Source organism: Stenotrophomonas sp. 22692 (genome assembly GCF_052045015.1).
Lineage (GTDB): Bacteria > Pseudomonadota > Gammaproteobacteria > Xanthomonadales > Xanthomonadaceae > Stenotrophomonas > Stenotrophomonas geniculata.
Genome location: NZ_JBQEMR010000001.1, coordinates 384516 through 495285 on the forward strand (window position 1 = coordinate 384516; position 110770 = coordinate 495285).

The 110770-nt window shown below is 65.9% G+C and carries 114 protein-coding genes (1 of these 114 running past the window's edge); 71 read left to right on the plus strand and 43 right to left on the minus strand.

The annotated features are described in order from the left end of the window. Window positions 1-68: 68 nt before the first annotated feature. Window positions 69-377, minus strand: a complete 309-nt coding sequence (locus ACTJJM_RS01665) for a KGG domain-containing protein (protein WP_019337684.1) — start codon at window positions 375-377, stop codon at window positions 69-71. Between the two features lie 299 nt (window positions 378-676). Here ACTJJM_RS01665 and ACTJJM_RS01670 point away from each other — a divergent pair, with 299 nt between their 5' ends. From ACTJJM_RS01670 to ACTJJM_RS01680, 3 genes are read left to right on the plus strand one after another with little or no spacing between them, the layout of a single operon-like run. Continuing rightward, a complete protein-coding gene (locus tag ACTJJM_RS01670) occupies window positions 677-1144 on the plus strand; it encodes a BLUF domain-containing protein (protein WP_043395806.1) in 468 nt (155 codons plus the stop codon). Continuing rightward, window positions 1141-1908, plus strand: a complete 768-nt coding sequence (locus ACTJJM_RS01675; protein WP_440865088.1) for a DUF72 domain-containing protein — start codon at window positions 1141-1143, stop codon at window positions 1906-1908. The genes ACTJJM_RS01670 and ACTJJM_RS01675 overlap by 4 nt, the downstream gene beginning before the upstream one ends. Further along, window positions 1901-2635: a DNA-formamidopyrimidine glycosylase family protein gene (locus ACTJJM_RS01680; protein ID WP_049481219.1), complete on the plus strand. Its 735-nt coding sequence runs from the start codon at window positions 1901-1903 to the stop codon at window positions 2633-2635. Before ACTJJM_RS01675 ends, ACTJJM_RS01680 begins: the two co-directional genes overlap by 8 nt. Window positions 2636-2674: 39 nt before the next feature. Here ACTJJM_RS01680 and ACTJJM_RS01685 read toward each other — a convergent pair whose 3' ends face one another. Next, complete coding sequence (locus ACTJJM_RS01685; protein ID WP_019659711.1) at window positions 2675-3172, minus strand: YciE/YciF ferroxidase family protein; 498 nt, start codon at window positions 3170-3172, stop codon at window positions 2675-2677. A 248-nt stretch (window positions 3173-3420) separates the two neighbouring features. On the opposite strand from ACTJJM_RS01685, the gene ACTJJM_RS01690 reads away from it, so the two are divergent. Further along, window positions 3421-3597, plus strand: coding sequence for a DUF3606 domain-containing protein (locus ACTJJM_RS01690; protein WP_019336566.1), 177 nt, complete (start codon window positions 3421-3423; stop codon window positions 3595-3597). 13 nt (window positions 3598-3610) lie between these two features. Beyond that, complete coding sequence (gene ligD / locus ACTJJM_RS01695) at window positions 3611-6160, plus strand: DNA ligase D (protein ID WP_049455231.1); 2550 nt, start codon at window positions 3611-3613, stop codon at window positions 6158-6160. 7 nt (window positions 6161-6167) lie between these two features. Here the strand turns inward: ligD and ACTJJM_RS01700 are convergent, their stop codons facing one another. Then, a complete protein-coding gene (locus ACTJJM_RS01700) occupies window positions 6168-6428 on the minus strand; it encodes a hypothetical protein (RefSeq protein ID WP_227199396.1) in 261 nt (86 codons plus the stop codon). A 189-nt stretch (window positions 6429-6617) separates the two neighbouring features. On the opposite strand from ACTJJM_RS01700, the gene ACTJJM_RS01705 reads away from it, so the two are divergent. Next, window positions 6618-7067 (plus strand): BLUF domain-containing protein, encoded by a 450-nt coding sequence (locus ACTJJM_RS01705; RefSeq protein WP_043395790.1) that lies wholly within the window; start codon window positions 6618-6620, stop codon window positions 7065-7067. A gap of 9 nt (window positions 7068-7076) precedes the next feature. Here ACTJJM_RS01705 and ACTJJM_RS01710 read toward each other — a convergent pair whose 3' ends face one another. Then, the gene (locus tag ACTJJM_RS01710) at window positions 7077-7307 is read right to left on the minus strand and encodes a hypothetical protein (RefSeq protein WP_043395788.1); all 231 of its coding nucleotides are present in this window, start codon (window positions 7305-7307) and stop codon (window positions 7077-7079) included. Between the two features lie 224 nt (window positions 7308-7531). Here ACTJJM_RS01710 and ACTJJM_RS01715 point away from each other — a divergent pair, with 224 nt between their 5' ends. Beyond that, window positions 7532-9025: an FAD-dependent oxidoreductase gene (locus ACTJJM_RS01715; protein WP_329762826.1), complete on the plus strand. Its 1494-nt coding sequence runs from the start codon at window positions 7532-7534 to the stop codon at window positions 9023-9025. A 15-nt stretch (window positions 9026-9040) separates the two neighbouring features. Here the strand turns inward: ACTJJM_RS01715 and ACTJJM_RS01720 are convergent, their stop codons facing one another. Both ACTJJM_RS01720 and ACTJJM_RS01725 read right to left on the minus strand, forming a co-directional pair. Next, window positions 9041-9463, minus strand: a complete 423-nt coding sequence (locus ACTJJM_RS01720; RefSeq protein WP_019336571.1) for a low affinity iron permease family protein — start codon at window positions 9461-9463, stop codon at window positions 9041-9043. Continuing rightward, window positions 9460-9714, minus strand: coding sequence for a hypothetical protein (locus tag ACTJJM_RS01725; RefSeq protein ID WP_099560609.1), 255 nt, complete (start codon window positions 9712-9714; stop codon window positions 9460-9462). Before ACTJJM_RS01725 ends, ACTJJM_RS01720 begins: the two co-directional genes overlap by 4 nt. A gap of 271 nt (window positions 9715-9985) precedes the next feature. Here ACTJJM_RS01725 and ACTJJM_RS01730 point away from each other — a divergent pair, with 271 nt between their 5' ends. Then, window positions 9986-12637, plus strand: coding sequence for an excinuclease ABC subunit A (locus ACTJJM_RS01730; RefSeq protein WP_440865089.1), 2652 nt, complete (start codon window positions 9986-9988; stop codon window positions 12635-12637). A 79-nt stretch (window positions 12638-12716) separates the two neighbouring features. Then, window positions 12717-13037 carry a hypothetical protein gene (locus ACTJJM_RS01735; RefSeq protein WP_019336574.1) on the plus strand — a complete coding sequence of 107 codons (321 nt, stop codon included), beginning with the start codon at window positions 12717-12719 and terminating at the stop codon, window positions 13035-13037. On the opposite strand, the gene ACTJJM_RS01740 is transcribed toward ACTJJM_RS01735, so the two are convergent. Beyond that, window positions 13034-13315: a hypothetical protein gene (locus tag ACTJJM_RS01740; RefSeq protein WP_010485730.1), complete on the minus strand. Its 282-nt coding sequence runs from the start codon at window positions 13313-13315 to the stop codon at window positions 13034-13036. The two genes, ACTJJM_RS01735 and ACTJJM_RS01740, sit on opposite strands and share 4 nt — an antisense overlap. A gap of 153 nt (window positions 13316-13468) precedes the next feature. On the opposite strand from ACTJJM_RS01740, the gene ACTJJM_RS01745 reads away from it, so the two are divergent. From ACTJJM_RS01745 to ACTJJM_RS01755, 3 genes are all read left to right on the plus strand, one after another. Then, window positions 13469-13684, plus strand: a complete 216-nt coding sequence (locus tag ACTJJM_RS01745) for a hypothetical protein (RefSeq protein WP_049455235.1) — start codon at window positions 13469-13471, stop codon at window positions 13682-13684. Between the two features lie 56 nt (window positions 13685-13740). Beyond that, window positions 13741-14010 carry a hypothetical protein gene (locus tag ACTJJM_RS01750; protein ID WP_100051410.1) on the plus strand — a complete coding sequence of 90 codons (270 nt, stop codon included), beginning with the start codon at window positions 13741-13743 and terminating at the stop codon, window positions 14008-14010. 263 nt (window positions 14011-14273) lie between these two features. Continuing rightward, a complete protein-coding gene (locus ACTJJM_RS01755) occupies window positions 14274-14573 on the plus strand; it encodes a hypothetical protein (RefSeq protein WP_049455236.1) in 300 nt (99 codons plus the stop codon). A gap of 45 nt (window positions 14574-14618) precedes the next feature. Here ACTJJM_RS01755 and ACTJJM_RS01760 read toward each other — a convergent pair whose 3' ends face one another. Then, a complete protein-coding gene (locus tag ACTJJM_RS01760) occupies window positions 14619-14930 on the minus strand; it encodes a hypothetical protein (RefSeq protein WP_099560612.1) in 312 nt (103 codons plus the stop codon). A 237-nt stretch (window positions 14931-15167) separates the two neighbouring features. After that, window positions 15168-16121: an alpha/beta fold hydrolase gene (locus ACTJJM_RS01765; RefSeq protein WP_329762820.1), complete on the minus strand. Its 954-nt coding sequence runs from the start codon at window positions 16119-16121 to the stop codon at window positions 15168-15170. A gap of 481 nt (window positions 16122-16602) precedes the next feature. On the opposite strand from ACTJJM_RS01765, the gene ACTJJM_RS01770 reads away from it, so the two are divergent. Continuing rightward, complete coding sequence (locus ACTJJM_RS01770; RefSeq protein WP_049455238.1) at window positions 16603-17523, plus strand: MBL fold metallo-hydrolase; 921 nt, start codon at window positions 16603-16605, stop codon at window positions 17521-17523. Window positions 17524-17637: 114 nt separating this feature from the next. Here ACTJJM_RS01770 and ACTJJM_RS01775 read toward each other — a convergent pair whose 3' ends face one another. The 3 genes from ACTJJM_RS01775 to ACTJJM_RS01785 form a co-directional block, all read right to left on the minus strand. Next, window positions 17638-18519: an RNA polymerase sigma-70 factor gene (locus ACTJJM_RS01775; RefSeq protein WP_049455239.1), complete on the minus strand. Its 882-nt coding sequence runs from the start codon at window positions 18517-18519 to the stop codon at window positions 17638-17640. Between the two features lie 75 nt (window positions 18520-18594). Continuing rightward, entirely contained in the window at window positions 18595-18999 is a 405-nt protein-coding gene (locus tag ACTJJM_RS01780) for a cupin domain-containing protein (RefSeq protein WP_049455240.1), read from the minus strand. Between the two features lie 55 nt (window positions 19000-19054). Next, window positions 19055-19534, minus strand: coding sequence for a carboxymuconolactone decarboxylase family protein (locus ACTJJM_RS01785; RefSeq protein ID WP_049455241.1), 480 nt, complete (start codon window positions 19532-19534; stop codon window positions 19055-19057). A gap of 89 nt (window positions 19535-19623) precedes the next feature. On the opposite strand from ACTJJM_RS01785, the gene ACTJJM_RS01790 reads away from it, so the two are divergent. From ACTJJM_RS01790 to ACTJJM_RS01835, 10 genes are all read left to right on the plus strand, one after another. Next, the gene (locus ACTJJM_RS01790; protein ID WP_049455242.1) at window positions 19624-19932 is read left to right on the plus strand and encodes a sigma factor-like helix-turn-helix DNA-binding protein; all 309 of its coding nucleotides are present in this window, start codon (window positions 19624-19626) and stop codon (window positions 19930-19932) included. Beyond that, the gene (locus ACTJJM_RS01795) at window positions 19929-20960 is read left to right on the plus strand and encodes a LysR family transcriptional regulator (protein WP_262088726.1); all 1032 of its coding nucleotides are present in this window, start codon (window positions 19929-19931) and stop codon (window positions 20958-20960) included. Before ACTJJM_RS01790 ends, ACTJJM_RS01795 begins: the two co-directional genes overlap by 4 nt. Before the next feature lie 126 nt (window positions 20961-21086). After that, window positions 21087-21854 (plus strand): SDR family oxidoreductase, encoded by a 768-nt coding sequence (locus tag ACTJJM_RS01800; RefSeq protein WP_049455244.1) that lies wholly within the window; start codon window positions 21087-21089, stop codon window positions 21852-21854. Between the two features lie 47 nt (window positions 21855-21901). Continuing rightward, complete coding sequence (locus ACTJJM_RS01805) at window positions 21902-22417, plus strand: OsmC family protein (RefSeq protein ID WP_012480266.1); 516 nt, start codon at window positions 21902-21904, stop codon at window positions 22415-22417. Window positions 22418-22545: 128 nt separating this feature from the next. Beyond that, window positions 22546-23277 (plus strand): hypothetical protein, encoded by a 732-nt coding sequence (locus ACTJJM_RS01810; RefSeq protein ID WP_440865090.1) that lies wholly within the window; start codon window positions 22546-22548, stop codon window positions 23275-23277. Window positions 23278-23545: 268 nt separating this feature from the next. Then, entirely contained in the window at window positions 23546-24193 is a 648-nt protein-coding gene (gene paoA / locus ACTJJM_RS01815; RefSeq protein ID WP_049455247.1) for an aldehyde dehydrogenase iron-sulfur subunit PaoA, read from the plus strand. Then, window positions 24190-25140, plus strand: coding sequence for an FAD binding domain-containing protein (locus ACTJJM_RS01820; protein WP_021202434.1), 951 nt, complete (start codon window positions 24190-24192; stop codon window positions 25138-25140). The genes paoA and ACTJJM_RS01820 overlap by 4 nt, the downstream gene beginning before the upstream one ends. After that, the gene (gene paoC, locus ACTJJM_RS01825) at window positions 25140-27344 is read left to right on the plus strand and encodes an aldehyde oxidoreductase molybdenum-binding subunit PaoC (RefSeq protein WP_440865091.1); all 2205 of its coding nucleotides are present in this window, start codon (window positions 25140-25142) and stop codon (window positions 27342-27344) included. The genes ACTJJM_RS01820 and paoC overlap by 1 nt, the downstream gene beginning before the upstream one ends. 9 nt (window positions 27345-27353) lie before the next feature. Then, window positions 27354-28415, plus strand: a complete 1062-nt coding sequence (locus ACTJJM_RS01830; RefSeq protein ID WP_423159101.1) for an XdhC family protein — start codon at window positions 27354-27356, stop codon at window positions 28413-28415. Next, on the plus strand, window positions 28391-29017 hold the full coding sequence (locus tag ACTJJM_RS01835) for a nucleotidyltransferase family protein (protein ID WP_125436996.1): 627 nt from the start codon (window positions 28391-28393) through the stop codon (window positions 29015-29017). Before ACTJJM_RS01830 ends, ACTJJM_RS01835 begins: the two co-directional genes overlap by 25 nt. 104 nt (window positions 29018-29121) lie before the next feature. On the opposite strand, the gene ACTJJM_RS01840 is transcribed toward ACTJJM_RS01835, so the two are convergent. The 3 genes from ACTJJM_RS01840 to ACTJJM_RS01850 all read right to left on the minus strand — a co-directional run bounded on the left by ACTJJM_RS01840 (window position 29122) and on the right by ACTJJM_RS01850 (window position 31164). Further along, a complete protein-coding gene (locus ACTJJM_RS01840) occupies window positions 29122-29592 on the minus strand; it encodes a hypothetical protein (RefSeq protein WP_329762812.1) in 471 nt (156 codons plus the stop codon). After that, window positions 29593-29949 (minus strand): hypothetical protein, encoded by a 357-nt coding sequence (locus ACTJJM_RS01845; RefSeq protein WP_440865092.1) that lies wholly within the window; start codon window positions 29947-29949, stop codon window positions 29593-29595. A gap of 459 nt (window positions 29950-30408) precedes the next feature. Continuing rightward, the gene (locus ACTJJM_RS01850; RefSeq protein WP_440865093.1) at window positions 30409-31164 is read right to left on the minus strand and encodes a tetratricopeptide repeat protein; all 756 of its coding nucleotides are present in this window, start codon (window positions 31162-31164) and stop codon (window positions 30409-30411) included. Window positions 31165-31835: 671 nt separating this feature from the next. On the opposite strand from ACTJJM_RS01850, the gene ACTJJM_RS01855 reads away from it, so the two are divergent. Then, entirely contained in the window at window positions 31836-32585 is a 750-nt protein-coding gene (locus ACTJJM_RS01855; protein ID WP_201862043.1) for an AlbA family DNA-binding domain-containing protein, read from the plus strand. 352 nt (window positions 32586-32937) lie between these two features. Then, window positions 32938-34224 (plus strand): HEPN domain-containing protein, encoded by a 1287-nt coding sequence (locus tag ACTJJM_RS01860; RefSeq protein WP_159054962.1) that lies wholly within the window; start codon window positions 32938-32940, stop codon window positions 34222-34224. Window positions 34225-35170: 946 nt separating this feature from the next. On the opposite strand, the gene ACTJJM_RS01865 is transcribed toward ACTJJM_RS01860, so the two are convergent. Continuing rightward, on the minus strand, window positions 35171-35491 hold the full coding sequence (locus tag ACTJJM_RS01865) for a hypothetical protein (RefSeq protein WP_440865094.1): 321 nt from the start codon (window positions 35489-35491) through the stop codon (window positions 35171-35173). Window positions 35492-35562: 71 nt separating this feature from the next. After that, window positions 35563-36042 (minus strand): GNAT family N-acetyltransferase, encoded by a 480-nt coding sequence (locus tag ACTJJM_RS01870; RefSeq protein WP_329772056.1) that lies wholly within the window; start codon window positions 36040-36042, stop codon window positions 35563-35565. 133 nt (window positions 36043-36175) lie between these two features. Here ACTJJM_RS01870 and ACTJJM_RS01875 point away from each other — a divergent pair, with 133 nt between their 5' ends. Together ACTJJM_RS01875 and ACTJJM_RS01880 are read left to right on the plus strand one after the other, a co-directional pair. Then, on the plus strand, window positions 36176-38371 hold the full coding sequence (locus ACTJJM_RS01875) for a hypothetical protein (protein WP_440865095.1): 2196 nt from the start codon (window positions 36176-36178) through the stop codon (window positions 38369-38371). Window positions 38372-38445: 74 nt separating this feature from the next. Then, window positions 38446-38931, plus strand: a complete 486-nt coding sequence (locus ACTJJM_RS01880) for a TspO/MBR family protein (protein ID WP_057502820.1) — start codon at window positions 38446-38448, stop codon at window positions 38929-38931. A 16-nt stretch (window positions 38932-38947) separates the two neighbouring features. Here ACTJJM_RS01880 and ACTJJM_RS01885 read toward each other — a convergent pair whose 3' ends face one another. After that, entirely contained in the window at window positions 38948-39241 is a 294-nt protein-coding gene (locus tag ACTJJM_RS01885; RefSeq protein WP_049409812.1) for a hypothetical protein, read from the minus strand. A 251-nt stretch (window positions 39242-39492) separates the two neighbouring features. On the opposite strand from ACTJJM_RS01885, the gene ACTJJM_RS01890 reads away from it, so the two are divergent. From ACTJJM_RS01890 to ACTJJM_RS01900, 3 genes are read left to right on the plus strand one after another with little or no spacing between them, the layout of a single operon-like run. Next, a complete protein-coding gene (locus ACTJJM_RS01890; RefSeq protein WP_057502821.1) occupies window positions 39493-41730 on the plus strand; it encodes an ATP-binding protein in 2238 nt (745 codons plus the stop codon). Next, window positions 41727-42194, plus strand: a complete 468-nt coding sequence (locus ACTJJM_RS01895) for a response regulator (protein ID WP_010485778.1) — start codon at window positions 41727-41729, stop codon at window positions 42192-42194. The genes ACTJJM_RS01890 and ACTJJM_RS01895 overlap by 4 nt, the downstream gene beginning before the upstream one ends. Continuing rightward, window positions 42187-44586 carry a hybrid sensor histidine kinase/response regulator gene (locus tag ACTJJM_RS01900; RefSeq protein WP_010485780.1) on the plus strand — a complete coding sequence of 800 codons (2400 nt, stop codon included), beginning with the start codon at window positions 42187-42189 and terminating at the stop codon, window positions 44584-44586. Before ACTJJM_RS01895 ends, ACTJJM_RS01900 begins: the two co-directional genes overlap by 8 nt. A gap of 2 nt (window positions 44587-44588) precedes the next feature. Here ACTJJM_RS01900 and ACTJJM_RS01905 read toward each other — a convergent pair whose 3' ends face one another. The 3 genes from ACTJJM_RS01905 to ACTJJM_RS01915 are packed head-to-tail and all read right to left on the minus strand — an operon-like array spanning window position 44589 to window position 46587. Continuing rightward, window positions 44589-45281, minus strand: coding sequence for an oxidoreductase (locus ACTJJM_RS01905; protein ID WP_049409816.1), 693 nt, complete (start codon window positions 45279-45281; stop codon window positions 44589-44591). Between the two features lie 11 nt (window positions 45282-45292). Next, window positions 45293-45967, minus strand: a complete 675-nt coding sequence (locus ACTJJM_RS01910; protein WP_019337473.1) for a ChrR family anti-sigma-E factor — start codon at window positions 45965-45967, stop codon at window positions 45293-45295. After that, complete coding sequence (locus ACTJJM_RS01915; RefSeq protein ID WP_019337472.1) at window positions 45964-46587, minus strand: sigma-70 family RNA polymerase sigma factor; 624 nt, start codon at window positions 46585-46587, stop codon at window positions 45964-45966. The genes ACTJJM_RS01910 and ACTJJM_RS01915 overlap by 4 nt, the downstream gene beginning before the upstream one ends. A 133-nt stretch (window positions 46588-46720) precedes the next feature. On the opposite strand from ACTJJM_RS01915, the gene ACTJJM_RS01920 reads away from it, so the two are divergent. The 12 genes from ACTJJM_RS01920 to ACTJJM_RS01975 all read left to right on the plus strand — a co-directional run bounded on the left by ACTJJM_RS01920 (window position 46721) and on the right by ACTJJM_RS01975 (window position 58537). Then, window positions 46721-47488 (plus strand): hypothetical protein, encoded by a 768-nt coding sequence (locus ACTJJM_RS01920; protein ID WP_171954275.1) that lies wholly within the window; start codon window positions 46721-46723, stop codon window positions 47486-47488. Window positions 47489-47568: 80 nt separating this feature from the next. Then, entirely contained in the window at window positions 47569-48519 is a 951-nt protein-coding gene (locus tag ACTJJM_RS01925) for an acyl-CoA desaturase (protein WP_440865096.1), read from the plus strand. Window position 48520: 1 nt separating this feature from the next. Beyond that, the gene (locus tag ACTJJM_RS01930) at window positions 48521-49798 is read left to right on the plus strand and encodes an NAD(P)/FAD-dependent oxidoreductase (RefSeq protein WP_440865097.1); all 1278 of its coding nucleotides are present in this window, start codon (window positions 48521-48523) and stop codon (window positions 49796-49798) included. Continuing rightward, window positions 49795-50562 carry a DUF1365 domain-containing protein gene (locus tag ACTJJM_RS01935; RefSeq protein ID WP_440865098.1) on the plus strand — a complete coding sequence of 256 codons (768 nt, stop codon included), beginning with the start codon at window positions 49795-49797 and terminating at the stop codon, window positions 50560-50562. The genes ACTJJM_RS01930 and ACTJJM_RS01935 overlap by 4 nt, the downstream gene beginning before the upstream one ends. Beyond that, entirely contained in the window at window positions 50559-51818 is a 1260-nt protein-coding gene (locus ACTJJM_RS01940) for a class I SAM-dependent methyltransferase (protein ID WP_440865099.1), read from the plus strand. Before ACTJJM_RS01935 ends, ACTJJM_RS01940 begins: the two co-directional genes overlap by 4 nt. A 1-nt stretch (window position 51819) precedes the next feature. After that, window positions 51820-52368 carry a DUF2878 domain-containing protein gene (locus tag ACTJJM_RS01945; protein WP_043395683.1) on the plus strand — a complete coding sequence of 183 codons (549 nt, stop codon included), beginning with the start codon at window positions 51820-51822 and terminating at the stop codon, window positions 52366-52368. Next, the gene (locus ACTJJM_RS01950) at window positions 52365-53150 is read left to right on the plus strand and encodes a DUF1295 domain-containing protein (RefSeq protein ID WP_049455045.1); all 786 of its coding nucleotides are present in this window, start codon (window positions 52365-52367) and stop codon (window positions 53148-53150) included. Before ACTJJM_RS01945 ends, ACTJJM_RS01950 begins: the two co-directional genes overlap by 4 nt. Beyond that, window positions 53147-54220, plus strand: a complete 1074-nt coding sequence (locus ACTJJM_RS01955; protein ID WP_010485800.1) for an SAM-dependent methyltransferase — start codon at window positions 53147-53149, stop codon at window positions 54218-54220. The genes ACTJJM_RS01950 and ACTJJM_RS01955 overlap by 4 nt, the downstream gene beginning before the upstream one ends. 8 nt (window positions 54221-54228) lie before the next feature. Next, window positions 54229-54762, plus strand: coding sequence for a lipocalin family protein (locus ACTJJM_RS01960; RefSeq protein WP_053442995.1), 534 nt, complete (start codon window positions 54229-54231; stop codon window positions 54760-54762). A 135-nt stretch (window positions 54763-54897) separates the two neighbouring features. Then, window positions 54898-55416 carry a GNAT family N-acetyltransferase gene (locus ACTJJM_RS01965; RefSeq protein ID WP_241874803.1) on the plus strand — a complete coding sequence of 173 codons (519 nt, stop codon included), beginning with the start codon at window positions 54898-54900 and terminating at the stop codon, window positions 55414-55416. A 53-nt stretch (window positions 55417-55469) separates the two neighbouring features. Beyond that, window positions 55470-56216, plus strand: a complete 747-nt coding sequence (locus ACTJJM_RS01970) for a response regulator transcription factor (RefSeq protein ID WP_329765799.1) — start codon at window positions 55470-55472, stop codon at window positions 56214-56216. Then, window positions 56213-58537: an ATP-binding protein gene (locus tag ACTJJM_RS01975; RefSeq protein WP_440865100.1), complete on the plus strand. Its 2325-nt coding sequence runs from the start codon at window positions 56213-56215 to the stop codon at window positions 58535-58537. Before ACTJJM_RS01970 ends, ACTJJM_RS01975 begins: the two co-directional genes overlap by 4 nt. Here ACTJJM_RS01975 and ACTJJM_RS01980 read toward each other — a convergent pair whose 3' ends face one another. The 9 genes from ACTJJM_RS01980 to ACTJJM_RS02020 form a co-directional block, all read right to left on the minus strand. Further along, window positions 58538-59293: a SapC family protein gene (locus ACTJJM_RS01980; RefSeq protein ID WP_010485810.1), complete on the minus strand. Its 756-nt coding sequence runs from the start codon at window positions 59291-59293 to the stop codon at window positions 58538-58540. A 110-nt stretch (window positions 59294-59403) separates the two neighbouring features. Beyond that, a complete protein-coding gene (locus ACTJJM_RS01985) occupies window positions 59404-59676 on the minus strand; it encodes a hypothetical protein (RefSeq protein WP_005409616.1) in 273 nt (90 codons plus the stop codon). Between the two features lie 274 nt (window positions 59677-59950). Then, the gene (fusA, locus tag ACTJJM_RS01990) at window positions 59951-61987 is read right to left on the minus strand and encodes an elongation factor G (protein ID WP_440865101.1); all 2037 of its coding nucleotides are present in this window, start codon (window positions 61985-61987) and stop codon (window positions 59951-59953) included. Between the two features lie 415 nt (window positions 61988-62402). Further along, on the minus strand, window positions 62403-63152 hold the full coding sequence (locus ACTJJM_RS01995; protein WP_197601241.1) for a hypothetical protein: 750 nt from the start codon (window positions 63150-63152) through the stop codon (window positions 62403-62405). Window positions 63153-63216: 64 nt separating this feature from the next. Next, window positions 63217-63978, minus strand: coding sequence for a heme ABC transporter ATP-binding protein (locus ACTJJM_RS02000; protein WP_071306136.1), 762 nt, complete (start codon window positions 63976-63978; stop codon window positions 63217-63219). Further along, window positions 63975-65018 (minus strand): FecCD family ABC transporter permease, encoded by a 1044-nt coding sequence (locus ACTJJM_RS02005; RefSeq protein ID WP_019337457.1) that lies wholly within the window; start codon window positions 65016-65018, stop codon window positions 63975-63977. Before ACTJJM_RS02005 ends, ACTJJM_RS02000 begins: the two co-directional genes overlap by 4 nt. Further along, window positions 65015-66064, minus strand: a complete 1050-nt coding sequence (locus ACTJJM_RS02010) for a heme/hemin ABC transporter substrate-binding protein (protein WP_313411752.1) — start codon at window positions 66062-66064, stop codon at window positions 65015-65017. Before ACTJJM_RS02010 ends, ACTJJM_RS02005 begins: the two co-directional genes overlap by 4 nt. Before the next feature lie 51 nt (window positions 66065-66115). Beyond that, window positions 66116-67492, minus strand: coding sequence for a YncE family protein (locus ACTJJM_RS02015; RefSeq protein ID WP_312393482.1), 1377 nt, complete (start codon window positions 67490-67492; stop codon window positions 66116-66118). 122 nt (window positions 67493-67614) lie between these two features. Beyond that, window positions 67615-68643 (minus strand): alpha/beta hydrolase, encoded by a 1029-nt coding sequence (locus ACTJJM_RS02020; RefSeq protein WP_311069199.1) that lies wholly within the window; start codon window positions 68641-68643, stop codon window positions 67615-67617. Window positions 68644-68923: 280 nt separating this feature from the next. On the opposite strand from ACTJJM_RS02020, the gene ACTJJM_RS02025 reads away from it, so the two are divergent. Next, the gene (locus ACTJJM_RS02025) at window positions 68924-69298 is read left to right on the plus strand and encodes a hypothetical protein (protein WP_049409847.1); all 375 of its coding nucleotides are present in this window, start codon (window positions 68924-68926) and stop codon (window positions 69296-69298) included. A 73-nt stretch (window positions 69299-69371) separates the two neighbouring features. On the opposite strand, the gene ACTJJM_RS02030 is transcribed toward ACTJJM_RS02025, so the two are convergent. The 5 genes from ACTJJM_RS02030 to ACTJJM_RS02050 form a co-directional block, all read right to left on the minus strand. Then, the gene (locus tag ACTJJM_RS02030) at window positions 69372-69761 is read right to left on the minus strand and encodes a DUF805 domain-containing protein (protein WP_010485830.1); all 390 of its coding nucleotides are present in this window, start codon (window positions 69759-69761) and stop codon (window positions 69372-69374) included. Between the two features lie 189 nt (window positions 69762-69950). Then, window positions 69951-71228 carry a replication-associated recombination protein A gene (locus tag ACTJJM_RS02035; RefSeq protein ID WP_238582488.1) on the minus strand — a complete coding sequence of 426 codons (1278 nt, stop codon included), beginning with the start codon at window positions 71226-71228 and terminating at the stop codon, window positions 69951-69953. 198 nt (window positions 71229-71426) lie between these two features. Beyond that, window positions 71427-72065 carry an outer membrane lipoprotein chaperone LolA gene (gene lolA / locus ACTJJM_RS02040; protein WP_233652858.1) on the minus strand — a complete coding sequence of 213 codons (639 nt, stop codon included), beginning with the start codon at window positions 72063-72065 and terminating at the stop codon, window positions 71427-71429. Between the two features lie 111 nt (window positions 72066-72176). Next, window positions 72177-74120 carry a DUF3857 domain-containing protein gene (locus tag ACTJJM_RS02045; protein ID WP_440865102.1) on the minus strand — a complete coding sequence of 648 codons (1944 nt, stop codon included), beginning with the start codon at window positions 74118-74120 and terminating at the stop codon, window positions 72177-72179. 39 nt (window positions 74121-74159) lie between these two features. Beyond that, on the minus strand, window positions 74160-76520 hold the full coding sequence (locus ACTJJM_RS02050; protein ID WP_010485837.1) for a DNA translocase FtsK: 2361 nt from the start codon (window positions 76518-76520) through the stop codon (window positions 74160-74162). Window positions 76521-76753: 233 nt separating this feature from the next. Between ACTJJM_RS02050 and trxB the strand changes: the two genes are divergently transcribed. Next, a complete protein-coding gene (trxB, locus tag ACTJJM_RS02055) occupies window positions 76754-77725 on the plus strand; it encodes a thioredoxin-disulfide reductase (RefSeq protein WP_005409600.1) in 972 nt (323 codons plus the stop codon). Between the two features lie 102 nt (window positions 77726-77827). Beyond that, entirely contained in the window at window positions 77828-78952 is a 1125-nt protein-coding gene (locus tag ACTJJM_RS02060) for a GNAT family N-acetyltransferase (protein ID WP_126561110.1), read from the plus strand. A gap of 123 nt (window positions 78953-79075) precedes the next feature. Here the strand turns inward: ACTJJM_RS02060 and ACTJJM_RS02065 are convergent, their stop codons facing one another. Next, window positions 79076-80344, minus strand: coding sequence for a hypothetical protein (locus ACTJJM_RS02065; protein ID WP_053442984.1), 1269 nt, complete (start codon window positions 80342-80344; stop codon window positions 79076-79078). A 72-nt stretch (window positions 80345-80416) separates the two neighbouring features. On the opposite strand from ACTJJM_RS02065, the gene aat reads away from it, so the two are divergent. From aat to ACTJJM_RS02085, 4 genes are all read left to right on the plus strand, one after another. Beyond that, window positions 80417-81157, plus strand: a complete 741-nt coding sequence (gene aat, locus ACTJJM_RS02070) for a leucyl/phenylalanyl-tRNA--protein transferase (protein ID WP_071306172.1) — start codon at window positions 80417-80419, stop codon at window positions 81155-81157. 86 nt (window positions 81158-81243) lie between these two features. Then, complete coding sequence (gene infA / locus ACTJJM_RS02075) at window positions 81244-81462, plus strand: translation initiation factor IF-1 (protein WP_005409596.1); 219 nt, start codon at window positions 81244-81246, stop codon at window positions 81460-81462. Between the two features lie 171 nt (window positions 81463-81633). After that, window positions 81634-81906 (plus strand): hypothetical protein, encoded by a 273-nt coding sequence (locus ACTJJM_RS02080; protein ID WP_019337443.1) that lies wholly within the window; start codon window positions 81634-81636, stop codon window positions 81904-81906. A gap of 129 nt (window positions 81907-82035) precedes the next feature. Continuing rightward, a complete protein-coding gene (locus tag ACTJJM_RS02085; protein WP_049455057.1) occupies window positions 82036-82413 on the plus strand; it encodes a hypothetical protein in 378 nt (125 codons plus the stop codon). A 68-nt stretch (window positions 82414-82481) separates the two neighbouring features. Here ACTJJM_RS02085 and clpA read toward each other — a convergent pair whose 3' ends face one another. Beyond that, window positions 82482-84767: an ATP-dependent Clp protease ATP-binding subunit ClpA gene (gene clpA, locus ACTJJM_RS02090; RefSeq protein ID WP_010485852.1), complete on the minus strand. Its 2286-nt coding sequence runs from the start codon at window positions 84765-84767 to the stop codon at window positions 82482-82484. Window positions 84768-84905: 138 nt separating this feature from the next. Here clpA and ACTJJM_RS02095 point away from each other — a divergent pair, with 138 nt between their 5' ends. After that, window positions 84906-85718 (plus strand): APH(6) family putative aminoglycoside O-phosphotransferase, encoded by an 813-nt coding sequence (locus tag ACTJJM_RS02095; protein ID WP_440865103.1) that lies wholly within the window; start codon window positions 84906-84908, stop codon window positions 85716-85718. Window positions 85719-85822: 104 nt separating this feature from the next. Here ACTJJM_RS02095 and clpS read toward each other — a convergent pair whose 3' ends face one another. Further along, on the minus strand, window positions 85823-86149 hold the full coding sequence (gene clpS / locus ACTJJM_RS02100) for an ATP-dependent Clp protease adapter ClpS (RefSeq protein ID WP_010485856.1): 327 nt from the start codon (window positions 86147-86149) through the stop codon (window positions 85823-85825). A gap of 112 nt (window positions 86150-86261) precedes the next feature. Here clpS and ACTJJM_RS02105 point away from each other — a divergent pair, with 112 nt between their 5' ends. The 9 genes from ACTJJM_RS02105 (at window position 86262) to ACTJJM_RS02145 (ending at window position 92496) form a co-directional block, all read left to right on the plus strand. Continuing rightward, complete coding sequence (locus tag ACTJJM_RS02105; RefSeq protein WP_010485859.1) at window positions 86262-86735, plus strand: hypothetical protein; 474 nt, start codon at window positions 86262-86264, stop codon at window positions 86733-86735. Window position 86736: 1 nt separating this feature from the next. Next, on the plus strand, window positions 86737-87198 hold the full coding sequence (locus ACTJJM_RS02110; RefSeq protein WP_125437018.1) for an NUDIX hydrolase: 462 nt from the start codon (window positions 86737-86739) through the stop codon (window positions 87196-87198). Further along, window positions 87195-88337, plus strand: coding sequence for a tRNA 2-thiouridine(34) synthase MnmA (gene mnmA / locus ACTJJM_RS02115; protein ID WP_099560475.1), 1143 nt, complete (start codon window positions 87195-87197; stop codon window positions 88335-88337). Before ACTJJM_RS02110 ends, mnmA begins: the two co-directional genes overlap by 4 nt. Further along, window positions 88334-88948, plus strand: a complete 615-nt coding sequence (hflD, locus tag ACTJJM_RS02120; protein WP_010485865.1) for a high frequency lysogenization protein HflD — start codon at window positions 88334-88336, stop codon at window positions 88946-88948. The genes mnmA and hflD overlap by 4 nt, the downstream gene beginning before the upstream one ends. Window positions 88949-89110: 162 nt before the next feature. Further along, the gene (locus ACTJJM_RS02125) at window positions 89111-90301 is read left to right on the plus strand and encodes a methyl-accepting chemotaxis protein (RefSeq protein WP_010485867.1); all 1191 of its coding nucleotides are present in this window, start codon (window positions 89111-89113) and stop codon (window positions 90299-90301) included. Window positions 90302-90399: 98 nt separating this feature from the next. Continuing rightward, complete coding sequence (locus ACTJJM_RS02130) at window positions 90400-90615, plus strand: hypothetical protein (RefSeq protein ID WP_032966708.1); 216 nt, start codon at window positions 90400-90402, stop codon at window positions 90613-90615. 113 nt (window positions 90616-90728) lie between these two features. Continuing rightward, complete coding sequence (locus ACTJJM_RS02135) at window positions 90729-91193, plus strand: hypothetical protein (RefSeq protein WP_019337427.1); 465 nt, start codon at window positions 90729-90731, stop codon at window positions 91191-91193. 131 nt (window positions 91194-91324) lie between these two features. Further along, window positions 91325-91831: a hypothetical protein gene (locus tag ACTJJM_RS02140; RefSeq protein WP_440865104.1), complete on the plus strand. Its 507-nt coding sequence runs from the start codon at window positions 91325-91327 to the stop codon at window positions 91829-91831. A gap of 119 nt (window positions 91832-91950) precedes the next feature. Further along, window positions 91951-92496, plus strand: a complete 546-nt coding sequence (locus ACTJJM_RS02145) for an Imm26 family immunity protein (protein ID WP_241873908.1) — start codon at window positions 91951-91953, stop codon at window positions 92494-92496. A gap of 223 nt (window positions 92497-92719) precedes the next feature. On the opposite strand, the gene ACTJJM_RS02150 is transcribed toward ACTJJM_RS02145, so the two are convergent. Continuing rightward, complete coding sequence (locus ACTJJM_RS02150) at window positions 92720-95479, minus strand: bifunctional diguanylate cyclase/phosphodiesterase (protein ID WP_440865105.1); 2760 nt, start codon at window positions 95477-95479, stop codon at window positions 92720-92722. 131 nt (window positions 95480-95610) lie between these two features. On the opposite strand from ACTJJM_RS02150, the gene ACTJJM_RS02155 reads away from it, so the two are divergent. After that, complete coding sequence (locus ACTJJM_RS02155; protein WP_049481290.1) at window positions 95611-97713, plus strand: sensor histidine kinase; 2103 nt, start codon at window positions 95611-95613, stop codon at window positions 97711-97713. Between the two features lie 4 nt (window positions 97714-97717). Then, window positions 97718-99490 carry an EAL domain-containing protein gene (locus tag ACTJJM_RS02160; protein ID WP_043395614.1) on the plus strand — a complete coding sequence of 591 codons (1773 nt, stop codon included), beginning with the start codon at window positions 97718-97720 and terminating at the stop codon, window positions 99488-99490. A gap of 42 nt (window positions 99491-99532) precedes the next feature. Here ACTJJM_RS02160 and ACTJJM_RS02165 read toward each other — a convergent pair whose 3' ends face one another. From ACTJJM_RS02165 to flgA, 4 genes are all read right to left on the minus strand, one after another. After that, entirely contained in the window at window positions 99533-100753 is a 1221-nt protein-coding gene (locus ACTJJM_RS02165; RefSeq protein ID WP_019337422.1) for an ATP-binding protein, read from the minus strand. Window positions 100754-100844: 91 nt separating this feature from the next. Continuing rightward, window positions 100845-101183 carry a flagellar protein FlgN gene (locus tag ACTJJM_RS02170; RefSeq protein WP_440865106.1) on the minus strand — a complete coding sequence of 113 codons (339 nt, stop codon included), beginning with the start codon at window positions 101181-101183 and terminating at the stop codon, window positions 100845-100847. Next, window positions 101180-101485 carry a flagellar biosynthesis anti-sigma factor FlgM gene (gene flgM, locus ACTJJM_RS02175; protein ID WP_019337421.1) on the minus strand — a complete coding sequence of 102 codons (306 nt, stop codon included), beginning with the start codon at window positions 101483-101485 and terminating at the stop codon, window positions 101180-101182. Before flgM ends, ACTJJM_RS02170 begins: the two co-directional genes overlap by 4 nt. 75 nt (window positions 101486-101560) lie before the next feature. Next, on the minus strand, window positions 101561-102217 hold the full coding sequence (flgA, locus tag ACTJJM_RS02180) for a flagellar basal body P-ring formation chaperone FlgA (RefSeq protein ID WP_010485884.1): 657 nt from the start codon (window positions 102215-102217) through the stop codon (window positions 101561-101563). Between the two features lie 180 nt (window positions 102218-102397). Between flgA and ACTJJM_RS02185 the strand changes: the two genes are divergently transcribed. The 10 genes from ACTJJM_RS02185 to flgJ form a co-directional block, all read left to right on the plus strand. Next, window positions 102398-103342, plus strand: coding sequence for a chemotaxis protein (locus ACTJJM_RS02185; RefSeq protein WP_010485887.1), 945 nt, complete (start codon window positions 102398-102400; stop codon window positions 103340-103342). Between the two features lie 156 nt (window positions 103343-103498). Next, complete coding sequence (gene flgB / locus ACTJJM_RS02190; protein ID WP_071306148.1) at window positions 103499-103894, plus strand: flagellar basal body rod protein FlgB; 396 nt, start codon at window positions 103499-103501, stop codon at window positions 103892-103894. Window positions 103895-103897: 3 nt separating this feature from the next. Beyond that, window positions 103898-104305 carry a flagellar basal body rod protein FlgC gene (gene flgC, locus ACTJJM_RS02195; protein WP_010485892.1) on the plus strand — a complete coding sequence of 136 codons (408 nt, stop codon included), beginning with the start codon at window positions 103898-103900 and terminating at the stop codon, window positions 104303-104305. Window positions 104306-104328: 23 nt separating this feature from the next. Then, entirely contained in the window at window positions 104329-105012 is a 684-nt protein-coding gene (locus tag ACTJJM_RS02200) for a flagellar hook assembly protein FlgD (protein WP_010485894.1), read from the plus strand. 32 nt (window positions 105013-105044) lie between these two features. Further along, window positions 105045-106268, plus strand: coding sequence for a flagellar hook protein FlgE (gene flgE, locus ACTJJM_RS02205; protein ID WP_440865107.1), 1224 nt, complete (start codon window positions 105045-105047; stop codon window positions 106266-106268). Between the two features lie 32 nt (window positions 106269-106300). Continuing rightward, window positions 106301-107050, plus strand: a complete 750-nt coding sequence (locus ACTJJM_RS02210; RefSeq protein WP_019337418.1) for a flagellar basal body rod protein FlgF — start codon at window positions 106301-106303, stop codon at window positions 107048-107050. 102 nt (window positions 107051-107152) lie between these two features. Then, window positions 107153-107938 (plus strand): flagellar basal-body rod protein FlgG, encoded by a 786-nt coding sequence (gene flgG / locus ACTJJM_RS02215; RefSeq protein WP_005409571.1) that lies wholly within the window; start codon window positions 107153-107155, stop codon window positions 107936-107938. Window positions 107939-107960: 22 nt separating this feature from the next. Beyond that, complete coding sequence (gene flgH, locus ACTJJM_RS02220; RefSeq protein ID WP_019337417.1) at window positions 107961-108653, plus strand: flagellar basal body L-ring protein FlgH; 693 nt, start codon at window positions 107961-107963, stop codon at window positions 108651-108653. 8 nt (window positions 108654-108661) lie between these two features. Further along, window positions 108662-109792 (plus strand): flagellar basal body P-ring protein FlgI, encoded by a 1131-nt coding sequence (locus ACTJJM_RS02225; RefSeq protein WP_202909906.1) that lies wholly within the window; start codon window positions 108662-108664, stop codon window positions 109790-109792. Window position 109793: 1 nt separating this feature from the next. Beyond that, window positions 109794-110770 carry the 5' portion of a flagellar assembly peptidoglycan hydrolase FlgJ gene (flgJ, locus tag ACTJJM_RS02230; RefSeq protein WP_440865108.1) on the plus strand. 223 nt of this gene lie beyond the right edge of the window, so the window shows 977 of its 1200 coding nt (coding positions 1-977); the start codon lies at window positions 109794-109796; its stop codon lies beyond the right edge, outside the window.

The window sequence follows — 110770 nt, forward strand, 5'->3', positions numbered from 1 at the left end:
GTGGGGAAGAGGAGGGTGGGCGAACCCCCCTCCCTCCCACGAAGGGATGCATCGGGTTTCAGCGCCGATCAGCGCTGCTGGCCACCGCGGTTGTTGCCGCCGCGTTGCTGCTGTTGCTGCCCGCCTCCCTGGTTACCACCGCCACGGCTGTTCTGGCCGCCTTCGCGGCCGATGTCAGCCATGTGCTGGCGGTCCTGGCTCACCGCTTCGCCACCCTTGCGGCCGGCTTCGCGTGCTTCTTCCGAGCTGAATTCATGGGCGTTGCCTGACTCGTGCGCGGCACGTCCACCCTTGGCGGCGATCTCGCGCTGCTTGTCCTCGTCCATCGAAGCGAAACCGCGGTTGCTGGTGCCCTGGTTCTGGTTCTGGTTGGCCATGGAAAGTCTCCTTGGGTTCAGCCGCCTCATTGGCGGCAGCGACCATCTTCCAGATCCGGCGCTAGACGGCGGTGGCACGACTGCCAACGTCGCGTCATCCCGAAGGCGCTGATTCCTCATCCGGCCTCCACGAACATTCGTGCGTGCGCACAGTGGCAGGCACACGTTCAGCGGCCCAACCGCGCGTCAACGCGATGCGGAAGGTACACGCCACAGTTCGACGCAGCCTCCACACCGGTCTCACCGCGCGTACGATCGGTGTGGCTAAGGTAGAGCGGTCTGCAACAACCGGTGGTGCCATGCCCTTTAGAGCGATTGCCTATGTAAGTGAAGCCTCCCGCAACCTGACGGAACAGCGGCTGCAGGAACTTGTGGCAGAGGCGGTGCAGTTCAATGAGTCCGCCGATGTCACCGGCACATTGCTGTTCGACGGCTCGCGCTTCCTGCAGTATCTGGAGGGCCCGGAGGCCGGGATCAATGCGGCTTACGCGCGCATTCTCGCGGCCGGCAGCCACAGTGGGATCGTCGAACTGAACCGGGGCAGGGTGGGGCGCCGGCAGTTTCCGCACTGGCGGATGCGCAGCGTGCGGGTGGATGAGCTCGCGCTGGGGAAGATCGCCATATCCGACTGGACCGGCTTCGTGCGCAGCGCGTCGGCGCTGGAATCGGGCACCAGCGCCCTGGATCGACTACTGTCGGTTTCGCAATCGCAGACGGAAGCAGGCGCGGGCGGCATCATGGAACCAGACGGGCAGCTGGCACGATGATGTCGTCAGCCGCCCCGGTGGTGCCTGAGCTGCTACGCGTCGGCTGTGCGGGGTGGTCGCTGTCGCGGTCGGATCAGGAGGCGTTCGGCGCGGGCGACAACGCGCTGCAGCGCTACGCCACACGCCTGCCGATGGTGGAGATCAACTCATCCTTCTATCGACCGCACCAGGCCAAGACCTATGCGCGATGGGCGGCGAGCGTGCCGGAGGGCTTCCGGTTCGCGGTGAAACTCCCGCGCGAGATCAGCCATGAGCGTCGGCTGCGTGATGCAATGCAACCGCTCGAGCGGTTCCTTGAAGGCGTGCTGGAACTGGGTGGAAAGCTCGGTCCGTTGCTGCTGCAGTTGCCGCCCAGCCTGGTGTACGACACGGTCACGGCCGAAGCCTTCCTGCGGGGCCTGCGCGCGCGCACGCAGGCCGAAGTAGCGTGCGAGCCGCGCCATCCGAGTTGGTTTACGGCGGACGTGGATGCGCTGCTGAGCGCGCATGGCGTTGCACGGGTAGCCGCAGATCCGGCACGTGTGCCGGCGGCAGCGGTTCCCGGCGGTGATCGCACGTGGAGCTACTGGCGCTGGCACGGCCAGCCGCAGATCTATCGCAGTGCCTACGACGAGCCGATCCTTGCCCACCTTGCGCGGCAGCTGCTGGCCGAGGCCGACGCGCAACGACCCGCCTGGTTCGTACTGGACAATACCGCGCTGGGTCACGCCACCGGCAATGCCCTGCACCTGCAGGCGCTGCTGCAGGAGAACGAACATGCCTGAAGGCCCTTCGATCGTCCTGCTGCGCGAAGCAGCGAGCCATTTCAAGGGGCACGTGGTCCGCACCGTCTCCGGGAACAGCCGCATCGACCTGTCGCCGCTGCAGGGCCGAAGGGTCAAGGCGGTCCGCAGTTGGGGCAAGCACTTCCTGCTGGAATTCAGCCATCACACGCTGCGCATCCATCTGATGATGTTCGGCAGCTGGCGCATCGACGAGCGGAAGCCAGCCCCGGCGCGGGTATCGCTGGTGTTCGACAACGGTGAGCTGAACTTCTATGCGTGTTCCGTGCGCCTGATCGACCAGCCTCTGGACGACATCTACGATTGGCGGGCGGACGTGATGAACGATGCCTGGGATCCGAAGCTGGCCAGGCGCAAGCTGAAAACCATGCCGGACGTCCTTGCCTGCGATGCGCTTCTGGACCAGACGGTCTTCGCCGGCGTCGGCAACATCATCAAGAACGAGGTGCTGTTCCGGATAGGCGTGCATCCCGCCACCCGATTGGGCGACCTGCCGCCACGCAGGCTTACCGCGCTGATCGAGCAGGCCCGCGCCTACAGCTTCGATTTCCTGGAATGGAAGCGCTGCTTTGAGCTGAAGAAGCATTGGCAGGTGCACACGAAGAAGGTCTGTCCCGTGTGCGGTGGCCCGATCAGCAAGCTCTACATGGGGACCACGCGGCGACGCACGTTCTTCTGCCCCAATGATCAAGTGCTGTACGGGCCCTGAGGCTGCCGTCCGTGGCAGCCAGGTTCCGGGGCGCGTCGATCAGGCGGCCTGCGCTGCCTTGGCGTTGCCGCCGCCCTTGGCCAGCAGGGTGAGCTTTTCGTCGGTGGCTTTCTCTTCCTCAAGCGTCTCAAGCAGCAACGGCAGGGCGTCCTTGTAGCCCAGTTGTTTGGCCAGCGCGGCGATGGTGCCGTAGGACGCAATCTCGTAATGCTCGACCTTCTGTGCGCCACCGATCAGGGCGGCATCGCGCACAGGGCCCTTGTCGATGCTGTCGATCACTTCCTTGCCTTCCTCCACCAGGCCCTCCATCGCCGCGCACTTGATGCGCTTCAGGCGAATGCCCAGGATCTCCACAACCTGATCGATGCGCTCGATCTGGCCCTGGGTTTCTTCCAGGTGCGTTTCAAACGCCGTGGCCAGGTCCGGGTTCTCGGCCGCACGGGCCAGGCGCGGGAGGGCCTTGGTCAGCTGCTTCTCGGCGCTGTAGATGTCCGAGAGTTCGTGGATGAACAGGTCTTCCGCCGTCTTGATAGCCATACTGGGCTCCGCAGTGAGTGGAGCGATCAGCGTAGGGTCTGCCCGGTTGCGATCAGGCAGGTGCCAGGTGAAGGCGGCATGTGGAGGTCCACGCGAACCGTGCGCGTGCCCTTCACGATGCGGGATCCGCCACTGCGGGTTGGCGCCGGTGCCGCCAAGCCTTCGCCATGGCTTCACAATGGCATCGCCTGGTGCCCATGCACCGGCCGGTACGGTCACTTCACGCCCGATCACGCGTGGAGACTCCCATGAGCGACGACAAGAAGAACACCGGACGCCCGGACCGGGATCGCATCAACGTCAACGAAGATTACGAGCTGCAGTACTGGACCACGGCGCTGGGCGTGTCCGCCGAGGAACTTCGTGCCGCTGTGGCGGCGGTCGGCCCCACAGCCGTTGCTGTCCGCAAGCATCTGGGAAAATAGCGCGGAGTTGCCCATGTCCCTGGTCGAGTACCGCCGCAAGCGCAGTTTTGACAAGACCAAGGAGCCCGAGCCGGGCAAGGCGCTACCGAAAGGGCAACGCGCCATTTTCGTGGTGCAGCTGCACCACGCCAGCCGCAGGCACTACGACTTCCGCCTGCAGGTGGGTGACGCGCTGAAGAGCTGGGCCGTGCCCAAGGGGCCCAGTTACGACCCGAAGGTCAAGCGCATGGCGGTGGAGGTGGAAGATCATCCTGTCGACTATGCGACCTTCGAAGGCGAAATCCCCAAAGGCCAGTACGGCGGCGGCCATGTCGCCCAGTTCGACCACGGTGTGTGGGCTACGCAGGGCGACCCGGAAGCCCAGCTCGCCAAGGGCCATCTACGATTCGAGCTGTTCGGCGCCAAGCTCAAGGGTGGATGGCATCTGGTCCGTTCAGGCAAGCCAGCGCGCCAGCCACAGTGGCTGCTGTTCAAGGACGACGATGAATTTGCGAGCGACATCGAGGCAGACGATCTGCTGGCGGATGTTGCTGTAGCGCCCCCGGTGGACCTGAAGCGTGCCGGGGCCGGAAAGACCGCGAAGAAGAAACTCACGGTCGTACCCGCCACACGCGCCCGACGAAAGAACTGGGCGAAGAAGGCCCTGGCGCTCAGCAAGGCAAGAAAGGCCGCAGCGCCGTCCGGGCCGTTTGAGCCACAGTTGGCCAAGCTGGGCGAAGCGCCGCCCCAGGGCGGGCAGTGGGTGCATGAGATCAAATGGGATGGGTACCGCATCCTTGCTACGGTGGCTGAGGGCAACGTGCAGCTGTGGTCGCGGAACGCACTGGAATGGACCGGCAAGCTCCCTGAAATACGTGACGCGATCACAGCACTGGGCCTCACCTCGGCGGCACTGGACGGTGAGCTCATCGCCGGCGCCGGCACCAGGGAGGACTTCAACCTGCTGCAGGCCACGCTCTCCGGCGAGCGGCAGGGCGTCCTGACGTATGCATTGTTCGATCTGCTGCACCTTGATGGCGTGGACGTCGCCGATGCGCCCTTGCTGGAACGCAAGGCCCTGCTGCAATCCGTGCTGGAAGGGCAGGGCAGGCCATTGGCGTTCAGTTCGCATGTACAGGGGGATGGCGACGAGGCCTATCGCCTGGCCGGTGAGCAGCACTTCGAAGGCATCATTTCCAAGCGCGCCGAGCGCAGCTACCACAGTGGCCGCAGTGAGGATTGGCGCAAGACCAAACAGCTGGCCAGCGACGAGTTTGCGGTGGTCGGATACACCACGCCGAAAGGCAGCCGCACCGGGTTCGGCTCGCTGCTGCTGGCGCGGCCAGACCCGAAACATGGCTGGCTCTACGTCGGCCGCGTCGGATCCGGGTTCTCGGACGAACTGATCGGCGAAGTCAGCAAGCGCATCGAAGGCGGCGGCAGCCGCAAGCCGACGGCGTACGTGCCCACCCAGGACACCGACCTGCGCGCCGCGACCTGGTTCCCGCCGCGTTTCGTGGTGGAGGTCTTCTATCGCGGGATTGGCGGGCAGAAGCTGTTGCGCCAGGCGTCACTGAAGGCGGTAAGGGCGGACAAGGACATCGCCGATCTCGCAGATTCCGATCGCGCCGGGCCGGTCACGATCTCTGGTGGGAAGTCCGCAACGGCGCGTCCTGCGCGCGATGCGAAAACGTCACCCGCTACCGACCGCACACCGCCCGCGCTGTCGTCTCCCGGCAAGATCCTGTTTCCTGGCGATGGCTACACCAAGCAGGAGGTATGGGACTACTACGCGGCAGTGATGGAGCATCTCCTGCCCGAGGTGGTTGATCGTCCGCTGTCGATCATCCGATGTCCCAGTGGCACCGCAAAACCCTGCTTCTTCCAGAAACACCATACAGCCGGGCTGGAGTTGGTCGACGCAGTAAAGCTCAAGGAAGAAAGCGGTATAAACGCCCATTACCTGGTGGTGCGGGACGCAGCCAGCCTGCTTGAACTGGTGCAGTTCAACGCGTTGGAGTTCCACCCCTGGGGCAGCCACGCCGAAGCGCCCGACAAGGCCGACCGCGTGGTGTTCGACCTGGATCCAGGACCGGACGTACCCTTTGCCGAGGTCAAGAAAGCGGCAACCGACATCCGGAAACTGCTGGCGCAGCTGGAGCTGGAATCGTTCCTGCGTGTATCCGGTGGCAAGGGCCTGCACGTGGTCGTGCCGCTCAATCCGGGATGCGACTGGGACCTGACCAGGCGCTTTGCGAAGGGTTTCGCCGATGCGCTGGCGCAATCCGAGCCCCAGCGATTCCTGGCAACGGCCACCAAAAGCCTCCGCAACAAGCGGATCTTCGTGGACTATCTGCGCAATGGGCGCGGTGCGACGGCGGTTGCGTCCTACTCGCTGCGGGCCAGGCCGGGGGCACCGGTAGCACTGCCGATCGCCTGGGGCGATCTGACGAAACTCAAGCGCGCAGACGCGTTCACGATCAAGGACGTGCCAGCAAAGCTGAAACGGCAGCGCAAAGACCCTTGGGCCGGTATCGGGAAAGTGAAACAGAATCTTGCGCGATGGGCGCAGGCAGACCCGTAGCCCGCGCCTACGCTTCGGGCGCCTGCACGCTACCGGGCAATACATGATCGCATTCGACCAGCCGCGCGTTGCTGACCGTCTGGCGCGACGGACAAGCACCGCACACCAGCGTCGTTCCACCGGGTACCGCCCCCAACGCGTCCCCCGACAACTGCGTAATCCCGCCGCAGGTGTTGCAGCGCACGCGAATGGACCTGACGCGCTCAATACCCTGCACGCCGGAAGCGGCGTCCAGCTCCAGAACATGGAAAAGGCCGGTATTGGGCATGGGGTGCTCCCGAGTCATCTGCCCCAAGCGTAAACGATCCATGGCATTGGGCGGGGAGGCGTCCTGCATGCCGTTTGTCGGCTGGGGCCCAACTGATTCACAAATTGCACAGGATGGGAACAACTGCGGGGCGCAGGTGGCCTATCCTAGCGGCACGGAATCTGGGGGGATTCACTACAGGAGCAGTCAATGCCGATCAGGGCAGTCGCATACGTCAGCGAAGCGGGCCCAGCCGTTGCCGGTGACCCGTTGGGCCTGCGCAGCGGGAAGCTGGACGATCTGGTCGATGATGCCGCCCGCTTCAACCGAAATGCCGGCGTTACCGGAGTTCTGCTGTTCGATGGCGCCCGCTTCCTGCAGTACATGGAGGGACCCGAGGACGGCTTGAGCGTGGCGTACTCGCGAGTGGTGGGTGCTTCCAGCCACGCAGGTCTCATCGAGTTGCAGCGGGGCAGGGTGGGCAACCGGCGACTCCCGTTCTGGCCGATGCGTTGGCTGCCGACGCAACCCGAGCAGTTGAAAATTCTTGCCTGCGCGGACTGGTCGGGGTTCGCCCAGCACAGCGGTGACGAAGCGCCAACCGAGACGGCGATGGATGTCCTGGCCAGGTTGGTGGAACCCTATGCCGTGGCGGCGTGATCCACCGGCCTAGCGACCTCCATGGCGCTCGGCCCACGGAATTTCGCCGCTGCACACATGGAGGTGCCCGGTGCGCATCACGCAATACAGCCGCGCCTCCGGCTCCGCGCTGGCAGCGATATAGTCCAGTGCCTCGGCGAGCATGCGGATGAACTGCGGCTCGGGGTAGAACGCTGCCCATTCCGGCAGCAATTCCTCCAGTTGCGCGATCATCAGATCGATTTCCAAGTGCGTGCTCACTGCCTGATCCTCCTTCCAGGCACGTTAGCGACCACGCTGCAAGCAAGGAGTTGCGGTTCGCAGAGGCGACACAGGCGTGTTGCCCACGCAACGCTCACCTGGCCTTGACCATGGCGTTGATCGCGGCAGCGCGTGAGCATCATCTGCACGACCACGCCACCGTCGTTTCACCCGGCAAGGCGTATCAGAGAGGCCTCCCAGCTGAAGCTGCAAGGATCTCTTTCATGTCCGAACCGTTCCCGCGCGCCAGCTTATGGTCAGCTGACACTGAGTCGCACAGCTTCCGCCCCCTTGCCGGCACGACGCGCGCGGACGTGCTGGTGGTGGGCGCCGGCATGACCGGCCTGCTGACAGCGGCCCGCCTGGCCGATAGCGGCCTGGATGTGCTGGTGGTTGATGCGGGGCCCATCGGCGGGCGCAATACGGTGATGTCCACCGGCAATCTTTACGCGCCCGTCTCCCGGCTGGCCGATCTGATCTCCCGTTGGGGCGGTGACACGGCCAGCCGTGTCGTGCAGTGGCGGCAGCAGGCGCTGCGGTCCATCGAAACACTGGTTCATCGCTACCATCTGCGCTGTGGCTTCCAACGCGTGGGCATGCAGTACGGTGTGCAGGATCGCACCCGCGAGGTCACCGCGCAGTTCGAGCGTGAGCTGCAGGCCTATCAGCGCGTCGGCCTGCAGTGCGAACACCGGCAGTCCGGGCTGCCGTTTGCATTGGGCCACGCCTTCCGCGTTCCCGATCAGGCGCAGTTGGATCCTGCGGCGTTCTGCAGGCAACTGGCACGTCATCTGGCAGGTCGCGTGCGCATCCACGACTGGACCCGGATCAACCGCATCGAGGCATCCGCCGGCGTTGCGACAGCCGATGGCGCCCGCATACAGGCCAGGCAGTTCGTGCTGGCTACGCATTCGCCCGCAGGCTTCAACCTGGTGCAGGCCGAGATGGAGGTGTACCGCGAGTACGGGGTGGCGGTGCCGGTTGCCAACCCACCTGCGGCAGGCATTCACTGGATCGCCGACCGGCACCGCTCATTGCGCGGGGTGCACGGCGCTGATGGCCGCGACTGGCTTGTGCTGGTTGGCGAAACACACCGCACCGGCGAAACGCCAGCGGTGGATCCGGCCCAGCATCTGCTAGCCGACGCGCGCCGCAACTTCAACGTGCAGCGCGAGCCGCTGTGCTGGTCGGCGCAGCAATTCCGGCCCGCCGACCAGCTGCCCTACATCGGCAGCAGCGCCCACGATAATGTGTGGGTCGCTACCGGCTATGGGCCGGACGGTTTGACCTGGGCAGGCGTGGCCGCGCGCGCGATCACCGAGGGAATCATGGGCACGACCAGCGAGATCGAGCAACTGCTCAGCCCCATGCGTTTCACGCCGGTGCGCTCGGCCGCTGGCTGGGCCCGCACCAACGCCACGGTGGCGCGGCACATGGTGGGAGATCGCCTTGCCACGGCGCCGTCACACTCACCCAGTGAGATGGCCCGTGGTTGCGGCGCACTACTGGACGTGGACGGAAAGCGAACCGCGGTCTACCGCGACGAGGGCGGTCGCCTGCACATGATGTCGGCGCTCTGCCCGCACCTGAAGTGCGTTGTCCAATGGAATGGCCATGAGCGCACCTGGGACTGCCCCTGCCACGGCAGCCGCTTTTCCGCCACCGGAGCGCTGCTGGAAGGCCCTGCCAGGCAGGGCCTCACACCAGAACAGCTGTAGGCGCAGGCATCCACCTCAGGCTTCGGCGGCTGCATCCGCATCGCAGGGCATGCAGCGCTCCTTCTTGGACTTGATGTCTGCAGCGGTCTTCGCCAGTGCCTCGTAACGCTGGCGTATCTCTTCAAGATGGGCCGGCTCCATCGACTCCAGGTTCAACAACTCCTGATTGGCGTCCTTGCTCACCCGGATCAGTTCATCCAGCTTGATGTGCAGCGCAGCGGTATCGGCGTTCTGCGTATGCTGGATCAGGAACACCATCAGGAAGGTCACGATGGTGGTTCCTGTATTCACCACCAGCTGCCACGTGTCATTGAAGTGGAAGGCCGGCCCGCTGGCAGCCCAGGTGATGATCACCCCCAGCGCTGCGACGAATGCCCCCAGGCTGCCGGACAATCGCGCCGTCGCCGCCGCGACACGGGCAAAACCGCGCCGGATCACTGGTCACCTCCCGCGGCCTCCTCATCCGTGTGGCGGTCCGGCAGCTTGACCCGCTTCCCGAGGCGCTTGGCCTGCTCGTCCGGCGTGGGCGCAGCGACGAAGGGGGAGATCGGGTCACTGGCGGGGAAGGTTTCCTGCAGCGCCTCGTCATGATTGCGGCGGTTGTGCAGCGTCGCCTGCAGCGGACTGACAGGATCGGGGCGCTGCGCCTCCGTGTCCGGATGGGGAAGGTCTTTCTGGTCGCGTTGCATGGTGCATCTCCAGGTTGATCACCACCTCGCAGGTGGCGGGCCCAGCATAGGAATGCACTGTGAGCGGCCTCATCAAGGGCGGGGCAACGTGGCGTCAATCCTTCAGGCAACGCGCGTTAACAATCAGCGCGGCGGCGCGGTCTGCGTCGGCCATGGCGTTCTGATGCGGCACGTGGTTGCGCACCCCCTCACGCCATTCACCCCGCAACAGCGAGAATGGCCTACCGGGCGCACCATGCGCGAGCCGCCCACCGATTGCAGGAATGCTGAGATGTCCAACACCCCCTTTGGCGAGTCGTCATGTGCTGCCGCAGCCAGCGGCTGCATCGAAGTCCGTGGTGCGCGCGAGCACAACCTGAAGAATGTCGATGTCTCCATTCCACGCAATGCACTGGTGGTTTTCTCCGGCGTGTCGGGATCCGGCAAGTCCTCGTTGGCCTTCGGCACGGTTTTCGCCGAGGCGCAGCGGCGCTACTTCGAATCCGTCGCACCCTATGCGCGCCGCCTGATCGACCAGGCGGGCGTGCCCGATGTGGATGCCATCGACGGGCTGCCCCCGGCGGTCGCCCTGCAGCAGCAGCGCGGCGCCAGCAATGCGCGCTCCTCGGTGGGCAGCGTGACCACGCTGTCCAGCCTGGTGCGCATGATGTTTTCGCGGGCGGGAGCCTACCCGGCCCACCAGCCCATGCTGTACGCCGAAGACTTCTCGCCCAACACTCCACAGGGCGCCTGCAGCACCTGCCATGGCCTGGGGTATGTCTACGAAGTGACTGAAGCACTGATGGTGCCGGACCCGTCGCTGAGCATCCGCGAGCGCGCCATCGCGTCCTGGCCACCGGCATGGCATGGCCAGAACCTGCGCGACATCCTGGTCACGTTGGGCTACGACATCGATGTGCCGTGGAAGAAACTGCCGAAGAAGGACCGTGAGTGGATCCTGTTCACCGAGGAGACGCCCACCGTGCCGGTCTATGCCGGCTTCACGCCGGCCGAGACCCGTACCGCACTCAAGCGCAAGCAGGAGCCCAGCTACATGGGCACCTATACCGGCGCGCGCCGTTACGTGCTGCACACCTTTGCCAACACCCAGAGCGCCTTGATGCGCAAGCGTGTTTCGCGCTACATGGAAGGCAAGCTGTGCCCGGCCTGCCACGGAAAGCGCCTGAAACCGGAGGCGCTTTCGGTCACCTTTGCCGGCGTGGATATCGGCGAGTTCATGCGGCTGCCGCTGGATCAACTGGCGGACCTGCTGGAGCCCATCGCGCAGGGTGATTTCGGCGCACACAACAAGGGCGCACGCGCCAGCAGGAGTGCAACAACCCGCGATCGTGCCCGACGGGCGGCAAGTGGCCGCGCGACCCACGAAGGCGCACCCGACGTGCGCCTGACCTCAGCCTTGTCTGAGGAAAAGCGCCTGGCGGCACAACGCCTGGCGGGCGGGGTCATGGCGCGTGTACGGCAACTGCGCGAGCTCGGCCTGGGCTATCTATCACTTGATCGCGCCACGCCCACGCTGTCCGCCGGCGAACTGCAGCGCCTGCGGCTGGCCACCCAGCTCAGCTCGTTGCTGTTTGGCGTGCTGTACGTGCTCGACGAGCCCTCGGCCGGCCTGCATCCGGCTGACAGCCAGGCGCTGTACGACGCGCTGGACCGGCTGCGCGACGGCGGCAACTCGGTGTTCGTTGTCGAGCACGATCTGGAACTGATGCGCCGCGCGCAGTGGCTGGTGGACGTGGGACCGGAGGCCGGCGAGCGGGGAGGGCGCGTGCTTTACAGCGGCGAACCCGATGGCCTGCGCGACGTTCAGGATTCGCGCACGGCGCAGTACCTGTTCGACCAGGTGCCTGCGCCCGCCAGCCGGCAGCGCAGTGTCATCAGCTGGCTGGAGCTGAAGGGTATCCATCGCCATAACCTGCAGGGCGTGGACGCGCAGGTGCCGCTGGGGCTTCTGACCGCAGTGACCGGTGTTTCCGGATCGGGCAAGTCCAGCCTGATGGCACAAGCGCTGCCCGAGCTGATACTGCTGCACCTGGGGCATGAGCCGGTGGACGACAGCGCCGACAGCACGCCCGCGGATGGGCCGACCGTGATCGAAGCCACGCGGGGCCAGCTGGCCGGCGACGTGGACGCCATCCAACGCGTGGTGCAGGTAGACCAGAAGCCCATCGGCCGCACGCCACGATCCAATCTGGCCACCTACACCGGCCTGTTCGATCACGTGCGCAAGCTCTTCGCCGCGACACCCGACGCGCGCCGCCGTCGCTTCGATGCGGGCCGCTTTTCGTTCAACGTGGCCAAGGGCCGATGCGAAACCTGCGAAGGCGAGGGCTTCGTCAGCGTCGAACTGCTGTTCATGCCGAGCGTCTATGCGCCGTGCCCGACCTGCCATGGCGCCCGCTACAACGAGGCCACCCTGAAGGTGCTGTGGAATGGTCGCACCATCGCCGAGGTCCTGCAGATGACGGTGGACCAGGCGCAGGCGTTCTTCGCCGAAGAAGACGCCATTGCCCGCCCGCTGCAGTTGCTGCAGGAAATCGGTCTGGGCTACCTGCGGCTGGGCCAGCCGGCCACCGAGCTTTCAGGCGGTGAGGCACAGCGCATCAAGCTGGCGACCGAGCTGCAGCGCAGCCAGCGCGGACGCACGCTGTATGTGCTGGATGAGCCCACCACCGGCCTTCATGCATCGGACGCGGACAGGTTGCTGGCGCAGCTGCAACGGCTGGTGGAGGCTGGCAACACCGTGGTGATGATCGAGCACGATATGCGTTCTGTCGCACAGGCGGACTGGGTGATTGATGTCGGGCCAGGTGCAGGCGGCGCGGGTGGCACCATCGTGGCGAAGGGCACGCCGCAACAGGTGGCCCGCGCCAAGGGAAGCAGGACTGCGCCGTTCCTTGCGCGCGAGCTGGGGCAGGCCAGCTGACGCCATCTCATCCGGGGCTGCATGCATTCTGTTGTACTGTGGGAGTACTCGCAGCGCCCATCAGCGAGAGGATGGTCAGGTGAACGCTTCCATGCTCCCAAGAATCGTCGGCTTCGATGTCCCGTTGTTGCATGAGCGTGTAGACGCATCCACCGACGAAGCCATCACCGCGCTGCTGGATCTGGCGCCGGGCGCTCGCTGGACAGAGATGTTCCTCATCAAGTGCAGGGCACTGGCGTCCCAGCTCCAGCTGGCGGATGTTCGCATTGAAGGCGCCAGGATCTACTTCTACGGATCCATCAGCGATTCTCGTGGACTTGCCGACGCGGTGATGTCCATTGTCCACGTACTGAATGATGAGTTGATGCGCGAGCGGAATCACGCAGCCAGCCGCGCCTAGGCGCAGCCAAGCAGGGACCAGCACCGATCGGCAATCTCCGCTGCGCCAGGATGGCCGCGCAGGCTCGATCGCTTCGCAAGCCTGCCCTGCAGATCGTCGATCCATGCCGACCGGGTGCCATGCGGATCTCTCACATAGATATCGCAGGCAAGCCGGATAACGGGCGCCACTTCATATCGGAAGCTCATCGCGGGCAGGGCGCCCAGGTTGAACGCGATTTTCCAGTGGGCCAGCTCGCGCTCGACGTCGACAACGTGCTTGCTTCTTCCATGGATCATGGCGTTACCCCTTTTCGAAACTCCACTGTACACGCTTGTTGCTGCGGGCCTGTTCATGACCCTTGTTCATATGGGACGCGTCCCCGTACGTTCCCGTAACGGCGACACGCCCACAGTCAATCGGCAGCAGACTTGCTGCGGCGGAGAATCGAAATGAACAGCGTCCCCGAACAGAACAGGAATGACCGCTCCAACGCGTCCGCTGAAGCAGAACAGCCTGCACAGCAGGGGCAGGTCGAGGGGAGCGAGCCTGGCGGGAAGGAGCCCGGCAAGCAAGGGCAGCAACAGCAGCAGGACAACAAGGATCGCGAGAGCCCGAAGCCAGCGGATGAAAAGAAGGGCGGTCTCGGCGGCGATACCCGCCGCTGAGGAACAGGAGGAGCCGCGCGCCGCGCGGCTGCTTCCGCAGCAGACAGGGAGCGTGCATGTCCGCACAAAGCCAGGCGATCAGCCTGATGACCAAGATCATGTACCAGTGTCGCCCGGAGAAAATCACAACAATGGCGCAATGCCGTTGCTGCCACGCGCCCAGCCCTGGCGGGATGGAGTGCGCACGGTGCCTGACCGGCAGGCTCGGCGATACGATTCACAATCGTGGTGCAGCGTTCGGCTGGCTGGAATCGTTCCGCAGGGTCCAGCAGGACGAAGCACACGTATTCGAATGCGCAAAGCGCACCGATGCGGCATCTCCCTAGGCGTCGCATCCGGACCTGACATCGCGCAGGCGTATGCTCGAGTCATTCAGGAGCAATGCGATGACTTTTCCGATCTGCATCTACGATAGAACGGGCACAGGGCTCCGGCTGCCTGCGGGATGGTGGATCGACCTTCAGTCCGATCTGCCTGCACTGGTGAAGGGTCCCACGCGCATCGACCTTCCGCGATCCTCAAAAGACGAGCATCCACGATTGGATCCTGAGGTTCTCAGGGATCTCTTCCGGCGCATTGGAGGCTCTCAGTGGTCAGGTTGAATCCAGCCCATTCCCTGGGAGTGCGCTGGCTGTTCTTTCGCCTTCGCAACGGGCAGTCCATCAGCCCCGCCAGGTTGATGTCTGTCTGGTCCGAGGCGGCAGAATCCAACGACTGCGCCGTGCGCCGCGAGATCATCGACGGCGCCGGCTACGTCTACGCCTTGTATGCGCCCAACAGCCTGCTTTCACCCAGGCGCGTGGAGCTGCGCATGAGAGCGCTGCTGGAGGAGGCCGGCTACGCCTTCACGATGGGCAGCCTGGCGGGCCGGCACCCGGGCGACGGTTGAGGCGCGTAGCTGGCGCTGCGTCCGCAAGCGCCCGGAACGCGCTCGTCATTCCGGAGTGTCTGGTTCCAGAGGTTCGTCAGGCTTTGGATCAAAGAGCGCCAGCATCCGTTCACGGCGGCATTGTTCGAGCCAGTGGTGCCATATCTCCACCTCGTCCATCAGCCCCGTGGCACCGCATGCGGGGCAAGTGAGCGTCGTGCCCAATGGGCTTGTCTGAATGCCGGCGTTCTCGCTCATTGACGAGCGCAGGCCGCAACTCTTGCAGGTAGATCGCAACTGATCAAGGCGAACGATTGCGCCATTGCGCGCAAGAAGGGGCTGGATCGCGTGGATCCGGAAGGCATTGGGAGGATGCATGGCCGTGTCGTCTAAGGCTGGACACGGGAGCAAAGGATTCTGCGCCGGAGAAGAGCCGTGAGGGCGCAGTGTCCTCCGTTGGAGGTTAACCCTTCATCAAAGTGCGGAACGCGCTCCATCGTTGGCCTGAAATCCCACGGCCGCAATCGTGCGCTGACGTGGCAGCCGGCGCTCATCCGGCGCCGGCCCTGTTTCTGGGCAGGAAGGGCTCCGCCATCACAACGGAGCCCCGGCCACTCACTTTTCCTGCAGGAACGTCAGCAGATCCTGGTTGACCTTGTCCTTGTGGGTGTCGGTCAGGCCATGCGGCGCACCCAGGTAGACGATCAACCTGGCGCCCTTGATGAGCTTTGCCGATTGGCGGCCTGAGATATCGATCGGCACGATCTGGTCGTCGTCACCGTGGATCACCAGCGTGGGCACATCGAACCTCTTCAGGTCCGCGCGGAAATCGGTGGCCGAGAACGCGGCGATCGAATCGTAGGTGTTCTTGTGGCCGCCCTGCATGCCCTGCGCCCACCACGCATCGATCAACCCCTGCGACACCTTCGCGCCCGGGCGGTTGAAGCCATAGAACGGGCCCGACGGAATGTCCTTGTACAGCTGCGCGCGGTTATCCATCTGCGCCTTGCGGATGCCATCGAACACTTCAATCGGCAGGCCGTTCGGGTTGTCGGCGGTCTTCAGCATGAACGGCGGTACCGAGCTGATCAGCACCGCCTTCTTCACTCGCCCGGTGCCATGCCGGCCGATGTAGCGCGCCACTTCGCCACCACCGGTGGAGAAGCCCACCAGGGTGACATCGTGCAGGTCCAGCGTATTGATCACCGTGGCCAGGTCATCGGCGTAGTGATCCATGTCATTGCCTTCCCACGGCTGGCTGGAACGCCCGTGGCCGCGACGGTCATGCGCGATGACACGGTAGCCATGATCGGCCAGGAAGATCATCTGGGATTCCCAGCTGTCCGAGTTCAACGGCCAGCCGTGGCTGAAGGTCACGACCGGGCCGTCCTTCGGGCCCCAGTCCTTGTAGTACAGCTGCACGCCATCGGCGGTGGTGATGTAGCTGGCGGTGCGCGCGATGCTGGTGACTGCCGCCGGCGTGGCCGGTTCGGCGGCCTGCGCGGACAGGCCGGCCTGGACCGAGAGGGCGAGGGCGGCGACGGCCAGGGTACGGGCGAAGGTGTTCATGCAGGAACTCTGATGGGTGGGTGGTGAGACGTACTTTGCGCCCGCGATCAGGCGCCAGGGATATGACAAGTCCGAATTTCTTGATAGATCGTCCTGAGTGCACGGATCCACAGTGGGGTCGACTGGATGATCATCCGAAGCTGCCCGACCTGGGCCTGCGCGCTACCGAACGAGCCAGAGGTGCTTGCAATGGTGGCATTGCAGCCGGTTCCGCATTGCTTCCCGGAACGCAACATGACGTCCCCCTTCACGGCGCTACCGCACCTGCGGCGTACTGCCTAGGCTGATCCCACACGGCACCTGCCGTGTTCCGGGCCCATTGCCCGCGCAGTGGCCCGTCTTCCCATGAACTCCGCAGCGCTGGCCTGCCAGGCAACCGTGCCCTGGCAATGTCACTGCCTGCGCCATGGGCAGGCGCCCGGATTCGTTCGCGCCAGCCTTGCATTGTTGCCCGCCAAATGGCTCTTCGTGGAGATCCCTCATGTTCAGTATGGAAAACACCGCCGCGCCCATTGCCCCCGCCCTCGATGAACTGGTGCCCTCGCGCTACGCCCTGAAAGTGGGCGACGTCGAAGTGCTGGTGATCAGCGATGGCGTCCTGCCGTTGCCCACCCAGATGCTCGGCCACAACGTACCGGCGGCCGACCGTGCCGAATGGTTCGAAGAGATGTACCTGCCGCAGGATGCCTTCGACTGGGCATTGAACGTGATGGTGGTGCACAGCGGGGATCGCACCATTCTCATCGATGCCGGCCTGGGCATGGACCCGGACCTGCAGCTGCCGCGCGCCGGCCAGCTGATCCGTCGCCTTGGTGCTGCCGGTATCAACCTGGGCGAAATCACCGATGTGGTGATCACCCACATGCACATGGACCACGTCGGCGGGCTGCTGGTTGAAGGTGTGAAGGAACAGCTGCGCCCGGACCTGAAGATCCACGTGGCCGCAGCGGAGGTGGAGTTCTGGAAGTCGCCGGACTTCAGCCGCACCAACATGCCGCAGGGTTTCCCCGATGCGCTACGCGCCACGGCCAAGCACTTCTGGGCCGAGTACAGCAGCTATGTGCATACCTTCCAGAACGAACAGCAGATCGCGCCGGGCGTAACGGCCCGCCGTACCGGTGGGCATACCCCGGGCCACTGCGTAGTGCGCGTAGCGTCCGCGGGGCAGGCCCTGACCTTTGCCGGTGACGCCGTGTTCGCGGTCGGCTTCGACCAACCGAACTGGCACAACGGTTTTGAGCACGACCCGGAGGAATCCGCACGCGTACGCATCGCTCTGCTGAAGGAACTGGCCGGCACCGGCGAAATGCTGGTGGCCACGCATCTTCCGTTCCCGTCAGTGGGCCGGGTGTCGCTGGAGGGCGAGACGTTCCGCTGGGTGCCGGTGTTCTGGGACTTCTGATCGGATCCTGCGGATACAGCGCAAGCAGGGGTTTTCGACGGGGCGCATCGGCGCCCCGCTCGAATCCCGCAAGGACGAGGCCGACAACGGACGCCATCCACACCTGGCGTGGAACTACTGGATGGCGGTAGGGCGAGCCAACCGCTGCAGCTTGTGCGGGTTGCGCTGCACCAGGATCTGCGTGATCCGCTCGCCATCGGTCTCGAAGGCCATCGCCGCCTCCAGCACGCCATCGAAATAGCGCAGCAGTCCCAGCCGTCCGTTGAGCATGGCCGGCACCATCCGCAATTGCGCGCTGCGCCGCAGGTGCGGGGCATACAGCAGCTGGGCAATGCGTGCGCCGCCGAGCATCGGCCCGGGAAAGCTGGTGACGATACCGCCGCCGTCACCCACCAGCTCGGCCGATTCGGCCATCAACGCCTTCATCGTGCGGAAATCTCCACTGGATGCAGCCTCGGCGAAGCGGCGCAGCAGTTTCTGGTGCACGTCCTGCGGGACGTTGTAGCGCGGACGCTCCTGCCTGAGCTGCTGGCGTGCGCGATGCACGATCTGCCGGCAAGCGGCTTCCGTCTTGTCCAGTGTGCGCGCGACCACCGCATAATCCTGATCGAACACATCGTGCAGCAGGAAAGCCGCACGCGCATCCGGGGCCAACCGTTCCAGCACACTGAGGAAGGCGACCGACAGATCGCTGGCGGTTTCCAGCACGTACTCGGGCGTGGCGGCGTCATCGGTCAGCAGCGGCTCGGGCAACCACATGCCCACATAGTGTTCGCGCGCATGCCGTGCCAGGCGCAGGCCATCAATGGCGCGACGGGTGGTGGCCGCCACCAGCCAGGCTTCCGGATTCTCGATCTGTGACCGGTCGGCGCCATGCCAGCGCAGCCAGACATCCTGCACCACGTCTTCGGCTTCGTGCGAAGACCCAAGCATGCGGTAGGCCACGCCGAACAGGCGTGGGCGGAGGCGTGAGAACAGCGCAGTGGATTCGTCCATGCCAGCGTAGACGGGACAGGTCCCCGGATTGTGACACCCGGGAACCTGTCGTTGGTGCCAGCGCCGGACGTGCGATCAGTGCGGCGGCAGCACCGCCGGCTTGCCGATGTCCTTGATCAGGAACACCACGAACTTTGCCGGCTCGGTAGCGCTGGCGTTGCGGCCTACGGTGTGCAGATCGGCCGGGCCCTCATGGAAGGCCTCGCCCGGGCCAAGGGTGACTTCCTTGCCGCCGGCCACACCCATCACGATCCGTCCTTCCAGGACGTAGACGAAGCCATGGGCATCGTGGCGGTGGACAGGATCGGCGCCACCCGGCGGGTACTCCACGGTAAGGATCAGCGCTTCCTTGCCGTGCTGCTCCGGCAGGGCGCGGGTCATCACCTCGCGCACCAAGGGCTGGGGCGCAGGAGAGGGCGGGGTGGCGGCAGCGCCGCACAGTGGCAGCAGCGCAAACAGGACCAGAACAGAGCGACGCATGGCAGGTCTCCAAAGCGGTGGAGGAGGGCCGCAGCATGTGGCAGCGGCGGAAGGATCAGGCCAGGCCGGCCTTGTCCAGGCCAAAGGCCGTATCCAGGGTGCCGGGCGTGGTACGGAAGGCAACGTTGGCGCGGTTCCAGGCGTTGATCGCCATCACCGCGTGGGTGAGGTCGACAATTTCCTGATCGGACAGCTGGCCGCGCACGCGCGCGTACAGCTCGTCGGGCACCCCCTGCGCCGGCAGCTGGGTCAGTACTTCGGTCCAGGCCAGGCAGGCGCGCTCGCGCGGGCTGAACAGCGTTGATTCACGCCATGCCGCCAGGTGATGCAGGCGCAGCGGGCGCTCACCACGCAGGGTGGCCTCCTTCACGTGCATGTCCAGGCAGAAGCCACAGCCGTTGAGCTGCGATGCACGGATGTTGACCAGATCAATGATGGCCCCTTCGATTGAGGCGGTGTGGGCGGCATGCGAGTACAGGCCGAGCTTCTTGAACAGTTCGGGGGATTGCGCGGCGTAATCCAGGCGTGCGGTCATGGTGTGTTCCTGTAGCGTGTGAAGGGCACAGCGAGGCTAGGCCTGCATTCGCAATGCCGGTAGGCGGGGGCCGGGCCGCACGCTGTTGCATGAAAAACACCAATGTCCTGTCACAGCGGCCGATGCTCGGCCGTCTGCCGGGCATGGACACCTCATCGCACCTGCGCACCGCATCGCGCCCTGCCAGCGAACAGGTCTGGCAGGCCTTCCTCGCCGCATTGCGCGAACTGCCGCCCGACGCACGCGCGATCCTGCTGTTGCACGACGTGCTGGGCGCCGGATTCGAGGACATCGTGCCCCTGCTGGGGCTCGACCCTTCCACGTGCAGGCAACGGTTGGCGCTGGCGCGGAGCCACCTGCACGCACAACGTGCCCGCCTGGAGCCAGGCCACCCATGAATGCCGCAACGCCCCGCGCGGCCAGTGACGGCCACGATGCGCTCAATGCGTCCTTCTCCACCAGCTACGCCGGTGTGCTGGCCTTCATTGCAGTGGCGTCCGAGGGCAGTTTCGCGCGCGCGGCCGACCGCCTCGGCATCGGCCGCTCGGCCGTCAGCCGCAGCGTGCAGAAGCTGGAAAGCCAGCTGGGCGTGCGGTTGTTCCTGCGCACCACGCGCTCGACCACGCTCACCCGGGAAGGCGAGCTGTTCCTGGAGGGCTGCAGCCCGGGCGTGACCTGCATCCTGCAGGCGCTGGAGGAAATGCGCGACCTGCGCGAGGGCCCGCCGCGCGGGCACCTGCGCATCAGTGCCAGCCACGGCTTCGGCCGGCGGGTGATCGCCCCCTTGCTGGCCGCATTCCGCGCCGAGTACCCGCAGGTATCCGTGGAACTGCTGCTGGACGAGCAGGCCCCCGACCTGGCCGGTGACCGCATCGACGTGGCGTTTCGCGATGGCCTGCTGGAAGACAGCCAGGTGATCGCCAAGCAGCTGGTGCCGATGCAGCTGGTCGTATGTGCATCACCGGCGTACGTGCAGGCGCACGGCCTACCCGCGTCGGTGGATGCGCTGTCCACGCATGACTGCATCGGGCGGCGCCTGCCGGGCGGACGCATGCAGCCCTGGGAATTCCGTGTCGACGGTGCCGAAGTACACCTTCAGCCGCCGGCCGCACTGGTGTTCAACGATGCCGACCTGGCCCTGCAGGCCGTCATCGACGGGCTGGGCATCGCCCAGCTGCCCAGCTATCAGGTGCGTGAAGCGCTGTGGGCGGGCAGGGTGGTGACCTGCCTGGATCGGCATGCGCCGCTCGATCGCGGCCACTACCTGTGCTACCTCAGCCGCCGCCAGCTGCCCAAGCGCGTGCGGGCCTTCATCGACTTCAGCACGCAGCGGGTACGCGCGCTCGAACTGGATGTGATCTCGCACTGGGAAGCACGCCAGCAGGCCACCCCTCTGAAGCCAGGCGCACAGCCTGCCTGGGCCTGAGCGTACTGGTGCGTGCCGGGCAACAGTGCGCGGCCGGTCACGGACCTACTGCCTCGCGCCCGCGCCACCTACGATGCCTGCGCCCGGCCACACCCGGCAGCCCCTCTACATACCAGGAGACACGCAATGAAGTTCCTCGTCGTCGGTGGTACCGGCCGCATCGGCAGCAAGGTGGTGGAGCGCCTGCGCGTAGCCGGGCATGAGGTCGTGGTGGCAGCGCCCTCGACCGGGGTGGATGTGCTGACCGGTGAAGGTCTGGATGCCGCCATGGACGGCGTCGACGTGGTGGTGGACCTGGCCAACTCGCCCTCGTTCGAAGATGCGGCAGTGCTTTCGTTCTTCGTGACCGCTGGCCACAACATACTTGCGGCCGCTATCCGTGCCGGCGTACATCACCACGTTGCGCTTTCCGTCGTAGGCACCGACATGCTGGCAGCCAGTGGCTATTTCCGCGGCAAGATCGCCCAGGAGCGGCTGATCCGCGACTCGGGCCTGCCGTACACCATCATCCATTCCACGCAGTTCTTCGAGTTCTTGCCGGGCATCATCCAGTCCGCCGGCGATGGGGAGACCCTGCGGCTGCCGGCCGCCGACGTGCAGCCGATTGCCGCCGAGGATGTTGCCGAAGCGGTGGCACGCATCGCGCAGCAGCCGCCGGCCAATGGCGTGCTGGAAATCGCCGGGCCGCAGCGTAGCGCGATGGCGGATCTGGCCAGGCAGTATCTGCAAATGACGGGTGATTCCCGGCAGGTCGTTGCGGATGCCCAGGCGCTGTACTTCGGCGCGCCGCTGCAGATCGACACGCTGGTGCCGGTCGGACACGCGTGGCTGGGGCAGGTCGATTTCGACGCCTGGCTGCAGCAGTCCGGCCTGTTGCAGCGGCAGCCTGCCTGAGCGGCGAATCGATCGCCTGCCGCAGCTGCGCTTGATGGAGCCGCGCAATGACCGAGCTGAAGCCTCCTTCGCCCGCCATGCTGGACCGTTACCAGGGCGACGACGTGAAGCCGCTGTACACCGGCCGCGTGCGGGTGAGCGGTGGCCAGGCCCAGCACGGGCGGGCGTCCGGCGTCGTGCGGTCGGACGACGGTGCACTGGCGGTGGACCTGCGCCTGCCGCCGGAACTCGGCGGGCCTGGCGGCGGCGCCAATCCCGAGCAGCTGCTGGCCGCAAGCTACGCTGGCTGCTTCCACGGTGCCATGGTGCTGGTGGCCGCGCGTGCCGGCCTGCTGCTGCACAACCCCAGCATCGAAGTGGCGGTCACCTTCGCCCGTGATCCGGCAGATGGGCTGTACCTGCTGTCGGCCGAGATCGTGGTACATCTTCCCGGCATGGATGAGAACCTGGCCTGCGAACTCGTTCGCAACACCGAACGCGTCTGCCCATACGCCAAGATGTTCCATCGCGGCGTCAGCCATGTGGTGCATGTTCGGGTCGGCCCGCAGGCTCCGCCTCTGTAGAATCGAGCCATGCTCGACTCCGGGAAGGTCCTGGCCCTGACGATTACACGGCTAGGCCGTATTCCGCCACAACCCAGCTCGGCTACGATGGTGGCGCCGGCAACCTGGCCGGTGGGGCAGGGGATGCAATGGACATGCAGGCAGGGGGCGGATTCGATCCGCCGGCAAAGACCGATTCGCAGGAACTGACATTCCACTGGCTCTACCAGCGGGTGCAGGGACTGGTTGAGCACAGCATCTACCCCAAGGCGGGCAGGGTGGAGACGTGGGCGTTTCGCATCGGCGTGGGTGCGGCGATCATCGGCATTCTCATGGGTCAGCTTCCGGATCGATGGTTGCCTCTTGGGGTAGTGCTCCAGGTGGTTGTTGCCTGCTTGGCAATCGAAGTAGGAGGGTTCATTGTCGGTGGCGTACTGGCCGCCCGCAGGGGCATTCGCCAGTTCAGACAGCCGCGGCTCTCGCACGCCCGGGAGATGGATGAAGACTTCGCTCACTGGCAAGCGGTGGTGACCGAGCTTCGCGGATTCCCGCGCGTCCAGCGCGAGCGGCGACTCAAGTTCGTCAGCACCTTGCGCACAAACATGATTGAGCGCATGGGCATGATGTATGGCGGCCTGCAGCGGCTGGGACCATTCCCGCTGTTGATTGCCCTCTACCTGCAGTTCCGCGGATGGAAATGGGGCGACTGGGCGGGCGCTTTCGATGTTGGCCCGCTGGGTGCACTACTGATCTTCGCCATGGTGCTGCTGTACATGCTGGGCTGGATGCTGATCGGCCTTCGCACCAGGCTTGATACCTACGTTGCCTTGTTGGAGGGCTCCATCCACGAACCCGAGCCCTCCCAGCGAACGCCTTTGTAGCGTCGGGCCATCATGTTCCTCATGCTGAGGGACAAAGAGGACTGTGAGTCATCCAGTGAGGCATACGCATGGCTCAAGAGTGCCGCGCTGTGGCTGGATGCAGCCGATTTCTTCGGGCTTGCTGCATCATGTTCGCACATTTCGCCGACTTCACAGGTCTGTACCCCGCAGAGGGGCATAGTAGCCCTTCGGTAGTGTGAGCGCGTCCATCCAGCCACGGGGTTTCCCCGAACGCCAGGAGGTCACTGTGCCAAGTTGTGATGAAGGAATGAAGTTGACGCGTCGCCAGGTGATCGCCGGCGGCGTCACGACCGTGGCGATGTCCGCCGCACCGGGGGCATCATCGCTCGCCGCCGAACTGGCGACGCCCCCGCCGCCCAGGCCGCCGGTCATCAGCACGGTGGCCTTGACCGTCAACGGCGAGCGGCGGGAGCTTGAGCTCGACACCCGGACCACGCTGCTCGATGCCCTGCGCGAACATCTGAAGCTGACCGGCACCAAGAAGGGCTGCGACCACGGTCAATGCGGTGCCTGTACCGTGCTGGTCAACGGTGAGCGCATCAATGCCTGCCTCAGCCTGGCGGTGCAGCACCAGGGCGATGCTATCACCACCATCGAAGGCCTCGGAACTCCCGATGACCTGCATCCGATGCAGGCCGCTTTCATCAAGCATGATGGCTACCAGTGCGGGTACTGCACGCCGGGGCAGATCTGTTCGGCGGTGGCGGTACTGGACGAGATCAAGCGGGGTGTGCCCAGCCATGTGCAGGCGGATGTCAGCGCACGGCCCCAGGCCACCAACATGGAAATGCGCGAACGCATGAGCGGCAACCTCTGCCGCTGTGGCGCCTATTCCAACATTGCCGAGGCGATGGCAGAGGTCGCTGGCGTCACCTCTGCAGGGAGGCGCTCATGAGGGCCTTCAGTTACGAGCGCGCGAAATCCCCGGCCGAGGCCGCCAGGGCCGTCGCCGGTACCGAGGGCGCGAAGTTCCTGGCCGGAGGGACCAACCTGCTCGACCTGATGAAGCTGGAGGTCGAGACGCCAGCGCACCTGGTCGATGTGCAGGACATTGGCCTGGACAGGATCGAACCCACCGACGAGGGTGGCCTGCGCATCGGCACGCTGGTCACCAACACCGCGCTGGCCTCGCATGAGCGCGTGCGCCGCGACTACGCGGTGCTGACCCGCGCGATCGTGGCAGGCGCTTCCGGGCAGTTGCGCAACAAAGCCACCACCGGCGGCAACCTGCTGCAGCGCACGCGCTGTCCGTATTTCTACGACCCCAATCTGCCCTGCAACAAGCGCCTGCCCGGATCCGGCTGCGGCGCACTCGAGGGGTTCTCCCGGCAGATGGGCGTGATCGGCACCTCGGACAGCTGCATCGCGACCTATCCGGGCGACATGGCGGTGGCCCTGCGGGTGCTGGACGCCTCGATCCAGACCGTCAGGGGTGACGGCAGTACGCGCAGCATCCCGATTGCCGATTTCCATCGTTCCCCCGGCGACAGGCCGCAGCAGGACAACGTGCTGCAGCGCGGTGAGCTGATCACCCACGTCACGCTGCCGGAGCCCCTGGGCGGTCGGCACGTGTACCACAAGGTACGGGACCGCGCGTCCTATGCGTTCGCACTGGTGTCGGTCGCCGCGGTCGTGCAGCGTGACGGCTCGGCGCGGTTCGCCTTCGGTGGGGTCGCGCCGAAGCCGTGGCGCGTCGAGGCAGCCGAACCCCTGCTGCGCGACGGCGTGAAGGCCGCGACCCGGCAGGTGTTCGCCGGTGCCCGTCCGACGCCGGAGAACGCGTTCAAGATCGCGCTCGCCGAGCGCACCCTCGCAGCGGTGCTGGTGGAAGGAGAGCGCTGATGCCCCTTGAATTCAACGCCCCCGCCGGCGACAACCTGTTCGACAAGGCCAAGGTCGTCGGCAAGTCGACGCCGCGCATCGACGGTCCACGCAAGACCACCGGCACCGCCCCCTATGCCTACGAGCGCCATGACGTGGCGCCGAACCAGGCCTACGGCTACATCGTCGGTGCGGGCATCGGCAAGGGGCGCATCATTTCGATGGATGCCTCCCGCGCACGTGCCGCGCCCGGCGTACTGGCGGTCATCACCGCACCGGAAACCAAGCCGGTCGGCACATCGAACTGGAACAATGCACCGCTGTTCGGCGGACCCGACGTGGCCCACTACCACCAGGCCATCGCCTGCGTGGTGGCAGAGACCTTCGAGCAGGCCCGCGCCGCCGCAGCGCTGATCCGCACCCGCTACGAGCGTAGCAAGGGCCGCTTCGATTTCCCGGCCCTGGCACCGTCCGCGCCGCTGGCAAAGGGGCGCGGCGGCAAGCCCGACCGGCAGACGCTCGGCGATTTCGACACCGCTTACGCGAGCGCGGCGGTCAAGCTCGACGAAACGTACCACACCTCCGACGAAAGTCATTCGATGATGGAGCCGCACGCCACCATCGCCGCCTGGGAGGGTGACACGCTCACGTTGTGGACGGCGAACCAGATGATCGACTGGGCCAGGCAGGGCATGGCGGCGATCCTCGGCATCGATCCTGCCAAGGTGCGCGTGGACTCGCCCTATATCGGCGGCGGCTTCGGCGGCAAGCTGTTCATCCGTGCCGACGCGGTTCTGGCCGCGTTGGCGGCCAAGCAGGTCGGGCGACCGGTGAAGATCGCGCTGCAGCGCCCGTTGATGCCCAACAACACCACGCACCGGCACGCCACCCTCCAGCGCGTGCGGATCGGCTGCGGAAAGGATGGCCGGATCTCCGCCATCGCCCATGAGAACTGGTCGGGCAACATCAACGGCGAGGACGGCGAAAACGGCACCCTGCAGACGCCCAAGCTCTATGCGGGCGCCAACCGCCTGGTGGCCAACTACATCGCCACGCTCGACATGCCCGAAGGCAATGCGATGCGCGCACCGGGCGAAGCACCGGGCCACATGGCGCTGGAGGTGGCGATGGATGAAATGGCCGAGAAGCTGGGCCTCGACCCGATCGCGTTCCGCATCCTCAACGAGCCCGAGGTCGTGCCCGGCGATCCGTCCAAGAAGTTTTCCGACCGCAACCTGGTGCGCTGCCTGCGCGAAGGCGCGGAGCGCTTCAACTGGAACAAGCGCAACCCCAGGCCGGCGCAGGTCAGGGAAGGGGACTGGCTGGTCGGCATGGGCGTGTCTGCGGGCTATCGCGGCGCACCGACGATGAAGTCGGCGGCGCGGGTCCGGCTTGACGGCCAGGGCGGGGTGATTGTCGAGACCGACATGACCGACATCGGCACCGGCTCCTACACGATCATCGCGCAGACGGCAGCCGAGACCATGGGCGTGCCGCTGGACCGGGTCCAGGTGACCCTCGGCGACTCCCGTCATCCCGCCTCCGCCGGTTCCGGCGGCCAGTGGGGCGCGGCAAGCTCCACCGCAGGCGTGTACGCGGCGTGCGTCAGCCTGCGCCGCAAGGTGGGCGAGAAACTGGGCTTCGACGGCGACACCGCAGACTTCGCCAATGGCCACATCCAGGCGGGTGGGCGGACCATCAAGCTGGCGGAGGCGGGGACACTGTCGGCGGAGGACGGCATTGCCTTCGGCGACTTCAAACAAGGCTACGACGTCGGCACCTATGCAGGGCATTTCTGCGAGGTCGCCGTGCATGCCTACACGGGAGAGACGCGCATCCGCCGCATGCTTGCCGTATGCGATGGCGGCCGGATCCTTAATCCGCTCTCCGCACGCAGCCAGGTCATCGGCGGGATGGTGATGGGTGCGGGCGCGACCCTCATGGAGGAGCTGGTGGTCGACAAACGGCTTGGCTTGTTCATCAACCACGACCTGGCCGGCTACGAGGTTCCCGTGCATGCCGACATCCCGTACCAGGAAGTGGTCTTCCTCGACACGCTGGATGCGGTGATCTCGCCGATGAAGGCCAAGGGTGTGGGTGAACTGGGCATCTGTGGGGTCGGCGCCGCGATCGCCAATGCGGTCTACAACGCAACCGGCGTGCGCGTGCGCAACTATCCCATTACCCTGGACAAGCTGCTGCCCGGCTTGCCTGACGTGGGCTGACCCTTGCGCATGGACCGACCCGCAGCCTCGCCCACTCTGGAGGCCTCCGCCGCGGGCGGAGGGGAGCCCGGCGATCTTGCCGAGGACCTGTCCGCAGCGCCGGGCTTCCTCGCCAAAGGCAGCCCGCGCGGCGTACTCGAGACGGCCTTGACGCGCGTGCGCGCGGGGGAGCACGCCGTGCTCGCGCTGGTGCTGGAAACCGATGGCTCCACCTACGCCGGTGCCGGCGACATGGTGCTGTTCTGCAACGGCAGCCAGGTCGGCTGGCTCAGCGGCGGATGCCTGGAGCCCGAGCTCGCGCGACGCGCGGAGCAGGTGAGCGCGGCAGGGCGGGTCGACTGGATCGAGATCGACACCCGCAGTGACGACGACCTGTTGAGTGGGTCCGCGCTCGGGTGCCGCGGCCGGCTGCGGATTGCGCTCCTGCCATTGCGTGCCATGGCCGGCATCGACGACGTCATCGAGGTCTGGCTGCGCGAGGGCGTGTCACTCCAGCGCGACCTTCGCACGTCGGGCCAGGTCGTCTTCCGCGCCGGCCATCGCGAGCAGGCATGGCAGCTGCATCCGATGGAGGGGGCGCAATCCTTTGGCGAGGGCGCATGGCGGTTGCCGTTGCCCCGCCTTCCGCGGGCCCTGGTGTTGGGGGGCGGTCCCGAAACGCCCTTCCTGGTTCCGTTGCTGCGGGGCCTGGGGTGGCGGGTCAGCGTGGCCGAACGACGAGCGCGCTGGGCCTCAGCCGGGCAGTGCGCGGATGCGCATCTTCAGACCAGCCCGGCCGAGGCCCTCCATGCCGACCCGTGCGACGCGGTACTGGTGATGCATCACGATTTCGAACTGGACCGGGAGGCGCTGGTGGCCCTGGCTGATACCGAGGTTGGCTTCATTGGACTGCTGGGTCCGCGTCGAAGGCGCGAGGACCTGTTCAAGCTGCTGACACCGGATCAGCGCCTCCGCCTTTCCCCGAGACTTCGATCACCGGTCGGCCTGAACATCGGCGGCCGAGGGCCAGAGGCGATTTCGCTCAGCATCGCCGCGCAGCTGCAGCAATGGCGAAGCGCGCACGGCAGGTGACTGACGCGCATGCGGTCGTCGTGCTGGCTGCCGGCGGGAGCACCCGACTTGGCCAGCCCAAGCAGCTTCTGACCCGGCAGGGCGAAACCCTGGTACATCGCGTGGTGCGGTTGGCGCGGGAGCTCGCGCCAGCGCAGGTCCTGGTCGTGGTGGGCGCGAACGCACAGGCCGTGACATCCAGCATTGCCGGGCTGGAGGCCACTCCGGTAACCAACCACCACTGGGAACGCGGCCTGGCGAGCAGTCTGCAGGTTGCCGGCGCACACCTGCTGCCCACCGTGACCGCGGTGATGGTCGTGGCATGCGACCAGCCCGCAATCGAGCGCTCCCATCTGCAGGCGCTGCTTTCCGGTGCCCGCGCCGCAGCGTCAACGTGCGCGGGCACCCGCCACGGAAATGTGCTTGGCGTTCCCGCAGTAGTGCCGCGTGCATGGTTCAACTCTGCGGGTGCAACCGGTGACCGCGGCTTCGGAGCGCGCTTGAGGCAACTTCCTGTCGATACGGTGCATGTCCTACAGGCACCGGAACTGGGCCTGGATATCGATACGCCAGAAGATCTTGCGCGTGCGCGCGATGCGGGCTGGATCGATGCCGGGAGGTGACTCGCATGATCACTAGGCCAATGCCTGTCGCGCAGGTGACGAGCGGCAGAGCTGGAGCCCGAACCCTCGCTGCCCGCAGCCCTGTAGAGTCGAGCCATGCTCGACTACGGCACGCCACATCGCGCCCCATCAGGCACATCACCAGCAAGAATCTGCAGCACCCGATCCAACAGAACAGGCTCCGGCACGCCAGCCAGAACCTGCTCCAGGTAATCCAACGGCTCCAACTGCCATTGGAGGAGCGCCCGCAACCGCACAACGGCGGGCGCCCGCTGCTTCGCGTCCAGTGAGGCCTGCAACAGCAGATGGTGCGAGCGCCTCTCCAGCCACAACACTGGAACGCCTCCACAGTGAATCTGGAATCCGGCGTTTTGATGCCGCTCGACGAACTGGAAGCCCTGTCGTGGTCGAGCCTCCACGAACTGCACGGCTTGGCGCCGCAGTTGTGAGAATCGATGGTCGGTGATGCTTTGGAACGCGACAGGCGAGTGCACCGGCGGCGCCGGCCACAGCGTCTGTGCCGCAACCACCATCACAAGACAGAGCGCGGTGGCCGCCCAGCGCCACCAGGCCACTCAACCCTCCGGATGCAGTCGGGTACTGGCGTGTGCGGTAAGGCCGATTCCGGCCATGATCAGCCCTTCCATCACGCGCGGGCCAACGTACTGCTCCAGCTCGCCGTTCTCGCGGGCGCGCTGCGCGGCCAGCAGGATCTCCAGCACCACCCGAAGGCCGGCCAGCGAGCAATCGGTATCTGCCAAGGCGATGCGTCGACCTGGCATCTGATGGCGTTCCGGCCACGGCTGGCCATCGGAGGCGGCGCCGGCGCCGATGCTGTGCAGCAGGGCAATGAGGGTGTTCGGATCCAGCGCGGGGCTGTTCGCAGACGCGTCGTGGATCGGATGCGGGGCAGGGGAGTGGGTCTGGGTCATGGCGGGGCTCCTTGCGTGCATGCAGAAGCCGCCACCGATAAAGGTGGCGGACGATGCGTGGCTCGAAATCCGGTACGCGACTAGGCCCGGTGGGCACGAGGCCCCCACGCACCGCCCGCCATAGCCGGCCGACGGATTGCCAGCCGGCACCACAAAGCGTGGTACCGGCTGGCAAGCGCAAACTACAGTCGCGTTACCGGGATTTCGAGCCCCGACCACCGATGTATTGGCGGCGCGAAAAGGAATACGCCCGGTTGCGTGCGATGCCAATGCAGTAAGGCCGATGACGTCACCACTTTCAACATTTTCAGAATCGTTGCATATGGCGCAATGAAGCTGGAGCCTTGCGCTGCAATGCTATCGGCGATGTCGGTGGTGCAAGTCTGCCGACTGTCGGCATCCGCCCGGCGAGGCTGTGAGCGAGGCGGATGCGACAGGTTTGCCAAAGGCCGTCAGGCGTCAGTAGCCCTTCAACGCGGCCTTAGTCCGCTCCAGCCATGTGGCATTGTGGCTCCGTGCGTGGCGCGACCAATGCTGGGCATCGTCGATGATGCTGGCGAACAGGCTGCGGGCCTGCTCGCGATCGTCGGGTTGCGGCTGCGCCATCAGCCATTCGGCGTAGAGGCAGCGAGCGGCCGCATCGTTTCCGCACTCCACCGAGCGCTCGAATGCGGCGCGGGCTCCGGGGGCTTGCGCGGTTGCCAATGCCTGCGCGTACAGCAAGGTCTGTTCCGGTTTGCGGCGCACGTCCGGGTGGCGTGCGAAGAGGCCGTCCAGCGTCTCCACCGCAAGCGCAGCGTGCCCGGACTCGAGGCGGGCACGGGCAAGGCCGGTCAGGATGTAGGCATCGTCGCCCAGCGGCGAGCTGGCTGCCTGTTCAAGCAGGCTCCTGGCTTCCTCGGCCTGGCCGGCATCCAGCAGCGTCATGCCCAGGCGAACCCGATTCTGCACGGTGGGCGTTCGCGACAGCTCCGCGCGGGCGTTGCGCAGGTCCTCGTCTGGGTCCATCAACTGCTTGGCGGAGCGGATGGCCTGACGGGCGCCCCGCGAATTACGGGCTTCCGGGAAGTAGATCGCCAGGAAGTAGACGACACTGCCGAGCAGCGGGAATGAAAAGAGCAGGATGAGCCAGTAAAGGCTCTGGCCAGAGCGGATGGCGTGCACCGCGAAGTAGATGGCCGCCAGTACATGGAGTCCGATTCCGATATAGGGCATGTGTGCCGTCTCGTCCTTGTGAGGGGTGGAACTATAGTGGGGGTGGGGTGGGGCGCCAATGGGGTGGGGCGATAGGGTGTGACGCGTCACGTTAATAGGGTGAGTTCTGCAGGACGGAGCGCTGCATGCCACTATGTGGCGGGACTGCACTGATGAAAGGTGATGCATGGGGCGTCCCTAACTTCCGCCCATTGGGGTCAGAAAAATCAAGTAGATCATGGTGATTTGTGGGAACGATCAAGATTGAGCGCTCAGAAGAGACCTATGTGGCTGAGTATTTTGTAGATCAAGGCCTCATCACTGTTTACGGAGAACGCGGCCAAGAATCCACTCAAATCGGAGGGCTTAGCGAGCGGCAAGTAGCAATATTGCTGCTCAATAGCCTTATTCGTAAGGGTCAAATCGACCCTGTGAATCCGAGTACGGACCAACAATAGATTCAAGCGAAGGCAATCGGTGACGGTCTCCGCTGTGGTCACCCACTGAAGATTCGATCGATATTCAAGTCTCGTCAACGGCAGGGGGACGGGCACAGCCCTGACGCAGTAGCTGAGAGGCGAAAGCCCTAGTCTCACTAGCGAAATCACTCTCTCGAGTGGGGCAAGATGAGTCTTCAGATCACCTTGACCAAGCAGGCCGGATACTCGGTTCGCACCTGGAATTAACCCTAGATGACAATTCTAAAAGAACAACACGAAACCTTTGCCCGGTTCTTTACAGCGCCAACCCGTGAGGCGCTGCGTGACCTGCTTCGTCGCAACATCGGCGAAACTGATTATCTGGACTTCAAGGCTGATTGGCCTGCGCTGCCAAAGCTCGCCCGCCACATTTTAGCCTTGGCGAATTCTGGCGGTGGTGCGCTCGTCGTGGGCGTATCGCAACAAGCCGACGGCAATCTGATCCCGAGCGGCTTGCCGATCCTCAAGGACAAGGCGCAGCTGATCCCGCCGCTCAGCAGCTATCTACCCAAGTCGCTTGAGTATGAGATTCTTGATTTTTCCTTCGGCGCGGCAGAGTACGAAACCTTGGTGGGTAAGTCGTTCCAAGTGCTGCTGGTGGAAGAAGAGCCCAAACTCCTGCCGTTCCTAGCCTTGAGGGACGGGGAGGGCCTACGGACTAGCGCGGTATACGTGCGCAATGGCACGACGTCCACAGAAGCCGGCCACTTTCAGCTGCAGACTGTGCTCAACCGACGCATAGAGTCGGGTTATTCCAGCCAGCCTAGCCTAGACCTCGACAAGCACTTGGCTCAGCTGCGCGTCCTGGATGAGCATCGGGAAACGAACGATAGCTGGGTGAGGCAACTCAATCGCGATGAGCTAAGCCGCTTCGACGATACAGAGTCGGACGACTACAAAGAGTTCATCGAAGACGCATACCAAGCGAAGAAGCAGGCGATTTGGCGATTGCTGGGTCTATGAGGCGCGGTCAACAAAGATAAATAGGAGCTTAGCTAAGCACTGGTGCGATGGCTAGGCTAGTGCCAAGACGTCGATTCGCATCTCTATCGCCTAGACGACGCCAGCACGGGCGCGGTCCTTCCGACCGCAGGGAGAGTGAGACCGGCGCCGGCGCCGGCGTCCGCGTCAGTGGCGAGCAGGGCACGTCTAACGCGAACGGAAGCGCGCTGGTGCATGTCGGTGATCGCCCGATGGGACGTTCCCAGAATCCAAACATTGCCCGCCAAGTTTCTCGCTCTAACGCCAGTAGATGGCGGAAGTCCTAGCGAGAGGGGTAAAATCCGGCGACCTTGGGGGGGCCGTGCGGGGGATCATGCCAATTGCCATTGATCCGCGCCTAACGGCGCGACTTGTTGATCGCTTGACTACGGAGCTGGACCAAGCAACGGTCTTTGGTAACGTCGCCGTCATGACTTCATCAATGCCAGGCCTCGGCAGCATTGACCGAAGCCTGCCAAGCAAAGGTGCTTTGGCGGAAGAGTTGCGCCTATACATCGGCGACCAGCCATTTTCCACATTCATTTCTGGCGAAATCCAACGGCTTTTCAGAGGGACCACCTTTGACGTCAATGCACGTGAGATGCCGCTTTCTGCCTTTGAGGGAACCGAAGACACGAGGCAAGTAGCAACGGAGCTTGTTAGGCAGTTTTGCTCACTGCCTTGGAGCTATGAGGTTTGCCTTCGCCTGCCCGATGGCCTTTACCAAATCTTGGTGGCCCATCGCGGGGGGCTCGCGCTTTCCGATCGCCATCGACTGGTCCTTGGGGCGGATCTCGAAGATCCGTACCCCAAACCAACCAACCAACTTTCCCTCTCAGCGCTGACAAGCTCAACACTGTTAGGCGCGTTCTCCGGGACACGTCAAACATCGCTCTGGGATAAAGACGCCGCATACCTTGTCGTTAAGGTCGAAGGCTATTTCAGGATATCCGCGACTGAGCCCATTCTTTCCGCACGCGATGACATGTTCGCTTTTCTTGGCCTAGGCATTGCCCTTGGGCTCTTCTCGGCCGGTGCCGGGGGCACCCTTGGTGAGGCGCCCCAATCTACTCAGTTGATCGTGTATCGACAGTCTCGCGAAGATGTACCAGGATCAGGCTTCTTCGCTCTGGAAGATCATCAACAGAAGGGCATCCAATGCCTCGGCCTAGCATGGGATCTTGGTCGAGAGTCCAGCGCCGTCCTTGAAAAATTGGATCGCGTCAGCCTGATTCTTCGATCAAAGGAGAGCAAGAACATCAAGCTTTCTGCGCGCTGGCTTTTCGACAGCTACTGCGGCCGTGACAAGCTGCTCAGCTACGTGCAGGCGACGGTGGCCTTGGAAATTCTGCTCGGAGATGAGGATGCTGATGCAAATGTCAGCTTGGGCACCCTTATCGCCAATCGATGTGCCTACCTTATCGCGACCTCGCCAGAGGGACGATCAAACATAGTTAGTGCTTTTCGCGACATATATCGTATCCGGTCAAAGATTGTTCATCGCGGAAAGAGTCGCCTGAACTCAGACGAGAGTGGTCTTTTCCGCTACCTTCAGGAATTGGTGAAACTTGTAATTGATAAGGAGCAGCGACTCATGGAGCGGGGCGGCAAGAAGGAATGAAGATGTGGATCTCAGCAGGCATTCTGGTGCTGGCATACAGCGCGTCTTGACAGACTCAACAACTGAGCAAATGCGTCACTAAGACTGGCGTTAAGTATCGATCCGGCCCAGCCCCTACGGAAGCGCTTCACGCGCGCTGGCGAGGCCTCGGCCCACGGATCATGTAGACCACATGGAGGTTTAGATCACCGACGCCCAATCGCCGTTCTCGGCGAATTCTGAGGACTTCGGCAAGGTAGATCACGCTGGATTTCGCCGAGGCGGATCCCGTAGAGGCCGGAGCCGATCGTGCCGCCAAGCCTGTGCGAGCCTCGGCCATCATCAGCCGCCATTCCCGCGCAATGTTGCAGGTCAGAGACCACCAGGCCATATCGCAGGGCTCCAGCTGGTGACCTTAAGGGGTGAACATGTGCCCAGCTTGGAAGACGAGACCGGCCAAGGGCCGGTTAGGTCAGTTCGGTGATGCGGATCGATCTCGATCATGCTGCAAGCTCATCCTTGTCGGGGGAGCCAGGAGGGAGGCAAGTGCCAAGCGGAGCCCATAAAGGCCCACATTCGGGTAATCCATAATTTCGCATAATGTATATTATGTTCATTGCGCCATTGTCCGAGCCAGGCTTCACCAGTCACGCCCCTGATCCACAGGCGCCGGCCTGATTGTCAGTGATTCGATCACCGCCAACCGCCCTTTGGGCTTCCCCCAACCTCTGCAGGAATGGCAAAGGATCTTGCGGATCTGACAGTGGCCGGTAAAGACGGCTTTGCGGGCGTAGTTTGCCGCTGATCTTGCCGTGGCTGCACGCCAGCCTGGCAAGAGCGCTTTCGCCGATTCGGCACCAACGACCGAGGCCTCAGGAGCGCGTTCTGGCACCCCAGCCGTAGCCACTCACTGGTCGTGACGCGTCACGCTATTCGGCTCGTTCCATGCCGGCGAGCTCCATGCCATCTAGGCGCGGGCCCGCGTCGATGCGCTGAGGATGAGCGCCACATACGCAATCAACGTGCCGGCCGCCAAACCCCAAACCTCCATCTCCCAGTTCCTCCGGTACGGGGATGGGCCTGTCACCGCCCAGACCAACAGCAAGGCGGCCGTCACCAGCACCGTCCTGTTGGCGATGGAAATGAGCTTGTCTGCAGATTCATGGCCCAGATTGGGATCCCATCCGAAGAGCCAACGCAGGCGCTTCCAGTAGTCGTGCCCCGCAGCCAACAGAAAGAGGAACGCGCCCGCCAGCAGACTCAGCAAAAACTGTACCAATGGATTCAAGGGACATCCTCAGGAATTGTGCGGCCAGCCTCGGCTGGATATCGCCGACCACGTGCGACCAATGCATCGCATCACAGGAACCTGTGCATCACAAAGACATCCACCAAGCCCAGCGTCCCATGCCGGAACGCCTTCGGTAGCGTTCCCACCACATCGAACCCCAGCTTCCGGTACAGCGCCACGGCCGGGGCATTGGTACTGACCACGTAATTGAACTGCATGGCCAGGAATCCTTCCGCCCTCGCCCGCTCCAGGCTGTGTTCCACCAGGGCCCGGCCCACACCTTGCCCTTGTGCCGGTGCATCCACCACATACGTGGCGCTGGCCACATGCGCCCCAAGGTCAGGGAAATTCGGGCCCATCTTGTACATGCCCACAACCCGGCCCTCCAGCACAGCTACATGAGGTGCCTGGGCCTGGAACCAATGCGTGCGAAACGTCTCGACAGCGAAAGAGCCAGCAAAGGGCAGCGCATCCTGCGCCGCAATGGCCGTCTTGAACATGCCCCACATCGCGTCGAAATCGCCTGCACGGGCGGGCCGGATCTCCATGCGTCTCCTGCAGATCTGTGGTCGTGACCAGGCCGGACACTACCAGAATCCAGCGCCTGCCCCGTAGCTGCTTCACGCGCCACCGCCATCGGCTTCGCAATAGTTGTGGAAATTCCGGCCCTCAGAGCAGTAGATGTCTCCTGTTTCCGTGCACATCCCGCACCGGCTTCGACGGTGGCGCGTTCCCGCGTACGTCCTGCTGGGCATCTACCTGCTGTACCTGCTGGCCGGCAACATCTTCCTCAATACCCCGCTGTTCGATCAGGTCACCAACCGCAAGCCGCACAAGTTCGTGATGACCACCGGCCCGGCCATCACGCTGCTGCCCGGCCATGTCATCGCCTGGAACGTGCACATGCGCGGCCACGTGAACCACACGGTCTACGTGCTGCATGCCGAGCGCGCCAGCGCCCGGTTGGCGGTGCTGCCCCTGTTCCAGCGCGAGGTACGGGTTCCGCGCTTGCAGGCGACGGGGGTTTCCGCCGAAATCAGCCGCGTCGAAGAAGCCATCCCGCCACCGCCGCGCAGCGACCGCGGCTGGACGCTCCGTTTCGATGCCATCCACAGCGACAGCATCCGCAGCGCACGCTTTGGCAAGTTGCTGATCATTGGCAAGGGCCGGGGTACGGTGGGCTTCCTCAAGCAGCTGCGCGGCGGGCCGTCGGAGCTCTTCGAATCCGAGGTGGCGTTCAGCGATGCGGACACCAGTTTTGACGGCGTGCAGCTGTTGGGCGACATGGATCTCACCGCGCGCTTCAGCTATCCGCGCCACTATCGGGACCAGGCGCCCGGTCTGGCCAAGTTGAAGTTGCTGCATGCCCAGCTCGATGTCGACGCCCGCAGCCAGGGCCTGCGCATGGACACGGATGCCACAACGCCGAAGATCTCCAGCGCGCCCGTGCCCGGACGCCTGCAGCTGGCGCTGCACCTGATTGACGGCCAGCTGCAGCCCGGGGACCGCGCCATCTGGCAGGTGCCGCTCTACCTGGGTGATGGTGCCCCCAATCGCGGCGTGCTGGCCCTGCAGCTCAATGTGTCCAACGACCTGCGCCTGCAGGCCCGCCTGCCGCCCAAGCCCGGCTCAGGCAGTGAAGTGGATGCGGATCTGCGCTTCCGTGGCCGGGACATCCCCTTCCAGCAGCCCGCCCAGCTGCTGGAACGCAGCTCTGGTACCGTGCGCGGCGAATGGACGTTCACTTCGCTCAACTGGATCCCTGCCCTGTTCGTTCGCAAGCCGTGGCTGCAGCTGGACGGCGGCGGCACGCTGAAGGCGGACCTGCGCGTGCGCAACGGCGAACTGATCGAAGGCAGCACCGTGGACATTCCGGCCGCCGAAGCCGTGGCCGAAGTCGCCGGCGTACGCCTGGCCGGCACGGCCAGCGCCCATGGCGAACTGAAGGCCGGCAGCCCCAGCCAGGCACAGCTGGCTGTCCGGCTGCCACGATTCACTGCACGGCCAACCGATGCCAAGGATGTGCGCCTGTTCGACGGCCGTGATCTGGCCCTGGACCTGAGCGGCGACGGTCGCCTGCAGGAGCTGCGCAAGGGTGTCCGCGCGCACCTTCGATTCAGCCAGGCAACCATTCCCGACCTGGCCGCCTACAACCGTTACCTCGGCTCGCCACAGGTGCGGCTGCTCCGTGGCACCGGCAGCCTGAGCGGCGATGCCACGCTCGACACCGATGGACGAGTCGGCCATGGCACTGCCCGGCTGCTGGGGCGCAATGCCAGTGCCAAGGTGGCAGGGCTGGACATGGGCGGCGACATCGACGTGAAGGCAACACTGCGCCGCGGTGACTTCAATCAGCGTCATTTCGATCTGTCCGGCACCACCGTCGAACTTCGCAATGTGCAGGTGGCGGGCGCAGAGCGGGCAAGCGCATGGAAAGGTCGCGTGGCCTTCAAGCGTGGCCGCATCGACGCGCAGTCGCCCTTCCAGGTCGATGCCACCACGGATCTGGATCTCAGCGATGCCCGGCCGTTGCTTGCACTGTTCGCAGAGCGTACCGACTACCCGCGCTGGACCCTGTCGCTGTTGGATTCCGGCCAGGTGCAGGCACGGGCGACGCTGCGCTGGCGCCCGGGCCATCTGATCATCGATGGACTGCAGGCCGAGAATGATCGCCTGTCGGTACGCGCGCGGCTGGATCTTCTGGAACAGCGCAAACGCGGCGATCTCTACCTGCGCTGGGGACTGCTGGGTGCGGGCATCGAGCTGGACGGTGACCGGCGCCAATGGCATCTGTCCAAGGCATGTGAGTGGTTTGATCAACAGCCTTCCCTGCTGCCAGCAAGCCAAGGCACGAGCACCGCCGGCTCTTCAGACTGAGAAGGCCCGCAGCCTGCATCCATTCGCGGCCTCTGTGCGTATACGGGAGCATGCGCATCAGGGAGCTGTACGGTATGAAGCGGAGTTCACAGATTTCCGGTCTTCTGGGATGGGTGACGATCACCTTCGCGGCGGCCGCCCTGGGCGCGTGGGCATCCACATCGGCGGCCACCTTCTACGCCACCCTTGCCCTCCCCGGGTGGGCACCACCGGCCAGCGTCTTTGGCCCGGTGTGGACGCTGCTTTACGCCATGATGGCGATTGCCGCGTGGCTGGCCTGGCGCGAACGTGGCTGGCGTGGGGCACGACCCGCGCTGGTGCTCTATCTGGTGCAGCTGGCCGTCAACGCACTGTGGAGCTGGCTCTTCTTCGGCTGGAGGCTGGGCGCGCTTGCCTTCGCCGACATTCTTCTATTGATTGTGCTGGTGTGCGCGACGATCGTCACGTTCGCGCGCACCCGCCCGATTGCGGGGGTGCTGCTGCTTCCTTACCTGGCCTGGATTTCGTTCGCCTCGGCGCTCAACTTTGCGGTATGGCGAGCCAATCCCGGACTGCTGTGACAAGGTCGCCTGCCGCTCATGCCTGGGCAATGGCCTGCGGGCGCCAGGTCCGCAGCAGGGCCGGCTTGAATGCCTGCTGGCCGCAGCCGGTGGGGCACCGCACCACCCGTGCCGCAGTATGGCTGACCAGGCCCTGCCCTTCTTCGGCCTTGAAGATCGTCTCGCAGGACAGGCAGCGGGCAACCAGCGAATACAGGTGCAGCAGCCGGCCACTGGCCGGGTCCTGCAGCGCATCCACATCCAGCAGTTCAAACTGGCAGCTGTCAGCCAGCATGCGGTACGGGGACAGGGGCGCGGGCTGCAGGTTCACGGGGCGGTCGCTCAGGGAAGTGGATCCACTCTAGGCAATGACCTGTCGAGCTGATGTGCAGCGGAGATGTATTCTTCGCGAAAACTGCAAGTGCTCGACCTCGTCCCCACATGAAGAATTCAGCTTGGACAGAAGCACGCTTCACACGCATACACTGGTAGGCGAATGCATGATTTTGCTTCACCATTGAGGGGTACCGGATGTACCACTGGGCCTTTCCAGCCATCCACAAATGATGAGTCCCGCCCTTGATGCCTTCTGCTGAGTCCGCGCACGACACTGCCTTGTCCAGTTGCGCGCGCGAACCGATCCACACCCCCGGCGCGATCCAGCCCTACGGTGTGCTTCTGGTCGTTGAACCGCAGTCTCTGCAGGTGCGCGAGCGCGCCATCAGCCATCCCGGCCTGCTGCAGCAGTTCGGCGAACCGTTGACGCAGCATGTCAGCGAGGTGTTTGGCGGCGTGCTGGCGCCGTTCCAGGGCCTGTTCCAGCAGGCCGTGATCGGCAGCAGTGCCCATGTCGGTGCCGTGCATCTGGATGGCCACGGCCGGCATCAGTTGCTGGTGCACCGTTCCGCCAACGATCTGCTGGTCGAACTGGAAGCACCGGTTCCCGGCCAACCGGGCTCACTGGAAGAACTGTATCCGGCCATCCGCGAGCTGATGACCGGCATTGAATCGGCGGCGACCGTGGAAGACCTGTGCAGGCTTGCGGCCGCGCACATGCGGCGGCTCACCGGCTTTGACCGCACCCTGGTCTATCAGTTCGATGCCGGCTGGAACGGCATCGTGGTGGCTGAGGATGGCAACGGCCTGTTGCCGTCCTACCTGGACCTGCGCTTCCCTGAGTCGGACATTCCCGCGCAGGCCCGCGAACTATATCGGCGCAACCGGGTCCGCCTGATTGCGGACAACAACTACACCCCTGCCCCGCTGATGCGGGCCGAGGACCATCGCGACGCGCCGCCCACCGACCTGAGCCTGGCCGTGCTGCGCAGCGTCTCGCCCGTACACCTGCACTACATGCGCAACATGGGAACTGGTGCGTCGATGTCGGTATCGTTGGTGCATGAAGGCCGGCTGTGGGGCCTGGTGTCCTGTCACACCGTGCAGCCGCGCCGCCTGCCGTACCACGTGCGTACTGCCTGCGAGTTCATGGGCCAGATCCTGTCGCTGCAGATTGCGTTGAAGGAGCGTGCGCGTGCGATCGAAGAGCGCGTGGCCCGGCGTTCTGTGCTGGTCAAGCTGCTGGCACGCATGGCCGGTGATGAGGACTTCATGGCCGCACTGCGCGACGACGAGGCCAGCCTGCTGTCGCTGACTGGCGCGGCCGGCGCGGTGATCGTGCACAAGGGCGATTGCCTGCGTGTCGGCCAGTGCCCTTCTGCCAGCGACGTGCTGGCCCTGGCGAATTGGCTGGCCACGCAGCAGGCCGGCCAGGAAACCTACTGCACCGATCACCTGGCAGCCGACTGGTCACCTGCCGCGCACCTGGCCGACGTCGCCAGCGGCGTGCTGGCGGTGTCCATTTCGCAGTTGCATGACAGTTACCTGATGTGGTTCCGGCCGGAAGTGGTGCGCACCGTGCGCTGGGGTGGCGATCCCCGCAAGGAAGCAGCGCCGGGCGTGGCGCTGTCTCCGCGCAACTCGTTCGAGGCCTGGAAGGAGACCGTGCAGCAGCGCAGCCTGCCGTGGAGCGACGCTGACTGCGACGCGGCACACGAGATGCGCACGGCCATCGTCGATATCGTGTTGCGCAAGGCCGAGGAAATGGCCGAACTGAATGAGCAGCTGCTCCGCAGCAACAAGGAACTGGAAGCCTTCTCCTACTCGGTCAGCCACGACCTGCGCGCTCCGTTCCGTCACATTGTCGGTTATTCCGAACTGCTGGGCAGCTCGGCGGGCGAGCGCCTGAACGATACCGAGCGCCGCTTCCTGGACACGATCGTGGAATCGGCCAAGTCCGCCGGAACACTGGTGGATGACCTGCTCAGCTTCTCGCAGATGGGGCGCTCCACGCTGGGGCGTGTGCGGATGGACATGACCGCGCTGGCCGAGGATGTGCGCCGGAGCCTGGCCCTGGACTACGCCGGCCGCGACGTGCAGTGGACGCTCGCACCGCTGCCGGAGGTCGAAGCCGATCCGACGATGCTGCGCCTGGTCTGGCAGAACCTGCTGGCCAACGCGATCAAGTTCACCCGCGAGCGCGACCAGGCTGTTATCGAGGTCGGTCACGAACGCAGCGACGACGAAGACCACTTCTTCGTGCGCGACAACGGCTGCGGCTTCGACATGCGCTACGTGGACAAGCTGTTCGGCGTGTTCCAACGCCTGCATCACGTCGAAGAGTTCGAAGGCACGGGCATCGGCCTGGCCAATGTACGCCGCATCATCAGCCGCCATGGCGGCCGTACCTGGGCCGAGGGCGAGCCCGGCAAGGGCGCCACCATTCACTTCACCCTACCCCGTTCCACAGGAGATCACCCATGAGGGACCTGCGGCCGATCCTCCTGGTTGAGGACAGCCCCAAGGATGCAGAGCTGACTCTGGCCGCATTGTCGCGCTGCCAGTTGCTGAACGATGTCATCCATGTACGCGACGGCGCCGAAGCGCTGGACTACCTGCGCTGCGAAGGCAAGTTTGCCGGCGCCATGCACGGCGGCCCGGTGGTGGTGCTGCTGGACCTGAAGCTGCCCAAGGTCAACGGCCTGGAGGTGCTGGAACAGGTGCGTAGCGACCCGGATCTGAGCAGCACGCCGGTGGTGATGCTGACCTCTTCGCGTGAAGAGCAGGACCTGGTTCGCAGTTACGAACTGGGCGTCAACGCATTCGTGGTCAAGCCGGTCGACTTCAAGGAGTTCTTCGACGCCATCCAGGGGCTGGGCATGTTCTGGGGCATCACCAACCAGCCGCCGCCGCATCGGCCCAACGGCTCGGGGCAGCACAATGCGTGATGGATCGCGCCGCAGCGAGCGCCTGCGCATCCTCATGCTGGAGGACAGCGCGCTTGATGCGGAGCTGATCAGCGCACAGTTGCAGCGCGCCGGCCTCGACTTCGAGGCCGAGCGCCTGTGGACCCGCAATGCGTTCATCGAGGCCATCGACAACCGTGCGTTCGACGTGATCCTCGCCGATCATGTCCTGCCAGGCTTCGATGGTGACGCAGCACTTGCCCTGGCACGCGAACGCGTGCCGCAGACGCCTTTCATCTTTGTTTCCGGCACGCTGACCGAGGAACTGGCGGTACAGGCACTCACGCGCGGTGCGCGCGACTACGTGGTGAAGCAACGCCTGCAACGCTTGCCCGATGCGATCCGCCGCGCCCGCCAGGAGGCGCACGAGCGTACCCAGCTGGCCAATGCGCAGGCCGCGCTGAACGAAAGCCAGGCCCAGCTGCAGCAGGTAACCGATGCCGTCCCGGCGCTGATCGCCCAGTTGGACAAGGACCATCGCTACCGGTTTGCCAACAAGGCGTTCCTGGACTGGCACGGATTCAGCCTTGCAGAACTGTTGGGTCGCGCGGCACGGGATGTCAGCGGGACTTCTGCCTTCGAGCACGCCCTGCCCAGCCTGGAGCGGGTATTGCGGGGCGAACGCACCAGCTTCCAGGTCGAACTGATCCACCGCAGCGGCGAATCACGGTTCGTGCAGATGGACTGCGTGCCTGAGCAAGCCGCCGATGGCAGCGTGGTCGGCTACATCTGCATGGGCAGCGATGTTTCACTGTTGAAGAAGGCCGAACTGGCGCTGCGCGAGGACAACCAGGTACTCGAACGACAGGTGCAGGCGCGCACCACCGAACTGAGGGCCAGCAAGCGGCGCCTGCAGGCGATCTTCGAATCCAGCTTCCAGCATCAGGTGCTGCTGGATCTGTCCGGACGCGTGGTTGATGCCAATGACGCGTCACTGGCCGCGGTGCTGGCAGACAAGGGGGACGTCATTGGCCAGCGCTTTGGCGAATCGAGCTGGTTCGGCACAACCGATGGCATCGGCGCGCTGATCGACCGGGCCGTCGCCGCAGCCGTACAGGGCCGCAGTTCGTTGCATGCACTGGAGCTGGAGCTCCCGACCGGCCGGCGCAGCTTCGATTTCTCGTTCCGTCCGCTGCTGGATACCGAAGGCGTGGTCACAGCCGTGGTTTCCGAGGCGGTGGAAACCACCGCGCGGCTGCAGGCTGAACATGCGCTGCGCCAGTCACAGAAGATCGAGGCGGTCGGCCAGCTCACCGGCGGCATCGCGCATGATTTCAACAACATCCTGACGGTCATCTCCGGCAACATCGAGCACGCCATGCTGCTGAACGAGCGCGCGGGCGAAGCCGGAGCGACGGTCAGCCGTGCGCTGGACAATGCGCTGAAGGGCGTGGGCCGTGCCGCCAGCCTGACCCAGCGCCTGCTGGCCTTTGCCCGACGCCAGCCGCTGCACAGCCAGGCCGCCAACCTCAACGAGCGCCTGCTGGACATGCACGACATGCTGCAGCGTGCGCTGGGTGAGCTGGTGCAGCTGGAGATCCGCAGCGCGCAGGACATCTGGTGCGTGGAGATCGACGTCAGCCAGCTGGAGGCCTCCGTACTGAACCTGGCGGTCAATGCCCGCGATGCGATGCCACATGGCGGCCGGCTGGTGATCGAGGTCGACAACAGCCACCTCGACCACGATTACGCCGCCTTGTTCCCGGATGCAACGCCGGGCGAGTACGTGATGCTGCGGGTGCGCGACAACGGCCACGGCATGGACGCGGCTACCCTGGCGCGCGTGTTCGAACCGTTCTTCACTACCAAGCAGGTCGGCCGCGGCACCGGGCTTGGTCTGTCGATGGTGCATGGCTTCGTCAAGCAGTCCGGCGGCCACGTGCTGATCGATTCGGTGGAAGGCGGCGGCACCAGTATCACCATGATGTTCCCGCGCTCACCGCTGGCCCTGCCCTGCGAAGCACGTGCGCCGCAGGCTGGCCTGGCCGGTTACGCGCCGCGCGAGGAAACCGTCCTGGTGGCCGAGGACAACGACGATGTGCGCGCGCACACGGTTGATTCACTGCGCCTGCTGGGCTACCGCGTACTGGAAGCGCATGACGGACCATCCGCACTGCGGTTGCTGGAGCGGCCGGACACCAGGGTCGACCTGCTGTTCTCCGACGTGGTGATGCCCGGCATGTCGGGCTGGGAGCTGGTCCGCGAGGTCCGCGAGCGCTGGCCAGAAATTGCCGTGCTTTTCACATCGGGCTATCCACGCGACCACGAAGCGGTGGGCAGTCAGGGGCGGTTCCCAGCGCTGCTGCCGAAGCCGTTTACCCGCAGTGACCTTGCGCAGGCGGTACGCACCGCGCTGGACGCTGCCGCACACTGAGCTCACGCGGCCGGATCACGCATGCCTGCCGCGATCCGGTTGATGTCCGCGCACTCCACCGTCGCAGGCGGATGCTCTCTTCCGGCCAGTGAGATCATCGCCTGGCCCACCGCCAGATTGCTGGTGACCAGTGAAGGGACGAGTGCGCCAGCCAGTTTCATCAACGGCGCGCCACCCCAGTACAAGGGCTTGAGCACCGCGTGGCGCGTGCCGGTTCCCGATACCGGCCGCACGCCGCCCGGGCGCAGCATCACGGTACGCACCGGCAGGGCCTGCAGTGCGACCTCGGTCTCGCCCTTGATCCTCAACGGCATCAGCCGGCTCCGAGGGTCCGCACCGGCACCGGATACATACAAAAAATACCCTTCGGGATTCGCAGCCGCCCATGCACGGGCCACCGCCAATGTCGTGTCCAAGGTCACGCGCCGGTATTCGGCCTCAGTGGTGCCGACCGGTGGTGCGCCGGCGCAATAGAGGCAGGCATCGAACCCGGCCAGTTCTTCCAACCGCCCCTGGATACGCAGGAAGTCCGGAACGATCAGTTCGCTGCCGGCACCGCTCAGACTTCCCGGGTGGCGGACCAGCGCTGTCAGGCCGGACACATGTGGTGAGCGTTGGCAAGCCAACGCCACACCCTGCCCGACCAGGCCTGCGGCACCGGTCAACAGAATCCGTAATGCGCCCGTCCCGGCCATCGTCGCCCCCGCTAGAGTTTCACGAAACGCTGGATCTTCCGCGCCAGCCAGCCACTGAACACCAACGGCGCATCCAAGGCGGACACGCAGATGCAGGGAACCCCGGGCGCAGTCACCGGCTGATGCTCCACGTCTTCATCCAGATCCGCCACGTCGCCGGGCGCGAACAGCCCCAGCGCATCGTTGTACGAGCCCCGCAGGATCTGGGTCAGCTCGCTGCGGCCGTGGCTGTGCATCGGCAGGCATTTGCCAGGGGCGATCTTCAGCATGATCAGCGAAGGCATCTGCTCTGCACGGATGCAGTGCACACCCGGCGCCATCCAGCGCCAGCGCAGGCCACTGAGCGACGCACCGAAATACGGGTGAAGCGAAGCAGGAAGATGGTCCGGATCGGCCTCGGGCCGCTCCTTCGGCACGGGGCGTGCGACCCCAGCCATGGCCATCGGCGCTTCCGCGGCCAGTTGCATCAGCATCGCCTCACGCAGCTGTTCGCGTCGCGTGTCGGCTGCGGGTGGCTGGGTCTGCTCCAGCAGCACCGAGCCGATCGCCTCTGCGTCGCGCAGGCGGTGACGGCAATGCGGGCACTGCTCCAGATGAGCACCGGCCACGATGCTCAATGGCGCCGGCAGCGCGCCGGCGGCATAGCTCATCAGGGTGGATTCGTGCAGGTGGTGATGCGGGTTCACGACGCACCTCCCACTTTGGCCTGCAGTTGCAGAAACGCGCGGCGCAGGTGTGATTTGACCGTCCCCAGCGGCATGCCCAGCGCCTCTGAGATCTCGCTGTGGCTCTTGGCCTCGAAATAGGACATCCGCACCAGCCGCGCCTGCACCGCGGGCAACTCGTTGATGCGCTGGCGCAGCCGTGCCTGGTCTGCGAACTGCTCGGCGCTGCTGCGCTCGATCACGTCAAGTGTGGCAGCATCCTCCACCGCTGACTGCACCTGCATCCAGCTTCGCTCGCGACGGATGCGATCGATATGCAGGTTCCGCGCAATCCGGTACAGCCACGTACTCAGCGCGCCCTGGGCCGCATCGTAGTCGGCCGCTCGCAGCCACAGGCGCAGCAGGCATTCCTGCGCCAGTTCCTCGGCAACCGCATCCGGTGCACCCAGGCCGCGCAGGTACACGCACAATCGCGGCATGAAGTAGTCGTAGATCCGCATGAAACAGTCGCGGTCGCGCAGCCGCGCCACGCCGTCCATGTCACCGGCCCAGTTCGTCGGCTCGCTGCTCGGCTGCTGGGAACTGGACACGGTGCGTGCGCTATCGAAGTTGAGGAGTGTGCTGGCGGCGTCAGGGTACATCTGGGTTCGCGGCGGGCGGGTGAAGGTCTGTCCTCTGTACGCGCAGGGGCAGCAACTGGATGCAGCCGGCGCTGTGCATCCAACCGGCCGCCGCTGCCGTACGCCCTGAGCCCTCCCTTCCGGATCACGACCAATGCGCACTGCCTGGCTGCTGCTGTGCCTGCCTCACGCCGCGCTGGCGGCACCCTGGCTGCGAAGCGAGGGCGTGGCCACCTCCGCGCAGGGCGGCGTCCTCTACCGTGAAGTGCACTGGCGGCGCGAGGCAACGGAGGGCGCCGAGCGCTGGGTGCTGTACCAGTGCCCGGGTGGTCAACCCTTCGCCCGCAAGCATCTGCCCGCCAGCGCCCGGCCGCAGGCACGGGGCTATTCGCTGGAGGACCGCCGCAGCGGCCAGACCGCCGAGGTAGACGCCACTGGCGACTCAGTGTCGATTGCATGGAAGGAGGATGCCGCCAGTGAGCTGCGTCGGCGCCAGCTTGAACTGCCGCCGGATGCGGTGATCGATGCGGGGTTTGATGCCGCGGTCCGCCTGCACTGGCCGGCGCTGCTGCGCGGCGAACGCGTCAGCCTGCCGTTCCTGGTGCCAGGGCGGCAGCGCTACTTCCCGGTGCAGGTGCGGCGGTCGGGCTCCATTCGCTGGCAAGGCATCGACGCCCAGGCGATCGAGGTCAGTCTGGACACCTGGTACGGCGGCATCGTGCCGCGCCTGTCGCTGGTCTATGCCAGCGCCGACCGCCGCCTGCTGGAATTCCGCGGCACCAGCAACCTGCGCGATGCCCGCGGCAGCTACCCGCAGGTGACGGTGCGCTTCAGCTCGCCAGCTGCCGAGCGACCGGCAGGTGACTGGCAACAGGCGTGGGCGCAGCCCCTGGTCGAGCGTTGCACCGTGACGCCCAGGTGAAGCGAAATTTAGTTCGAAGTGGCGCATCCATTGCGCGCCCTGCTGCGTAAAGCAAGACACGACACCCGCCGAGATCCGCCATGGCCTCTGTAGCGCCCCTTCCCCGTCGACGCTGGCGCCTGCTGCGTACGTTGCAGCGGTGGGTCGATACCAGCAATGCCACAGAGAGCACCGGCGAACAGCCAGGACGCATCGACTGGATGCGCGCGGTACCCTTTGCACTGATGCACCTGGCCTGCATCGCGGTGGTCTGGGTAGGCGTGTCGTGGACGGCGGTCGCCGTGGCCATGGCGCTTTATGCGGTGCGCATGTTCGCCATCACCGCGTTCTATCACCGCTACTTCTCGCACCGCACCTTCCACGCGTCGCGAACGGTGCAGTTCGTGTTCGCTGTCATCGGCGCTTCCAGCGTGCAGCGCGGTCCGCTGTGGTGGGCTGCCCATCATCGCCACCACCATCGTCACGCCGACCAGCCATTGGATCCGCACTCGCCGCGCGAAGGCGGCTTCTGGCGCAGCCACATGGGCTGGTTCCTGACCCGCGAAGCCTTCGCCACGGATCTGTCGCGGGTACCTGACCTGGCGCGCTTCCCCGAACTGCGCTGGCTCGACCGCTTCGATACGGCAGTGCCGGTACTGCTGGCCGCAGGGCTGTACGCGCTGGGTGCTGGACTGGAACGCTGGGCGCCCGATCTGCAGACCAATGGCCCGCAGCTGCTGGTGTGGGGCTTCTTCATTTCCACCATCGTGCTGTTCCATGCCACCGTCACCATCAATTCGCTGGCGCACCGCTTTGGCCGCCGCCGCTTCGAGACCCGGGACGACAGCCGCAACAACCTGTGGCTGGCGCTGCTCACCTTCGGTGAGGGCTGGCACAACAACCATCATTTCTTTCCCGGCACTGTGCGCCAGGGCTTCCGCTGGTGGGAAGTGGACCTGACCTGGTACGGACTGCGCGCGATGTCGATGTTGGGCCTGGTCAAAGGGCTCAAGCCCATCCCCGAGTGGGTTCTGGCCAAGGCGAGGTACTGAGATGCGCATCGCGGTCATCGGCTCGGGTATCGCGGGGCTGGCCAGTGCCTGGTGGCTGGATGGCCAGCACGACGTCACGCTGTTCGAGGCCAACGATTACCTCGGCGGGCACACCCATACCCACGACGTGCAGGTGGCGGGCAGAGGCATGGCGGTGGATACCGGTTTCATCGTCTTCAACCCCCAGCACTATCCCTTGCTGACGGCGCTGTTCGACGAGTTGGGCGTGGCCTCGCAACCGACCACGATGAGCTTCTCCATGCACAGTGAGCGCAGCGGCGTGGAGTACAACGCCACCTCTCTGGATGGGCTGTTCTGCCAGCGCCGCAACCTGGTATCGCCGCGTTTCTGGGGCATGCTGGCCGACCTTCGCCGCTTCTATCGTGACGCGCCGTTGCTGCTGGCCGAAGAAGACGGCCCCACGCTGGGCGAGTACCTGCGCAGCCAGCGCTATGGCGAGGCGTTCATCGATGAGCACCTGCTGCCGATGGCCTCGGCGCTGTGGTCCTCGCCGACGGCTACCGTGCAGGCGTTCCCGGCGCGCTACCTGGCCCAGTTCATGGCCAATCACCAGATGCTGCAGATGACCGGGCGGCCAAGCTGGCGGGTGGTCAGCGGGGGATCGACGCGCTACGTGGATGCGCTGCGTCGCCGCTGGCGTGTGCATGAGCGGCTGCAATGCCCGGTCAGCAGGGTCGAACGCATGCCCTGGGGTGCACGCGTGCACAGCAGCGCCGGCGTGGAGGCCTTCGACGAAGTGATCCTGGCCTGCCACAGCGACCAGGCGCTGGCCCTGCTGGCCGATGCGGACGCTGGCGAACGTGAGGTGCTGGGCGCCATCCGCTATCAGTCCAACGAGGCGGTGCTGCATACCGATGCCTCGTTGCTGCCGCGCAATCGCAAGGCCTGGGCAGCGTGGAACGCGCACGTGCCGCAGGATCGCGCCGCGCCCTGCACGGTCAGCTACTGCATGAATCTGCTTCAGGGCCTGCCCGGCGACACCCCCCTGGTAGTGACGCTTAACCGCAGCGAGGCGATCGATCCGGCCAAGGTGCTGCGAACCCTGCATTACGCGCATCCCGTACACGACCACGCCGCAGTGCGGGCACAGCAGCGCTGGGCGGAACTGCAGGGCCGTCGCCACACCTGGTTTGCAGGCGCCTATTGGGGTTGGGGCTTCCACGAGGATGGTATCCGCAGTGCCCGACGCGTGGTCGACGCCCTGCAGGCCTGCGCGCCACACCAGCGGGCACAGGCTCCGGGCGAGGTGGCGGCATGAGCGCCAGTGCGCTCTATTTCGGGCAGGTGATGCATCGCCGGCATCATCCGCATCCGCATGCATTCCGTTACCCGATCGCGCAGCTGCTGCTCGATCTGGATGAACTCGATACGGTGTTCGCCGGGCGTTGGTTGTGGTCGGTCAATCGCCGCAATCTGGCCGAATTCCGCCGCAGCGACTACTTCGGCGACCCCGCCCGGCCACTGGCCGACGCGGTGCGCGACCACGCTGCAGGCACGCTCGGCTACCGGCCGACCGGCCCGGTGCGCCTGCTCACCCATCTCCGCTTCGCCGGGCATGTCTTCAACCCGGTCAGCTTCTACTACTGCTACCAGGCCGACGGCCGCACGCTGGACTGCATCGTCGCCGAGATCACCAACACGCCCTGGAAGGAACGACACACCTATGTGCTGCCGGTCGCTACCGCCACGCACGAAGGCAGTTCACTGCGTTGGCAGTTCGACAAGTGCTTCCATGTCTCGCCGTTCATGCCAATGGACTGCCGCTACGACTGGCGGTTCAACCGCCCGGACCAGGACCTGCGCGTGCACATGCAGGTCTGGCGCGACGGCGTGCGCCAGTTCGATGCCACCCAGGCCATGCAGCGACGTGCCCTGGATGGCTGCGGACTGGCCCGGGTTCTGGCCTGCTATCCCCTGATGACCACCCAGGTGGTGGCCGCCATCCACTGGCACGCACTGCGGCTATGGCTGAAGCGCAACCCCGTACACGACCACCCCACCCTTGCCGGGAAACCGCGATGAACTCGATGACACCTTCGGTGGCCCTGCCGCGCCCCGGTGCGCTGGACGCCCTCCTGCGCCGCCGCCTGCTGGCGCAGCTTGCCCCCCTGCGCGACGGCCGCCTATGCGTGCGCGATGCACTCGGCGAAGTCTGGCTGGGCGACGCCCGTGGCGAACTGCATGTCACTGTCACCATCAATGACCCCGCGTTCTATCGCAAGGTTGCTGCCCAAGGCAGTGTGGGCGCAGGTGAAAGCTATATCCAGGGCGAGTGGCACTGCGATGATCTGGTCGCCCTGATACAACTGCTGGTACGCAACCGCGAGCTGCTGGACGGCATGGAGCAGGGCCCGGCCCGTGTGGCTGGCTGGCTGCTGCGCGGATGGAACCGGCTGCACCGCAACAGCCGTGAGGGCAGCCGGCGCAACATCGCCGCCCACTACGACCTGGGCAACGATTTCTTCGCCCTGTTCCTGTCGCCTGACCTGATGTATTCGTCGGCGCTGTTCACCAGCGAATCCGAATCGCTGGAGTCCGCCTCGCGCCGCAAGCTGGACCGCATCTGTCAGCAGCTGCAACTCAAGCCCGGCGATCGCGTAGTGGAAATCGGTACCGGCTGGGGTGGCTTCGCGGAGCACGCGGCGCGGCACTACGGCTGCCATGTCACCACCACCACCATCTCTGCCGAGCAGCATGCGCTGGCCACCGAGCGCGTGCGGGACGCAGGACTGCAGGACCATGTCACGCTGCTGATGCAGGACTACCGCGACCTGCAGGGCCAGTTCGACAAGCTGGTATCGATCGAGATGATCGAAGCCATCGGCGCGGAATACCTGGACACCTACATGGGCACGCTGCAGCGACTGCTGAAGCCTGATGGTGTTGCCCTGCTGCAGGCCATCACCATCGAGGATCATCGCTACGAGCAGGCCCGGCGCAGCGTCGACTACATCAAGCGCTATGTGTTCCCGGGCAGCTTCATCCCATCGATCAACGCGATCATGGCCGCCAAGACGCGCTCCAGCGACCTGCAGCTGATCGCCCAGCAGGACTTCGGCCATTCCTACGCGCTGACCCTGCGCGCCTGGCGCCAACGCTTCCTTGCGCAGCTGCCTGCCGTGCAGGCGCAGGGGTTCGATGCCCGCTTCTGCCGCCTGTGGGATTTCTACCTGGCCTACTGCGAAGGCGGCTTCCTGGAGCGTTCGATCGGCGTCTCGCATCTGTTGTTGGCGCGCCCGGGCCATCGGCCCGCGGGCGCACCGGGTGAAGGCAACTGAAATGCGCCGGTTCTGGCCCAATCTGCTTGGCAACCAGCTGGTATGGCTGTGCGCGGTAGCCGGCGCGGGCCGCGGCTGGCAGTGGCCTGCGTTGCTGGCCGCGTCGCTCTACATCGGCAGCCAGCTGCTGGCGTCGGCGCATCCGCGACTGGACCTGCGGCTGCTGGTGCTTGCGCTGGCCTGCGCCTGGCTGGTCGATGCCACTGCGGCCGCCAGCGGCACCGTGCGCTACGCCGCTGCCCCGCCGGGGTGGGCGCCACCGCTCTGGATCATGGCCTTGTGGGCGGCATTCGCCATGACCCTGACCACCTCGATGCGCTTCCTTCAGCGACACCCTGCCCTGCCGCCTCTGTTCGGCCTGCTGCTGGCGCCACTGGCCTACCTGTCGGCCGCGCGTGGATTCGATGCGGTGCAGTTCAACAGCCCGATGTGGCATGGCGTCCTGGTGCTGGGCGCAGGCTGGGCCATTGCGCTTTCCCTCTTGTGCCGCGCCGCCCGTGGCGGTCCGCGTTCCACGCCACAACCACCTCTGGTCGGAGCGTCATCATGATCAACCTGCTCTGGGTGCTGCTGTACGCGGTACTGGTGATGAGCTGGGGCTGGGCCTGGCAGCGCCGCCACCACAACATCGGCGTTGTGGACGTACTTTGGGCCAAGGGCGTGGGCGCCGCCGCGCTGCTGCTGGCGTTGCTGGGCGAGGGTGCGGTGACGCCACGGGTGGCGCTGGCTGTGCTCGGTGGCCTGTGGGGCGGTCGCCTGGCCCTGCATCTGTGGCACCGGGTCCGGCACGAAGAAGAGGACGGGCGCTATCGCTACCTCCGTGAGCACTGGCAAGGACACCAGGGAAAGATCTTCGGGTTCTTCATGGCACAGGCACTGCTGGTGGTGCTGTTTGCCCTGCCCTTCGTCGCGGTCGCCGCCAATCAAACCCCTGGCATGGCGCCCTGGGTGCTGGCGGCCGCGCTCGTCTGGCTGCTGAGTGTGGGCGGAGAGGCACTGGCCGACCGCCAGCTGGCCCGGTTCCGCAGCAACCCGGCGAACAAGGGCCGCACCTGCCGTGATGGACTCTGGCGGTATTCCCGCCACCCCAACTACTTCTTCGAGTGGCTGCACTGGTTCACCTACGTGCTGCTGGCCGTCGGCTCCCCGCTGTGGTGGCTGGCCTGGCTCGGCCCCGTGCTGATGTATGTGTTCCTGCGCTATCTCAGCGGCATCCCGTTCACCGAGAAGCAGGCCCTGCGCAGCCGCGGCGACGACTACCAGGCCTATCAGCGCAGCACGCCGATGTTCTTTCCCTGGTTCCCCCGCCCTTCCAAGGAGCATTCCGCATGAACGCGATCCCGTCACTGAATCCTGCCGAAGACACGGAAACCGGGCTGATCGCCTGGGCCGAACGCGGGCTGGTCCCCGATGCGGCGCTGCGTGCGGGCATCCGCCGCTTGTGCGCGCGACGCCTGCATGAGGAAAGCGAGGGTGGCATCGAAGGCCAGTCGGCGCGCTTCAGCCGGGGCATCGCCGAGCTGGCCGACAGCCCACTCGCCTTACACACCGACGCAGCCAACCGACAGCACTATGAAGTGCCAGCAGCCTTTTTCCAGGCCTGCCTGGGCAAGCGACTGAAGTACAGCAGCTGCTACTACCCCACCGGGCGCGAAACGCTGGACCAGGCGGAGGACGCGATGCTGGAACTGTACGGCCAGCGCGCAGGCCTGGCCGATGGCCAGCAGATTCTCGAACTGGGATGCGGCTGGGGCTCACTGACCCTGTGGATGGCAGAACGCTACCCGCAGGCCAGCATCACCGCCGTTTCGAATTCGCACAGCCAACGCCAGCACATCATGGCGCAGTGTGAAGCCAGGGGGCTGCGCAACGTCGAGGTGATCACCCGCGATGTCAACCAGCTTGAGCTGCCCACGGCACGCTTCGACCGCTGCGTGTCGGTCGAGATGTTCGAACACGTGCGCAACTACGAGCGCCTGCTGGCGCGCATCGCGCAGTGGCTGAAGCCAGACGGTGCGTTGTTCGTGCATATCTTTGCCCATCGCACGCTGATGTACCCGTTCGAAACCGAGGGTGGCGACAACTGGATGGGCCGCCATTTCTTCACCGGCGGACTGATGCCGGCCGCCGATACCCTTCTGCATTTCCAGCGCGACCTGCGACTGGATCAGCGCTGGTTGCTGGACGGCACCCACTACCAGCGCACCGCCGAGCACTGGCTGGCCAATCAGGATGCGGCACGCGACCGGGTGATGCCGATACTGGCGGCGACCTATGGGCCGGCGGCTGCGCGCATCTGGTGGCAACGCTGGCGGATGTTCTGGATGGCGTGTGCCGAGCTGTTCGGCTACGACGACGGCCAGCAGTGGCTGGTGGCCCACTACCTGTTCCGGCCCCGCTGAGGTGTGACATGCGAAAGTTTCCACTGCTTCCCCTGATCGCGATCGGCCTGTTCGGTTCCGGCTGCAGCTCCAGCGACACGCGCCCACTGCCGCGTCCGTCAGCGGTGGATGTGCCGCGTTTCATGGGTGACTGGTACGTGATCGCGCATATCCCATCGCGCCCTGAACGCGAGGCCTTCGACGCCGTGGAGAGCTATGCCCTGCGCTCCGATGGGCGCATCCAGACCACCTTCACCTATCGCAAGGGCAGTTTTGATGCGCCACAGAAGTCGATGCACCCCATCGGCCGTGTCGAGAAGGAAGGCAATGGCGCGATCTGGGGCATGCAGTTCATCTGGCCGATCCAGGCTGAGTACGTGATCGCCTGGCTCGACGAAGGCTACCGCCAGACCATCGTGGCGCGAAGCAAGCGTGATTACGTCTGGTATATGGCCCGCACCCCGCAGGTGTCGGACAGAGACTACCAGCAGGCAGTCGAGCGGATTGCGGCGATGGGTTACGACACCCGCACGCTGAGGCGGGTACCGCAGTCGGTGCGATGACACCGCACCCTCGTCCCCGGTGGATCGTCCTGGAGCAACAATCGATCATCAATCATTGCAACGTGGTGCTTTCACCATGCGCCCTTCAGATGCGATGCTGGGCAAGCCAGCAGGGTCTGAACGGATACACGATCGATGGACAGCACTCCGGACAATACCATCACAGCCTCCTGGAATGGCTTCGTCGTCCGGCAGATCCTTCCGTGCGATCTCGACCTCATCTGTGCCCACCGTGAAGCGATGTTCCGTGAAAGCGGCCGGAGCGAAGAGGTCCTGCAGCAGATGGCCGCCCCGTTCCGTAGATGGCTGGAGCCGCGCCTGATGTCGGGCGACTACTTCGGCCATGTCCTTTCCGACAATGGACAACCCATCGCAGGCATCGGCCTGATGCTGATCGACTGGCCGCCCCACCCCGCCCATCCAGAGCAGGACTCGCGCGGCTACGTACTTAATGTCTACGTGGAGCCCGGCTACCGGCGTCGCGGCATCGCCCGCCAGCTGATGAAGCTGGCCGACCACGCGTTCGCCGGGCGAGGGGTGGCCTACGCGGTGCTGCACGCTACCGCCCAAGGGAAGCCTCTGTATGCCAATCTCGGATGGGCTGCGACCAGCGAAATGGCCCGCGACCTGCGCAGCGGGGGCGACGTGCCCTGAAGGGCCTGACTGTGGCCTGACGATCCACTGCATCAATCGGCAACACTGGATTGATGGATCTTGCACATCGACCCTTAGGAATAATCGCAAAAATCCAACAAATTCGATGCTCGACGCGACAGCAGCGCCAGAATGATCGCCACGCCCTTCGGGCGCCGATCACCTCCCAGCGCATGAATGGATACCCTGCACCGCGCCGACTGCGGCTGGCACTCCTCGACGATCACGAAGTCGTCCGCCGCGGCACCGTCCTGCACCTGTCCCGCGACATCCGCTTCGACATCGTCGCCAGCCACACCCGCAGCGATGAGCTCGTTGGCAGCCTGCGCCGGCAGGCAGTGGATGTCGCCATCATCGATCTCACCTTGGCGCCCGGCGACCGCAGCAGTGATGAACTGGTTTCTCTCCTGCGCGAGTGCTTTCCTCATGTTCCCCTGCTCGCCTTCGCCACGCTGACGCCAACCACCCGCATCGATCACCTGCTGACGGCCGGCATCAGCGGCGTGGTCAGCAAGTCCGAGCCCCTGGAGATGCTGTCTGAAGCCATCGTGCGCATATCGCAGGGACTGTGCCGCCTGCCCGCCGATTGCCTGTTCCCGGCCAACCGCGAGGAACTCAGTCGCAACGAACGCGAAGTGCTGGACCTGCTTCTGGCAGGCCTGACCGTCTCCGAGATCGCGCTGCACCGCCACCGCAGCGTCAAGACGGTCAGCACCCAGAAGGTCGCCGCCCTGCGCAAGCTCGGGTTGCGCAATGACGTGGAGATCTATGCACTGCGGCGGCAGCTGGGGGTGCGATGAGGCGCCGCGCTCGTCTCCGTCTGCGCACTTCGTGCACCTTGCTGCTGGCCCTGATCCTGCTGCCCGCAGCCTCCGCCGAGGATGCGCAACTGCAGGAATGGTCCGCCGGCCGCGAAGTGCGGGTTGCCACCGCGCCATCACTGCGCCCGCTACCTGCAGCGCTGGAGGATTCACGCACGCCCCCTACCCTCGCCCATGGTTATGCCGACCTTGTCGCTCAGCATTCCGGCCTGCGCTTCCGCGATCTCACCTACACCAGCACGAGCGCGGCGGTCGCTGCCGTCTGCCGGCACGAGGCTGACCTGGTGCTGGTCATGGGCAATCCTTCGCATCGCCCGCTTCCTTGTCCCGACCTGATGGCATCGGGCGCTTTCCATGGCGGCAGGACGGTGCTGGCCTCGCGTAAAGGCGAGCGCCCACCCCGTGACGTCACCGGGGTGAGGGCGCAGGTGCTGGCCGTCGTTGACGGTGGCCCCTATGCCGACTGGCTGGCGACCCACCATCCTCAGATCCACCTGCTGCACCTTCACGACCGCCATGCGGCGCTGGCCGCCGTGGAGAGCGGTATCGCCGATGCGGCCATCGGCCTGGAAGCAACGCTGCAGTCGATGATCCGGCAGCACTTCGCGGGCAACCTGCAACTGCACCCGTTCGACAGCGATTTTTCCACCGATCTGCACCTGTTTGTCCGCCGCGAGGACCAGCAGCTGCTGGCGCGCATCGATCAGGCGCTGCGCGCCATCACGCTCGAAGAGCACGCACGGCTGCTGGAGTTGTGGGCACAGCAGATGCTGCCCGCATCCATCGAGAGCACATTTGACCAGATGCGCCTCCCGCTCCTGCGATGGCTGCTGTGTCTGGCCACGGCACTCATCGGCCTGCCCGTGCTCTGGCAGGCGCTACGTTGGCGAATCGGCCGCACGGAACGCCGCCTGGGGCGCGCGGCGGGGATGATCAGCCATGAGGTGCGCAATTCCGCGCAGACGATTCTGGCTTCGATCGACCTGTTGAGCCAGTCACACCTGCCCAGGGGGCAGCGCGAACTGCTCGCGGCAGCGCTTGCTGCCGGCCAGTCGCTGCGCAGGCTGCTCGATCGCTCACTGGCGTTCTCGCGCCTTGCCAGCGGCAGCTTCAGGCCGCATCCCGTGCCCTGTGACGTCGGTCAACTCTGTGCCCGTGCACTGGAAGCCATCCGGCCGGAGGCACTACGGAGAGGCCTGTCACTCCAGCTCGATCGCACGCCTGATCCAGCGCCGGTGGTCGCGCTGGATGCCGATGGACTACGCCAGATTGTCGACAACCTGCTGGGCAATGCATTGAAATTCACGGACGTCGGTGGTATCGAAATGCGCCTGCAACTATCGCCCGCCCTGTCTCCCCGGGAGCTGTTGCTGGATGTGATCGACAGCGGCATCGGCATTGCGCCCGCTCAACTGGCGCTTCTGTTCCGGCCATTCCAGCAGAGCGAGGATGGCCAGAGACGTGGCGGCACCGGGCTGGGCCTGACGATCGCGCGCGAACTGGCCGTTGCCATGGGCGGCAACCTGACCGTACACAGCGTGCATGGGCGCGGCAGCCGCTTCACCCTGCGATTGCCGGTCCGCGCCGTCCACGGCGATCCGCCACCCATCGAGCCGCTGCAGCAGACACCACTGGCCGGCATCGACCTGCTCCTGGTCGAAGATCATGCACTCAGCCGGCACATCGTCGCAGAGCAGCTGCGCCGGCTGGGTGCGGATGTACGCGCGGTTGCCGATGCCGACACCGCATTGGCCGAGCACGCGCTACGACCGCGCGCCACGGTCATGCTGGACATCGGGCTTCGCGACTCGGATGGCTACGCTCTGGCGCAGCAGCTGCGCGCGCAGGCAGAGTCCCCCCTGCGAGTGATTGCCCTGTCCGCCCGCATGGGGCGCCGCCATGCGGCGCGCTGCCGAAGGGCCGGATTCGACGCCATCCTGGTCAAGCCATTGCAGGTTGCGAGCTTGCTGCAGGCGCTGGGCCTTCCGCCCCCGGCGCACCGTACTGCGCCCGATGACGCCCCTGGCGTCGAGCCGGATTACGCTGCGGACATTGCCTATGAGCTGGCCAGGATCGAACAGGCCGTGCACGACGTCGATGCTGCGACACTACGCCACCATGCGCACCGCCTGCAGGGCACGCTGCAGATGTGCCGGGCAATGGATCAGGCCGGCATGGCGGCCGCTCTGTGGGAGATGGGGCATGAGGCCGCGCCCGACTGGGTCCAGGCGCGGCGGCTGCTGCAGGGATTGCAGCAGTGGCACGGCTCCCGCAGAGCGGAAGCCGCGCCATCAGCCTGATCAGGCCGCCAGGCGCTCGACCTGGCGACGGGTCAGGTCGTTGAAGCGACCCAGCGACATCAGGTGCTGATGGATCAGCGCCAACCAGCCGCTGCGGTGCCACTCGACCACGGTCGCTTCCGGCAGCGCCACGAACTTCTCCACGTCCACCACCAGGAAGCCGTTGAGATTGAACTCGCGGCCATCCGGGGTACGCACGGTGGCATTGCGCTCGACCAGCAGGCCGTTGTCGATCAGGGCCTTGGAGAAGGCCTGGGTCTGTTCATGCTCGCGGGTGTACTGGCCGCAGAACTCCAGCGCCTGCTGCACCATGTCGGTGGCCTTGCCGTCCACGAACAGCGGCTGGCCTTCGTCACCGCCCTTGACCACGCGCGAGCTCTCTTCGTCGATGCCCAGCAGGAAGTCGTTGTCCGCACCGGTGTCGATGAAGATGAAGGGGTGGCGACGCAGATAGGCCGGAATATAGGCCTCGTCTTCCCACAGGCCGTCCTTGATGAACAGGTTCTGGTCGGAAACACCAACGGCGGCCATCGGCACGGCGGTCGGGCCAGCGAACAGGATCGGGAAGTGGTGCAGGGCCAGCGAGAACTCGCCCAGCACCAGCGGAATGGCGTTGTTGCCGGCGGCAAACTCGAGCTTGCCCGGCAGGATGCGCAGATCGGCATGCACATCGGCCTGCAGCGGCACCGGACGGGTGTAGAACAGGGGGGCGCTGCTCGGCGCCGCTTCGGTGGTGGTGTCGCTGGTGGTCGTCATCTTGGGAACCGTTCGATCATGCGCGCCTGCCATCCCGGGCGCGCCAGCGGGAACAACCTGAATCCCGCATTATCAACAAGCTCGATGACAACGGCCACCCCACCGACGGCCTATTTCAGTTGCAGGGGGTAGCGCTGCCAGAGCACGTGGACCAGGAAACCGGCCAGCTCGGTGTCGCGCGCGCTGACTGCGGCGCGGATCTTGTCCAGCAGCACCATGTCCGAGCAGGAGCGCACATCGGCGTGGTTGGCCTGCCCTGCCCGGCGCGCGCGGTAGCGCGCGGCCCGCTGCGCATCACTCATGGCGTACCCGAACTTGGGCGGACGACCGCGCTTTCGCGGCAGGGTCAGCTCCAGGGTTCCGGGGTCTTTGTCATCACGCATGAGAGGGGTGCGGGCGGCGGCGAGCAACGGGGGGTGCGCAATTTATCGTGAGGCATCACTTTAATCCAGCCTTTTCTGCAGTTTTGTTGCAACGCAATGCAAAAAATCGCATGCCGAGGGCTCCATCCACGCATGGCGTGGATCTACTGCGGAATCGCCGCGCCTTGTGTGGATACGGAAACCCGCCAACTCCCAGTAGATCCGCGCCATGCGTGGATGCGCGTTCCCGACCACAAAAAAAAGGGAGCCCGCGAACGGGCTCCCCTCACCTTCCTCATGCAACGCGTACCGGCTCATAGCCGTGCAGGTGCGCCTCGCTGCTCGCCCGCCCCTGGCTGAGCGAACGCAGCGACGTGGTGTAACCCACCAGCTGCGCCAGCGGCGCAAAGCCACTGACCTCGGCGCGACCGTCCTGGTCGTCGATGCGGGCAATGCGACCATGCCGACGGTTGAGGTCGCCCACCACATCACCCACCGACGCTGATGGCGAATGCACCGTCACCGCCATCACCGGTTCCAGCAGCTGCGTGCCACCCTCGGCCAGCGCCGCCTTGATCGCCTCGGCACCCGCACGGTGGAACGCCATCTCCGACGAGTCCTTGGCATGGGTCTGGCCATCGACAAGACTGACCTCGATACCGACCACCGGATGACCCTGCGGCCCTTCCGACAGTGCGGCACGCACGCCCTTTTCCACCGCCGCGATGAAGCTGCGCGGCACCACGCCACCGACGATGCGATCGTTGAACACGATCTGGTCGTCCTCACGCGGCGCCACGTCCAGCACCACGTGCGCGAACTGGCCCTGGCCGCCGGTCTGCTTGACCAGCCGCCCGACGACGCCCGTCATCGCACGCATCGGCGTCTCCTGGTAGGCAACGCGCGGCGAGCCCACACCCACGTCCACCTTCCATTCGCTGCGCAGGCGTTCGACCATCACCTCCAGGTGCAGCTCGCCCATGCCCCAGACCAGGGTTTCCGCCGTATCGCGATCGGTTTCGACGCGGAACGACGGATCTTCCTGGGCCAGGCTGGCCAGGCCCTGCGCCATCCGGATCAGGTCGGCCGCACGCGCCGGCTCCAGCCGCCAGGCCAGCACCGGCGCCTGTGCCTGGATGTTCTCCAGGCGCAGCGGCTGCGCACGGCCGCTCAGCGTCTCGCCACTGACCGCATCCTTCCAGCCCAGTACCGCGACGATGTCACCGGCCACGGCCTGTTCGATGTCGTGGGTCTGGTCGGCCTGCACGCGAACCAGGCGGCTGACACGCCGCCCTTGCGGATGCTGCGAACTGGCCACGGCGTCGCCCACCTTCAAGGTGCCCGAGTACAGCCGCACGAAGCTCAGCGCGCCGTGCTGCTGGTGGGTGATCTTGAACAGCAGGCCCGCCAGCGGACCGTCCGGATCCGGCGGTAGCACCACCTCGCCACCTTCGCTCTCGGCGCTCACCGCAGGGCGATCCAGCGGCGACGGCAGGTAATCGACCACGGCGTCCAGCAGCGTTTCGATGCCCTTGTCCTTGAACGCAGCACCGGCCAGCACAGGCACGCCCGCACCTGCCAGCGTCGCCCGACGGATCGCCGCACGCAGCGTCCCGGCATCGATCACGCGGCCTTCCAGCCAGGCATCGGCCAGTTGCTCGTCGTGATCAGCCACGGCTTCGACCAGCGCATCGCGCTGTGCCTGCCACTGGGCGCGCACCGCGTCGTCCCACGGGGTCACCGTGGTTGCGGCGCCATCCTGCCACTGCAGCACGCGCTCATCGACCAGATCGACCCAGCCGTTGAAGCCGCTTTCGCTGCCCAACGGCACGCCCAGTGCCCACGGACGTGCCTGCAGCTTGTCCTGCAGCTGCTCCAGCACGCGCTCGAACGAAGCGCCAACGCGGTCCATCTTGTTGACGAAAGCGATCAGCGGCACGCGATGGCGGCGCGCCTGGCGCCACACCGTCTCGGACTGCGGCTGCACGCCGTCCACGGCTGAGAACACGGCCACGGCACCGTCGAGCACGCGCAGCGAACGCTCGACTTCGATGGCGAAGTCGATGTGGCCAGGAGTGTCGATCAGGGTCAGCCGATGCGGCGGCAGGTCACGCGGTGCCCACTGCGCCTGCACGGCGGCCGCGCCGATGGTGATGCCCCGTTCGCGCTCGATTGCCGAGAAATCGGTGGTCGCATTGCCGTCGTGCACTTCGCCGACGCGATGGATTTCGCCGCTTTTCCACAGCAGACGTTCGGTTAGCGTGGTTTTGCCGGCGTCGATGTGGGCAATGATGCCAAGGTTGCGACGACGGGAAAGGACTTGGGTGTTCATGGGAAAGGTTCCTGCAAAGCCAACTTCGGGGGCCGCGCACCCCGGTTGGCGACAGGGTGCGCGGCTAGCGTTCGGTCTCGGCGATCTGGTGCATGGCACGTTCTCCTTGCGGTACATCGGATTACGGGAAATGGAACTGCGGAAACGAAAAGAGCGCCCAGAAGGGCGCTCTGTCGAAGGTCCAGCGATGGCCGCTTCAACGACCTCGTGGGGCTCCAGGCAGACACGCCCGTTCCGCGCTTGCGCGGGTCAGGGTGAAAAACTTCAGGAGCGGCATCCGGTTCATGGGGCGCATTCTAGACCTGCCAATCTGGCGCGCAAGTGAATATTGAGCACATAAATGGAACGATGAAGTCGGCGGGCATCGGGGTCGGACCCCTTTGCGACGGCCAAGGGCTCTGACCCCTCCCCTGCCTTAGTCGCAGTCGTGCAGCTTGCGCGCCTCACCCACGGTCGCCGCCTGGTCGTCCCCCATCGAGATCCATCCCTTCAACGACATCGCCAGATCCACCTGCGCCTGGCGCGGGCCACCATGGATCACCACCTCGGTCCAGCTGCCGACCGGCGCCAGCTCCGACAATCGTGCAGCCTGGTCGTCTTCGGTGCTGAACATATCGCCTGGCTCCGCAGGCTTGGCCTTGTTCACGGTCTCGGTCTTGCGCGCCCGGATCCGCAGCGCGCCATCGGCCATGCGCTGGGTGGTGACTTCATGGCGTTCCACCCCGTAGGCCCAGCTGCTCTCTCCCGCGCGACGGGTCTCGCTACCGTCGTCTGCCACCACCACGGAATCACCCGCCGCTTCTGCCACGGCCGCAACCGAACCCATTCCGGACATCAGCGCCTGGTAGGCAATCATCTGCCGCTGTTCGGTGGCCAGCGCAACGTCACCTGCCTTGCCGGCAGGAATCTGAAGGTACACCGCCTCCCTGCACAACATCAGTACCTGCTGGTCGTCCCAGCTGATGAGCACTTCATCACTCGCGAAATAGCGGGTCGCCACCGGAACCACAGGAGCGCTCCCGCCAGCGGAATACCGGCTCTCGATCAGCGAGGCCTGCTCGGAGGCCTTGATCAGGGAAACTGAGGATGCCGACGCAGTGCTGGCGGCGCATACGGAGGCGACCATTGCCGAGAGCAGCACGCCATGTGAAACAGTACGGATCATTGCATCAGTCCATTGAAGAGAACGAACCGCACATGATACTTCGCCTGGCAGAGCGCGTTGATGCTCAGGTCACCACCACCAGCGGCACCCCGCGCCGCGGATGCTCCAGCACCACCACATCCTGCTGGTAGACCCGCTGCAGGTTGTCTTCGGTCAGCACCTGCAATGGTGTTCCGTCGGCCGCCACCCTGCCCTGCTCCAGCAGCACGATGCGATCGGCATAACCGGCCGCCAGATTCAGATCGTGCAGCACCACGATCACGCACGCACCGGCCTCGGCACAGGCACGCACACTGCGCAGCGTGCGCTCCTGATGACGTAGATCCAGTGCGGCGGTCGGCTCGTCCAGCAGCAGCAACGGGGTGTCCTGTGCCAGCACGCGCGCGAACGTGGTACGCGCGGATTCGCCACCGGACAGCTGCTGCACCTCGCGCAGGCGCAGCGCCTGCAGTTCCGCGGCATCGATGGCCGCTTCCACCTGGGCGTCATCCACCACTGGATCCGGCGGATGCGGCAACCGCCCCATCGCCACCACTTCTTCCACGCTGAAGGCAAAGCGCACGCCGTGCTCCTGTGGCATTACCGCGCGCTCGCGCGCCAGTGGTCCGGCCTTGTAGCTGGCCAGCGGCTTGCCCAGCAGGCTCACCTCGCCCACATCGGCGCGCAGGTCACCGGCAGCCACCGCCAACAGCGTGGATTTGCCCGCGCCATTCGGTCCAACCAGGGCGGTCACCGTACCCGGCTCGAACGCCAGCGAGATGCCATGCAGGATCTCGCGCTGCTGGCGGCGCACCACCACCTCGTGCAGTTTCAGCAGCACGCTCATGGGGCCGCCTTGCGGCGCTGCTGCAGCACCAGCCAGAGGAAGAACGGTGCGCCCAGCGCGGCCGAGAACAAGCCCAGCGGAATCTCCGCGGGCGGATCGAGCGTGCGTGCGGCGGTGTCGGCCACCACGATCAGCAGCGCACCGAGCAGGCCGGACAACGGCAGCAGCCAGCGATGCCCGGGGCCGACCAACAGGCGCGCCACGTGCGGCACCACCAGGCCAACGAAGCTGATCGAGCCGGCAAAGGCCACCGCCGCGCCCACCAGCAGCGCACTGAACGCCACCAGGCGACGCCGCGTGCGGGTGACATCCAGCCCGAGGTGCTGTGCCTGGCGCTCCCCCAGCGCCAGCATGTCCAGCGGCGTGGCCAGTCGCTGCAATGCGAACACGCCAATCGCAAACAACGGCACCACCGCAGCCACGTCGGCCCAGTTGGCGCGCGCGAGCGAGCCCATCTGCCAGAACACCAGCGACTGCAGTTCGCTTTCGCTGGCGATGTAAGTGAGGAAACCAATCAGCGCCGAGCAGAACGCGGCCATCGCGATACCGACCAGCAGCAGCGTGGCGTTACCCGTGCCCTTGCCAGGCCGGGCCAACGCATACGTCAGGCCGATCGCCAGCGCACCGCCGACGAACGCGGCCACCGGCACCAGCCAGCCCGCCGCACCGGCGGCGCCCAGCACGATGGCGGCCACCGCACCCAGTGCAGCACCCTGGCTGACACCGACGATGCCGGGGTCGGCCAGCGGGTTACCGAACAGGCCCTGCAGGCTGGCACCGGCCATCGCCAACGACGCGCCGACCATCGCGCCCAGCAGGGCACGCGGAATGCGCAGTTGCCAGACCACGGCCAGATCGCGGCTGCTGACTGCCTGCGGATCCAGCAGGCCCAGCTTCACCGCCAGCGCCTGCATCACCTCCAGCGGCGGCAGCCGCAGCGGGCCCACGGCGAACGACGCCAGCACCGCACCCAGCAGTGCCAGCAACGCCACCAGCAACATTGTCCGCCCGCGACGGCGGCGCCGATCCGCCGGACTCATGCCTTCGGCAACGCCGCCAGGGCCTTGGCCAGCGCCAGCGCGCCAGCACCGGAACCGACACTGGTGTACTTCAGCTGCACATCCGGCATCACCCAGACCCGCTTGGCCTGCCCGGCCGGGGTCTGCCTCAGCGTCGGGTACGCCTTCCACAGGCCTTCGGCACCACCGAACAACTGCAGGTCATGCTCGGTCACCAGGATCACCTCCGGTGCCGCGGCAACCACGCCTTCATTGCTCAGCTGCGAGTAGTTCTTCACCCCGGCCTCGGTGCCGATGTTGACGCCGCCAGCCAGTGCGATCAGCTGCGCCGATGCGCTGTCGGCACCGGCAACAGTTGGCGAGCCACCGGCACCGGTGGCCGATACGTGGATCACTCGTGGCGCATGGCCCAGGCCCTTGCCAATCGCTGCAGCCTCGTCGAGCTGGCGCTGCACCTGCGTGGCAAGTGTCTGCCCTGCCTCGGCCAGCCCTAGTGCGGCGGCGACCTTGCGCACTTTGTCCGGGGCCGGCTGCAGGTCATCGATGACCACGGCCGGCTCGCCCACTTCGCGCAGCTTCCTGGCAAGCTCTGTGTGGCGGCGCAGGCTGTTGCCGAGGAACAGCGAGCCCTGCAGGCTCAGCACGCCCTCCACGCCAGTGGTTCGGTTGAACAGGAACTGGTGCGGTGCGGCCAGGCCGGCCTGGGTGGTGGTGTTGGTCGGTGCCGCGAACACCTGCTTGCCCAGACCCAGCGCCTCGATCACCGCGATGACATCGTCACCACCGGCAATGATCCGGCTGGTGTCGGCCACTTCGACGTCGGCACCATCATCGGAATGCACCTTGGCCGGCAGCACGGCCTTCTGGTCGTGCACGGCCGGCATTTCGGCACCGGCCACGCGCTGCCAACCTGCCGGCAGCGCGGTTTCCGCAGCCGCCGCCGTTGCCGCGGGCGGCTCGGCAGGCGTCTTGCCATCGGAGGGAGCCGACGAGCCGCCACAGGCAGCCAGCGCCAGCGAAACGGCCAGCGGGAGCGCACACAGGCGCAGACGGGACGCGATGTTCATGGACGTTCTCCTTGCTGGCAGGGCGACGCGCACGCCGCCCTGCCCTGTGACTTACTGCTTCGGGGTGATACGGGTGATGCGGTCACCCTTCGGGTCTTCAGCGCCACGCGACTTGTTCACCGCGAACACGTTGCCCTTGCCATCGGCGCGGACGTGGTTCGGCAGCGTGCCGCCATCGAGGTTGGCGACCACCTTGCCGTCACCGTTCACCACGGTGACCGTGCCAGCGCCACGGTTGCTGACGTAGGCCAGGCCGGAGGCATCATCGAAGGCGACGTTCAGCGCGCCGGCGCCGACCGGCACATCGTGCAGCACCTTGCCGGCGGCCACATCAACGATCAGCAGGTTGTCGGTGCCCTGCGAGGCCACGTACAGGCGGTTGCGCGCGGCGTCGAAGGCCACGCCCGAGGCACTGATCGAGTTGCCCAGGTCGATGACCTTCTCGACCTTGCCGCTGGCCACATCGATCACCGCCGCTTCCGGGGTGCCGATGCTGACGGTGAACAGCTTGCCAGCCTTTTCGTCCAGCACCAGGCTCATCGGGGTGAACTTGCCGTCATCCACGCCGGATTCCAGCGTCACCTGCGGCAGTTCCTTGAACGTCTTCGCATCGAACACCGACAGATGGTCCTCTCCCGTGGCCGAGGCGAACACCTTGCCGTGGGTGCCGTCGACCACCACGTCGCGCGCATGCGGCACGGCATCGACCGGGAACTGGTGGACCAGCGACAGGTCCTTCTGGCGGTAGACCGCGATCGAGTTCTGGCGGGTATTGGTCACCCACACATTGCCGTTGGTGTCATCCACGCCCACACCGTAGACCGCATAGACCGCGCCATTGGTGCTGCCCGGCACCTGCGCCGGGGTGATCGCCTTGGTTACCTTCAGGGTCTTCGGGTCCAGCTTCAGCAGCTGCGACTGGGTCACCGGCGGGCGGCCCACGGCCGAGGTGACGAACACCGCGTTGCTGGCGGCGCTGTAGGCGGACTGGTACAGGCCCGGCACCAGCTTGTTGGACTGGGTGGCGAACTGCGCCTGGCCGGACAGCGGCAGCTGCGGCGAGACGCGCAGCTTCAGCACGGTGGCTGCAGCCGGCTGGCTGGCGCGCACCACCACCGGGTGGGTGCCCGGCACCGCATCGGCCGGAATGCTCAGCTGGGTCTTGAAGTTGCCATCGGCGTCGACCACCACCGGCTGCGTGTTGAGCACGCTGTCGCCACGCAGCAGGCTGACTTTCTGGCCCGGCACGAAGCCGCGACCGACCACGTCGGCAGTGCTGCCGGGAACCACGTTCTCACCGCGCGAGACGACCTCACCCTTGAAGGTGGCGTTGGCCGGCTGATCGAACACCGGCTGCGCGGTGGCGGTCACCGCGAGCAAAAGGCCGGCGGCGAGTGAGGTGAGACGGAAAGACGGACGGAACGACATGGAAGGCTCCTTGCACACGTAGGCCGCGCCACGTGACGCGGGATTCATCGGTTGCCTGGGCCGCTGCGCATCGGCAGCCTCGCCTGGGTAGTGGGGTCGCACGGCATCGCGTGCGAAGAGATTCATTCGGCGGCGTTGTCACCGCCGTTGGGCGCACCATCGCCGGCGCTGCGGTCGGTCACGCCGTACAGCTCATGCAGCGCAGCGTGGAACGACGCCGGAAGCATCGGGCCGTGACCGAGGCCGTCGAACTCGCGGTACTGCACGCTCAGGCCCGGCACCTTACCCAGCCGCTCGGACAACTGCATCGCCGCATCCGGGGTGGCACCGCCGATGCGGCGCAGGTGCGCGACCACGCGCGGATTGTTCATGTCGCGCTTGCCACGATCACCGACGCGCTCGGCGCCGCCCAGCATCAGCCAGAGCTTTGCCGGCTGGCCATGCACGTTCTGCACGAACTGCTGTTCCGGATCACCCAGCGCCGCGCCCTGGCTCCACCACAGCGACGGGCTGGCCGCCAGGTAGGACTGGAAGGCGGCGGGACGGGTGTACAGCGCATTGAGCACGAACAGGCCGCCCAGCGAGTGACCCCACAGCGCTTGCTGCTGCGCATCGATGCGTGCGCGGCGCTCGACTTCCGGCTTGATGCGGCGCTCGATCACATCCAGGAAGGCCGCGGCACCACCACCGACCGCCTGGGTTGTACCGCTCTCGTCGTCGGCACGGTCGATCCACGCGGTGTAGTCGCGGGTGCGCGCCTTGGAATCGATCCGAAGGTCATTGTCGTAGCCGATCAGCACCAGCACCGGTGGTGCTTTGCGCGTGGCCAGTTCGGCCAGCAGCGGCTGGTCCAGGACCATGGCGACGGCGTTCCCGTCCAGCGCGTACAACACCGGGGAGGGTGTCTTGCCGGCCTTGGCCGGGATCGCCAGGTTCACCCGCCAACGGCGCTGCCGGTCCGGGCTGTCCACCACGAAATGCTCGAAGCGATAGCTGGCCGCCGGCTCGTCGAGCACGGTGTGGCCGATCTTCTGCAGCGGATTGCGCTGCTGTGCATAGGCATACGGGGTGGCCAGGAGCAGACCCATCATCAAGGCGGCCAGGCCGCGGGCCAGCAGACCACGGCGCGAAGGCGGGACGAAATGCTTCATCAGCGGCGGCAGAAGCGGCCCAGGGCCGCCGGTTCACAAGGGACCGCAGTCTACCTTAAACGCGAATGATTATCACATCGATCGAACGTCACACTGTGTATCACGCGCGCGCATGCCCGGGTTGCACGAGGGGCAGCAGTTCCCCTATTTTGCCGCCCACCGGGGCATTGGATCGCCCCGCTTCCAGCGCAGCCATGGATGGCGGGCACTTGCCGCCATCCGGGTCGCGTTCATCTGCACACAACCGCCATGGGATTGGATCCCATGATTGTGAGAACCCTTGAAGCACACCGCACTGATCGCCCTGTCCCTCGGCCTGCTCGCCCCGCTGGCCGCCCACGCCGCGCAGGATCTGCCGTCGCTCTACCAGGCCTTTGAAGAGGCCGGCAATTCGACGTTGAGCATGGACCAACTCAACCAGACGGTGACGTTCACCGCCGTGGCGCTGGGCGTTTCCAGCAACCTGGCGGGCGAACCGCTGATCGAGGCCGGCGACGACCAGGGCAATGTCCTGGCCCGGCTGACCACCGACGACGAGCAGCAGGCGGCCAAGCTGGGCGCCCTGGAAGAAGGCGCAACGTTCACCGCCAGCTGCACGCTGCAGTTCAGCTCCGGCACGGACTACCTGTCCTTCGGCGATTGCCGCATCAAGTAAAGACGAAGCCGGCGAAACGCCGGCTTCTCTTCTTTACCCCTGTAGAGTCGAGCCATGCTCGACTCCAACAGCGTCACGGGCCCGAAGGCACCGGACCATACACATTCTCCTGCGGCGTGCCCGGCAGCAGCGAGAAGATCATGATCACGATCCCGCCGCCCGGCACCAGCGCCAGCAGGAACAGCCAGCCCGACTGGTTGCAGTCATGCAGGCGGCGCACGGTCACCGCGATCAGTGGCACGATCGTGACCAGCCACATCACACACAGCAGCACCACCATGCCGATCAGGATGCCGGCCAGCGCATCGGCACTGTTGCGCAGGAGGATCGCCAGCACACCGGCCAGCAGCATCACTGCCGTTGCGACCAGGAACAGGAACAACTGGTACATCCAGTACTCGCGGCGGTTGGCGCGGCCCTCGAACTGGGCGTAGCGCTTCAACGGCAGAATCATTTCCTGCACGGCATCGATCCTTGAAAAAGTAGCCGCGCAGTGTGCCAAATGCACGCGCACAGGACAATGTGGCGACGAACCATGCTCGACTGCCATTACTCCTGTAGTGCCGAGCCATGCTCGGCTGCTGTTCCAAGAGGTACCTGTAAGCCCATGCAAGGGCGAAGTCGAGCATGGCTCGACTCTACAGAAGCCGGGTCAGCGGCCCTTCGCGGCCCGCGCGGTCTCGCGCTCGGCGCGCAACCGATCCAGCTTGTCCTTCAGCTTGATTTCCAGGCCACGCGGCACCGGGTTGTAGTACACGCGCTCGCCCATCGCATCCGGGAACCCGGTCTGGTCCAGTGCGATGCCGCCTTCGGCGTCGTGGTCGTACTGGTACTCGGCGCCGTAGCCGAGCTCCTTCATCAGCTTGGTCGGCGCATTGCGCAGGTGCAGCGGCACATCTTCGGTGCCGCTTTCGCGCACGTCGGCCTTGGCCTGGTTGAACGCGGCGTAGCCCGCATTCGACTTGGCGGTGCTGGCCAGGTACAGCACCAGCTGGGCGAAGGCGAGCTCGCCTTCCGGGCTGCCCAAGCGTTCGTAGATGTCCCAGGCCTCCAGCGCCATGCTCTGTGCGCGCGGATCGGCCAGGCCGATGTCCTCGATGGCCATGCGGGTCAGCCGACGCGCCAGGTATGACGGATCGCAACCGCCATCGAGCATGCGGGTCAGCCAGTACAGCGCGGCATCAGGATTGGAGCTGCGTACCGACTTGTGCAGCGCCGAGATCTGGTCGTAGAACTGCTCGCCGCCCTTGTCGAAGCGGCGGGTACGATCGGCCAGCACCTGGGTCAGGGTCTGCGGCGTGATGCGGCCACCCTCCCCGCCCGCCAGCTCGGCGGCAATTTCCAGCAACGTCAGCGCACGGCGCACATCACCATCGGCAGCGGTAGCGATTTCCAGCAGCAGCTCAGGCGCGACCTCGATGCCCTCTTCGCCCAGGCCCCGCTCGCGGTCACCCAGTGCACGTTCCAGCGCCTCGACGATATCGGTTGGCGAGACCGCTTCCAGCACATGCACGCGGCAACGCGACAGCAGCGCCGAGTTCAGTTCGAACGACGGATTCTCGGTGGTGGCGCCGACGAACAGGATGGTGCCGCGTTCAATGTGCGGCAGGAACGCATCCTGCTGCGCCTTGTTGAAGCGATGCACCTCGTCCACGAACAGCACGGTGCGACGGCCTTCGGCGAAGCGCTGGGCGGCCTCGGCCAGCACCTGGCGCACTTCCGGCAGACCGGACAGCACCGCAGAGATGGCACGGAATTCAGCGTCGGAGTACTCGGCCAGCAGCAGCGCCAGCGTGGTCTTGCCGCAGCCCGGCGGCCCCCACAGGATCATCGAATGCACGCGCCCGGATTCGACGGCGCGACGCAGCGCACTGTCCGGGGCCAGCAGGCGTTTCTGCCCGACCATTTCGTCGAGGGTGCGCGGGCGCATGCGCTCGGCCAGCGGGCGCAGGTGATCCCGATCAACGCTCAGCAGATCGGGGCCGGGGAAGGAAGTGGAGCGATGTCTTGGCACGCGGCTATTGTACCGCGCCGGGTGACCACGATTCCGGTAGTGCCGGCCGCTGGCCGGCAGATCAAGAGCGTGTCAACCAAGGTTGACACCCACCAAAGCGTTGCCGCACGCAGATCAATTACCGATGACGTCGGTGCCCTTCGGCGGGGTGAAGCTGAAGGTGCCGGCGGCGAAGCCCGGGTTGCGCTTCCAGCCGCTGAAGCTGATCACGGTCCGCTGGCCGACAGCGTCGGTGATCTCCATCCTGGCCAGGCCCTGGGCATTAAAGCCCAGCGCGGCGTACTGGAAGCTGGCTTCGGTCTCGCGCTTCGGCGACAGCGACAGCCACTGCAGGCCGTCGCGCTGCGCGGCCTCTTCGCTGACGTCGTACTGCTGTTCCAGCAGCGCCGGGTTGATCAGCGCGGTCAGCGGGCTGTTCTGTTCTTCCTTGCCCTGCTCGCGCACGGTGGCCTGCTCCAGGTCCGGCTCGTACATCCAGACCTTCTTGCCGTCAGCCACGATCAACTGCTCATGCGGGCGCACGTATTCCCAGCGGAACAGGCGCGGCGCCGACAGCGCCACGCGGCCGCTGGTCGATTCCTTCACCTTGCCGCGGCTGTCGAACACCTGCTGGCTGAACTGTCCGTCCAGGCCCTTCAGGCCACTGGTGAAGGTCTTCAGGTCATCGCGGGCACCGGCCCAGGCACTGCCGGCAGCGGCACAGGCGACAGCCAGGGTAGTAGTGGCAAGGAAACGGCGGAAGTGGAAGTTCATGCGGAAATCCTGTGGGCGCGGGCGCCAGGAAAGGTGATTGCCAGTGTGCCCGGGGAAAGATGAATGGGCGATCAGGGCGACATTATGCCGCCCTGAACGTCCATCGGCGATTCAGCCGCCAGATGTCGGCAGCTTGCCGTACAGCACCTGGCCGCGGAAGCCGCGCCGCACTTCGCGGTACAGCGCGCGGAACGCGGGGTAGTCCTGCGGCTGGCACAGCGCCTCCGGCCCACGCACCGCATTCTGCTGCAAGCGGTGGTGCACGATCACGTCCTGGCCCTCGCGGCTCCAGTCCACCCGGTATTCGCCAGCGGCATTGGTAAAGCGCTGGCTGGCCGGAATGGCGATGATCGGCGCATTGGCCGGGAACTGCAGGCGATAGGTTTCCTCGCGCAGGCTGGCGTTGCAGTAGAACGGCGTTTCGTTGGCCGGCGCCGAGGCGGTGGCATACAACCCCCGCACCGACTCGCCACCCGGCGGATCCGGCACGGCCATGCCGCCGGCCACGCTGAAATCGGCGTAGTCCTCGGCCTGGAACGCCATGCGGTAGCCGAACGGCCGGGTCAGGTCGACCGGCACGCCCTGGATCTGCAGCTGCCCTCGCCCATCGAAACCGGACGAGGCCATGATCTGCTCCTCAGCGCGCGCACGGTTCTGCGCGTTGAGCTGGGAGAACTGCGCGCGCATGCCGATCTCGGCGTTCTCACCCAACTTGGGAATGGTCTCGCCGCGCAGGTTGCCGTTGGCATCAAACGTGAAACGCACCTCCATCGACGTCGCATTGCGCTCCGGCGTATTGGCCGGGGTACGCGCCAGCGTGGCGTCACGGGTACGCATCACCGGTGCACCCAGGTCACCCTCTGGCAGCTGACCGAAGCGCGCCCACGCGGTGGTCGAATCCAGGTACAGATCGAATTCGGGAATGTAGGTGATGGCGTGGTTGAAGCGGCCCAGCACCGGAATCTTCGGCAGCGTCGGGCCACCGCCCGCACCGATCAGCACCGGCGAGCTGGCGATGCCCTTGGCCGCCAGCAGCGCCTCCAGGATCGTCACATGGTCCTTGCAGTCGCCGTAGTGGTTGTCGAGGATGCTCTGCGCGCTGTTCGGCTCCAGGCCGCCGTTGCCCAGGTACACCGCCACATAGCGGATGTTCTGCGCGACCCAGCGATACAGCGCATCAGCCTGCTCGCGACGGTCGCTGATGCCCGTCGTGATTTCGTCTGCCAGCGCCTGCAGTTCCGGCGTGACTTGCGCCGCCGGGCCAGCCTTGAGCTGGTAGGCGCGCCCCATCTGCGACCAGTCACGATACGTGCTGGCCATGATGTTCGGACCGAACTCCCAGCCCGCCGCCGACCAGTTCTGTGCCGGCATGGCTTCGCGACGCTGGTAGCGCCAGCGCCATTGCGCCTGGCCATTCTTCACTGTCGGGCGATCGCTGCCCTGCACGCCGCGGCTGTCGACGAACATCGGCAGGTTGGCCGGCGCACTCAGGGTGACCTCAGCGTCCTCGTACTCGGTGAAGACGTTGAAGGTTTCCCACAGGCCAAAGTAGCCCGGGAAGTACGGCGTGACCTGGGTGCGGCGCACCTGGTAGTACAGGCGCGTGCCCGGGGCCAGGTTCGGGAATACGATCACCCGCACCTTGCGGTCGGCATACATTGCCGCCGAGGCGCTGGAGTAGCTCTCCTGGGTGTAGATGCGGTCGGCCGGCACGTCGCGGCGCTGGCCGTCGGCGGTGATGGTGTAGGCGCCGAGTACTTCCAGCGTCTCCATCTTCTCGCTGTAGCTCAGCCGCACCTGGCTGAACTGCTCGACGGACGCCTTGGTCTTGAGCAGGACTTCGTAGGTTTCGGTCTGCACATTGCCCGCATCCGGCCGCACCTGGTAGTCGGCGCGGTAACGGACAATGCTGAAATTATTGCTGGCTTCGGTATCGCCGCTGGTGGAAGGCGGCGCCGTGGCGGGCGCGGAGGTGGCGGTGTCTGCCAGTGCCGGGCCGGCAGCCAGGAAGGCTGCCAGCGCCAGTGCCAGCGCGCTTGGTACGGGGTGAAGCATGCGTCGGCTCCTTGGACGTCGTGGGGGATACGTCGGGTCTTACTTCGGCGGCGGCGGAGCCAGCACCGTGCGGTCGCCGTTGTGCTCGGGCGAACTGACCACGCCGGCCGCTTCCATGGCCTCGATCAGTCGCGCTGCACGGTTGTAGCCGATCTTCAGCCGGCGCTGCACGCCGGAGATCGAGGCGCGGCGGGTCTCGGTCACCACCCGCAGGGCCTCGTCATACAACGGGTCGGACTCGTCGCCGGACGAACTGTTCTCCGGCAGTCCGGTGGCGCCGACGACCACGCCGTCGCCCATCGTCTGCACTTCGTCCAGCACGCCGTCGACATAGTCGGCCGGGCCCATCGCCTTGAGGTGCTCGACCACGCGATGCACTTCATCGTCGGACACGAACGCACCATGCACGCGCTCGGGCAGCGCGGTGCCCGGCGGCAGGTACAGCATGTCTCCGTGGCCGAGCAGGGTTTCCGCGCCGGACTGGTCGAGGATGGTGCGCGAGTCGATCTTGGAGCTGACCTGGAAGGCGATGCGCGTCGGGATGTTGGCCTTGATCAGGCCGGTGATCACGTCCACCGACGGGCGCTGCGTGGCCAGGATCAGGTGGATGCCGGCCGCACGCGCCTTCTGTGCCAGGCGCGCGATCAGCTCTTCCACCTTCTTGCCGACGATCATCATCATGTCGGCGAATTCGTCGATGAAGATGACGATGAACGGCAGCGTCTCCAGCGGGCGCGGCGCCTCGCCCAGCTCGGGGTTCGGCTTGAACAGCGGGTCCATCAGCGGCTGGCCGGCGTCCTGGGCTTCCTTCACCTTCTTGTTGAAGCCGGCCAGGTTGCGCACGCCGACCGCGCTCATCAGCTTGTAGCGGCGCTCCATCTCGGCCACGCACCAGCGCAGGCCGTTGGCGGCCTCCTTCATGTCGGTGACCACCGGCGCCAGCAGGTGCGGAATGCCCTGGTAGACGCTCAGTTCGAGCATCTTCGGGTCGATCATCAGCATCCGCAGGTCTTTCGGCGAGGCCTTGAACAGCAGGCTCAGCACCATCGCGTTGACCGCCACCGACTTGCCCGAACCGGTGGTACCGGCCACCAGCAGGTGCGGCATGCGCGCCAGGTCTGCCACAGTCGAGCGGCCAGCGATGTCCTTGCCCAGCGCCAAGGTCAGCACGCTGGCCGACTTGTCGTATTCCTTGGAACGCAGCAGCTCGGAGAGGTAGATCATCTCGCGGGTGACGTTCGGAATTTCCAGGCCGATCACCGACTTGCCCGGAATCACGTCGACCACGCGCACCGACTTCACCGACAGGCCACGCGCGATGTCCTTGTCGAGCGAACTGATCTGGCTGACCTTGATGCCCGGCGCGGGCTCGATCTCGAAGCGGGTGATGACCGGGCCGGGGTTGGCGCCGACCACCTGGGCGTCGATGCGGAAGTCCTTCAGCTTGAACTCGATCTGCCGCGACAGCGCGTCCAGGGTTTCCTTGTCGTAGCCCACCGGCTGCGGCTTGGGGTCGTCCAGCAGGGCCAGCGGCGGCAGGTCCGAGCCGTCGCCGTTGACGCCACGGAACATCGGAATCTGCGTGTCGCGCTTGGCCCGATCACTCTTCTCGATCACCGGTTCCGGGCGCGGCTCGATCTTCACCGGCTCGCGCTTGGCACGCACCTCGGCGTCGGCCTTGCGCACTTCCTGTCGCTCCTCGCGCATCACCCGCGTCTGCTGCCACTCGGTGACTTCTTCCTTCTTGCGCGCCAGCAGCGGCGCCAGCGACATCACCCCGCGGCCGATCTTCTCCATCACCGTGAACCAGGACAGCCCGGTGGCCAGCGTGATCGAAGCCAACAGCAGTACCAGCACGAACAGATTCGCGCCCAGCGCCCCGAAGCCCACCGTAAGCGAGTTGCCCACCAGTTTGCCGAGGATACCGCCGGCACTGGAGACATCGCCACTGAACAGGCGCACGTGCAGGAAGCCGGTCCCGGCGATCAGGAAGCCGACCAGGCCGACCAGGCGCAGCGCCGGGTCCAGGTCGTTCTCGCCCTTGCTCTCGCGCTTGAGGCCGAACATGGCGATCCACGCCAGCGCGCCCAGCACCACCGGCAGCAGGAAGGCGATGTAGCCGAACAGCTGCAGCAGCACGTCGGCGATCCAGGCGCCGGCGCGACCGCCGAGGTTGTGCACCGGCGCGACCACGCTGCCGGTATGCGACCAGCCCGGGTCCGTCGCTGAATAGGTGAAAAGACTGGCCGCCAGGTACAGCAAGGCCGGCGCGATGGCGATCAGGCCAAGATCGCGCCAGAGGCGTTGGCGGCGTGGATTGTCGGTCGTCGCCGCCGCAGCCGTGCGACGTGACGCCTTGCTGTCGTCGGACTTGGAGCGTTCGGGGACCTGCTTCGCCACCTTAGACCATACCTTTGGAATGCGCTGTTAGTGATTGATAATAAATGAGACGGCGTCAGTTTTCAGTTATGCGACATCCGACAGGGCGTTCAGAGCGCCGGAACCATCGCCGGATGACGGCGTTCTGTTCATCGGCTTGAATCGCCCTGCCCCAGCCGCCACTCTATGACCAGCCTTGGATGCTGCGCAAACATCGCCAGCACCTTGTCCCATCTACCTTTTCGCGAGTTTACATGAGCACCAGCCTGCCCTCCCGCCACCAGCGCCTCGTCATCCTCGGTTCCGGCCCGGCCGGCTGGACCGCCGCCGTCTACGCCGCCCGTGCCAACCTGAAGCCGGTCGTCATCACCGGCCTGCAGCAGGGTGGCCAGCTGATGACCACCACCGAGGTGGACAACTGGCCGGGTGACGCCCACGGCCTGATGGGCCCGGACCTGATGGCGCGCATGCAGGCCCATGCCGAGCGCTTCGAGACCGAGGTCATCTTCGACCACATCCACACCGCCGACCTGTCGCAGCGCCCGTTCAAGCTGATCGGCGACAGCCACGAGTACACCTGCGATGCGCTGATCATCGCCACCGGCGCCACCGCCAAGTACCTGGGCATCCCGACCGAGGACGAGTTCAAGGGCCGCGGCGTCTCCGCCTGCGCCACCTGTGACGGCTTCTTCTACCGCGACCAGGACGTGGTCGTGGTGGGTGGCGGCAACACCGCCGTGGAAGAGGCCCTGTACCTGTCCAACATCGCCCGCAAGGTCTACCTGGTCCACCGCCGCGACACCCTGAAGGCGGAAAAGATCATGCAGGACAAGCTGTTCAAGAAGGTGGCCGAAGGCAAGATCGAGACCGTCTGGCACCACCAGGTGGAAGAAGTGCTGGGCAACGACGCCGGCGTGACCGGTGTGCGCGTGAAGTCCACCCTGGACGGCAGCACCCGCGACATCGATGCCCACGGCTTCTTCGTGGCCATCGGCCACCACCCGAACACCACCCTGTTCGACGGCCAGCTGGCGATGAACAACGGCTACCTGGAGATCCGCTCGGGCTTGGGCGGCAATGCCACCCAGACCTCGGTGGAAGGCGTGTTCGCCGCCGGCGACGTGGCCGACCAGCACTACCGCCAGGCGATCACCTCGGCCGGCTTCGGCTGCATGGCCGCACTGGATGCCGAGCGCTACCTGGACGCTCAGGGCAAGGCCAGCTGAGAGGCTGACCCGCTCCTGTAGGGTCGAGCCACGCCCGACTCCGGATGATAGGCCGACGCCAGTGCGTCGGCCTTTCTGTTTCATCTGCCCTATCCTTCCCCCATGTCTTCCCCCCGCTTCCTCGACTCCCTGCAGTCCATTGCCGCAACCGACTGGGATGCCCTGCACGACGGCCGCAACCCCTTCGTCAGCCACGCCTTCCTTTCCGGGCTTGAACAGCACGGTTGCCTGCGCGAGGACTGGGGCTGGCAGCCCCGGCACTTCACGCTGTGGGAGGGCGGCACGCTGGTCGGCGCCATTCCGGGTTACCTGAAGACCAATTCGCACGGCGAGTTCGTGTTCGACCATGCCTGGGCCAACGCGTATGCCCGTCATGGCCGCGACTACTATCCGAAGTGGCTGGGCGCGGTGCCGTACTCGCCGGTCACCGGCCCGCGGCTGCTGGCCCGTCACGATTCAGGGCGCGTCACCTTGCTGTCGGCATTGCGCGAGGCGCTGCCGGCGCTGGACGTGTCCTCGGCCCATATCAACTTCCATGCCGCCGGCGACGAGGCCCTGTTCGGCGATGACTGGCTGCTGCGCGAAGACGTTCAGTTCCAGTGGCAGAACCCCGGTGACTGGGCGACATTCGACCAGTTCCTCGGCGCGATGAACCACAAGCACCGCAAGAACATCCGCCAGGAACGCGCCAAGGTCACCCGCCAGGGCATCACCTTCCGCGTGGTGCACGGCGATGAAGCCAGCCGCGCCGACCTGCAGGCGATGTACCGCTTCTATCTGCAGACGTTCCTCGAGTATGGCAACGCCCCGGCCCTGACCGAGGCCTTCCTGCGCCATCTGGCCATTTCACTGGGCCGCGGGCTGGTGATGTTTCTGGCCGAACAGGACGGCGAGCCGATTGCCGGCGCGCTGTGCCTGCGCGGTGGCGATACGCTGTACGGCCGCTACTGGGGCGGCGCCACCCTGCCCGGCCTGCACTTCGAGGCCTGTTATTACCAGGGCATCGAATACTGCCTGCGCGAAGGGCTGAGCCGTTTCGAACCCGGCGCACAGGGCGAGCACAAGCTGGCACGCGGCTTCCTGCCGACGCTGGTGCGCAGCCGACACTGGGTGGCCGATCCGGATTTCGCAGAGGCACTGCAGGACTGGTGCCGACAGGAGCGGCAGAGTGTGCGGCGGTACCAGCAGGAGTTGCAGGGGCATGGGCCGTTCCGCGCAGAGCCGTAGCGTCGAGCTTGCTCGACTTGCGCGGTGCGGAAAAGCGTGCCAACCAAGGTTGGCACCTACCGGGGCAATGAGGCGTGCCAACCGACGTTGGCATCTATCAGAGCAATAGCGATGGCGCTGTGCTCAGGTGCACTGCCAGAAGTGCCCGCTCACCCGGCACTTCGCACACCAGAACGTGTAGAGCATGCCGCCACTGCCCCATAGCAGCGCGCCTCCACCGGTGGTCGGCAGCGTCGAATCCAGCTGCATCACGAAGGGCATCTCCTCACCGCAATCGATGCACGCCGGATACCAGGCACTCTGCACCCAGCTCGGTGCGCCGCCCACGCGCGACAGGTTCTGCCGATGATTGGACTGTCCCCAGTCCTGCTGTTCCCACCGCCTGGTGTCCATGGCGACCAGGCCGACCTCGGCCTGCATCAGATCACCACTGTCGGTCGGCGTGGCCGGCACCTCCCGATGCTGGCTGGGGTGGCAGCTGGGCAGGCCGGCGGCATCGTGGCGATAGAAACGCACGGGCGGATCTTCCCAGCCGCAGCAGTCCAGGCACAGGCCCAGCGTGATCTCACCCGCCGCGCCCGGCTGCAGCGCGGCAGCGTCGGTTCGCAGCAGGCGCTGCAGCGGTGCATGGCAGCTGCCACACAACGATTCCAGCGGCCCTCCCATCTGCCCGGCGTACTGTACCTGCCCGCCATTCCAGGTCGGGTGCAGGCGCCAGATGCGCTTGCGCCAGCTCGGTTCGTCCGCCTGCTGCGCGCGATGCTGCTCGCGGCCGAAGCGGATGTGCAGCGGCCGCTCCCCATGCAGGCGCCGCGGCTGCGGTCCGTCCGCGACGCCGGCCCAGTGCGCCCAGACCTCAGCATCCAGCGCGCCCCAGTCAGCGAGGTAGCCGCGGGCAACGGCATAGCTCTCGGGCTGCGCCGCCAGCAGCAGCGCCCTGGCCCGCGCCATCTCGCGATCGTCGTCGGCCTCAACCAGAATCTGCGCCCACTGCACGGCAATGACGGAGGGCAGGCCCTGCCATACCTGCGAAGCCAGCTGCAGCTCGTCTTCGGTGGCCAGCGCCAGCAAGGCCTCCCAGTCGTCCTGCAGCACCTGCGGCGCCTGGTAGCTGGTGAATTCGATCACGCTGGCCAGCAGTTCGCCGCGCTCGCCATCCCGATAGCGGCGCCAGGCCTCGGCACAGACCGGCACAATCGCTTCATCGGGCAGCAGATCCAGCGCCATGTCGAGAAAGGCCGAGCTGGGTGAACGCCGGGCAAGGGCCAGCAGCATCAGCGCACCGAGCTGGCCGGGCTGTTCAGTGGCCAGCGCCAGCAGCATGCCCTGGCTGTCGTTGCGCGTGCGCGGGGTATCGTGCACATCGAGGATGGCGGTGATCGCGTCACTCATGCGTGGGCTCCTTGCCGTTGGACGCTGATGGTGCCAGACATCAGCGATCGCCACGACGAATACAATGGCGGCATGACCCGCCAGCTGCCCTGGCGCCTGGCCGATGCGCCGGACGCTCCCTTCCCTCCGGCTGAAACCGCACTGCGCCAGCCCGACGGCCTGCTCGCGGTGGGCGGCGACCTGCATCCGGTGCGCCTGCTCAATGCCTACGCCGGCGGTATCTTTCCTTGGTTCAGCGAGGGCGAGCCAATCCTGTGGTGGTCGCCGGACCCGCGCATGGTATTCCGTACCGAGGGCGTGCACCTGTCCAGCCGCTTCCGCCGCCAGTTGCGCGGCAGCACGTGGGAGATCACCGCCGACACCGCTTTCAGTCGTGTGATGCGTGCCTGCGCCGCGGCACCGCGACCGGGCCAGGACGGTACGTGGATCAGCCCGGCGATGGTCGAGGCTTACAGCCAGCTGCACGACCTGGGGTTTGCCCACTCCTTCGAGGTCTGGGATCGGCAGACGCTGGTCGGCGGCATCTATGGCGTCGCGATCGGCGCCATGTTCTTCGGGGAGAGCATGTTCAGTGGCGCCAGCGGCGGCTCCAAGATCGCCTTGGCCGCCCTCGCATCCACCCTGCGTGACTGGGGCTGGGAACTGATCGATGCCCAGGTGGAGAATCCGCACCTGCTGCGGATGGGCGCCGAGCACCTGCCGCGCGCGGACTTTCTGGAGCACGTCCGCCAGGCCGTACACCGTGACGGCCGTGAAGGCCCATGGACCCAGGCGGTAGGACGCTTGCCAGCACAGCGTTTGGCCGGGGGTTAACACAAACTTTGCAAGCCGGGCCCATCACGCGTAAAATACCGCGCCTTAGGCCCAGCGTGGCCGTTTTCTGAACCGCACAGGACTACATGTCGAAAGACGATTCCATCGAGTTCGAGGGCACCGTCAGCGAGACGCTGCCGAACACCACTTTCCGCGTTCGTCTGGAAAATGGGCACGAAATCATCGCCCACATCTCCGGCCGCATGCGCAAGAACTACATCCGCATCCTCACCGGTGACCGGGTCAAGGTTGAAATGACCCCGTACGACCTGACCAAGGGCCGTATCACCTACCGCATGAAGTAAGCGGTCGGCGCAATGCGCCACTCCAACAGGGCCGGCCTCGCTGCTGGCCCTTTGTCGTGCGCGGAAGAAAATGCGCGGCACCGAGATCGTTCGATTTTCGTCCTTGTCTGAAATCCAGCATCGCGCCGGGACTCTAGACTCAACGCGTTCTTCACAGAAGGCGCTGCGCGCATGACCTACCTGATCGTCCTGGACCCGCAGTCCGTCACCAGCCGCTGCTACGCCAGCAAGGGCCCGGACGGCACCTGGTTCGGCCAGCCCTGCCTGGTCTGTACCAGCATGGACGCATCCCACCCACTGTATCTGGCCGTGCAGCGCGAGGTCCCACACATGGGCAGCACACTCAAGCAGCGACTGCACATTCCGCATGAAGCGGTCGCATTCGTCATCGAGGATGGCGGCAACCAGGGGCGCCAGCAGGGATTCCGTTCGATCGCAGCCTGATGCGCCAAAGGTCATCGTGACCGATCTCACCGTGACGTCGGTCAGCCCTGCTTGCGGCAGATTCGCATTTGCAGCGGCGGCGGCATCCTGGGATCCGATCCAGTCCGGATCGCCGCCCCCTGCCCCGCCATGAATCTGTCTTCCCTGCTCATCCCCCTGACCTTGTCTGCCGCCACCCTGCTGGCGTCGCCCGCCCATGCCGCCGACACCCCGCCGGCGCAGTGCGTACCACTGACCGGCGAACAGCAGATCGTTCGTGCCGGCGCCGACAAGAACATCCTGCTTCGCTCCGGCGAAGACCACTATGTCGTGCATTTCCGCAACAGCTGCCCTTCTGCCGTGCTGGCCACCCGCCTCGGCTTCAGGACCGACGGCAAGGAGGCTGACGAGCTGTGCAGCGAGGGCCGAAGCGCTCTGGACACCGGTCGTGGCAGCTGCGAGGTCGCGCGCATCGAGCCGATCGATGCCGAGCGGTTCAAGCGCGAAGCGCGCCGCCGCAGCCGCTGACCCCGGACAGCACAAGGGCGGCCGAAGCCGCCCTTGTTGTTTCCAGTCTTTCACGCCAAGCCTTCAGCTCACTCCACCGTAACCGGCAGCAGCCGCTCCGGCTCAGCCTGGGTCTCGACCACCAGCTCGTCGTCGCGGACATCGATGCTGACCTTGCCACCGTTGACCAGCTTGCCGAACAGCAGCTCGTCGGCCAGCGGGCGCTTGATCTTGTCCTGGATCACGCGGGCCATCGGGCGCGCACCCATCAGTGGGTCGAAGCCGTGGTGAGCCAGCCAGTCGCGCGCGGTCGGGGTGGCCGACAGGCTGACGTGCTTGTCCTGCAGCAGCATCTCCAGCTCGATCAGGAACTTGTCGACCACGCGCAGGATGTGCTCGAAGCCCAACGCCTGGAACTGCACCACCGCGTCGAGGCGGTTGCGGAATTCCGGGGTGAAGCTGCGGCGGATGGTCTCCATCGCGTCGGTGGCATGGTCCTGCTTGGTGAAGCCGATCGAACGCCGCGAGGCCTGCGCCGCGCCAGCATTGGTGGTCATCACCAGCACCACGTTCTTGAAGTTCGCCTCACGACCATTGGTATCGGTCAGCACGCCGCGGTCCATCACCTGCAACAGGATGTTGAAGATGTCCGGGTGCGCCTTCTCGATTTCGTCCAGCAGCAGCACGCAGTGCGGCGTCTTGACGATCTTCTCGGTCAACAGGCCGCCCTGGTCGAAGCCGACGTAGCCCGGAGGGGCACCGATCAGGCGGCTGATCGAATGCGGCTCCATGTACTCGGACATGTCGAAGCGGACCAGCTCGATGCCCAGCTGCAGCGCGAGCTGCTTGGTCACCTCGGTCTTGCCGACACCGGTCGGACCGGCGAACAGGAAATTGCCGATCGGCTTTTCCGGATTGCCCAGGCCCGAGCGGGCCAGCTTGATCGCCGAGGACAGCGTCTCGATGGCCGGATCCTGGCCAAAGATCACCATCTTCAGGTTGCGCTCCAGGTGCTGCAGCACATCCTTGTCGGTGGCGCTGACCTGCTTGGTGGGGATGCGCGCCATCTTGGCGACGATCGCCTCCACTTCCTCGACGTCGATCAGCTCCTTGCGCTGGCCTTCCGGCAGCAGGCGCTGGCGGGCGCCAGCCTCGTCGATCACGTCGATGGCCTTGTCCGGCAGCAGGCGGTCGCCGATGTGCTTCACCGACAGGTCCACCGCGGCCTGCAGCGCCTCGTCGGAATAGGTGACGCCGTGGTGCAGCTCGTACTTGGACTTCAGGCCCTGCAGGATCTCGTAGGTCTCGCCCACCGTCGGCTCGACGATGTCGATCTTCTGGAAGCGACGGGCCAGCGCCCGGTCCTTCTCGAAGATGCCACGATATTCCTGGAAGGTGGTCGAGCCGATGCAGCGCAGCTCGCCCGACGCCAGCGCCGGCTTGATCAGGTTGGACGCATCCATGGTGCCGCCCGACGCCGAGCCAGCACCGATGATGGTGTGGATCTCGTCGATGAACAGCACCGCGTTGGGCACCTTCTTCAGTGCCGTCAGCACGCTCTTCAGGCGCTTCTCGAAGTCGCCACGGTACTTGGTACCAGCCACCAGTGCGCCCAGGTCGAGCGAATAGATCACCGCATCGGCCAGCACCTCAGGCACCGAACCTTCGACGATGCGGCGGGCCAGGCCCTCGGCGATCGCGGTCTTGCCCACGCCGGCCTCGCCCACGTACAGCGGGTTGTTCTTGCGGCGGCGGCACAGGACCTGGATGGTGCGCTCGATTTCGTCGGCACGACCGACCAGCGGGTCGATGCGACCGGCCCGGGCCTGTTCGTTGAGGTTGCTGGCGAACTCGGTCAGGGCATCGCCCTTCGGCTCGCCCTCCCCGCCTTCAATGCGGCCTTCGCCCTCGGAGGAGGAGGACGGCTGCTCGCCTTCTTCGCCCAGCTTGGCGATGCCATGGGACAGGTAATTGACCACGTCCAGCCGGGTGACGTCCTGCTGGTTGAGGTAATAGACGGCGTGGGAGTCCTTTTCGCCGAAGATGGCGACCAGCACATTGGCGCCGGTGACCTCCTTCTTGCCCGAGGACTGCACGTGGTACACGGCCCGCTGCAGCACGCGCTGGAAGCCCAGGGTCGGCTGGGTATCGCGGCCGTCATCTTCGGCCAGGCGGGACACGGAGGCCTCGATGGCCTGCTCCAGCTCCTGGCGCAGGCGTTCGGCGTCGGCGCCACACGCCTTCAGTACGGCCTGGGCGGACGGGTTGTCGAGCAGTGCCAACAGCAGGTGTTCGACCGTCATGAACTCATGCCGGGCCTCACGGGCGCGCTTGTAGCACTGGCCGATGGTGTGTTCGAGGTCTTTGCTGAACATGGATTACTCCGGCGGCAGATGGGGACAATATGCGGCCTGACTACGCGATTTCCATCACCCTAGCGGATTGCTGCGTTCAGATGGCGTTAGCAGTACACATCGCTTGATCTTCATTCACTCCAGGACAGCCCGCCCAGCATGAGCGAACCCTACCTGAGCCGCTGGCGATTGCGGCGTGATGGCGCAGCCATCGAAACGCCCCATGCCCAGCTCTGGCCAGTGCTGACCATCGCCGGCGAGCCGGCCATGCTGAAGATCAGCAGCGAAACCGAAGAGCAGAACAGCCATCGCCTGCTGCGCTGGTGGGAGGGCGATGGCGCCGCCCGCCTGCTGGCCCACGAGGGACCGGCGATCCTGATCGAGCGTGCCGGCGGCGACTCGCTGCGGCAACGCTCGATCGAGGGCGACGATGACGCCTGCACCACGATCCTGTGCCAGGTCCTGCAGCGGCTGCACCGGCCACGGAACGCGCCGCCAGCGGAACTGGTCTGCCTCCGTAGATGGTTCGCCGACCTGCTGCAGCCAAGGGCTGCGCTGCCGCCACTGCTGGAACAGTGCAGATCACTGGCGGAGGGGTTGCTGCAGGAAGAGCGCGAGATCCGGCCGCTGCACGGCGACCTGCACCACGACAACGTGCTCGATTTCGGCGCGCGCGGCTGGCTGGCGATCGACCCGAAGCGGCTGCTGGGTGATCGCGCCTTTGATTACACGACACTGTTCAGCAACCCGGACCTGTGCGGTCCGGGCATCCACGTTGCGACGCAGCCTGAGCGGTTTGCCGCCCGGCTGGAACAGGTCAGTGCACTGGCGGGCCTGGAGCGCACGCGCCTGCTGCGCTGGATCGCAGCCAGCGCGGGGCTGTCGGCAGTCTGGTTCCGGGATGACGGCGACCCCGCCGAGGTCGACGAGGCCGTGGCGCGTATGGCGCTGGAGGCGTTGGCGGAGGCCTGATCCAGCTGTAGAGCCGAGCCTGCGCTCGGCTGCTGCTGGCAGAGATCTGGATGCCTGGGTGAACAGCAGCCGAGCGTGGGCTCGGCTCTACAGGTCGGGGGCGGTCAGGCCTTTTCCATCGTGCACAGCAGCGGGTGCTGATTCATCCGCGAATACTCGTTGACCTGGGCAACCTTGGTCTCGGCCACTTCGCGGGTGAACACCCCGCACACGCCGCGGCCGCGGGTATGGACGTGCAGCATCACCTGTGTGGCCTTGTCCAGGTCCATGCTGAAGAACTGCTGCAGCACGTCCACCACGAAATCCATCGGGGTGTAGTCGTCATTGAGCAGCATCACCTGGTAGAACGGCGGCGGCGCCACTTCCGGGCGCGCGGGTTCCACGGCAACGCCGTGCTCGTGATGGGAATCGGGGGAAGACTCGCGGGGCATCTGCTCATTATAGAGGCTCGAGCGGGCCTGCGTCGGCCCGCCGCAGATTGGACGGCACGCACGGCCGCCGTCACAATTGCATCCTCTCTCAACACTGTTTCACAGGATCTTCATGAAAAGGACCCTTCTCTCCGCCCTGCTGATCGCCCTGGCCGCCGCCGGCTCCGCCGCCGCCGAGACCCAGGCCGACAAGGCCGTGGCCCGCCACCTGGACAAGCTGGGCTACACCTACGAGGTCGACGAGGACGGCGACTACCGCATGGTGTTCGACGTCGAGGGTGACCGCACCCAGATGGTCTACGTGCGCTCGTCGGTGGAAGATTTCGGCACCCACAACATCCGCGAGATCTGGTCGCCGGCCTACAACGCCAAGACCAAGCAGTTCCCGGTGGCCGTGGCCAACCGCCTGCTGGAAGATTCGCAGGACGCCAAGATGGGCGGCTGGGTGAAGCAGGACACCACCGCCATGTTCGTGGTCAAGATCGACGCCGATGCCACGGCCGACCAGCTCAGCGACGCCATCGATGCGGCCATCCGCACCGCCGACGCCATGGAGCTGGAACTGACCAAGAAGGACGAGTTCTGAGTTGAACGCTACGCCGGACCCGCGCTGGGCACCGCACGCCACCGTCGCCACCGTGGTGGTCGACGGCGGCCGCGTGTTGCTGGTTGAAGAGACCATCGACGGCCGCCAGGTGCTGAACCAGCCGGCCGGCCACCTCGAGCCGGGCGAAAGCCTGGCCGAGGCAGCCCTGCGCGAGACCCGCGAGGAAACCGGCTGGACGGTGCAGCTGACCCACTTCATCGGCTGCTACCAGTGGACGGCCGGCGACGGCACCCCCTTCCTGCGCTTCTGCTACGCGGCGCGCCCGGTCTCGCACGACCCGGCGCAGCCACTGGACACCGGCATCGACCGCGCACTCTGGCTGACCCCGGCCGAACTGCAGGCCGCCGGCGAGCGCCTGCGCAGCCCGCTGGTCTGGCAGGTGGTGGCTGATTACCTGGGTGGCCAGCGCCATCCACTTTCCCTGGTCCGGGAGGTCGCATGAGCACTCCGCGCGTGATGGTGGGCGTCTCCGGTGGCGTCGACTCCTCGGTCGCCGCCTGGCGCCTGGTACAGCAGGGCGAGGCCGTAGCCGGTCTGTTCATGCAGAACTGGGCCGACGACGGCAGCGGCGACTGCCGTGCCGAGGACGACCGCCGCGATGCGGTGGCCGTCTGCGGCCTGCTCGGCATTCCGTTCCACTTCCGCGATTTCTCCAGCGAATACTGGCAGGGCGTGTTCGAGCACTTTTTGGCCGAGTACGCGGCCGGCCGTACGCCGAACCCGGACGTGCTGTGCAACCGCGAAGTGAAGTTCAAGCACTTCCTGGATGCCGCCCGCGAGCTGGGCGCCGAACGCATCGCCACCGGCCATTACGCACGTGTGACCCAGCGCGGCCACCAGTGGCTGCTGCTGCGCGGCGCCGACCGCTCCAAGGACCAGAGCTACTTCCTGCACCAGCTGGGCCAGGAACAGCTGGCGGCCACCCTGTTCCCGATCGGCGACCTGGAAAAGACCGACCTGCGGCGGATCGCACGTGACGTCAGCCTGCCGACCCACGCCAAGAAGGACTCCACCGGCATCTGCTTCATTGGTGAGCGCGACTTCCGTGAATTCCTCGGCCGTTACCTGCCGGCCAAGCCCGGCCAGATCCTCGACCCGGCCGACGGCAGCGTCATCGCCGAACATCCGGGCGTGTTCTATTTCACCCTGGGCCAGCGCGAAGGCCTGAACATCGGCGGCGTGCGTGGACGTCCGGCCGCGCCGTGGTACGTGGTCGGCAAGGATGTGGCCAGCAACGTGCTGTACGTGGATCAGGACCGCGACAGCAAGTGGATGCTGTCCGATCGCCTGCGCTCGGAAACCGCGCACTGGATCGCCGGCGCGCCGCCGGCACGGCGCTTTGAATGCACCGCCCAGACCCGCTACCGCCAGCCCGACGAGCCGTGTACGGTCGAGATGCTGGACGATGGCAGCGTGCTGGTCACCTTCGCGCGCCCGCAGCGCGCCGTTACCCCCGGTCAATCACTGGTGCTGTATGACGGTGACGTGTGCCTGGGTGGCGCGGTGATCGCCGCCACCGATGCGCCGCTGGAACAGCGCCTGCGCACCACCCCCTCCCCTTTTGAGGTAATCGCTGCATGAGTTTCACTGTCGACGACCGCGTCCTGGCCCTGGCCGGCATTGCCCAGGCCCTGCAGCAGGTACGCCGTATCGCCGATACCGGCCATTCCGACGCCGCCGCCGTGCGCACCGCCGTGGACAGCGTGTTCCGTGTCGATGCGTCCTCGCCGCAGGAGGTGTTCGGTGACCGCCATGCACTGAAGGCCGGCCTGCGCCTGCTGCACAACTACTTCCGCAGCCAGGGCCAGGACCCGATCCTGCCCAAGCTGGCGCTGTCGGTGCTGCAGCTGGAGCGCCGCTTCGTGCAGGACGGCGCCACCGTGAACAAGGTCGCCTCGGGCATCGAGCGCGCCCAGCGCCAGGCCACTGAGCTGGGCGACAGCGGCCATCCGGACGTGCTGGCCAATCTCGGCGGCCTGTACGCCGACACCATCAGCCACCTGAAGCCGCGGGTGATGGTGCAGGGCAACCCGCACTATCTGGGCCAGGCCGGCGTGGTCGCCGAGATCCGCGCCCTGCTGCTGGCGGCGGTGCGCTCGGCGGTGCTGTGGCGCCAGCTGGGCGGCAGCTACTGGGACTTCCTGTTCAGCCGCAAGGCGATGATCGAGGCCGTGGACCGGCAGCTGGCCTGAGCCCGAGGGTCGGATCCCTTTCCGGCACGGAAAGGGCTCTGACCCTGAAGCCGCCAAGGCGCCGGAAAACCGGCGCATTCAGAATGCACTTCCGGGCACATCGACGTTAAAGAGAAAGGGGGTACGGCCGATACATCCTCCGTGCACCTCCCGAGAACGTCCATGTACTCACGCATTTTCATCCGTCTGGCCGCCCCCCTGGCTCTGACCCTGCTGCTCCCCTTCGCCATCGGTTTCGAATGGCCGGCCGCCCTGCGCTGGGCGATCCTGACCACGATGACGCTGAGCTGGCTCGGCTTTGCGTGGTGGACCACCCGCGCCCAGGCGCACCGTTCCCCGGAACATGCCCGTGTCCTGCGTGAGCAGGACCAGCTGCTGACCGAACTGCGCAACTTCGTCGGCAACGAGATCGACGGTTCGCGCGGCGAAGTGGAACGTGCCCGTGACCTGATCCGCCAGGCCGTCTCCAGCCTTGGTGGCAGCTTCGATGCCATGAACCGCAAGTCGCGCCAGCAGAGCCAGGCCCTGTCGCGCATCGTCGATCGCGCCGGTGATGAAGGCAATGCCGGCCTCGACGTTGCCCGTTTCGCCCAGCACGCCAGCCACCGCATGGAACAGCTGGTCGAAGCGCTGGAGCAGGTGAGCGGCCAGAGCAGCACCACCGTGCAGCACATCGACCAGATGGCGCAGCACCTGGATGGCATCTTCGCGCTGCTGGAAGACGTCAAGTCGATCGCCGACCAGACCAACCTGCTGGCCCTGAACGCTGCAATTGAAGCAGCGCGTGCCGGTGAAGCCGGTCGCGGCTTCGCCGTGGTGGCCGACGAGGTCCGCAACCTGTCCGAGCGCTCGACCACCTTCAACGAGCAGATCCGCAAGCTGGCGCACAGCTCCAAGGACGCCATTGCCAAGGTGCGCGAGACGGTCTCGCACATGGCGTCGCGTGACATGGATCGCTCCCGTGAAGCGCGCCAGGAAGCGGCCGCGATGCTCGACAACGTGGCCCAGATCAATGCCTCGCTGGGCGATGGCATGCGCGAAGTCTCCGAGTGCGCCCGTTCGATTGATGGCAGCGTGGCCGAAGCCGTGCGCGCCCTGCAGTTCGAAGACATCGCCACCCAGGCGCTGGGCGGCGTGCACACCCACCTGGACCGCCTGACCGCGATCAACCGCGAAGCAGTCGCCCTGCAGGAACTGCTGCACCGCAACGGCGGCGTGTTCGACGAAGAGATCGCCACCGCCCTGCAGCGCACCGGCAGCCGCCTGCGCGAACTGCGCAGCGAATGGGAACGCCCGCCGCACAAGCCGGTTGCCCAGCAGAGCATGGGCGCCGGCACCGTCGAGCTGTTCTGATCCTGATGTCCGCTGCCCTCGCCGGCAGCCCGCAAGGCCCCGGTTCCTCCGGGGCCTTTGCCTGTGACCCGCCGTTGGATGCATCCTGTACGCGCACCATGACCCTGATCCGTGCCCTGCCCTCCCTCACCGATACCGAGCGCCCGCGCAACGCGAGCGTGCGTGAGCAGCTGCAACAGCTGGAGGATGTGGCACGCGAGGAGATCCGCGAGCTGCAGCAGCTGGCCGATGCGCGGCCGGCGCCGTCCCGCGCGGACGAGGCGCTGCTGGGGCTGGCGTGGGACCTGGGGCTGGATGGGGAAGCGCTGAAGTAGATCCACGCCATGCGTGGATGAAATGGCAGCGGCCACCCACCATTTCAGATTTGTTGCATGGTCTGAATCACCGGCTCCGGGCACACTCATCGCTCTCCCTCCTTGACAGCGTCATGGCATTCAATCCGGAAGAAGCGCAAGAAGCCTTCGAACAGTTTCTGATCATCATGGACGATCAGATTGAATGGCTGATCGAGCAGGCGCAGCAGCGCGGCGTCGACCTAGACGGTAGCCTGGAGAGCCTTGATCGCCTCGAAACCCTGTACACGTTGATGGCCGCAACGTTATCGAAGGACGAGCAGGCTGCCTTGAGAGTTGTGTTTGCACGATATCTTGGGGAAACCGTGTGTCAGCATCACGGCGGCAAATGGACTCTCCCACTGGATGATCCCAAGGACATCAGTTTCAACATGCCGGTTATCGTGGGGCATTCATCCTGCCCGTGGCTGGAGTTCAATCCCATCCACACGATGCGAGCCTATTCACTTCGGCCCAAGCCCGGAATGATCCAAAGCGTCGTTGCGCACAGTGTTGCTCCACGGATTCTGGATCTTAGCGATCTGGTGGAAGAGGACTGACGCCAAGAGGCTGCTTGAGTCGCTGGGCGGCCCCACCCGCATGGTGGCTCGGACCGCCTGCCATCCACGCATGGCGTGGATCTACTGTCCGGGCAGTGGCATGATCCACCGATCCCGATCATGGAAGACCGATGGCCATCGCCCTGATCGCACTCCTGCTGATCGAGACCGTCCTTCTGATGGCCTGGGTGGCCGGTTATTTCAGCTGGGGCATCACCGTGTTCAACGAACGCATCGCGGCGTCACCGGCCATGCAGGCCCGGCTCTCGCTGGGCAGCCTGGAACGTGACCTGCCGCGGGACAAGTGGCTGCGACTGGCCTTCCATGCGCTGCCCGATGGCAGCATGGTGTTCCGCGAGAGCTTCGCGCCGAGCTTCGGCCTGCGCTACTTCCCGGTGATGCGCGGTCGCATCGTACTCAACGCGCGACGGCACGAGGTGCGGGTGATCGGCCTGTGCAGCTGGTTCGTGGCGATCCTGTCGCTGCTGCTGTTGCCGCTGGTGGCGATGCGCCCGATGGTGGCGCCCATGCTGCTGGTACTGCCGCTGCTCCTGGCCAGCTATCTGGTCCAGAAGCGGCGCTATGCGGCCATCGTCGAAGCGCTGCGCATGCAGTTGAAGGCGGAGTTCTCGAGGTAGATCCACGCCATGCGTGGATGATGCCCCGCGATCCATGCATTTCGGAATGTTTGCATGGTCCTGGCAACACGCCTCGTCAACACTTGACGTCTCTTGAACCGGACATTGAGTGAATCCCTATGGCGACGCCAGCACCAAAGAGGACGATGCGGGAAACTGGAACTATCGGCGAATTTCTCAACGGCTGGACCAAGAAGCATCGAACAATGCTCCGCTTCATCCGCGCAGGCGACGTATTCTGCTTTACTCGCAATGATGGGTTTTACCACTTCGGACAGATCATTTCCGAGATTCCCATTGGCCATTCCGCACATATCTTTGGGACCCGCCGCAGGGAGACGACCCTCGCCCTTGCCGATCTTGAGCAAGCTAGACCACTAATGAATCCAGTCATCCTGGATAGCTACTCACTCTTTGACAGGAAAAGCGATCAGGATGGGGACTGGCGGGTTATCGGTCGACATGAACTTATCCATGCGACTGGCCTGGAGAACTACTTCTTCGTCTACGGCACCCCAGGGATCTGGCACAAGAGAAACGCGACCAACTCCATTCACTGCTCTGCAACCGAAGAGGAAGCGGCGGTTCTACCCTCCCTGACTCCGTTGAACAACTTCAAGATATGGAGGGCAATCGACGCTCTCTCTAATCATTGGGCGGAGTAGGTCTGGCCGCCAAAGCCAGCTCATCCACGGGAACCGGCGGAAAGGACGACTCCCAGTCAGTCTTCGCTCTACGGAAACGACCATATTGATGTCGCACACGCGGCAGATCCGCGTCGCTTATAGATGATGATGCATGCAAGCATTCGTGCCGACCAAGTTCGACACCTACCAGAGCGGTGCGTCGGCGCGCAACGATCCCGCCGGGCAAGGCCCGGCGCTACCCTCAGCGTGCCAGCACGACCTCGCTGGCAGCATCTGTGCGCCCAGGTGCCGGGCGCTGCTGGCGCAGCCACTGCGCCAGGTCGCGCGGGCTGAGCGGGCGCGAGTACAGGTAACCCTGGATCTCGTCGCAGCCCTGGCGGCGCAGCATGTCTTCTTCCTGGTGCGTTTCCACGCCCTCGGCCACCACCTTCATGCCCAGCGCGTGGCCCAGGTGCACGATCGCTTGGGTCACTTCGGCCGTGCCCGAATCATGCAACATGCCCTGCACGAAACTGCGGTCGATCTTCAGGCGGCCCACAGGGAAACGGTTGAGATAATTGAGGTTGGAGAAGCCGGTACCGAAGTCATCCACCGCCAGCGGCACGCCGTGCCGTTCCAGCACGTCGAAGCAATGCCGCAGGATGTCGGTGTCACGGATCAATGCCGACTCGGTCAGTTCCAGCTCCAGTCGTTGCGGCGGCCAGCCATGGGCGTGGCAGATGTCGATCACGCGCTCGGCAAAGCCGCGGTCACGCAGCTGCACCGCCGAGACATTCACCGCGATGCGGTCGAAGCGCAGACCGGCACGGTCCCAGGCGGTGGCCTGGCGGCAGGCTTCGTTCAACACCCAGTCGCCGATGCGCACGATCTCGCCGCACTTTTCGGCAATCGGAATGAACTCGGCCGGGCTGCAGTAGCCGATCCCGGGCCGGTGCCAGCGCAGCAGCGCCTCGATCGCCGGCGGCTCGCCGTGGTGGGCATGCAGCAGCGGCTGGTAGGCCAGGCTGAACTCTTCGCGCTCGATGGCGCCGTGCAGGGCATGCTCCAGCTCAAGCTTGCGCTGGATGCGGGCCAGCGCGTCCTGGCTGTAGTACTGGTAGGTATTGCGGCCGGCTTCCTTGGCCGCGTACATCGCGGCGTCGGCGGCACGCAGCAGGGAATCGAAGTCGGTCTGGGCATCGCCCAGCATCGCGATGCCGACGCTGGCGCCGACCTTCAGCGTGGTGTCGCCGCGGCGCAGCGGCTCGGCCAGCGAGGCGATCAGTTTGCGCGCCACGTGGCCCGCATCTTCCGGCTCGGCCAAGTCGCGCAGCACCACGATGAACTCGTCGCCACTGAAGCGGCCGAACAGATCGTTGTTGCGCAGGTTCTGGTGCAGGCGCGTGGCGGCGGCCTTCAGCAGCGCATCACCGGTGGCGTGGCCGAAGCTGTCGTTGATGGTCTTGAAGCCGTCCAGATCGATGAACAGCATCGCCAGTGAGGTGCCGCGGTCACGCGCTTCCTCGATGGCTTCTGCTGTCTGTTCGCCGAGCAGCACGCGATTGGGCAGGCCGGTCAGCAGATCGTAGTGGGCCAGCAGCTCGATGCGCTCATTCGCCTCGCGCTCGCGGGTGATGTCACGGAACAGCACCACGAAGCGCGGCGGCAGGCCGTCGCGACGGTCCAGCTCGATCAGCACCTGCACCCACACCCGCAGGCCGGACTGACGGTAGAAGCACAGGTCCAGCTGTTCGGGCAGTCCGCCATCGGCAATGCGCCCCAACGCCGCTTCGAAGGCGTTGCGTGAGTCCTCGGTGTAAAGCGCCAGCGCCTGGTCGAGGGTGATCGGCTCCTTGCGCAGGCCGTGGATGCGGTAGCACTCCTCGGTCCACTGCATGTGCCGGGTCTGCACCTCGATCTCGCAGCCACCGATGCGACCCAGCGCGGAAACACGGTTGAGCAGTTCGGTGCGCCAGCGGATCAGTGCATCGGTCTGGTGCTGCTCGGTGATGTTCTGCACCTGGCCGAGCAGGCGCTTGGGCTGGCCATCCATGTCCAGCAGCGGCTGCATCCATAGCCGCAGGTGCTGCGACGGTTCGTGGCCGCGGGTCAGTTCCAGTTCGATGTTGGCGGCCCGGCCATCACGCCACAGACGCCGCCATGCTGCGCGCAATGCACCCCGCGAGCGCGGATGCAGCTGCTTCAGCCAGCGGCGCTGGCCGGGCGCGCTGCCCTGCTCCAGCGCCAGCATCGAGCGCAGCTCCGGCGACCACCAGAAATGACCGCTGTTGGGGTCGAACGACCAGCTGCCCATGCTGGCGATGCGCTGGGCCTCGCTCAGGTGCAGCTGCTGTTCCTGAAGCAGCCCTTCCAGCTGCTTCTGTTGTTCGATATCGGTATGCGTGCCGACCATGCGCAGCGGCTGGCCATCGGCGGTGCGCGCGACCACGCGCCCGCGGTCCAGTACCCAACGCCACTGGCCATCGGCCTGGCGGAAGCGGAATTGTGCGCTGTACTGCTCGCTCAAGCCACGCAGATGCTCGTCCAGTGCGACCCGCACCTGGGCGATATCTTCGCCGTGCACGCGGGCCAGGATCTCGGTGGCGGTTTCGTCACCCAGCGCCGGGGTGCGCACCACACGGTCGCTGGGAATGTCCCAGTCCCAGAGGCTGTGCCCGGCACTGTCCAGCGCCAGCTCCCAGCGCCCACCGCCGCCAAGCGGCACCGGTTCGGGAATGCTCAGCGTGAAAGCCAGCAGATTGCCGGCGCCATCGTGCACGGCCCGCAGGTGGCCGTCGTAGTGCCCGTGCGGGCCACCCGGCAGCGTGCAGGCCACGATGCCGCCATCGGCGGCCATCAGGCGCAGATCTTCCAGCATCGGCGCATACGCAGCCACGGTAGCCGGCAAGCCGTGCTCGCGCGCAGCCGGATTGGCCGCCAGCGGGCGGCCCGTGCGGTCGACGATGACCAGCGCCGACGCAAGCGGGTGCTGCAGCAGGCTGGCGATGATCCCTTGGTCCACGCGATCTTGCTCCGGATGACACGCCCGTCAGCGGGGCACGCAGTGGTTAACGGCGCCTGCGGCGGATAATTGAGTGGTCTGGGCGCACCTGCGCGGTAAGATGGCCGGCGCCCCTTTCTTCCGCCCTGTCCATGCCCGCAGAACCGACCGGCAACGCCCCAGTTCCCGACCCGCGGATGGCGCAGGCGCTGAGCCGCGACCGGCGCCGGGTGGTGCTGAGCTACCTGGCGATGGCGCTGGCCTGGATGATCTCCACCGACAGTGCGGTGCAGGCACTGGTGCCTGACCCGCAGCAGGCGGCCTTGTGGCAGGGCCTGAAGGGCTCGTTCTTCGCCCTTGCCAGCGCGGGCCTGCTGTATCTGCTGCTGCGCCCGCTGGCCGAGCACGTGCTGCACACCCATGCACGCCAGCAGGCCTCGGAGCTGCGCCTGCGGCAGATGTTCGAAGGCAACCCCGGCCCGATCCTGGTCTATGACCTCGATACGCTGGCGATCCTCGATGCCAATCCGGCGGCCTGCACCGCCTTCGGCTGGGACCGTGACGAACTGCTGGAGCAGACCATCGACGCGTTGTGGCCGCCAGGCCAGGACCAGGCACTGCAGACCAAGCTGGAGGCGATCCGCGAGGCACCAGAGGAACTGTGCATCCTGCGTACCCAGCTGCAGCTGCGTGACGGCTCGCTGCGGCAGATGGAGCTGCGCTCCAACGCCATCAGCTACGACGGCCACAACGCCCGCTTGTTGATTGCCATCGACCGCACTGCGGAGGATCTGGCGCAACTGCGCCGCGACCAGGCGCTGGCCCGGGTGGAAGAAGCCCACGAGCTGGCCCGCATCGGCGCCTGGGAGCTGGACCCGTCCACCGGGCTCGGCCGTTATTCCAACCAGGTCTACCGCCTGCTGGGTCGCCGCCCGCCCGAGGCCCGGCGCTGGCATCGCTTCGACGAACTGCTGGTGCCGGCCGATCCGGCCACCGCTACCCAGACCGAACAGCTGCTGGCCGAACTCTGCTCCGGCGATCCCGTGCACGTGGACGTGCTGCTGCCGCTGTTGTCGATGGATGGCCGCGCCTTGATGGTGCATCTGCGTGCTGCCAGCGGCATCGACGAGGCCGGCCGCAATCGCGTGCTGGGCACGCTGCAGGACGTGACCGAGCGCGAGCAGTCGCGACGCCTGCTGCGCGAGCGCGAGGAGCAGTTCCGCGAGCTGGTACGGGTACTGCCCGATGGCGTGGTGATCCTCTCCGACGAACACGTGTTGTACGCCAATGCCTGGGCCGCCAGCCTGTTCGGCTATGGCAGCCACACCCTGCTGGGCGAGCCGCTGTCGGCACTGGTGGACAACGCCGATCTGTCCCGCGTGCGCAGCCAGCTGCGTGCCGGCCAGCCCCATCTGGGCCCCGGCCACAGCAGCGTGGTGGTCATGCAGCGCGCAGACGGGCGCAGCTTCCATGCCGGCCTGGCGGTGGGCGAGGTGCGCTACGGCGGCCGCGACTGCAAGCTGCTGATCGTGCGTGACCTGAGCGATTCCGAGCGCACCCGCAGTGCGTTGGAAACCAGCAACCGTGAACTGCAGGCGATGGCCGGCCGCCTGTTCTCGCTGCAGGAGGATGAACGCCGCGCGATCTCGCGCGATCTGCACGACGACATCGGCCAGGCGATCACGGCGATCAAGTTGTCCGCCTACGCAGCACAGGACGAAGATGATCCGCAGCGCCGCGCCGAGGATCTGGCGCAGATCGTCAGCCTGGCCGATACCACGGTGGCCAAGCTGCGCGACATCTCTACCCTGCTGCGCCCGCCGCAGCTCGACGCGCTGGGCCTGGAAGCAGCCTTGAGCTGGCAGGCACGGGTACTGTTCCGCTCGTCGCCGGTGGAACTGCTGGCCGAGATCGAGCCCCTGCCGCACCGTCCCGACAACAGCATCGAGCAGGCCTGCTTCCGTATCGCGCAGGAAAGCCTGACCAACGTATTGCGCCACGCCCGTGCCAGCCAGGTGCAGCTGCAGCTGCGCGATGTCGGCCAGCGCGGCCTGCACCTGCAGATCCGCGACGATGGCGAGGGTTTCGACCCCGATGGTCCGCGCGGGCTGGGCCTGATCGTGATGCGTGAGCGCGCGCAGAGCGTCGGTGGCCATGTGCGGATCGAATCCGCGCACGGCGAAGGCACGCTGATCGACGTCCACCTCCCCTACCAGGCGGCCAGCATGGCCGCCGTTGAGTCACCGGAATACTGAGCCTATGTGGAATCCCAACCAGCCCCCGGTCAGCATCGATGATGCGCCTGATCGCCTTGGCGCCGGCAACCCCGAGCTGCAGGTAATGGTCGCCGAGGCGGCCTCGGGCGGCACCGCACTGATGCTGATGCATGTCGACATCGACCACTTCGCTTCGGTCAACGAAAACATGAGCGCCGAGGTGGGTGACCAGGCCCTGGCGCTGGTGGCGCAGCGGTTGCAGTCCTACCTGCGCGGGCGCGGCAAGCTGTGGCGCCACGGCAGCGATGAGTTCCTGATCGCCGTGCCACGCACGGCCGACGTGCCGCTGCCGGAGGACTTTGCCGAGGAGATCCGGCAGCAGATGGAGCTGCCCCTGTCGGTGCTGCCGTATACGTTGTTCATGACCGGCAAGCTGGGCGTGAGCCTGTGCCCGGACCATGCAAGCAGCGCCTCACGCCTGCTCGATCATGCCGAGGATGCGCTGTACCAGGCGGCCCGCGAAGGCGGCAACGCGGTGCGCATCCACGCCGTGGACACGCCGCCGAGCGCGCACAGCGAGAGCATCATCGCGCGCCAGATCGTCGACGCGATCCCCAATGGCGAGCTGAAGCTTCGCTACCAGCCGCTGGTCAGCGCCCGCGACGGCCACGTGGTCGGCATGGAGGCGCTGCTGCGCTGGCAGTCGCCGACGCTGGGCATGCTGGTGCCGGAGCGCTTCATGCGCACCGCCGAACGGCTGGGCATCATCGTGCAGATCGGCACCTGGGTGCTGGAGGGCGCGCTGAAGCAGGCCCGCCTGTGGCGCGACCAGGGCTTCGACGACTTCACCATCGCCGTGAACGTCTCCACCCTGCAGTTGCTGCGGCCCAACTTCTTCGCAGAAGTCATGGGCCTGATCCAGGCGGCGGGCGTGCCGGCGCAGATGCTGACGCTGGAGATCAACGAAAGCGCGCTGACCAACAACGTCAACTTCGTGCACGAGACGCTGGCCAACCTGCGCAACGAAGGCATCAGCCTGAGCCTGGACAATTTCGGCACCGGCGATTCCAGCCTGAGTGCGCTGGTGCGCTACCCGGTGGACAAGCTGAAGATCGACCGCAGCTTCATCAAGAGTGCGCCGGCCGGTAACCGCGAAGCGGCCATCGCCCGTGCGATCATCGCCATGGGCCACCAGCTGGGCATGACCGTGATCGCCAACGGCGTGGAATCGCAGGCGCAGCTGGGCTTCCTGCGCCGCAACGACTGCGACGTGTTCCAGGGCTACCTGTTCGGCGAACCGATGTCGGCCGATGCCGCCGGCATGACCCTGCGCCGCCGCTACCTGCGCCCGGAGGCCTTTGCCGAGACCCGTCCCGACCGCACGCTGCTGTTGCTGGACGACGAGGAGAACGTGCTGCGCTCGCTGGTGCGCCTGTTCCGTCGCGATGGCTACCGCATCCTGGCGGCCGGCAACGTGCGCGATGCGTTCGACCTGCTGGCGATCAACGACGTGCAGGTGATCCTGTCCGACCAGCGCATGAGTGACATGAGCGGCACCGAGTTCCTGGGCCGGGTGAAGATGCTGTACCCGGACACGATCCGCCTGGTGCTGTCCGGTTACACCGATCTGAACACCGTGACCGACGCGATCAACCGCGGTGCGATCTATCGCTTCCTGACCAAGCCGTGGAACGACGACGAGCTGCGCAAGCACATCCACCAGGCGTTCCGCACCTATGAGGAGCAACGCCGCAGCAACGCCGGTCCGGCGCCGGTGGAGAACGGAGATGGTGGTGAGGATCGTCCGCTGCGGTGACCCACATGTAGAGTCGAGCATGGCTCGACTCTACAGAAGTGATCAGCGCGGCTGCTTCACCGGCAGTACCACGCGGAAGCGCGAGCCGACGCCCGGGGTGCTGTCCAGGTCGATGCGGCCATGGTGCTTGTTGATGATGCTGTAGGAAATCGACAGGCCCAGGCCGGTGCCACTGCCCACCGGCTTGGTGGTGAAGAACGGATCGAAGATGCGCTGGCGCAGTTCCGGCGAGATGCCACCGCCGGTGTCTTCAAATTCGACCCACACGTGATCGCCATCAACGCCGGTGCGCACCGTGATCGTGCCGCGCTCGGCGATGGCATGGCCGGCGTTGAGCAGCAGGTTCATGTAGACCTGGTTCAACTCCGACGGCAGGCATTCCACCAGCGGTAGCTGGCCGAACTCCCGCACCAGGGTGACCTTGTACTTCAGCTCGTTCCAGATGATGTTGATGGTCGATTCCAGGCCTGCATGCAGGTCGACCAGCTTCCACGACTCGTCGCGGCCGGAATACGAGAAGTCCTTCAGGTCACGCACGATACGCGTCACCCGCTCGATGCCTTCGCGCGACTCGGCCATCAGCTGCGGCAGGTCGCGGCTGATGAAATCGATGTCCAGGCGGTCACGGATATCGTCGATTTCCGGGATCAGCGCCTTCGGGTCCGGCGCACGCAATGCGCGTTCGTAGGCTTCGATCACGGTGAACAGGCTGCGCAGGTACTCCTGCAGGCTGCCCAGGTTGGAGTGCACGTAGCCGATCGGGTTATTGATCTCGTGCGCGACGCCGGCAGCAAGCTGGCCGATCGAAGCCATCTTTTCCGACTGCAGCAGCTTCTCCTGGGTGCCGTTCAGACGCAGGTAGGCCTGGCGCAGCTCGGCGTGGCGCTGCTGCAGTTCGCGTTCGTAGTCTTCCTGCCCTTCGATGTGGCGGAACAGGGCCAGGAAGTGCCCCTGGCCGACCGGGCCGTGGTGATAGAGGTGGGCGATGACCACACCCTCGCCCAGCGGCAGGCTGCCATTCCAGTGGCCGTGCTGGCGCGCCTGTTCCAACGCATCGGGCGGCAACAGCTCGCGCAGACGCTGCGGCGGTGGCAGACCGCCGCCCTCACCACTGGCCAGCAGGTTCTGCGCGGCCGGATTGGCCAGGGCCACCTGCCCGTCTTCAGTGAACAGCAGCAGCCCTTCGCGCAGGCGCTCAAGCAGGGCCTGCAGCACCGGCTGTGGCGGAAGGGGGGCGGTAACCAGGGCGTTGGCAGCGGACACGGCGACTCGGGGCATTCGAACAGGCGCCCAATATACGCGGTCACGCAGCGGGCTTCAGCCCGCGGGAATGGGTTGTGCGACCGCCGTCGCGTCAGGCGACGGCGAGTGGACGGCGCGCAGTGACGGTGTGCGCCTGGCCCTTGGCATCGTAGGCAGAGGCATCTTCGGTGCGGCCGAGCTGGCGCAATGCCCAGTTGACCTCGCGGCGGCGGCGCGACAGCAGTACGCCGTTGGCGCGGTTGCGCTCGGCCAGTTCCTGCAGCTGTTCGCCCTCGCCCACCGGCGGCGCGCCTTCCAGCGCACGCAGCGCTTCCAGCTTGGCTCCGGTAGCCCGGATCAGGGCGTGCACGTCGTGCTCGACCAGGGCCTGGCGTTCAACGTCCAGGGCCTGGGCAAGGCGCTGCAGCGGCTCGCTCATCGCCCCGGTCATCCGTGCAGCTGCTGGTCCAGCTCGAGCATGCGCGATGCGATCGCGTCCGGATTGATCTTGTAGGTGCCGTTCTGCAGCGATTCGCGCACGGCGGCCACGCGCTGGGCGTCGATCGCCGGGGCGGTGGTCAGCTCACGCTCGATGGCCTGCAGATTGGTGGCCTCGCCGGTCAGGCGCAGGCTGTCGGCCGCTTCGACCGGACGTGCTGCCGCATCGGTGCTGACACCGGGCTTGTTGGCCGGGGTCGTCACGCTGCGCAGTGCCTGGGGGACCTGCAGGTTGCCGTCGATTTTCTGGCTCATGGGGTGTCCTGGAGTTGCCGTTCACAAGGGATAACGGCCGCAGGGCCGTGATCTTTAGGGATATTTTGCGGTAAATCAACGCGCCACGATTACGTCACCGGCGGCATCGACCGTGCCCTGCACGATCCGCCGCGAGGACAGGTTCTCTACCGAGACCCGTTCGTTTTCACCGGCATCGCCCATCGCGCGACCGGCAATGCGGACCTCGACCGAGCCGCGACGCGATACCAGGGCCACATTGTCTCCCCTCTTGATGAGACGCTGCACCACCAGATCGTTGTTCGACAGCAGGGCTCCGGCCTGCAACGGACGGCGGGCGATGCGGCCGATCGCCGCGTTGGGATCGGCCAGCACTGCACCGGCAATCCGGGCGGCGTCACGCTGGGCAGTAGTGATATCGGCGGCGGTGAGGGTTTCTCCAGTGCCGATTCCACGATTGAGCACCAGCACGGTCTGGTTGCGCCGCACCTTTACGGGCACGAACAGGCGCCAGCCACCGGCATCCGGGCAGCTGACTTCGACCGTGGTGTTGGCGGTGGGCTGCACCTGCAGCGCGCCACCACACCTGGGCAGGCGCAGCGCATCGGCCACCTGGGCCTCGCCCTCGCTGCCGGCCGGCAGCGTCGACAACGCCGCGGCGCGAATGCTGGCCACCGGCTGCCAGTCGGCGGCAACCGCCCACGGCGAGGCCAAGGCCAACGCGATGGCGAAGAGAGATGTGACCCGGCGCATGGCGCCTCCTGTCGATGGGATCTGGCCCTGGTGCGTGCAAGGGGTGTGCCAGATGGGCAGAGCTGCGTTTTGTAGAGTCGAGCCTCGGTCGAACATGGCGCGACGCCACAATTGCGGTGCGGACCACGCGGGCGGCAGAGCGCCCTCAAGTTCCGCCACTGCGGCGCCGATACAGCAGCCATGTCCCATGACCTGCTCAACCGGATCGACCAGCGGACCCGACTGGCCGGCCACAATCGCCTGGCGCTGCTGCTGTTCCGTCTCGGCGGACGTCAGCTTTTTGGCGTCAATGTCTTCAAGGTGCAGGAGGTCCTGCGGCGCCCGGAGCTGTTCCAGGTGCCCGGGCTGCCCAGCCAGTTCTCCGGCGTGGCCGACGTGCGCGGCCGTTCGGTGCCGGTGCTGGACCTCGGGCTGGCAATCGGCCATCCCGAGCGCGAGCCCGATGCGGACACCTCGCCCGGCTATCTGGTCGTCACCGAATTCAACCGTTCGATCCAGGGCTTCCTGGTCAGCGGCGTCGAGCGCATCGTCAACATCGCGGTGGAAGACATCCACCCCCCGCCGGAACTGGGCGCCGAATCGAGCTACCTGACCGCGGTGACCCGCTTCCAGGGCGAGCTGATCCAGGTGATCGACGTGGAAAGCGTACTGGCCGACATCGCCCAGGTCCGTGGCGAAGCGGTGCTGGACCCGACCATGGCAATGCCGGCCGACGGCCCGCAGCTGCAGGTGCTGGTGGTGGACGACTCGCGCGTAGCCCGCCAGCAGATCCGCAGCGTGCTGGACCAGCTGGGGGTGGGCGCCACCCTGCTTTCCGATGGCAAGCAGGCACTGGACCACCTGCTTCAGATCCATGCCTCCGGCGAGAACCCGGCCGAGCGCTACGCCATGGTCATCTCGGACATCGAGATGCCGGCCATGGACGGCTATACGCTGACGACGGAAATCCGGCGCCATCCGGGCCTGGCCGGCCTGTACGTGCTGCTGCACACCTCGCTGTCGGGCGTATTCAACAATGCGATGGTCGAGCGCGTCGGCGCCAACGCCTTCGTCGCCAAATACTCGCCTCACGAACTGGCTGACTTCGTGCTGGACCGCCTGCGCAAGGTCGCGATGGCGGCGTAGGGCCGCGTCACGGGTCTCCGCCGGGCATGGCCCGGCGCTACCACAAACTCCCCGAACCCCGGGTTAGAGCAGGGCCATGTCCGGCGGACGCGATGTCGCGCGTGCTTTGGCACACCCCTTGCAGCTTCCCGGGCAACGTTCCCGTGGGAGTGCACCGTGCGCAACCTGATTACCGACTACCTGGGCGTCCACGCCCAGGCCATGCCGTTGCGCGAACAGCGGATGAAGCTGATCGCCAGCAACCTCGGCAATGCCGACACGCCCGGCTACAAGGCCCAGGACCTGGACTTCGATGCCGCCCTGCGCCACGCCCAGGGACAGGATGCCAATGGCCTGATGGCCACCACCCACGAGCAGCACTACGAGATCAGTAGTGGCCTGAATCCGTTCCAGATCGCGCGCGACGGCGTACAGCCCAGCCTGGACGGCAACACCGTCGATCCCGATGCCGAGCGTGCCGCCTATGGCCGCGCCGCACTCGAATACCGCGCTTCGCTCAGCTTCGTCGAGAGCAAGGTGCGTTCCATGCTGACCGCGATCACGGGGCAATAAGCCATGAGCAACCTGCCGATCTTCGATATCGCCGGCTCCGCGCTGCAGGCGCAGTCGGTGCGCATGAGCACCATCGCCTCCAACCTCTCCAACGCCGACACCGTCGCCGGTTCCGCCGACGCCGTGTACAAGCCGCTGGAGCCGATCTTCCAGGCCGTGACCAGCAAGAACGATCCGAACATCACGTCGGTGAAGGTCAAGGAGATCACCCAGAGCGAGGCCGCGCCGATCAAGCGCTATGAGCCGGGCCACCCGCTGGCCGACGGCGATGGCTACATCTACCAGCCCGACGTCGATCCGGTGGCGCAGATGGTCAACCTGATCTCGACCTCGCGCAATTACCAGGCCGGCGTGGAGATGTTGACCACCGCCAAGGAACTGGCCCTGGCCACCCTGACCATGGGCCGCTGAGCCCCGCAGCACCGGATACCGCCATGACCACCGCCGTCAACAACCAGACCAGCCAGGACGTCTATTCCGCGCTGGGCCTGAACGCCCCGAACAGCAACGCTACGAAAAAGAAGAACACGCTGGACCAGGCCGACTTCCTGCGCCTGATGACCGAGCAGCTGCAGCACCAGGATCCGCTGAAGCCGATGGACAACACGCAGATGGTCGCGCAGATGGCGCAGATGTCCACCGTGCAGGGCATCACCGATCTGAACAAGACGGTGAAGGGCTTCCAGGAATCGATGGCCAGCGACCAGGTGCTGCGTGGTGCGGCACTGGTCGGCCACCAGGTGCTGGTGCCTTCGGAAAAGCTGGTGCTTGAGAAGGAAGGCAGCGTCGAAGGCACGGTGGCTGCGCCGTCGGCCGGCATCATCACCGTGGACATCACTGACGCCAACGGCGCCAAGGTCACGTCGCTGAGCGTGGAGGCCAAAGCCGCCGGCGAAACCGCCTTCCAGTGGGACGGCAAGGATGCGAACGGCAAGCGCATGGAACCGGGCAAGTACTCGGTCGTCGCCAACCACGTCGACACCGCCGGCAAGAGCACCAAGCTGTCCACCTACGTACAGGCACCGGTGGAGAGCGTGACCGTCGGTTCCGACGGCCTGTACCTGAACCTCAAGGGCCTGGGCACGGCCCCGATCGACTACGTGCTCCGCGTCAGCTGAGCCGCACATTCCGCATCAACCAGGAGCATCCCATGGGCTTCAATGTCTCGCTGTCCGGCATCAATGCCGCCAATTCCGACCTGAGCGTCACTGCCAACAACGTCGCCAACGTCAATACCACCGGCTTCAAGGAATCGCGCGCCGAGTTCGCCGACCTGTTCTCGGCCACCGGCTACGGCCTGTCGAAGAACGCGGTCGGTTCCGGTGTGCGCGTCTCCAACGTTGCCCAGCAGTTCAAGCAGGGCCACAACGAACAGACCGGTCGCAGCCTGGATATGGCCATTTCCGGTGAAGGCTTCTTCACCATGAACATGAACGGCAGCCGCGTGTACTCGCGTGCGGGCAACTTCCAGACCGATTCCGCCGGTTACGTGATCAACCCGCAGGGCGCGCGCCTGCAGGTGTTCGCGCCGAATGCCGATGGCACCAACTTCGATGCAGGCCGTCTGGTCGACCTGCAGCTGCTGACCACCGACAGCCCGCCGAAGCAGACCAGCGAAGTGAAGGTCGGCTTCACCCTGCCGGCCAACGCCAAGCAGCCGACGGTCGCAAATTTCGATCCGACCGACTCCAACAGCTACAACCATTCCAGCGGTGGCATCACCGTGTACGACTCGCTGGGCGTCAGCCATATCCAGGTCTCGTACTTCGTGAAGGGCGCCAATCCAAACGAGTGGACCGTGCACAACTACGTGGACGGCCAACCGGCCGGCACCCCGACCGCGGTCGCCTTCGATAACAGCGGCAAGCTGACCACTCCGGCCAACGGCAAGGTCAGTCTCGGCACGTTCACCCCGACCACCGGCGCCGGTCAGCTCAACATGACGCTGGATATCAGCGGCTCGACCCAGTACGGAGAGAAGTTCGCTCTGCGCAACACCCAGCAGGACGGCTACGCCGCCGGCAAGCTCAACGAGATCACCGTGTCGGAAACCGGCGTGGTCTATGCCCGCTATTCCAACGGTGACGACAAGCCCCTCGGCCAGGTCGCACTGACCACGTTCAACAACACGCAGGGGCTGGAGCAGAAGGGCAACAACCTGTGGGTGGAGACGTTCGAGTCGGGTACGCCGCGCACCGGCATGCCGGACACCTCCAACCTCGGCAAGATCCAGGCCGGCTCGCTGGAAGCGTCCACCGTCGACCTCACCGAGCAGCTGGTCAACATGATCACCGCGCAGCGCAACTTCCAGGCCAACGCGCAGATGATCACCACCCAGGACCAGATCACCCAGACCGTCATCAACATCCGTTGATGACGCGCTGACCCTGTCACGGAACTCCCCGCATGGATAAAGCCCTTTACGTGGCGATGACCGGTGCCCGCGCCTCCCTGCAGGCGCAGGGCACGCTCAGCCACAACCTCGCCAACTCCGACACCCCCGGCTTCAAGGAAGCGCTGGCCAACACCGAAGCCTTCCCGATCCGTGGCCCGGGCTTTGCCTCGCGGGTGGATGCGCTGCATGTCGACGCCGGGTTCAACCGCACGCCCGGTTCGCAGCACATCACCGGCAAGCCGCTGGATCTGTCCCTGCAGACCGGCACCTGGCTGGCCGTGCAGTCCAGTGACGGCAGCGAGGCCTACACGCGCGGCGCGGCGTTGTCGGTGACGCCGAACGGCCAGCTGGTGACCTCCAGCGGCCGTCCGGTACTGGATGACAACAACAACCCGATCGCCATTCCGCCCTACCAGGCGATGGAGATCGGTGCCGACGGCACGCTCTCGATCATCCCGCAGGGCGAAGGCCCGCAGACCATGGCACAGATCGGTCGCATCAAAGTGGTGCAGGCACCGGATGAACGCCTGGAGCGTGGCTTGGATGGCCTGTTCCGCAACACCGACCCACGCCAGCCGTTCGCACCGGCACAGGGCACGGCCGTGCACAGCGGCCAGCTGGAAGGCAGCAACGTGGACGCCGCTGGCGCGCTGGTGCAGATGATCCAGCTGCAGCGCCAGTACGAAATGCAGGTGCAGGTGATCAAGCACGGCGACGAGAACGCGCGCAGCGCCAACAGCATGCTGCGCCTGGGCAGCTGACGGAATTCCGGCGCCGGCTGATGCCGGCGCTGGCACACCGCTTGCACACCCGCATTCAAGGGCCGCACCACGCGGCCGGCTTCACCAGACAGGACACCAAAGATGAACCAGGCATTGTGGATCGCGAAAACCGGACTGGATGCGCAGCAGATGCGCATGTCGGTGGTTTCCAACAACCTCGCCAACACCAACACCACCGGCTTCAAGCAGGACCGTGCCAGTTTTGAAGACCTGCTGTACCAGCAGGTGCGCCAGCCCGGCGGCTCTTCGTCGGCGCAGACCCAGTTGCCGACCGGCCTGCAGCTCGGCACCGGCGTGCGCGTGGTCGCCACCGCCAAGAATTTTGAACAGGGCGGCCAGCAGCAGACCGGCCGCGCCCTGGACGTGATGGTCAACGGCCGCGGCTTCTTCGAAGTTCAGATGCCTGATGGCAGCTCGGCCTACACCCGTGATGGCTCGTTCAAGATCAACCAGGACAGCGAACTGGTCACCAACAGCGGCTACCCGGTGCAGCCTGGCATCCAGATTCCCGAAGGCGCGCAGTCGGTGACCATCGGTACCGACGGCACCATCAGCGTGAAGATGGCCGACGGTGCGGCGTCGGTGGAAGTGGGTGCGCTGACCCTGACCGACTTCGTCAATCCGGCCGGCCTGCAGGCTCGCGGCGAGAACCTGTTCCTGGAGACCACCGCTTCCGGTCCGGCACAGAACGGCAACCCCGGGCTCAACGGCCTCGGCACCGTGGTGCAGGGCGCGCTGGAAGGCAGCAACGTCAACGTGGTGGAAGAGCTGGTGTCGATGATCGAAACCCAGCGCGCCTACGAAATGAACGCCAAGGCGATCTCCACCACCGATTCGATGCTCGGCTACCTCAACAACAAGCTCTGACCGGCCAAACCGGGAAACCGCCATGTCGCCCATTTCCAACTTCGCCCGCACTGCCCTCGCCTGCGCCGTGGCCGCCCTGCTCGGTGGCTGCGTGATCGCCGGCGACGTGCGTCCCTACCCGACGATGGCGCCGATCCAGCCGATCATGCCGCCGCAGGCCCAGCCGACCGCGGGTGCCATCTATGCCGCCGGCCCGACCATGCAGCTGTATTCGGACCGCCGCGCACGCGATGTTGGCGACCTGCTGACCATCACCCTGCTGGAAAACACCACCGCGCAAACCAGTGCGAATACCGCAACCAACAAGGAATCGAACCTGAGCCTGGGCACGCCGTCCATTCTCGGCGCGCCGGTCACCCTCGGCGGTAAGGACATCCTGAGTGCCACGGCCAAGGGCGCGCGTGACTTCACCGGCAAGGGCAACAGCGCGCAGAGCAACCGCCTGCAGGGCAGCGTCACGGTCACCGTGGTCCAACGCCTGCCCAACGGCAACCTGGTGGTACAGGGGCAGAAGAACCTGCGGCTGAACCAGGGCGATGAACTGGTGCAGGTGCAGGGCATCGTCCGCCCGGGCGACATCAGCCAGGACAACACCATTCCGTCCAGCCGCGTGGCCGAGGCCCGCATCGTCTATGGCGGCCGCGGCCCGGTCGCGCAGTCCAACGCGATGGGCTGGCTGAGCCGCTTCTTCAACTCCGGCCTGACGCCGTTCTGAGTATGGCCATGAAACTCTTTCTCACTTCCTCCTGGCAGCGCCGCGTGGCGTCGTTCGCCGCGCTGATGCTGCTGGCCGTGACGGCGCCCGCCAGTGCCGAGCGCATCAAGGACCTGGCCCAGGTCGGCGGCGTTCGCGGCAACGCGCTGGTGGGCTATGGCCTAGTGGTCGGCCTGGATGGCAGCGGCGACCGCACCAGCCAGGCCCCCTTCACCGTGCAGAGCCTGAAAAACTTGCTTGGCGAGCTGGGCGTAAACGTGCCGCCGAACGTCAACCCGCAGCTGAAGAACGTGGCCGCCGTGGCGATCCACGCCGAACTGCCGCCGTTCGCCAAGCCGGGCCAGCCGATCGACATCACCGTGTCTTCCATCGGCAACGCGGTGTCGCTGCGCGGCGGTTCGCTGCTGATGGCGCCGTTGCGCGGTGCCGACGGCCAGATCTACGCGATCGCCCAGGGCAACCTGATCGTCGGCGGCTTTGGTGCGCAGGGCAAGGATGGTTCCCGTGTCTCGGTGAACGTGCCCAGCGTCGGCCGCATTCCCAACGGTGCAACCGTGGAACGTGCCCTGCCCGATCCGCTGGCCAATGGCGGCGACATCACCCTGAACCTGCACAACAACGACTTCACCACGGTCTCGCGCATGGTCGCCGCGCTCAACAACGCCTTTGGCGAAGGTGCCGCGCGTGCGGTCGACGGCGTGACCGTGGCGGTCACCGCGCCGACCGATCCGGGCGCACGCATCGGCCTGCTGGCGCGCATCGAGAACCTGGAACTGACCCCCGGCAGCGCCCCGGCCAAGGTGGTGGTCAATTCGCGCACCGGCACCGTGGTCATCGGCCAGCAGGTGCGCGTGGGACCGGCTGCGATCTCGCATGGTTCGCTGACCGTGACCATCCAGGAGAACACCAACGTCAGCCAGCCCAATGCGCTGTCCGGCGGCCGCACCGTGGCCAGCCCGCAGTCGACCATCACTGCCACCAACGACGGCAGCCGCATGTTCAAGTTCAGCGGCGGCACCACCCTGGACGAGATCGTGCACGCGGTGAACGCGGTAGGCGCGGCACCGGGCGATCTCATCGCGATCCTGGAAGCCCTGAAGCAGGCCGGCGCCCTGAGTGCCGAGCTCGAGGTGATCTGATATGCGCATCAATCCCGCATTCGATCTGCACCCGGCGCAACAGAACGATCCGGCCAAGATCGACAAGGTCGCGCGCCAACTGGAAGGCCAGTTCGCGCAGATGCTGGTCAAGAGCATGCGTGACGCCAGCTTCGGCGACTCGCTTTTCCCCGGCGAAAACAAGATGTTCCGCGACATGTACGACCAGAAGATTGCCGAGGCGATGACCCGCGGCAAGGGCCTGGGCTTGTCGGGCATGATCAGCCGGCAGCTGTCCGGGCAGGCCGCCGAGGGTCCGGCGCTGGATACCCGCGTGGACCCGGCCAAGGCCAGCCGTGCTTACCAGCTCAATGCACCGGCCAAGCCGGCACCGTCGCTGCCATTGGAAGATGGCAGCCAGGCCGTGCGCCTGCTGCAGCAGATGGCCGCCGGTGGACAGCAGGGTGCACAGGCGGCTGTCGCGCCGATGGAGCAGGCCCTGGACCTGATTGCCGGCCGTGAGAGCAGCAGCATGCACCGCTCGCTGGGCACCGAGGATCCGTACATCGGCAGCCTGCAGGGCGAGGACTGGGCCGCCAGCAGCGACCAGTGGTCGGCTACCGCCAGCAACCGCGGCACCACGATCAGCCCGGCCGATGCGATGGCTACCCGCACCGCCGTCGCCCAGCTGGGCGAGCACACCCCGGAAGGCTTCGTCGCCAGCATCTGGCAGCACGCGCAGAGTGCGGCCAAGGAGCTGGGCGTGGATGCCCGCGCCCTGGTCGCCCAGGCGGCGCTGGAGACCGGCTGGGGCAAGCGCCACATCAAGCATGCCGACGGCAGCACTTCGCACAACCTGTTCGGCATCAAGGCCAATGGCTGGAACGGCCAGCGCGCCACGGCCGGCACCCACGAATATGTCGATGGCGTGCGCCGCAACGAGACCGCCAGCTTCCGCGCCTACAGCTCGCCGGCCGAGAGCTTCGCCGACTACGTGCGCCTGCTGAAGACCAGCCCGCG

Bases quoted from the DNA above. Each gene is read 5' to 3' on its own strand.
- ACTJJM_RS01665 (WP_019337684.1), bottom strand. From the start codon at position 377: ATGGCCAACCAGAACCAGAACCAGGGCACCAGCAACCGCGGTTTCGCT.
- ACTJJM_RS01670 (WP_043395806.1), top strand. From the start codon at position 677: ATGCCCTTTAGAGCGATTGCCTATGTAAGTGAAGCCTCCCGCAACCTG.
- ACTJJM_RS01675 (WP_440865088.1), top strand. From the start codon at position 1,141: ATGATGTCGTCAGCCGCCCCGGTGGTGCCTGAGCTGCTACGCGTCGGC.
- ACTJJM_RS01680 (WP_049481219.1), top strand. From the start codon at position 1,901: ATGCCTGAAGGCCCTTCGATCGTCCTGCTGCGCGAAGCAGCGAGCCAT.
- ACTJJM_RS01685 (WP_019659711.1), bottom strand. From the start codon at position 3,172: ATGGCTATCAAGACGGCGGAAGACCTGTTCATCCACGAACTCTCGGAC.
- ACTJJM_RS01690 (WP_019336566.1), top strand. From the start codon at position 3,421: ATGAGCGACGACAAGAAGAACACCGGACGCCCGGACCGGGATCGCATC.
- ligD (WP_049455231.1), top strand. From the start codon at position 3,611: ATGTCCCTGGTCGAGTACCGCCGCAAGCGCAGTTTTGACAAGACCAAG.
- ACTJJM_RS01700 (WP_227199396.1), bottom strand. From the start codon at position 6,428: ATGCCCAATACCGGCCTTTTCCATGTTCTGGAGCTGGACGCCGCTTCC.
- ACTJJM_RS01705 (WP_043395790.1), top strand. From the start codon at position 6,618: ATGCCGATCAGGGCAGTCGCATACGTCAGCGAAGCGGGCCCAGCCGTT.
- ACTJJM_RS01715 (WP_329762826.1), top strand. From the start codon at position 7,532: ATGTCCGAACCGTTCCCGCGCGCCAGCTTATGGTCAGCTGACACTGAG.
- ACTJJM_RS01725 (WP_099560609.1), bottom strand. From the start codon at position 9,714: ATGCAACGCGACCAGAAAGACCTTCCCCATCCGGACACGGAGGCGCAG.
- ACTJJM_RS01730 (WP_440865089.1), top strand. From the start codon at position 9,986: ATGTCCAACACCCCCTTTGGCGAGTCGTCATGTGCTGCCGCAGCCAGC.
- ACTJJM_RS01740 (WP_010485730.1), bottom strand. From the start codon at position 13,315: ATGATCCATGGAAGAAGCAAGCACGTTGTCGACGTCGAGCGCGAGCTG.
- ACTJJM_RS01745 (WP_049455235.1), top strand. From the start codon at position 13,469: ATGAACAGCGTCCCCGAACAGAACAGGAATGACCGCTCCAACGCGTCC.
- ACTJJM_RS01750 (WP_100051410.1), top strand. From the start codon at position 13,741: ATGTCCGCACAAAGCCAGGCGATCAGCCTGATGACCAAGATCATGTAC.
- ACTJJM_RS01760 (WP_099560612.1), bottom strand. From the start codon at position 14,930: ATGCATCCTCCCAATGCCTTCCGGATCCACGCGATCCAGCCCCTTCTT.
- ACTJJM_RS01765 (WP_329762820.1), bottom strand. From the start codon at position 16,121: ATGAACACCTTCGCCCGTACCCTGGCCGTCGCCGCCCTCGCCCTCTCG.
- ACTJJM_RS01770 (WP_049455238.1), top strand. From the start codon at position 16,603: ATGTTCAGTATGGAAAACACCGCCGCGCCCATTGCCCCCGCCCTCGAT.
- ACTJJM_RS01775 (WP_049455239.1), bottom strand. From the start codon at position 18,519: ATGGACGAATCCACTGCGCTGTTCTCACGCCTCCGCCCACGCCTGTTC.
- ACTJJM_RS01780 (WP_049455240.1), bottom strand. From the start codon at position 18,999: ATGCGTCGCTCTGTTCTGGTCCTGTTTGCGCTGCTGCCACTGTGCGGC.
- ACTJJM_RS01785 (WP_049455241.1), bottom strand. From the start codon at position 19,534: ATGACCGCACGCCTGGATTACGCCGCGCAATCCCCCGAACTGTTCAAG.
- ACTJJM_RS01790 (WP_049455242.1), top strand. From the start codon at position 19,624: ATGAAAAACACCAATGTCCTGTCACAGCGGCCGATGCTCGGCCGTCTG.
- ACTJJM_RS01795 (WP_262088726.1), top strand. From the start codon at position 19,929: ATGAATGCCGCAACGCCCCGCGCGGCCAGTGACGGCCACGATGCGCTC.
- ACTJJM_RS01800 (WP_049455244.1), top strand. From the start codon at position 21,087: ATGAAGTTCCTCGTCGTCGGTGGTACCGGCCGCATCGGCAGCAAGGTG.
- ACTJJM_RS01805 (WP_012480266.1), top strand. From the start codon at position 21,902: ATGACCGAGCTGAAGCCTCCTTCGCCCGCCATGCTGGACCGTTACCAG.
- ACTJJM_RS01810 (WP_440865090.1), top strand. From the start codon at position 22,546: ATGGACATGCAGGCAGGGGGCGGATTCGATCCGCCGGCAAAGACCGAT.
- paoA (WP_049455247.1), top strand. From the start codon at position 23,546: ATGAAGTTGACGCGTCGCCAGGTGATCGCCGGCGGCGTCACGACCGTG.
- ACTJJM_RS01820 (WP_021202434.1), top strand. From the start codon at position 24,190: ATGAGGGCCTTCAGTTACGAGCGCGCGAAATCCCCGGCCGAGGCCGCC.
- paoC (WP_440865091.1), top strand. From the start codon at position 25,140: ATGCCCCTTGAATTCAACGCCCCCGCCGGCGACAACCTGTTCGACAAG.
- ACTJJM_RS01830 (WP_423159101.1), top strand. From the start codon at position 27,354: ATGGACCGACCCGCAGCCTCGCCCACTCTGGAGGCCTCCGCCGCGGGC.
- ACTJJM_RS01835 (WP_125436996.1), top strand. From the start codon at position 28,391: ATGGCGAAGCGCGCACGGCAGGTGACTGACGCGCATGCGGTCGTCGTG.
- ACTJJM_RS01845 (WP_440865092.1), bottom strand. From the start codon at position 29,949: ATGACCCAGACCCACTCCCCTGCCCCGCATCCGATCCACGACGCGTCT.
- ACTJJM_RS01850 (WP_440865093.1), bottom strand. From the start codon at position 31,164: ATGCCCTATATCGGAATCGGACTCCATGTACTGGCGGCCATCTACTTC.
- ACTJJM_RS01855 (WP_201862043.1), top strand. From the start codon at position 31,836: ATGACAATTCTAAAAGAACAACACGAAACCTTTGCCCGGTTCTTTACA.
- ACTJJM_RS01860 (WP_159054962.1), top strand. From the start codon at position 32,938: ATGCCAATTGCCATTGATCCGCGCCTAACGGCGCGACTTGTTGATCGC.
- ACTJJM_RS01870 (WP_329772056.1), bottom strand. From the start codon at position 36,042: ATGGAGATCCGGCCCGCCCGTGCAGGCGATTTCGACGCGATGTGGGGC.
- ACTJJM_RS01875 (WP_440865095.1), top strand. From the start codon at position 36,176: ATGTCTCCTGTTTCCGTGCACATCCCGCACCGGCTTCGACGGTGGCGC.
- ACTJJM_RS01880 (WP_057502820.1), top strand. From the start codon at position 38,446: ATGAAGCGGAGTTCACAGATTTCCGGTCTTCTGGGATGGGTGACGATC.
- ACTJJM_RS01890 (WP_057502821.1), top strand. From the start codon at position 39,493: ATGCCTTCTGCTGAGTCCGCGCACGACACTGCCTTGTCCAGTTGCGCG.
- ACTJJM_RS01895 (WP_010485778.1), top strand. From the start codon at position 41,727: ATGAGGGACCTGCGGCCGATCCTCCTGGTTGAGGACAGCCCCAAGGAT.
- ACTJJM_RS01900 (WP_010485780.1), top strand. From the start codon at position 42,187: ATGCGTGATGGATCGCGCCGCAGCGAGCGCCTGCGCATCCTCATGCTG.
- ACTJJM_RS01905 (WP_049409816.1), bottom strand. From the start codon at position 45,281: ATGGCCGGGACGGGCGCATTACGGATTCTGTTGACCGGTGCCGCAGGC.
- ACTJJM_RS01915 (WP_019337472.1), bottom strand. From the start codon at position 46,587: ATGTACCCTGACGCCGCCAGCACACTCCTCAACTTCGATAGCGCACGC.
- ACTJJM_RS01920 (WP_171954275.1), top strand. From the start codon at position 46,721: ATGCGCACTGCCTGGCTGCTGCTGTGCCTGCCTCACGCCGCGCTGGCG.
- ACTJJM_RS01925 (WP_440865096.1), top strand. From the start codon at position 47,569: ATGGCCTCTGTAGCGCCCCTTCCCCGTCGACGCTGGCGCCTGCTGCGT.
- ACTJJM_RS01930 (WP_440865097.1), top strand. From the start codon at position 48,521: ATGCGCATCGCGGTCATCGGCTCGGGTATCGCGGGGCTGGCCAGTGCC.
- ACTJJM_RS01935 (WP_440865098.1), top strand. From the start codon at position 49,795: ATGAGCGCCAGTGCGCTCTATTTCGGGCAGGTGATGCATCGCCGGCAT.
- ACTJJM_RS01940 (WP_440865099.1), top strand. From the start codon at position 50,559: ATGAACTCGATGACACCTTCGGTGGCCCTGCCGCGCCCCGGTGCGCTG.
- ACTJJM_RS01945 (WP_043395683.1), top strand. From the start codon at position 51,820: ATGCGCCGGTTCTGGCCCAATCTGCTTGGCAACCAGCTGGTATGGCTG.
- ACTJJM_RS01950 (WP_049455045.1), top strand. From the start codon at position 52,365: ATGATCAACCTGCTCTGGGTGCTGCTGTACGCGGTACTGGTGATGAGC.
- ACTJJM_RS01955 (WP_010485800.1), top strand. From the start codon at position 53,147: ATGAACGCGATCCCGTCACTGAATCCTGCCGAAGACACGGAAACCGGG.
- ACTJJM_RS01960 (WP_053442995.1), top strand. From the start codon at position 54,229: ATGCGAAAGTTTCCACTGCTTCCCCTGATCGCGATCGGCCTGTTCGGT.
- ACTJJM_RS01965 (WP_241874803.1), top strand. From the start codon at position 54,898: ATGGACAGCACTCCGGACAATACCATCACAGCCTCCTGGAATGGCTTC.
- ACTJJM_RS01970 (WP_329765799.1), top strand. From the start codon at position 55,470: ATGGATCTTGCACATCGACCCTTAGGAATAATCGCAAAAATCCAACAA.
- ACTJJM_RS01975 (WP_440865100.1), top strand. From the start codon at position 56,213: ATGAGGCGCCGCGCTCGTCTCCGTCTGCGCACTTCGTGCACCTTGCTG.
- ACTJJM_RS01980 (WP_010485810.1), bottom strand. From the start codon at position 59,293: ATGACGACCACCAGCGACACCACCACCGAAGCGGCGCCGAGCAGCGCC.
- ACTJJM_RS01985 (WP_005409616.1), bottom strand. From the start codon at position 59,676: ATGCGTGATGACAAAGACCCCGGAACCCTGGAGCTGACCCTGCCGCGA.
- fusA (WP_440865101.1), bottom strand. From the start codon at position 61,987: ATGAACACCCAAGTCCTTTCCCGTCGTCGCAACCTTGGCATCATTGCC.
- ACTJJM_RS01995 (WP_197601241.1), bottom strand. From the start codon at position 63,152: ATGATCCGTACTGTTTCACATGGCGTGCTGCTCTCGGCAATGGTCGCC.
- ACTJJM_RS02000 (WP_071306136.1), bottom strand. From the start codon at position 63,978: ATGAGCGTGCTGCTGAAACTGCACGAGGTGGTGGTGCGCCGCCAGCAG.
- ACTJJM_RS02005 (WP_019337457.1), bottom strand. From the start codon at position 65,018: ATGAGTCCGGCGGATCGGCGCCGCCGTCGCGGGCGGACAATGTTGCTG.
- ACTJJM_RS02010 (WP_313411752.1), bottom strand. From the start codon at position 66,064: ATGAACATCGCGTCCCGTCTGCGCCTGTGTGCGCTCCCGCTGGCCGTT.
- ACTJJM_RS02015 (WP_312393482.1), bottom strand. From the start codon at position 67,492: ATGTCGTTCCGTCCGTCTTTCCGTCTCACCTCACTCGCCGCCGGCCTT.
- ACTJJM_RS02020 (WP_311069199.1), bottom strand. From the start codon at position 68,643: ATGAAGCATTTCGTCCCGCCTTCGCGCCGTGGTCTGCTGGCCCGCGGC.
- ACTJJM_RS02035 (WP_238582488.1), bottom strand. From the start codon at position 71,228: ATGCGCCCGCGCACCCTCGACGAAATGGTCGGGCAGAAACGCCTGCTG.
- lolA (WP_233652858.1), bottom strand. From the start codon at position 72,065: ATGAACTTCCACTTCCGCCGTTTCCTTGCCACTACTACCCTGGCTGTC.
- ACTJJM_RS02045 (WP_440865102.1), bottom strand. From the start codon at position 74,120: ATGCTTCACCCCGTACCAAGCGCGCTGGCACTGGCGCTGGCAGCCTTC.
- trxB (WP_005409600.1), top strand. From the start codon at position 76,754: ATGAGCACCAGCCTGCCCTCCCGCCACCAGCGCCTCGTCATCCTCGGT.
- ACTJJM_RS02060 (WP_126561110.1), top strand. From the start codon at position 77,828: ATGTCTTCCCCCCGCTTCCTCGACTCCCTGCAGTCCATTGCCGCAACC.
- ACTJJM_RS02065 (WP_053442984.1), bottom strand. From the start codon at position 80,344: ATGAGTGACGCGATCACCGCCATCCTCGATGTGCACGATACCCCGCGC.
- aat (WP_071306172.1), top strand. From the start codon at position 80,417: ATGACCCGCCAGCTGCCCTGGCGCCTGGCCGATGCGCCGGACGCTCCC.
- infA (WP_005409596.1), top strand. From the start codon at position 81,244: ATGTCGAAAGACGATTCCATCGAGTTCGAGGGCACCGTCAGCGAGACG.
- ACTJJM_RS02080 (WP_019337443.1), top strand. From the start codon at position 81,634: ATGACCTACCTGATCGTCCTGGACCCGCAGTCCGTCACCAGCCGCTGC.
- ACTJJM_RS02085 (WP_049455057.1), top strand. From the start codon at position 82,036: ATGAATCTGTCTTCCCTGCTCATCCCCCTGACCTTGTCTGCCGCCACC.
- clpA (WP_010485852.1), bottom strand. From the start codon at position 84,767: ATGTTCAGCAAAGACCTCGAACACACCATCGGCCAGTGCTACAAGCGC.
- ACTJJM_RS02095 (WP_440865103.1), top strand. From the start codon at position 84,906: ATGAGCGAACCCTACCTGAGCCGCTGGCGATTGCGGCGTGATGGCGCA.
- clpS (WP_010485856.1), bottom strand. From the start codon at position 86,149: ATGCCCCGCGAGTCTTCCCCCGATTCCCATCACGAGCACGGCGTTGCC.
- ACTJJM_RS02105 (WP_010485859.1), top strand. From the start codon at position 86,262: ATGAAAAGGACCCTTCTCTCCGCCCTGCTGATCGCCCTGGCCGCCGCC.
- mnmA (WP_099560475.1), top strand. From the start codon at position 87,195: ATGAGCACTCCGCGCGTGATGGTGGGCGTCTCCGGTGGCGTCGACTCC.
- hflD (WP_010485865.1), top strand. From the start codon at position 88,334: ATGAGTTTCACTGTCGACGACCGCGTCCTGGCCCTGGCCGGCATTGCC.
- ACTJJM_RS02125 (WP_010485867.1), top strand. From the start codon at position 89,111: ATGTACTCACGCATTTTCATCCGTCTGGCCGCCCCCCTGGCTCTGACC.
- ACTJJM_RS02130 (WP_032966708.1), top strand. From the start codon at position 90,400: ATGACCCTGATCCGTGCCCTGCCCTCCCTCACCGATACCGAGCGCCCG.
- ACTJJM_RS02135 (WP_019337427.1), top strand. From the start codon at position 90,729: ATGGCATTCAATCCGGAAGAAGCGCAAGAAGCCTTCGAACAGTTTCTG.
- ACTJJM_RS02140 (WP_440865104.1), top strand. From the start codon at position 91,325: ATGGCCATCGCCCTGATCGCACTCCTGCTGATCGAGACCGTCCTTCTG.
- ACTJJM_RS02145 (WP_241873908.1), top strand. From the start codon at position 91,951: ATGGCGACGCCAGCACCAAAGAGGACGATGCGGGAAACTGGAACTATC.
- ACTJJM_RS02155 (WP_049481290.1), top strand. From the start codon at position 95,611: ATGCCCGCAGAACCGACCGGCAACGCCCCAGTTCCCGACCCGCGGATG.
- ACTJJM_RS02160 (WP_043395614.1), top strand. From the start codon at position 97,718: ATGTGGAATCCCAACCAGCCCCCGGTCAGCATCGATGATGCGCCTGAT.
- ACTJJM_RS02170 (WP_440865106.1), bottom strand. From the start codon at position 101,183: ATGACCGGGGCGATGAGCGAGCCGCTGCAGCGCCTTGCCCAGGCCCTG.
- flgM (WP_019337421.1), bottom strand. From the start codon at position 101,485: ATGAGCCAGAAAATCGACGGCAACCTGCAGGTCCCCCAGGCACTGCGC.
- flgA (WP_010485884.1), bottom strand. From the start codon at position 102,217: ATGCGCCGGGTCACATCTCTCTTCGCCATCGCGTTGGCCTTGGCCTCG.
- ACTJJM_RS02185 (WP_010485887.1), top strand. From the start codon at position 102,398: ATGTCCCATGACCTGCTCAACCGGATCGACCAGCGGACCCGACTGGCC.
- flgC (WP_010485892.1), top strand. From the start codon at position 103,898: ATGAGCAACCTGCCGATCTTCGATATCGCCGGCTCCGCGCTGCAGGCG.
- ACTJJM_RS02200 (WP_010485894.1), top strand. From the start codon at position 104,329: ATGACCACCGCCGTCAACAACCAGACCAGCCAGGACGTCTATTCCGCG.
- flgE (WP_440865107.1), top strand. From the start codon at position 105,045: ATGGGCTTCAATGTCTCGCTGTCCGGCATCAATGCCGCCAATTCCGAC.
- ACTJJM_RS02210 (WP_019337418.1), top strand. From the start codon at position 106,301: ATGGATAAAGCCCTTTACGTGGCGATGACCGGTGCCCGCGCCTCCCTG.
- flgG (WP_005409571.1), top strand. From the start codon at position 107,153: ATGAACCAGGCATTGTGGATCGCGAAAACCGGACTGGATGCGCAGCAG.
- flgH (WP_019337417.1), top strand. From the start codon at position 107,961: ATGTCGCCCATTTCCAACTTCGCCCGCACTGCCCTCGCCTGCGCCGTG.
- ACTJJM_RS02225 (WP_202909906.1), top strand. From the start codon at position 108,662: ATGAAACTCTTTCTCACTTCCTCCTGGCAGCGCCGCGTGGCGTCGTTC.